This is a genomic window from Cupriavidus sp. FW305-26, from assembly GCF_058787975.1.
In genome coordinates, this window is the sequence record NZ_JBYTAH010000017.1 from 1 (window position 1) to 94,599 (window position 94,599).

The window sequence follows — 94,599 nt, forward strand, 5'->3', positions numbered from 1 at the left end:
GGGCCGGGGATGGGTCCGGGCATGGGTGGAAAGATGGCGCCAGGCGGATGATGGGTCTGGCCGTAAGGTTTGGCCCTCGTGCGGACTAATCCCGTCAGACCGCAAACCTGCCAGCCCCTTGCCGTCCGGCCGTCGCTCTTGCGACGGCAGTTCCGCTGCAGCAGCAGAATGGAGTGAGTGTCTGCAAAGCATTCGGCGTAGCGTCGCCGGTGCCGAAACGGTCCGTGGCTTTTTTCCGCCTTGCCGTCCTGAATGAAGCCGGTCGCGGCGTTCGCAATTACAATCGCCAGAATTACCCCGGCACATGGGGGCTTGATTCCGGACAACTGCGATGCCATCCCCAATCATGAGGCATGTCGCATCAGGCCACCCTTTCGTGGGGAATTTGCACGATTAGGCAAAAGCCCTTGCCGGGAGTGCTGTCGATGGTGAAGCTGCCACCCAGAAGGCGTGCCCGCTCCCGGATGCCAAGGAGTCCCAGCGATTTGCGTGGCCCGCTTGCGGAGGAGACCTTGTCCCAGCCCACCCCATTGTCTTGCACCCGCAACACAAGTTGGCCCTCTGACTGGGTGAGCTGAATATGCACGGTGGTCGCGTCGGCATGCCGGACGACATTGCTCAATGCCTCCTGGACAATGCGGAACATGGCGATTGCCGTCTGCGCGGGGACGTCAGCCTCGGCACCGTCCACGCTCACCGCCAATCCGTACCGGTTGGCAAAATCATCGGCCAACCACTCAATGGCAGGAATCATTCCCAACTCGTCCAGCAAGGCCGGCCGTAGGTCACTGGCAATGCGTCGGACCGAGGCAACAGTATTGTCGATGACGCCGTTTATGGCACCAATCTCGTCTAGCAGTCCTGCTGTGTCACGGCCCTCATCGACGTCCGCGCCGAGCATAGCCATGTCCATCTTAAGCGCGCTCAGGCGCTGGCCCAGGTCATCGTGCAGCTCGCGTGCAATGCGGCGCCTCTCCTCCTCGCGGGCAGCGAGTATCCCATCTGAAAGCTGTTGCAGTTCTTCCCGTGAGCGGCGCAGGGCCGCCTCCGCGCGTGCCCGCTCCGTGATATCACGCAGCATCACGGTATATAGCTTCGTGCCTTCGTGGGCCGTTTGCGAGATGGATGCTTCGATAGGGAATTCAGTGCCGTCACGACGCAGAGCGTAGAGTGCCCGTTGACGTCCCATCTGACGATCCGATACGCCCGTGATCCCAAACCGACGCACGTGCTCCTCATGAGCGGCCCGGTAGCGTTCGGGAATGAAGTCGCCGAGGGGGCGGCCAATCGCGAGTTCGGCGGGCCAGGCGAACAACGTCTCCGCCATTGGATTGAACAGCACTACGCGTTGTTCATTGTCCACGGTGATGATCGCTTCCATGGAGGAGCGGATAATTCCCGCCAATCGCGCCTCGCTTTCCTTCACAGGCTGAAGGCTTCGGTGCAGGGCTTCCTCAGCACGCACGCGTTCGGTGATATCGCGCAGCATCACAGTGTATAACTTGGCCTCGCCGACAGAGATCTGTGAAATGGATGCTTCGATAGGGAACTCGCTTCCGTCCCGACGCATGGCGCACAGCGCCCGTTGGAGTCCCATCTCGCGGTCCGAAACGCCCGTGATCCCAAACCGGCGCACATGCTCTGCATGGGCGGCCCGAAAGCGGTGGGGAATGAAGTCGCTCAGGGAGCGCCCGATTGCAAGTTCGGCCGGCCAGGCGAATAGCGTTTCTGCCATGGGATTGAACAGTACGACGCGCTGGTCACTGTCCACGGTGATGATCGCTTCCATCGAAGATCGGATGATCCCCGCCAACTGGGCTTCGCTATCCGCCACGCGTTGGATATCACTACTCCCTGTAAGCTTCCTCAGCCGGTTCCAGTAAAGTCCCACGGCGAGCCCGATGCCCGCGCCCGTCAAGAGCACCAACGGCGCCAGGAACTGCCGATACCATTCGACGGTAGCCATCAAGAAGCATCCCCCCGCGAGGAGGAGAACGGCCGTCACACTGCCAATCGCCATGGCAAGGGAGTGAGAACGTTCGGACGAAGGCTGCACCTTGCCCGCGGGCGCCAAAGGGTTGCTCATGGAATGGACGATGATTGTCTGAGAGTGCTTCTCGCCCCCCAAATATATAGGGCGGCACCGGCCAAAGCGCAATTTGAACCGAAAATGCGCCGTAATCGCCGCGTGCATCAAGGAGTGAGCGAATACGGCAGTACCGCCGACAGCCACTGCGGGTCCGCGCCGTGCCGAATCATCTCCGTGGCGCCGCGAACCGCGGCCCCTGCAGCCATCGACTATCTCCAGGGCTGGCTGGCGCGCCCTGCCTGCGGCCGAGGCTATTATCGGCCCGGTGCCTGTTGGACTAACATCACCATTACACAGTGCCTGATTCGGCGTGCAGCCGGGATTGCGCAGCCGCCAGCGCGGCAGGATCTGCGATCGCCTGAAGGCATCAGCGGGAGTATCCCAGCAACCGGCGCCAGTTACGCAGGGGATCGGGTTCGCCATGCACATCGGGTTTCGCAAGTTTGACCTCGGCTTGCTGCCAGTCGCGGCCGGCACGCTGGGCGCTGGCTTGCTGCTTTTTGCCTTCGGCGAAGCGCTCGCCGCGAGGCTCGCTTGGGCGGTTGGCGCGCTGGTCGTCGCCGGCGCGCTGATCGTCGCCATCGTGCGGTCGCTGCGCCGGAAGGAAGCGGGCGTCGATGTCCTGGCGCTGCTGGCGATCGGGCTGGCGCTGGCGCTTGGCGAATTCCTCGCGGCTGCCGTACTGGCCCTGATGATCGAGAGCGGCAGGGCCATTGAGAACTATGCGCAGGCCCGTTCCGAGCGGGAGATGTCCGCCCTGCTCAGCCGCGCCCCGCAGTCCGCCAACCGCTTCGAGGACGGAGAATGGCGCGCGGTTTCCCTCGATGTGGTCAGTCCGGGGGATCGCCTGTTGGTCCGGCATGGCGAAGTCGTACCCGTGGACGGCGCATTGCTGGGCCAGGCGACGCTGGACGAATCTGCCCTGACTGGCGAGTCGCTGCCACGGCAGCGACTCCCTGGCGAGACCGTGCGCAGCAGTGTGCTGAACGCCGGCACCCCGTTCGAGATGGTGGCAGCGACCACCGCGGCAGACAGCACCTTCGCCGGCATCGCCAGGCTGGTGCGCACCGCCCGCGCGGAGCGCCCGCCCGCGGCGCGGTTGGCCGACCGTTATGCACTGTGGCTGGTGCCTGTCACCCTGCTCGTCGCCGGGCTTGCCTGGCTTGCCAGTGGTGAACTCGCGCGGGCGCTGGCGGTGCTGGTGGTCGCCACCCCTTGTCCGTTGATCCTGGCCGTTCCGGTGGCGATTGTGTCCGGGGTGTCGCGTTGCGCCGGGCGCGGCGTGCTGGTCAAGGGCGGCGGCGCGCTTGAAAGGTTGTCGCAGGCGAGCATCCTCTTCTTCGACAAGACCGGGACGCTGACGGGCGGAAGGGCCCGCCTGGCGGCCATCGAGAGCGCGCCCGGATGGCCGGCGCCCGACGTGCTGCGCGTCGCCGCTTCGCTGTCCCAGGCCTCCGGGCATGTTGTCGCCGAAGCCATCACGACCGCGGCGCGCGAGCGAGGCCTGGCCCTGGACCTGCCGTCAGGCGTGACCGAGACCGCCGGTGCTGGCATTGCCGGGCGGGTTGGCGAGCACGTGGTGGCGGTGGGATCGCCCGCCTTTGCCGGCGGCGGCGATGCCGGGCCACCGTGGTGCCAGGCCATGCTGCAGCGCGCGGCCTTCGAAGGCGCCTCGGTCTCGCTGGTCACGGTCGACGGCGTGCTGGTTGGGGCACTGCAGTTCGTGGACCTGATTCGCATGGACACCCCGCGCGCGTTGCGCTTGCTGCGCAAGGCGGGCATACGGCGCCTGGCCATGCTCACGGGAGACCGGCTCGACGTCGCCGAGACCGTCGGCGAGATGCTGGGCGTGACCGAGGTCCATGCCAACCTCACCCCCTCGCAGAAGCTTGCCGCGATCGAGGCGGCGCGCCACGACGGCACTGTGCTGATGGTGGGCGACGGCGTGAACGATGCACCGGCGCTGGCCGCCGCGGACGTCGGCGTGGCCATGGGCGCACGAGGTGCCGCGGCATCGTCGGAAGCCGCGGATGTCGTGCTGCTGGTGGACCGGCTTGACCGGCTGGTGGACGCGGTGCGCATCGCCCGCCGGTCGCGCCGGCTGGCCGTGCAAAGCGCCATGGCCGGCATGGGCCTGTCGTTCGTCGCGATGGCGGTCGCCGCGTTCGGCTACCTGCCGCCACTGGCCGGCGCCATGCTGCAGGAGGTCATCGATGTGCTGGTCATTGCCAATGCGCTGCGCGCCCTGCGCGCCGACCCGTCGGTGCCGGCGGAACGCCTGTCCACGGCCGACGCCGAGAGCCTGAACCAGGAGCACGCCGCGCTGGCGCCGCTGATGGAACAGATCCGCAGCCTCGCGGACAGGTTGCCAGCCATGCCTGGCCACGCCGCGGGCACGGAACTGCGCCGCTTGTGCGCATCCCTCAGCGGAACACTTTTGCCCCACGAACAGCACGATGACGCGCAGCTCTATCCGCAACTCGCGCTGCTGGTCGGAGGCGAGGATCCGCTGGCGGCGATGAGCGCGATGCACCGCGAGATCTTCCGGGTGATCCGGCTACTGCAGCGGATGGCGGACGACTCACCGCCGGATGGGCCAGACGCCGGCAGGGTCAGGGAGTACCAGCGGCTGCTCTACGGGCTCGAGGCCGTATTGCGGCTGCACTGCGCGCAGGAGGACGAGCTGTTCCATGCGCTGCGCGAAGATGCGCCCACGGAGTGACGTTCTGCGCCGACGGTGGTAATTGATGGCGAAGCTGAGATGGCGTCACCAGACGGCGGTAACCGCGACGTTGCCGCGCGGCGAGCTGCAAAGCAGCCAGTCGTCCTCCAGTGTCCTCACGGGCAGGCGAAACGTCATGTCGAGTGCCTGGCCGTCGACGGCCATATCGCGGGTCCGGACCCAGCCCTGATAACCAATTGCCAGCCGATAGACGCCCGTGGGAAGCCGGAGATAGAACATCGGCCCGGTTGCGCTCGCATGCAATATCGAGCGCCCGTCCTGACTGGACACGAGGATGGCAGCATCCGGCAGCGGGTCCCCGCGTGCGGCGTCCACCATGGTCAGAGGCCAACGCAGGGTGAATGCTCCTCCTCTCCACAATGGCTGGGAAATATCGGGTTATACCGCCGCGCCCTTGTCAGGTTCCGCTGACAGCCCGGTGCGCACGGCGGACAAGCGCCGTCGCGATGCGCGTACAAGCTGCATGGCAGCAAGCCGACACGTTTTTCGGAACCGGCTGATTTCGGCGTCGCCGGCCGGCAACGATACTGCAGGCATACACGGGGCACACGGTTGCCCTCATCGGCAGGAAAACCGGGACCACCGGGGCAGGAGCGACCAGCACAACAAAGGCAACAAGGGGAAAAGCGATGAGCGACGATCACCACATCGGACACGCACAGCGCCTTGCGGCAATCTCCGCGGACATTCCTCTTGGCGCGCATCTGAAGACGGACCGCCGTGGTTATGTCCACCACGGCATTTATGTCGGCAACGGCGAGGTGGTGCACTATGTCGGGTTCAAAGGTTTCCTGCGTTGCGGCCCCGTCGAAAAGACCACCCTCGCCGGCTTTGCCGGCGGCTACGGCTTTCGCGTCGAGCCGGCCACGCAAGCGAGGTACGTCGAGGCGGAGATCGTACGGCGCGCGACTGCGCGGCTTGGAGAGGACGATTACCGCCTTCTTACCAACAACTGCGAGCACTTCTGCATCTGGTGCCTGTCTGGCGAGAGCCGCAGCGAGCAAGTGGAGGCGCTGCTGAGCCACCCGTGGCGCGCACTGCTGGCTATCGTGGGCGTACTCTGTAGCGCGGCGGGCATCCTGGGGCAGGATCTGGCCGACGTGACGGCATAGGGCGCCGCGGGGGCGAGTTGGCAGCCGGAGTCTGCGTGCCGAGGCTGCAGTTGAGGTGGCAGTTCACAACAGCGCAAGGGCGCAGGCGGCAAGGGACATGGAAAGTCAATGGGACGACGCGGCGTTGATGGCCGCCTTGCAGCAGCCGGACGCCTACCCCCACCCGGCGCCGGCAGTACAGGTCATCGAGACGCATATCTCCCGTGTCTTCCTGGCCGGGGACTTTGCTTACAAGGTGCGCAAGCCGGTGCGGTTCGACTTTGTCGACTTCTCCACCGCGCAGGCACGCCGCGACGACTGTGAGACCGAACTACGCCTGAACCGCCGGTTCGCACCTGCCCTGTATCTGGATGTGGTGCCGATCCTGGCGGGCCCCACGCCCGGCTCGGTGCGCATCGGTGGCGGCGGCATACCGATCGAGCATGCGGTCCGGATGCGGCGCTTCGACCAGCAAGACCTGCTCAGCGCAAGAATCGTTGCGGACCGGCTGGAGCCGGGCCATATCGATGCGCTGGCGCGCAGCATTGCATCCTTTCACCAGGCGCAGCCCCCTGCCGCCCCTTCCGATAGCTTTGGCACGCCGGCCCGCATCGACGCGACGCTTGCGGAGTGCCTGGGCGGCATTGGCCGGCTGACGTCGGCCACGCACCTGGCCAGCCGCGTGGCCCTGCGGGCGCGCAGCGAGGCCACCCGGCTGACGGATGCGTTCCGGGCACGCCTGCGCAACGGCCATGTACGCGAGTGCCATGGCGACCTGCATTTGGGCAACATCGTGCTGCTGAACGGCGTGCCGACCCCATTCGACTGCCTGGAGTTCGACGCCGCCCTGCGCTGGACCGACACCATCAGCGACCTGGCCTTCCCGGTCATGGACCTGCTGCACCATGGCCGACCGGCGCTGGCCTACCGGCTGCTCAACGGCTACCTGGAGCAGTCGGGAGACTACGGCGCGCTGGCCGTGTTGCCCTTCTATCTCGCCATGCGGGCCCTGGTGCGCGCGCGCGTGCTGCTGGAGCGCGGCTGCCAGAAGCACGCCGCGGGCGCGTCCATGGCGCCGGCGCAGGCCGAGGCAGGCAGGCTGCTGGCGCTGGCATGGCGATGCCTCAGCCGCCGTCGCGGGCCGATGGTGCTGATGCATGGGCTGTCCGGCAGCGGCAAGTCCACGGTTGCGGCACAGATGAGCGAGGCCGGGTCGATGGTACGCGTACGCTCCGACGCGGTACGCAAGGGCCTGCACCGCGGCGTGATGCCCGCGGGTGGCTGGTATGCCGCGAGCGAAACGGCACGGACCTACCGACGCCTGCTCGCGGTCTGCCGGCTCGGCTGCCGGGCCGGGTTCCCGATGCTTGCCGACGCGACTTTCCTGGTCCGCGCCGAGCGCGAACGCTTTGCTGCCCAGGCGCGCCGCCTTGGCGTGCCCTTCGCCATCGTCACCTGCGAAGCCAGCCCTGAGACACTGCGCGCCCGCATCGCCGCGCGTGCCCGGGCGGGCGGGGACCTGTCGGATGCCGACGACGGCGTGCTGGCGTGGCAGATGCGTGTCCAGGAGCCGCTGACCGAAGCCGAGCGTGCCTGCGTCGCCTCGCCGGGCAGCGTTACGGGCCCCGCCGCACCCGGCTGTGGCTGACGCCAGAGCTCGGCGCCGCCATCTAAAGCAGCGCCAGCACCCCTTGCTTTCACACCAGGGAAGGCCCCATCGACGCTGCTTGACGGAGCGCAATCCACGGCCGGGGGCAGCGCCTACATTCGTCCATACCGGTGCCATGCGCAGAGCGCTCGCGCCGCTCTTTGCAACAAATGCGAGCTCCCATGGACGAACTGAAGCGCATCCCCTACCAGCCCATCAAGGACCTGCTGCCACGCCCCGCCTCCGGCACGAGCGAGCGGGTCATCGCCCTGCCACAGCCGGACCGCACCAATGGCCTGCCGCTGATGGGGGCGCTGTGGCAGCGCATGAGCACCCGCGAGTTCGACGAGCAGCCGCTGCCACTGCAGCAGCTGAGCGAGCTGCTGTGGGCCGCGGCGGGCGTCAACCGCTCCCAGGGCGGCGGCCGCACAGCCCCTTCGCCGCACGGCGAGGCGGTGATCGACGTCTACGCGGCGCTGCCCGCCGGCCTCTACCGCTACGACCCGATCCACCATTGCCTGGTGCTGAAGCGCGCGGCAGACGTGCGCAGCATGACCGGCTACCAGGACTTCGTCGGCATGGCGCCGCTGGACCTGGTCTACGTCGCCAACCATGGCCGGATGCAGGACGTCCCGCCCAAGCTGCACGAGACCTTCGCTGCCGCCGCGGCCGGCGCCATGGTCCAGAACGCCTATCTCTACTGCGCCTCGGCCGGGCTGGGCGCGGTGGTGCGCGGCTGGCTTAACCGGCGCCAGCTGGCCGAGCATATGTCGCTGAACGAGGACGAGGAACCGATCCTGCCCCAGACCATCGGGCGTCCGGCTCCGCATGACAGCGCGCCGGTCTAGGCATCCTGGCCGGATCGCCACCACCTGACAACAGGAGACACCGACATGATCAAGAACCTCGGCAGTGCGGAACAGATCCGCAATGAAATTCTGCGGCGTCTGCAGGAAAACGCCGACCTCGGCGACACCTGCCGCGACTGCGACATCCCGTTGCCGCAGCGTGTCGACGCAACTGCCAACGGCGGCTGCAACTGGACCATCGACGCCTTCCCCGCTGTCCCGCCGGCATGCCTGGCCACGGTCAAGGCAGTCACGACCGAAATGATGCGCGAGTACGACCTGCGCTAGCCGGTCAGCGCCAGCCTCCCGGCCGCTGCCGGGGGGCGACCGTCGTTTTCGCGGTGGCGGCCCGCCAGGCGCTCAGTTGCCCTCGGCGGCATCCTCCGACTGTCACGCATAAAGCTGCTCGTGCCGGCGCTGGCATGCGGTACAGCGCTTCGCGGTCGGATATGCCTGCAGGCGCGAGAACGGGATCGGCTGCTGGCAATCGATGCAGGTGCCGTACTGGCCGTGCTGCATCCGCGCCCGCGCGGCGGCGATGTCGGCCAGTTGCATGCGGTAGTGTTCCAGCATCGCATCGTCCTGCCGCTGCAGGATTTCTTCGTCGGCAAGGTCGCCCTCGTCCCGCGCCTCACGCTGCGCCAATGGTGTCATCGGCGTGTCGGCGGAACCAACGGCGGCATGGATGCGCGCTTCGTCCGCGTCAAGCTGCGCCGCCAGCGAGACGGTTTCCTGCGCTGTGAGCTTGTTCATGACGGATCTCCTGAACCCGCTGGCGCCTGGAGTGCCAGCCGGATGCCGGCTGCCAGGCGCTCTGCTACGGGAATGCGGTTGGATGGGTGCGCAACGGTGTCGCACGTGACAATGTCGGCCGCGACCGCTTGCAGCCTGTCGGGAAGAGCTTGTCCTGGCGCATGTACGCGAGGTATGGCGCCACCAGTCCGACCCGCACGGCGCCACCTTCCCTGGCTGCGGCAGCGGGCCACAGCAGCGGCACCAGCCTGGCATCCGGACGGTCCAGCGTGCACACGACCATGGCTTCGCAACCGGCCACTGGCTGCAGCAGCCTGCCTGCCGTGCCCGCGCTAACGGCGGGTGACGGCCAGCGCGACCAGGGCGCCAGCCACGGCCGCGACAGCGGCGACGGAGCCCATGCTCTCCCAGGGATGTGCGTGGACGTAGCGATCCGTGGTGTCGGCCCATTGCGAGACACGCATGCGCGCCGCCTGGCGTTGCTCGGCGAGGCGGCCCTGGAGCGCGTGCAGGCGTGCGCTCAGCTGCGCGCGTGCCTGCGCGGTCTCCACGCCGGCTTCGTCGGCAACATCCCGCAACAATGCCTGTACATCCGCCAACAGCGTGTTGGCATCACGGGCTAGTGCTTCCTTGTGCGGCAAGAGCGCGGCGCGAGTATCGTTCATTTCATTCTCCTTTTCACTGAGTCATCGCCGTGCATCGCACGGCACCATGGAAATCCTGTCGAACTACAAGTTCCCGCCAGCCGCTGCAAAATGCTGGCAGAACCATTTTCCGGCGAGCTCGCCGACCTGTTCCAGCGCACCCGGCTGCTCGAACAGGTGAGTAGCGCCGGGAATCACCTCCAGCCGCTTCTCGCATTGCATCCATGCGGTGGCGCGCGCGTTGAGCTTCAGCACCACCGGATCCGCTTCGCCTACGATCATCAGCGTCGGGGCCTGCAGTTGGCGCAGCGCCTCGTGGCCTGCCAGGTCCACGCGGCCTCCGCGCGCCACCACCGCGTCGATCCGCATGCGCGGCGGCGGCTCAGCGGCGGCACGGATGGCCGCGGCAGCCCCCATACTGGCGGCGAAGTAGCCGAGCCGCAGGTGGCGATCGCGCGTCAGGTGCGCGACCGTGACCGTGGCAGCTTTGAGGCGTTCCCCGAGCAGGGCGATGTCGAATCGCTTCGACCTCCCGGCGTCCTCGTCCGGCGCCAACAGGTCAAACAGTAGCGTGCCCAGGCCCACCCGATTCAGCGTCGCTGCGACCCCGCGGCTGCGCACGCTGTAGCGCGAACTGCCGCTGCCATGTGCGAACAGGACCAGGCCGGATGCCGCTTCCGGCAGGGTAAGGTCGCCTGGCAGCGCGATGTCGCCGATATGGATCCGCACCTGTTCGATGGTGATGTGCTCCATGAGACTTCCCTTCCCCCCTCTTCCTGTCCTTGCCAACGGCCGCGCCACCATCGCGTCCTGTGCCAGTGCACGTTCAGTTCGGTCTCGGCGATGCCGAGGTCCATCGTCAGCGCTCCCCGCAGGCATATTGGATGGGGTTGCCGATGTCCCGCGCCAGTTGCATTTCCTTAGTCGTGCTGACGACGGGGCGCGTTCACACTGTTAAAGCTATGCGCCTGCGCGGCCATCGACTTGGGCTGGATCAAACAATGACCAGACACCTGCAGGCGACACCGCCTACATGACCCGCCGTAGCAGGTCGCGCAATGCCCCTCTTCCACCTGGATGAGACCAAGGCGCTGGAGCCGCTGGAGCCCGGGCATCCCGTGCCCGTACTGGACAGCGACCGGCCGGAATGAAGCGCGCCTGTCACAGGCGCGGGGCGCCACCCCGGGCTTGCGTTGCATCAACGTGCGGACCTGCACGGCAACTACCGTAGTAGCAAGCCCGACCCACTGATTGTCAATGCGGAGTTTTTCATGCCTGCCAGAACACTTATCTTCCACCAAGGCGCGCGCCGCATGATGCTGAGCGGCGTGGAACAACTGGCCCACGCGGTCAAGGTCACGCTGGGCCCGGGAGGCCGCAACGTGATCGTGGAGCGGCCCGACATGGTGCCGCTGGTCGCCAATTCCGGCGTGGTCGTGGCGAAGTCGGTGACGCTGGCCAATCCGTTCGCCGACATGGGCGCCCGCCTGCTCTGCGAGGCCGCGGTGCGCACCAGCGAGATCGCTGGCGATGGCACCACCACTGCGACCACGCTGGCCCACGCGATCGTGGCTGAGGGCGTGAAATACGTCGAAGCCGGCCACGACCCCATGCAACTCAAGCGCGGCATCGAGGCCGCCGGCAAGCTGGTCGCCAGCGCCTTGCTGGAAAGCGCCCGGCCCTGCAGCAGTACCGGCGAGATGCGCCAGATCGCCACGATCTCGGCCAGCGGCGACCAGACCGTCGGCACGCTGGTGGCGCAGGCTGTCGAGCGGGTCGGCAAGGATGGCGCAATCAGCGTGGAGGATGGCTCCAAGCTGGACGACGCACTCGACATCGCCGACGGCGCGCTGATCGATCGCGGCTACCTCTCGCCCTTGTTCGCGACCAACGAGAGCCGTGCCGTCGTGCTGGATTCGCCGCTGGTGCTGCTGTGCGACGCGAACATTGCCGCCATCGCGCAACTGCTGCCGGTCCTCGAGGCCGTGAGCCACGCTGGCCGGCCCTTGCTGGTCATCGCCAACGATGTGGAGGGCGAGGCCCTGGCCACGCTCGTGGTGAACAACCTGCGCGGCGCGCTGAAGAGCTGCGCAGTCAAGTCACCGGGTTTCGGCGACTCGCGCACCGAGCAGCTGGGCGACCTGGCCGCGCTGACCGGCGCCACGGTGGTCTCACCGCAGGCCGGCATCTCGCTCGAGCACGTCACGCTGGAACACCTTGGCGAAGCCCGCCGCGTGGAGGTCAACAAGGACACCACTACCCTGATCGGCTCCGGTGACGAACGCCCGCGCGTGGCCGAGCGCATTGCCGCCCTGCGCCTGCGCCTGGACGAGGTGCGCTCGGACTATGAGCGTGAGGCGCTGCAGCGGCGCCTGGCCCGGCTGGCCGGCGGCGTGGCTGTGATCAAGGTGGGTGCGGCCACCGAGAGCGCGCTGCACGAGCGCAAGAACCGCTTCCAGGATGCTTTGCACGCCACCCGCGCCGCGGTGGACGAAGGCATCGTCGCCGGCGGCGGCGTGGCGCTGCTGCGCGCCCGCGCTGCCCTCGAAGCCTGGCAGGCACCGAACGCCGAGCAGGCCGCCGGCGGCCACATCGTCCACGCGGCACTGGCCGCGCCGATGCGGCAGATCGCCGCCAACGCCGGTGCGGATGCCGACGCAGTGGTGCACCAGGTATGCGTCGGCTCGGGCACGCTCGGCTACGACGCCGGCACCGAGCGCTATGGCGACATGCTGGAACTCGGCGTGATCGACCCCGTCAAGGTGGTACGCACGGCCCTGCAAAATGCCGTGTCGATCGCCTCCCTGCTGCTGACGACGGACTGCATGATCGCGATTCACCGCAGCCCCGCCGGCCAGGGCGATGCCGGCATGCGCACGGGGTCGTCGATGTTCGGCGAAGAATACTGAGCAACGGTGCAGGCCTGAGCTAGCCGGGCCTGACTTCGATCTGGTTGACGACCGCGCTGACGCCCGGTGCAGACCAGGCCGCTTCGAATGCCGCCTCGCGCTCGGCCAGCGTGCGCAGAGTGCCGGTCAGCGTCACCGCGCCATCCCTCACCGTCACGGTTACCTGGTCGGCGTCGCTGGCAGCCTGGCGTGCGATGGCCGCCTGGATCCGTGCCGCCACGTCCTGCTTGTCGGCACGAGGCCGGATGGCGAGCGCATTGGTGACCCCGACCACGCCGAACAGTCCGGCCACGGCGTGCTCGGCGGCGGTGCGCTGGTAGTACCAGTCGACATCGCCGCTCAGGGTCACCACGCCGTGTTCGACCAGGATCCGGATACGGTCGGCCGGCACCGTCGCATCCCAGGACAGCACGTTGGCAGCGGCCCGGGCAATGTCGGCATCGGTGCGGCGCGCATCGTCGGGCAGGTGAACGTCCAGTTCCACGGCCAGCGCCCGCACGCCGGGAATGCGCCTGACGGCCGCTTCCGCCGAGTACTTCTCGGCAAAGGTTCCAAGGTGCCCGGTCAGCGTGACGACGCCGTCCTGGACCTGGACCCCGATCTCGTTGCCATGGACCGCAGGATCCCAGATCAGCGCCTCGGTCACGTCCTGCTGCAGCTGCCTGTCGCCCTTCATGGGTGCCCCCCGCTTGTGCGCGTCTTTACCGCCCTTTCAGGCAAGCCACGACCTCCGCATCCTCGACCTGCGAGAAGTCGCGGTAGAACTCCCCCACTGCCCGGAAGCCGGCCGGCGTCTCCAGGCATACCACCTCGTCGACATAGGGCTGCAACAGCTCCAGCGTCCGCGGTGGCGCCACCGGCACCGCGCAGACGAGCCGCGCGGGCTTCTGCTCGCGGATGGCGTGCAGCGCGGCGATCATCGAGGCCCCGGTCGCCAGGCCGTCGTCCACGATGATGACCTGTCGACCGGTGGCGCGGACCGGTTCCCGGCCCGGCGTGTAGGCGGCGCGGCGCCGCCGCAGCACCTCAAGCTGGGCCGCGCGCTCGCGGTCGATGTATTCGCTGTCGGCGCCTGCCGCGGCGGCATAGGGCGTAAGATAGGTCCACCCGCTCTCGTCTACGGCGCCGATGGCGAACTCCGGGTTGCCCGGTGCGCCGAGTTTGCGCACGAGCACGACGTCAAGGTCCGCGCCGAGCGCATCGGCAATGATGGCGCCCATCGGCACCGCACCGCGGGGCACGGCCAGCACCAGCGGCCGTTTTCCTGCGTGGCCAGCAAGCGCACGCGCCAGTTGTGCGGCGGCATCGGCCCTGTCAATGAATGGCATTACCCCCCTCCTTTGGCTGCCTGGGTGGCGGCTTACGCCGGATAGCCCACGCTCTGGGCCAGGATCACGCGCTGGTCGGGCGCCAGCCGCATGGCAGTGGCCAGCGCGCGGCGGTCCAGCAGCCCGCGCGCCACCGTGGCCAGCCCGGACGCGGCGCAGAAGAGGTAAACGTTCTGGCTGATATGCCCCGTATCCAGCGCGGTATAGAACTGGCGCAGCGGCTTGTCGGTCTCATCGAGCCTGGAGAGCCGGCTGACATAGACGAGATTCAATGGCGCCTCGGCAACATAGTCCTGCAGGCCGGTCGCCGCGCGCAGGTCTGCGCCGACGACCAGCCGAAGGCGCCAGTCCGCCGGTTCAAGCACGTACAGTCCGTCGCGCAGCGCCGCGTACAGGTCGATTTCCTGCCAGTTGCGGGTCGAGGGCGCAGTGCGCAGGCCGGTGCCCGGGCGGTTGACGCCGAAAGCCGCCCACAGCAGGGACGACAGCAGTGTGTCATCCAGGTTCCGCGCAGCAAAGTGTCGGGTCGAGCGGCGCTGCAGCAGCGCCGTCAGCAGCGGCATGCCGCCTTCGGTCTGCGGTGGCGGCAGCTTCAGGTATTCCGCGCCGGCTTCGGATAAAACGATGGGATGTGTCACGTCGTGCTCCGGATCGATGGGGTCGGCAACGCCCCCCTGGGATTAACGTAGGCGGCAAGCCGGCCCTGCCATTTGGGATGGATCAAAGGAAAGCCCGTTTGCTCGCGGCATGTAGCAGGACAGCTCGGTCCCGGCTCCTGATCGGCCTTGCCTCTCCGGGTGTCCGGCCACAATGCGCAGGCCGCCGGCCATGCGACCCCTGCGCTCTGACGAACCCGGCGCGGCTTGGCGATGCCGCGCGCCGCCCGACGCATTGCGCACTCCTTGCGATACGTCAAGCCCCGCCAAGGTTGCCCTCCTAGACTTATCCAGACCTGCGCGCCCCGGGGCAGGCCAGCCGCTTGACTATAGGAGTTCCTCCATGCCAGACCAGACCGATCCCGCCTTCGAACTCGCGCGCTGCGCCGAGCAGTCCGCCCTGCGCATTTGGCTGCGCTGGGAAGAATCGCGCCAGATGCTGCTCAGGCTCCGCCTCAAGGCCCTGGACGAGGACATCAAAGGCACCCGGCAGGCGCTCGCCCGCGTCAACGATGCGCCAGACTGGAACGCCTTCCATGGCCTGCCCGCTCAGATTCTGGCCGCGCAGGTCGAGCGCAACGCCGCACATGCACGCGACATTGGCGGTCTTTACATAGAAATGGCCTCGGCCTTCATGGAGCACCTGCGCGAGTCGACCGAAGCCTGGCAGGACTACCAGCAAAGGGTCATGGTGGAGGGAGGCGGCTACGCGCCCTTTGCGGAATCGGCGCGCGAAATGTTCGACAACGTCGGCCGCCTGATGGCCGTCCCTACCCCAGGCGCGAAGGCCCCGGCGCGCCCCGCCGGCGCGTCACGGAGCTGACGAGATGGCCGGACAACGCATTGCCCTGGTAACGGGAGGCATGGGCGGCCTCGGCGAAGCGATTGCCGTGCGGCTGCTGGCCGACGGCGCGCGCGTCGTGGTGACGCACTCCGTACACAATGACCACGTGGCCCAGTGGCTCGGCACGCAACGCTCCGCCGGCCGCGAATTCACGGCGTTCCCGGTCGACGTGACGGACTTCGCGTCCTGCCAGCGCTGCGTGTCGCAAGTGCGCAGCGAGCTCGGCGACGTCGATATTCTGATCAACAATGCCGGGGTCACGCGCGACCGGACCCTGCGCAAGATGGATAAGGCTGACTGGGACTTCGTGCTGCGCACGGACCTCGACTCGCTCTTTCATATGACGCGGCCGCTGGTTGAGCCGATGTTGGCGCGCGGTTGGGGCCGGATCGTCAATATTTCTTCGGTCAATGCCTCGCGGGGCGCCTTTGGCCAGACCAACTATGCCGCCGCCAAGGCGGGGGTACATGGCTTCACCAAGGCGCTGGCGCTGGAACTCGCACGCAAAGGCATCACCGTCAACACCGTTTCGCCGGGCTACCTGGATACGCACATGGTGACGGACATGCCCGCCGAGATCCTCGAGCGGGACGTGTTGCCGACTATCCCGGTCGGCCGGCTAGGCAAGCCGGCCGAGGTCGCGGCGCTGATCTCTTACCTGTGCAGCGACGACGGGGCCTTCGTCACTGGCGCGAATTTTGCCATCAACGGCGGGCAACACCTGCAATGAGGATCGACGACAGGACGTCACCGCCCAGCCTGTCGGCCATGCCGGAATGCGCGCCGCAGGCCGCCATACCGGCGCAAGTCTGGATGGACAAGCAGATCCGCGCCGGCCTGGCCCGTGCCACCGGGGGCCTGTCGGTGATCTCGGCAAGTCTGGCCGGACTCGACTGGGCGCTGCAGCTCGGCATCTCCCCGGCAAAGATTGTGCAGGCATGGCAGGTGTGGCTGCAGCACAGCATCGAGGACTGGCCACGGCTGTTGCCGACCGCGGCCGAGCCGCCGTCCGTTGACCTCAGCGATCAGCGCTTTGCCGATGCCGGCTGGCAGGACTGGCCTTATCGCTGCTGGCGCGATGCGTTCATGCGCAACGAAGCCTTCTGGGAGTCGCTGACGCAGGATATTGACGGCCTGTCGCGTCATCACCAGCACATCGTCGCCTTCTGCGCCCGGCAATGGCTTGACCTGCTCGCGCCCGGCAATGTTTGGTGGATGAATCCGACCATTGCCAGGACCGCCTCGAGCACCTTCGGCGCCAACTTCCTGCAAGGCGCCCATCACTGGCTGCAGGACGCCAGTGAGCTGTTGTCAAAGGTGCCTGGGCTGCCTGCGGGGCGCCCCGCGCTGGAATTTCTACCCGGGCGCGACGTGGCGCGCACGCCTGGCAAGGTGGTGTTCCGCAACGCACTAATTGAACTGATCGAGTATGCGCCCGCCCTTGGCGCCAATACAGTCTGGCGCGAGCCGGTGCTGATCGTGCCGTCCTGGATCATGCGGTACTACATCCTCGACCTGAAGCCCGAGGATTCGCTGGTGCGCTACCTGGTCGAGAGCGGCCATACCGTGTTCATGATTTCATGGAAGAACCCGGACGCCTCGGCCCGCGACTTCGGGCTTGACACCTATCTGGAGGCCGGGCTTCTGACCGCGCTCAACACCGTGCACGCGCGCTGCGACGGCGCGCACGTCCACGCCGCCGGGTATTGCCTGGGCGGCACCCTGCTTGCCACGGGTGCCGCCATGCTCGCCCGCGACGCCGCCGGCGGGCCACTGGCCAGCATGACGCTCTTTGCGGCAGAGACCGATTTCCATGATCCGGGCGAACTGGGCCTGTTCATCGACAAGAGCTCGCTCGCCACGCTCGACGCCCTCATGTGGAGTCAGGGATATCTGGACGGGCCTCAGATGAAGTCTGCCTTTCAGATGCTGAACGCCCAGGACCTGATCTGGTCGCGCGTAATGAGCGAGTATTTGCTCGGCCAACGTTTGCGCGCCAACGATCTGGTCTCCTGGAACCGCGACACCACCCGCTTGCCTTACCGCCTGCATTCGGAATGCCTGCACAAGCTGTTCCTGGGCAATGAGCTGGCCACCGGCAAGCTGTGCGTGGGCGGACAGCCCGTCGCCCTGTCGGACCTCGACCTCCCGCTTTTCGTGGTTGGCACCGAACACGACCACGTCTCGCCCTGGCGCTCCGTGTACAAGCTGCACTTACTGACCAAGGCTGAACTGACCTTCTTGCTGACCTCGGGCGGCCACAACGCAGGCATCGTGTCCGAGCCGGGCCACCCGGGCCGGCGCTACCATGTGCATACGCGATTGCCCGCCGCGCCCTACCTGAGCCCGGAGCAATTCCTCAACGTAGCTGTGTACCGCGACGGTTCCTGGTGGCCGGCGTGGCATGACTGGCTAGTGGCCCACTCGACAGCGCGCTGCACGCGACAGGCGCCGGGCCAGGGGCTCGCGGACGCTCCTGGTACCTACGTGCTGGAACCCTAGCCTCTTGTTCACTGTGCTGCGCCTGGCAACCTTGCGAGCGGGCAAACTTTCGGGTAGCCGGATCGAATGGAAACATGCCGTCGGACACGGGAAATACCGGCCGACGCCTAAGGAACTCATTCCAGAAACCCCGCGCAAGCTGGTGGAGTGTTCGGTTGTGTCCCACATCCCGCTCCCTGGCAGCAGCCGAACCGCACCGCACCTCACTTCATCGCATCGCCGAGGCGTTGCGGCAATATCAGTGCGACATCAGGACCGGCACTGTCATCGACTCAAGCAACGTGCGGGTGACACCGCCAAGGACCAGCTCGTGCACCCGGCTGTGCCCGTAGGCCCCCATGACGATCAGGTCAGCATTTCGGTCCGCGGCGTGTGAGAGTAACATCTGGCCGACGTCTTCGCCGTCTTCCGCTCCAAACGTGCAAAGCTGCACCGCCACGCCATGCCGACCCAGCCAGTCCACGGCATGCTGAGGCGGCGAAACCCATGTCCCCTTCAGAAGCCCAGACGGTGTCCACGAGACCACCTCCACAGTGCCCGCGCGCTGCAGGAGCGGGAGCGCATCGCGGATGGCCCGCGCCGACTCGCGGCTGCCGTTCCACGCCACCATGATGTTCTTGCCAACGCTCGGGAACCGGCCCGCATACGGAACCACCAGCACCGGCCGCCCGCATCCCAGCACAATGGATTCAACAAAGCCGGGCTCGGCGTAGGCGGCTTCATCAGTGGGATCGTGCTGTCCGAGGATGACAAGATCCGCCCGATGCGCCTCTGCCTGGACCGTTGCCGCCGTGGCCCAGTCCGGCGCCCGCCATTCCGTAATGACGGTTACCTCGTCCGTTGCGCCCATCAGGGCGTGACGGGCCCGCTCGCCGACCTGATGCCGCCATTCGGTGTAAGAGGCAAGATTGCGGTCACCGTCCACCAGGTAGCGCACGGCAGTGGGATCCGGCTTGCCGACGGCTAGCAGGCCAACCAGCGTGGAATGAAACTCCAGCGCCAGCCGGGTGGCGAGGTGCAGCCGGTCGTACACGCGGCGGCCGGCATCGAGATGAACCAGGATCGTTGCGTAGTCCATGGATTGACTCCATCAGGCAGCCCCGGACGGAGCTTTTCTTGAATCTATATCGCCACCCCGCCCCGGATTTGTCGTGCATCAAGCCGTCTTCGTGTCCGCGCTACAGGCAATACCGCTGGCACCAGGTACGAGTTGGCCCAGGCTGCCTGCCGCCAGCGCGGCGGTGCGTGGCTTCGGCGGCCGCAGCAGGTCCGGTACGGCGGTACACGCTGTGCATAGCGGCACCAACGCGCAGGCGGCAAGCCTGCGCCATCCTGGCCGTTTCTCCGGCGTGCATGACTGCAAGCGATTCTTCATGGGTAGCTCCTTGTAAGGACGCGCACCGCCCGGTGGCGGCTGCCGCCGGCCAGGACGTGCGCCTCACACCGCGAAGCGAAAATGGCCGCTGTGCAGCACGATGTGCCGCGCACCTGTCATCTCGAACAGCGCTCCCGCGACGCGTTCAATGTCCTGGCGGTTGCTCATGAATGCCGGCAGCAAATCTTCACTGCGGTACGAGCGTGCGCCGAAATGATCCTCAAGCGCCTCGGCAGTGATCTCATAGGTCGCCGGTGTGCCATCCACCTTCACGGCACACCGCAGGCTTGGCCCGGTCGGGCAGTAATCCGGCGTCTCGCCGGAAAAGTCGATCGTATGCATAGCTCTCTGGCGTAATGCCCTCCAAAATCTGTTCGCCTGCTTACGCTTCCTCGGCGCGGAGAAGCAGGACGGGCGCGACGGCCAGGTTGATCACGCTTCGCGCGACGCTGCCCATGACGAGTCGCCGCACTCCCCGGCGGCCGTGCGTACCCATCACAACCAGATCAGCGCCCCAGCCATTGGCTTCGGCAGCGATCGTGGCAGCAACGTCGCCCTCGACCATAGGCTTACCGAGCAGCCGCGTTACGTGGCGAATACCCGCTGCGGCAAGCCGGCCGGCGGCGGCAGCGAGAACGCTTTGCCCCGCCGTCGTGAGGTCCTCTATCAATCTCACCGGATCCAGATTGCTGGCATCCAGAAACGGGCTGCGGTCATCGACCACATGGACCACCTCCACTTCGGCGTTGGCGGCGCGCGCGATGATCATGGCCTGTTCCAGGGCAAGTTCCGATGCGGCGCCGCCGTCCATGGCGACAAGGATGCGCTGGTACATAGCGGTTTCTCCGGCGATGGGAGCCTGTGGCGACTCGGGTCTGGACTGGTTAAATGCAGCGTAGGGCAACCGGCGCAACTGCTGTTGATACGTGTCAAAGCCGCGGTACCGCGCTCCAACCGCCGCTGGTCGCGCGCGCATCGGCAGTCTTCGCGCAGGGGTTGCGGCTCGCGGATTCAGGCCTGCCCACGCCGAGCGGCTCGCGTGCTTGTCCCCGAACGAAGCCTGAGCGCTTCTTCTTCCCCTTCCAGTTCCGTCGCTTCTCTTTCGCGGGATCGTCCCTGAACCGCCGCGAACTTGCTTGCGCGGTGTCGTGCCCGCGGCGACACGTCCGAGCGGCAGGCTCAGCGACGCGGACAGGGTGTCGTGGCGCAGAGCAGCCAGTCGTCCTCGAGCGTATTGACCGGCAGCCGGAACGTCACCTCGAGCGGCTCGCCAGCGACGACGATGTCGCGCATCTGGTCCCGCCCCTGGTAGCCGACCGCGAGCCGATAGGCACCCGGCCTGAGTCGCATATAGAACAGCGGCCCGCTAGCCGTAGTGTGCAGCACGGGGCGGCCCTCCTGGCTGGCCACGACCACCGTGGCACCGCCCAGCGGCTTCCCGCGCCCGGCATCCACCATCGTCAGCCGTACATTGAAACGCGCGGCGATGGCCAGCATGCTTTGCATGCCCGCCTCATCGTCTCCACCCGATACGTAGGAAACGCCGTGCTGCTCCATGATCTGCACGCCAGCGGGCGCGGCGCGAGTGGCGCAACCCGCCGCCGCAACGGCAATCGCCAGCGACGACAGGCCGAGGCCAAGGCTTCTTGAAACCTGCATTTGCGTCACTCCGCAAGAATTATTGGGGTTTTCGCAGGCCGGAACCGAACGGTCAGGGCGTATCGCCGCGCGACTGCTGCCGAACGAGCAGCACGGGGCGAACCGTCTTGCTGACCACGTGCTCCGAGACCGAGCCCAGCACCATGCGCCGCACGCCGCGATGGCCGTGTGTGCCCATGACGATCAGGTCCGCGCTCCAGTGGTCCGCTTCCGCGATGATCGCCTCGGCAATCTTCGCAGGGGTGCCGGGCGTCTCGGCCAACCTGCTGCTCCAGCGCACGCCGGCGGCACTGAAGCGCTCGCCGGCACGAGCCAGCACCTGCTTGCCATAGGCAATGATGTCGGCCATCAGCCAGTGCCGGTCACCCGGGCTGACCTCGAAGAACAGGTCGCTGTCGTCGACGACGAACATGGCGCTGACCTCGGCGTCGGTGGTCAGCGCCATCGACACGGCCTGCTCCAGGGCATTCAAGGATGAACGGCTGCCATCGAGGGCTAGGAGAATGCGGCGGTACATGGCGACCTCGGCTTCGGCTGTGGTTCATCCCAAATTAGCGGTCGCAAGGACATGCGGGTTGATGCCAGTCAACCAAGCCAGCCACACCGCTGTGATTCGGCTCATGGCAGTGCTGCTGCACCAGGGGTGGCCGACAGCAACGTGTCGGCCGATACTGGCGGCCGCGCTCAGGTCAGCACCTGCTCGGCGGGTACATGGGCGTAGCCATGGGCGCTTGCGACGGCCGCATAAGTCACACTCCCGCGACAGATATTCAGCCCGGCCCGCAGGTAGGGGTCGTCTGAGAGCGCGCGGGACCATCCCTTGTCGGCAAGGGCCATCGCATGACCGATCGTGGCGTTGTTCAGGGCAAAGGTGGAGGTCCTCGCCACCGCTGCCGGCATGTTGGTCACGCAGTAGTGCAGCACGCCGTCCACCACATAGGTCGGATCCGTATGGCTGGTCGGGCGCGATGTCTCGGCGCAGCCTCCCTGGTCTATCGCCACATCCACCAGCACCGAACCCGCTTTCATGCGCGCGACCATCGCACGCGTGACCAGCCTGGGCGCCTCGGCGCCAGGCACCAGCACCGCGCCGATGACCGCATCGGCCGAGAGCAACGCGCGCTCGATACTGTCAGCGCTGGAGTAGACCGTCACGACTCGATTGCCGTACACGGAGCCCAGATGCCGCAGTCGTTCGATATTCTTGTCCAATACCGTCACGCGCGCCCCCATGCCAACCGCGATCTGGACAGCATTGGCGCCCACCACGCCGGCGCCGATCACCACGACATGTGCCGGCGCGACGCCCGGGACGCCGCCGAGCAGCAGTCCCATGCCGCCGTTCGGCTTCTCGAGGTAGGCTGCCGCCACCTGGACTGACATGCGGCCGGCGACCTCGCTCATGGGGGCCAGCAGCGGCAGACCACCGTCAGGCCCCGTAACCGTCTCATAGGCGATGCAGACCGCGCCGGATTGCAGCAGCGCGGCAGTCAGCTCACGGTCCGCGGCCAGGTGCAGGTATGCATAGAGGATCTGCCCGGGCCTGAGCAGCGCCAGTTCGCGTGGTTGTGGCTCCTTGACCTTGACAATCATCTGGGCCCGGTCGTACACGGCCTTCGCATCGGCAGCCAGCTTCGCGCCAGCCGCTTCGTATTGCGCGTCGGAAAGGCCAAGCGCGGCCCCGGCCCCGGCCTGGACCATGACCTGGTGACCGCGGCTGACAAGTTCGCGCACGCAGGCAGGCGCCAGGCCAACCCGGTACTCGTTGTCCTTGACTTCTTTAGGCACGCCGATCCACATGGCCTTTGCTCACGCGCGTGGTAATTCCGGCAGATTCCGCACCAGGTGCTTGAATCCTCAGTCCACGGCCGGATGCACCGAGGCCTGTCCGTGGCCACACGTACGGCGACACCTGCATGGCAGCCTCGATGTCGGCAGATATCGAAATAATTATAGGGCCCAAGGGTTACATAGCTGCCCAGCCATTTCACATCCAAATATCGCCATTTTCGCCCCCTCGGCGGACGCCGCAAGATGTGATTGATGTTTGCCATCACCACTTGCCGGAAGCACCACCACCGCCAAAGCCGCCGCCACCGCCGCCGAATCCCCCGGGGCCCGACCGGCCGCCATATCTTCCCGAGCGGCCGCCGATAGCCAGCAAGCCCATGTGCGGGCCACCCATCAGCGTGAACAAGAGCGCGATTGCCCCTGCAACGATGCCGGCAAAGATGGCGCCAGAAAGCATCCACGCGACCACTCCAACGGCCCCACCCGTCGCGACTGCACCCGGGAAGCGCCCCAGCATGGAACGCAGTAACCCACCCAGAACCAGAGTGAGCACAAGCAGGATTGGCATCAGTTGCCGGACGGGGTCACCCGTATCCCCTGCTCTTTCCTCCGGAGGTGGCAGTGGCTCCCCTTCGATGACCCCAAGCATGCGGTCGATGCCCGCAGACACACCGCCATAGAAGTCGCCCCGCTTGAATCGGGGCACGATATCATCACTGATGATGCGCTTGCTCGCGGCGTCAGTCAGGACGCCTTCGAGCCCGTAACCCACCTCAATACGAAGCGTGCGGTCGTCCTTGGCGATGATGAGCAGCGCGCCGTCATCAACGCGGTTACGTCCCAGCTTCCATTGCTCGACCACGCGAAGCGAATACTGTTCGATGGTTTCCGGTCGGGTAGTGGGAACCATGAGAACTGCAACCTGAGCTCCCTTCCTGGCTTCGAAGGCCTGCAGCGTCTGGTCCAGGGACGCCTGCTGTGCGCGCGTTAGCGTACCAGTCAGGTCAGTCACTCGCGCCGTCAATGACGGAACGGCAACCTCGGCGATGGCTCCGGGAAACACGAAGGCAGTCAGCACCAGAAGCAGGCCTCGCGCGGCCGTGCGCAGGTTCAACTGGCACCACCGAGGGCGCTGGCCGCAGCGGCACAGACTAATGGCTGGCATGACGAGCACCGCCCACATCTTGCGCACGGCACACCTCCGCAACGAAAGGTCTCTTGACTTCCCTCAGCGGACCCAGGTGTCAGCAGCTGACAAGATCCGTATGTCCGAAGCCCTTGGAATAGTCGAGCACGGAAATGACTGTCGGGGTCACCCTGAATATTCGGACGTCCTCCGCGGTTGGCATCGGCACTGGCAAGGCAATCTGCTCCGGATACTTCAATGGGAACATCCGGAGGATTCTCTCCGCTACGGCCACATCGACCACCGGTTGCGCGTGCGCCGCCATGGACAGGCCGGTAATCGCCATGAGATCTGGCGTGTCGTGATCAATTGTCAGCGAGACACGGTCATCCAATGCCAGATTGGCCGCCTTTTGGCTGCCCGGACCACAGAGGAAGTAGAGCGTGAGACCCTCATTCACATAACCCACAGTGGTAGCCTGAGGCCAGCCATCCGGCCTCAAGGTGGCAAGCGTCATGATCCTGTGTTGGTTCAACAAGGTCAGGATCTTCTGTCTGGTCTCTTCGTCCATATTTGGTCACCTGTTACGCCAGTACAAACAACACCAACGGGGCCGGCACGGCCGGGGGAGCGATCTCCAGCCGGCACGTTCCTGGACAAATGCCCCGCATCTTCTTCATTCCACGACAGCAATGGCTGGTTCAGGCCCATGTCTTGCCTCTCCCCCCAGCTACCTCGGCTTCGGCTATGGGCTATTTCCAAAGTAGCGGTCGCAAGCGCATGCGTGTTGATGGCTGTCAACGAAGCCCAGAGTCCCCTTGGCCGGCCGACCGCCCGCCCGCTGACCCGCATCAACCGGCCTACCCCCCGCCTAAGCCGGAAGCAATGTCTGCGCTCCCGCACCCGGGAACCGCTTCCGGCACCTGGTGATGGGCAGCGTGGCCGAGGGGGAGGTGTGCAGATCGACGGTGCCGGTGCTGCTGGTGCGGGCGGCCGCTGCCGGCCGCCCACTGGAGCTATTCGATGCGGAAGGGGTCATGCGCCAGGGCGTAGCTGAACGCATATTCCAGTTCGCCGGACGCCTGGGCATGCAGCGTACAGAGCGGTGCGCCGGCTACGACCTCGTCGCCGGCGCGCACATGCAGTTCCAGCCCGGCCACCTGCCGGCGCGGCGCCCCGGCCAGCTTCGCCGTGCGCGCGACGTGCCGGTTGTCGACGGACGTCACGATGCCGCTGCGGGCTGCGACCACGTCGCGCCGGAACACCGCCTGCCCCGGGGTGCGCAGCCCCCCTTGCGCTTCACAGATCGCCTGGAACCGGGCCCAGGCGGCACCACTGTCGAGCAGGCTGCCGGCCAGCAGCCGTCCCTGCCCGGGCGGTATCGCACCGCAGAACTCCAGCAGCTCGCCCGCCAGCAGCAGCGAGCGTTCGCGCAGGTCGGCGGGCGCCGTCGGCTGGCACTGCAGCACGGCCAGCACGTCGAGCGCCTCGAGCGCAGGGCCGACGCCCCGGCCCACCGGCTGCGAGCCGTCGGTGCGCAGAATCCGGAGCTTCAGCCCGAACGCGTCCGCGACCTTGGTCATGGCGAGATCCAGGCGCCCCAGATCGCTGTCTTCGCGGATCTTGGCCGTCGGCCCCACCGGCACGTCGATCAGCACGTGGGTGGAGCCGGCGGCAATCTTCTTCGACAGGATTGAGGCCACCAGCTGCGCATCGCTGTCGATATCCAGCGCGCGTTCCACGCGGATCAACACGTCGTCCGCGGGACTCAGGCTCAGCGCGCCGCCCCACACCAATGCAGCCCCGACCTGTTCTACCACGCGCCGCAGTTCCGTCGAATCCAGCGTCACGCGGGTCAGGGCTTCCATCGTATCGGCGGTGCCGGCGGGTGAGGTGATCGCGCGCGATGAGGTCTTGGGCAGCAGCAGCCCGGCCGCTGCCGCGATAGCCACGACGACCGGCGTGGTGCGATTGCCCGGCAGCCCACCGACGCAATGCTTGTCGGCAACCACCTCGCGGTCCCAGTTCAAGCGCTGGCCGGACCGGACCATGGCCCGGGTCAGGTCGACAGTCTCGCGCAGGCTCATGCGACCGTCCGCGCAGGCGGTGAGGAATGCCGCAATATGCACGTCGGCGTACCGCCCTGCACTGATGTCGCCGATGATGCCGTCGAGCTGGACGCTGTCCAGGTGGCAGCCATAGATCTTGGCACGCAGTGCGCGCACCGACTCCAGCGCGGGCGCATGGGTGACATGCACGACATCGCCGGCGCGTGCCGAAAGCGTCCGTGCCGCGCTCAACGACAGGCTCGCTTCGCCCGTGTTCAATAGCGGCGCGCCCAGCAGCGTCAGCGTGGCGATCAACGACCTGTCGCCGATCTGCACGCGCACGCGCGCCTGCGCGGAAAAGCCCTCGGCGCGGCAGACGGGGCAATCCGGATGCATATAGATGACATGCTCCTGCCACGTATCGATCTCGAGCGGCCGGAACACCAGCGCCCCCACTTCGCGGGGCGCGGCGGCGGCCACGACATCGCCGGGACGGCCGGGAATTCCGGGATCAGAACTGGCATCGTTCACGTCATGCCTTGCCGCGTATGACGCCGCTAGCGAGCGTCCAGGGCGTCCAGATTGAGCAGCTCGATGGACTTGCCCTGCACTGTCAGCAGCCCTTCCTGCTGGAACTTGGACAAGGTCCGGCTCACGGTTTCCAGGGTCATGCCAAGGAAGCTGCCGATGTCTTCACGAGTCATGCGCAGCACAAAGGACGTGGCCGAATAGCCGCGTTCGCGGTAGCGTGCCGAGACGTTCAACAGGAATGCCGCCACGCGCTGCTCGGCGGACATGTTGTTGCCTAACAGCATCATCTGGCGCGATTCCCTCACGATCTCGGCACTGAACATCTTGTGCAAGTGGCGTTGCAGCGGCTTGATCTCGCGGCATAGCGCCTCGAGCTGGTGAAACGGGATCACGCAGACCACGCTGTCTTCCAGGGCAATCGCATCGCAGTTATGGGTTTCCTGGCAAACGCCGTCCATGCCGATTGAGTCCCCGGCCATGTAGAAGCCGGAGATGGTCTCCTTGCCCCGCTCCGGCGCCACCACGGTCTTGAACGAGCCGACGCGGACCGCATAGAGGCTGCAGAACGGGTCGCCCGCCCGGTACAGCCGTTCGCCCTGCTTGACCGAACGCCAGCTCCGCACGACGGAGTCCAGGCGGGCCATTTCGCCGGCCTCCAGGCTGGCGGCCATGCAGATGTTCCGCATCATGCAAGTTGTGCACCGCGCCCGCGCGGGATCCGGCGCCGGCTCCGCAAACGTCTCATCCTCACGCCTGGAGAGCGCGACGGACATGTTGGGGGCGTCACAAACAGCATCAGCTTCAGTATGCAAGTCAAACATGGTTGTCTCCAGCCTGCCGGCCTTTCCCTAATCCCGACCCTCGCCTTCACCCGTGTCGTCTGGCGGACCGCATATTCGTGCGCGCCGCGATGTGTTTGACTGAAGTATTGGCCTGCCCGCGCTCCGCGCCTAGAAGGCTGCGCTGAGTTGCGTGTCAGAAATGCAGCGTCACTTGTCAGGGTTCCCTGACGCCGGTCATGCCGAACGCCCTGGCTGTCCAAGCTGGCGCATGTGACGTCATGCCCTTATCCCGTGCAAGCAGTCGGGGCAATGTGCCGGCGTTTGATGCAAAGCAAACCGCAACCGCCCCGGCTTGCCAAAGTAAGAAAACACGGCGCGCACGGCGCCGTCATCCAGGAGACCATGATGAGCAACATCAAGCGCTACGACCCGTTCTCGATCGAACCGCTCGGCGACATGCTGCAGAGCATGCTACGCAATTGGCGGATCGGGCCAGACACCGAGCTGCCATTCAAGGTCGATGTGGCCGAGTCCGACAGCAGCTTCACCATTACCGCCGACCTGCCAGGCGTGAAGAAGGAAGACATCAACGTCAGCGTAGACCGTGGGACTGTGATGATCTCCGCCAAGCTCGAGAAAGCTTCCGAGGTAAAAGAAGGCGACCGCGTGATCCGCCAGGAGCGCTACAGCGGCTCGATGCAGCGTGCCTTTACGCTGGACGGCAACATCGACACGGAAAAGATCGATGCCAGCTTCCAGGACGGCGTGCTGCGCCTGGTGCTGCCCAAGAAGGAAAGCTCAAGCCAGCAACGCATTACCGTCCGTTAGGCAACGTTGCGCAAAAAAGGAGACCGGGATGCTAGTCCAGGATATTTGCTCAGCGAAAGCCGTGCATGTCCCGCTGTCCTGCACCCTGCAGGAAGCTGCCGTCCAGATGCGGGACCGCCACGTCGGTGCGCTGATCGTGACAGAGAACTCACCGGCAGGGACGCGCGCGGTCGGCATGGTCACGGACCGGGACATCGTCATCGGTGCGACAGCCACCGGTGCGGATCCATGCCGGACCGACGTGGTCGAGGTGATGACGCGTGGCCTGGTGGCGATCCAACGGGATGCCGTTGTCGCAGAGGCAATGCAGTTGATGCTGACGCACGGCGTACGACGCCTGGCGGTGCTCGATGGCGAGGCAGTGACCGGAGTGGTTGCGCTCGATGATCTGTTCGCCGCTCTCGCAACCGACTGGGGCATGCTGTTTTCGCTGGTGCGCAAGGCGCAGGAACGAGAGCGTTCTGGCAGCGCACAGGCTCTATCGCAAACGTAGCGCCCAGAGACGCACCGGGGCCAACCCGTGGCGCCGCTTGCGGCGCCCTGCCTTTGAAGAGGCCAAGCATGAAAACAGATCATCAGATCCAGAAGGACGTCACCGAGGAACTCGACTGGGATCCGGCGATTGACGCGGCGTCCATCGGCGTCGAGGTCCATGAGGGCATTGTCACGCTGGACGGACACCTGTCCAGCTATGCGGAGAAGCTCGCCGCCGAGCGCGCCGCGGAACGCATTTCAGGCGTACGAGCGGTCGTCGTCAAGCTCGACGTGCATCCGCCCGGCGCCTTCCTCGACGAGGCCATTGCCGAGGCGGCTCGCGGTGCGTTGCAATGGCACGTGCATGTGCCCTCGGACGTCATCAAGGTCCGCGTCGAGCGCGGCTGGGTCACGCTGTCTGGCAACGTCGACTGGGGCTATCAGAAAAAGCTGGCCGAACGCACGGTCAGCCAGTTGCGCGGCGTGATCGGCGTCGTCAACAACATCCGGATGAATGAGAAGACCGCGCCCCCCGACGTGGAGAAGCGCATCGAAGAGGCGCTGCTCCGCCATGCCGTGCGCGAGGCCCACCATATCAGCGTCAAGGTCAAGAACGGCACCGCCACGCTGAGCGGCCACGTGGATTCGCTGGCCGACCGCCGCGCCGCCATCGGTGCCGTATGGTCGGCGCCGGGCATCTCGGCGGTCATTGATCAGCTGGAAACGCGGCCGTGACGCCGATGCCGCGTGCCCGCGCTGGCACGCACGGAGCAGGCGGCACGCGCCGCGATCGCGCCCGAGGGCGCCAGGCAAACAGGAGACAACCAACATGAAAGGCGATATCCAGCTCAAGCAGCATGTGATCGAGGAACTGGCCTGGGACCCGGCCGTCGATGCCACCGAGGTCGGTGTCCAGGTCAAGGACGGCGTGGTGACGCTGACCGGCCATCTCAGCAGCCATGCCGGCAAGTACGCTGCCGAGAAGGCCGTCAGGCGCGTGCCCGGCGTGAAAGGCCTGGCCGTCGAAATCGACGTGCGCCTGCCCGATGACGCGCAGCGCACGGACGCGGACATCGCACGCGCAGCGAGCAACATCCTGGCGTGGACCTCGGTGCTGCCCGCGGATCGCATCCAGGTGATGGTCGAGGACGGCTGCGTCACGCTGACCGGCACGGTCGACTGGAACTACCAGCGCCTGGCCGCCGAGCACGCGGTGGGCGGCCTGTACGGCGTGGTCAGTGTAGCCAACGCCATCGTGGTCCAGCCTGCGATCGCGGCCCACGACGTGAAGGAACGGATCGCCAGGGCCATCGAGCGCCAGGCGGCGGACGACGCGACCCATGTCGCGGTCGACGTCAAGGACGGCGTGGTGACGCTGCGCGGTAGCCTGCGCAGCTGGGCCGAGCGCGAGGCCGCTTCCGAAGCCGCCTGGGCGGCGCCTGGGGTAAGCGAAGTATCGAACATCATCCAGGTGAATCTCTGACTTCCCGACCGGGCCCTGTCGGGAGGGTTGCCGCCGGTTGCCATGAGGGCCAGCCATGACTGTCCGTAATCTCGATGCCCTGTTCCGTCCGCGCTCGGTCGCGCTCATCGGCGCGACGCTGCGGCCGCATAGCGTGGGGGCAACGGTGCTGGCGAACCTGTCCGCGGGCGACTTCACCGGCCAGCTGTACCTGGTCAACCCGAAGTATGCGACGCTGGCGGGCCAGCCCTGTTACGCGCGCGTCGGCGCGTTGCCGGCACCGCCGGACCTGGCGGTGCTATGCACGCCCGCGCCCACCATCCCGGGGCTCATCGCCGAGCTTGGCGCCGCCGGCACGCGCGCGGCTATCGTGCTGACCGCCGGCTTCGAGGGTCCCGAGGACAGTGCCGCAGGCGCCCTGCGGCAGGCCATGCTGGACGCGGCGCGGCCCCATCTGCTCAGGATTCTCGGGCCAAACTGCGTCGGGCTGATCGCTTCGGGAATCAGCCTCAATGCCAGCTTCGCGCCCGGCGCGGCCCGCCAAGGCAAGCTGGCATTCGCCACCCAATCCGGCGCGCTGGCCACCGCCGTGCTGGACTGGTCGCGCTCGCGGCAGATCGGCTTTTCCCATTTCATCTCGCTGGGCAACAGTGCCGATGTGGACGCAGCCGACGTGCTCGACTACCTCGCCGGCGACGCCGGGACGCATGCGATCCTGCTCTACGTGGAAGCGATCCGCCATGGCGCAAAGTTTATGTCTGCGGCACGCGCCGCCGCCCGCAACAAGCCGGTGCTGATCGTCAAGGGCGGACGCTCGGCGCAGGCTGCACGCGCCGCCGCGTCCCACACAGGCGCCATGGCGGGTGCCGACGACGTCTACGACGCCGCCATCCGGCGTGCCGGCATGCTGCGCGTGGACAGCACCGAGGGCCTGTTCGACGCCGTCGAGATGCTTGCCCGCATGCAAGGGCTGCGCGGCGAGCGCCTCGCCATCCTGACCAATGGCGGCGGCGCCGGCGTGATGGCGACGGATGCGCTGGCGGATGCCGGCGGGACCCTGGCCCGACTGTCAGACCAGACCCTGGCCCGGCTGGACTTGGTGCTGCCCGCCACTTGGCCGCGCGCGAATCCAATCGACATCATCGGCGACGCGCCCGTCGAGCGCTACCTGCAGGCCTACGCCATCCTGTGCGAGGCGCCCGAGGTTGACGCTGTGTTGATGATCCATGCGCCCACGGCCATCGTGCCAGCCGCCGAGATCGCAGCCGCGCTCGTCAGCGCGCCGTCGGGCGGCAAGCCGCTGCTGACCGCATGGCTCGGGGCGGATGCCGTGCTGCAGGCACGCCGCTTGTGCCGGCATGCCGGCGTGCCGACCTTCGATACCCCGGAGCGGGCAGTGCGCGGCTTCCTGCAGGCCTGCGAATACCACAGGAACCAGCAATTGCTGATGCGCACGCCGCCCGCAGACGACACGTACACGCAGGCCGACAAGGAACAGGTGCGCACGATCATCGGCAATGCCCTGCGCGCCGGCAGGGCGTTGCTGACCGAACCGGAGGCCAAGGCCGCGCTGGCCGCCTACGGCGTCCCCGTGGTCGCGACCCGGACCGCGGCAAGCGTCGATGAGGCTGTCGACCAGGCCACACGGATCGGATATCCGGTAGCGCTCAAGATCCTGTCCCCGGACATCACGCACAAGTCTGCCGCGGGCGGCGTTGCACTGGACCTCGCCGATGCCGCCGCGGTGCGCAGCGCCGGCAGCGCCATGCTCGAGCGGATCTGGCAGCAAGCCCCGGAGGCACGGCTGGAGGGCTTCACCGTCCAGCCGATGGCCGGGCACGGCGATGGCTTCGAGCTGATCGTCGGCGCCGCCACCGATCCCGTGTTCGGCCCCGTCTTGCTGTTCGGCCATGGCGGCGTCAACACCGAACACATCGGCGACCATGCGGTTGCGCTGCCGCCGCTCGACGCGCTGCTCGCGCAAGACCTGGTGTCGCGCACCCGCATCGGGCGCCTGCTGGAAGGCTGGCACGGACACCCGGGCGTCGACGGGGACGGCTTGCTCCAGGTACTGGTACAGGTATCACGCCTGGTCTGCGACATTCCCGAGATCGCCGAACTCGATATCAATCCCCTGCTGGCGAGCGCGACAGGCGTCATCGCGCTCGATGCCCGCATCGCCATCAAGGCGCCGGCGCCGGGCACGCGGCTGGCCATCCAACCCTATCCGGAAGCGCTGGAGGAACGCGTCGAGCAGGACGGCCGCACCATTGTGCTGCGGCCCGTGCGCCCGACCGACGAGGCAGCCTACCAGGCGTACTTCCGCCAGCTGACGCCGGAAGATATCCATGCACGCTACTTCTGCACGTTCCGCGAGCCGGAACACAGCCAGTTGGCAAGGCTCACGCAGATCGACTACGCGCGCGAGATGGCGTTCATCGCGACGACTACCGATGCATGTGGCCAGGCTTCCATCCTGGGAGAGGTCCGGGCGGTTGCGGATCCGGACAATGTCCAGGCAGAGTTCGGTATCGCCGTGCGCTCGGACTGCAAGGGACAAGGGCTGGGAAAGCTGCTGCTCGACAAGCTGATCCGCTACGCGCGCGAAAAGGGCATCGGCGCGCTGGTGGGCTGCACCATGCAGCACAACCGGGCCATGCTGACGCTGGCGCGCACCTGCGGCTTCAGGACCAGCATCGCGGCCGGCGCCGACGGTGTCAGTCTGCACCTTGCGCTGCGCGAGGAGAATGCCAGCGTTCGCACGCAGGGTTGAGGCATCGCAATCGGCACGCGCGCGCAAGGCGTTGGCAATTTCGATCGCCTTCAGGCGCACTGCCGGCGGCGGCCGCTTTCCTGAGACAAGCCGGTAGCCGACAACCTCGGTTGCAGACGCCACCCAGCCGGCTTGCTTGTCGAAACTGTCGTACTCGCTACTGCCAAGCCGGCAAGGCGTGCGCGCGCATGTCAGGGATCACTGACAGTGCCTTCTGCCCCCCTGACGCGACTCTCAGCCGCCCCTGATTTGCCACCGCAAGGGGAGCCGCGATACTAGGACCATGCCAGACCGCAATCCTGCCCGCCTGCTTACCGTGTACTTGCTCGAGCATGCCAATGCGATCCGAACCAGGCAGCTCGGCCTGCTTGGGCGAATGCCTGGCATCCGAGTCGCGGGTGCGGGCGCCAGCGCAGCCACGGAACTTGCCCCGCTCCTGCGTCATCGCCCCGACGTCGTCCTGATCAGCCTGGGCACGGGCTATGCTCATGCGCTCCAGGAGGTCAGGACGCTGAGGTCGACGCTACCGGATTCGATCGTGATCGTGCTGGCCGACAACCTCGGCCCGCCGCTGCGCCGCGCCTGCCTGAAGGCAGGCGGGAGCTACTGCTTTGACAAGACGCTGGAACTCGATGCGCTGCGCCAGACCCTGGCCGGGCTGGCTGCGACTTCGGGGCGATAAGGCACAAAGCCAGCGGCCGACCGACGCTGCACTGTGGCACTACAGGTCCGCATCGTCGTCGAACAGATGATTGCGCATGGCATAGCGCAACAGCATGGCTTCATTGGGCATCTGCATTTTTTCCATCAGCCGCATCTTGTAGGTGCTCACGGTCTTGGCGCTGACGCACAGTGCCATGGCGATCGCCGTGATGGGCTCGCCCAGCACCAGCCGCCGGTAGACTTCCAGTTCGCGGTCCGAGAGCCTCAGGTGCGGCAGGTCGTCGCTCTGGTCCTTCAGCCCGCTTGCCAGCTTCGTGGCCATCGACTGGCTCACATAGGTGCCGCCCCGGGCTACCTGGCCGATGGCGGACACCAGTTCCGTAGCCGCGCTTTCCTTGGTCAGATAGCCCGCCGCTCCAGCCTGGAACGCACGAACGATGTATTGCTCCTCGGCGTGCATGGTCAAGACCAGGATGCGCAGGGCCGGGTGCTCGCCGCGCAGCAAGCGGATCAGTTCCAGCCCGCTCCTGCCAGGCATGGAAAGGTCAAGCAGGAGCACCTGCGGGGTGCATTCCCGTACCATCCTGGGCACTTGTGTACCATCTGCCGCCTCGCCGACGACCTCGAACACACCGGCCCGTTCCAGGATATGCCGCAGGCCATCCCGTACCACAGCATGGTCATCCGCAATCATCACCCTTGTCATGCCCGTTCCCCTGCTCTCGCGGAAATCGCACGACCAGGCGAAAGCCATCGTCGGGCGAACTCTGGACAAGGCTGCTCGCCTGCGGAGCGGATGAAGACGCCGTCAGGGGCATGCTCTCGTCACTATTACCTTGCCAATGGACTATAGAGTTTGTGCGCGGAAAGGCAACGGCATGGGAAGCGAGATGCGGCTCAGAACCGGAAAATTCGCAGGTACCGGCGACGTCGGAGCCACAACCCGTGTGCCGACACCGGCTGAGCCACGCACGTTGGAAACTAGCTCAGGATGCGGCTCGGGTATGTCGGCAAGCCAACATTCGGCCGGCACGCAATGTGCCGGCCGAACGAGCCTGCGGCCAGGCCATGCGCTGCCACTGCCCCACCGGCAGCGGTCACCCGTCAGTGCGACATGAAGACTGGCAACGATGACTGACGCACCAGGGCGCGGGTGGTGCCACCCAGCACCAGCTCCTTCAGCCTGGAACGGCCATAGCCGCCGGCGACCAGCAGGTCGGCCTGTACCTTGCAGGCAAGTTGCGGCAGAACGTGGTCGGGGTCGCCCTCCCCGACAACCAGATCGGCATTGATGCCATGGCTGGCCAGCCACTCTGTCAGCCGGTTCCCGCTGTCACGGCAGGTCTCTTCGTCAATGGCAGCCGCGCTGACCACCAGGGCGGTAACAGCACTGGCATGCGCGAGCCACGGCAATGCGTCCGCTACTGCCCGCGCGGCCTCTCGACCGCCGTTCCATGCGATCGCGACATGACCACCAAAGCGCGGGCCGGCCGCGCCCGGCACCAGCAGGATGGGCCGTCCGGCATTGAGCATCGCATACTCCGCAACCCCGGCCAGCAGCGCCGGCACATCGGCATCCGCCGACGGCGGTGCGGGAAGGATGAGATCGGCGAAACGCCCCTCGTCGGCAAGCGCCCAACCGGATTCAGCGTCGATAATGATGTGCCGGGTGGGGATGTCCGGCGACACTTGCCTGGTCAGCGTGTCGAGGGTCTCCTTGTGACCGGCAACCAGCTTGTGCAGCTGGCTGGCGGCAAGGGCCGCGTATTGTCCGGCTTCTTCGCCCGCCCCGCGAAACGGCTCCAGGTTTGTTCCAGTCGCAGTCAGCCCGACCACGCTGCCGCCGAATTTCGCGGCAACCCGTGCGGCCGTTTCAATGCGTGCCGACCGGGCAGAATCTTCGCTGAGGTCGACGAGGATGGTTCTGAAGTCCATGACGTGATTCCGGTTTGGCAGACGTAACGAAAGGCGCACATATCAGGCGCCGGCCTGGATCAGTCGAGCGGATAGGAGCGCCGATATTCCGGCATGGTGACCGCCCAGCGCAGGTCGCGCTCGATGTGCTGGCGCAGCGCATCGCTTGCCTGTGGCTCGCCGTGCACGACAAACGTACGCCGCGGCGCCTGGTGAAAGCCGCCGAGCCAGGTCATGAGTTCCGCGGCATCGGCATGTGCGGACAGGTTCTCCACCTGCTCCACCGACGCATGCACGGCGATGTCCTTGCCATGGACGCGGATGTCGCGCCGGCCTGCGGCCAGCGCTGCGCCGCGCGTACCCGCCGCCTGGAAGCCGGAAAGCAGAACGGTGTTGCGAGGGTCCGGGCCGTAGGCGGCAATATGGTGGACCACACGACCACCGCTAGCCATGCCGCTGCCAGCCAGGATGATCTTGGGACTTCGGTCATGGTTCAGCCAGATCGACTGCTCCATGCTCTGCACCGGGGTGGCGAGATTGCAGGCTGCGGCGCACTCTTCGCGGCTGATGCGCAGCTCTTCCGGATGCAGCGAGAAAATCATGGTCGCGTCGATGGCCATCGGGCTGTTGAGGTACACCGGCACGTCGGGGATTCGCTTGAGTTCGCGCAGGCGGTGCAGGCAGTACAGCAGGCTCTGCGTGCGCCCTACCGCAAAAGCGGGGATGATCAAGCTGCCGCCGCGGCCAATCGTCCGGCTGACGATCTCGCCGAGCACATCGAGCGGGTCGTCGTCCGGATGCCGCCGGTCGCCGTAGGTTGACTCCACCAGCAGGTAATCCGCCTGACGCACCATCTCCGGCGCGCGCATGACGATGTCCTGCTGCCGCCCGAGGTCGCCTGAGAAGACGATGCGCTTGCCGTCGACGAACAACGTGACGATAGCCGCGCCGATGATATGTCCGGCCCGGGCAAACTCGGCCTCTACGCCGGGCACTACCTGGAAGCGCTTGCCGAACTGCATCGGCTGGAGCCGCCGCATTGCTCGTGCAGCGTCGGCTGCTGTGTAAAGAGGCAATGCGGGCCGATGACGCGAGAAGCCCTTGCGGTTCGCATAATCGGCGTCTTCTTCCGCCAGGTGGGCGCTGTCTGGCAACAGGATTCCGCACAGCTGCGCGGTGCCCATGGTGCAGTGCACGCTGCCGCGGAAGCCGTTGCGCACCAGCAGGGGCAAATACCCGCTGTGGTCGATGTGGGCATGGGTCAGCACCACGGCGTCGAGCTTGGCCGGATCGAGCGGCAGTGGATCCCAGTTGCGCAGGCGCAGGGTCTTGTATCCCTGGAACAAGCCACAGTCGACCATGACCTGGTGACGGCCGGTATCGAGCAGGTACTTGGAGCCGGTGACCGTATCGGTCGCGCCGAGGAATTGCAGTTGCATGCTGGTGTCCTTTGACGCTTGCGCAAGGCCGTTGGCCCCGCCACGGGTGCCGCTGGCCGATACAGCCAGTCTAGGAGGGGGAACCGGGTGGTGGTTGATCCGGATCAATCATGCGGAAACGCGAGTACCTACGCTTGAACAGTGTCCGGACCCGCCCGCCGCACGTGGCGTACGCCCAGGGTGTGCACGCGTGGCTCCGCGCCGGGCATACCTTGGGAAACCTCATGCAAAATCGCTCCAGCGCGTTGCAAACGGATCGCCCCCGATCTCACGAAGAACATTCCGGCACCCGGGATCGCGTCGATCCGGGACATGTCCCACCCGGCCTGACCACCGCGCAGGCTAATGCGCGGCTGGCCGAGGTGGGCCGCAATGTGCTGCCTCAGGCGGCCCCTAGGTCGGTGGCCGCGGTGTTTCTGCGCCAGTTCCTCAGTCCGCTTATTTACATTCTCCTGGCCGCGGCAGCGGTGTCGCTCGCGTTGGGTGACCTGAAGGATGCACTGTTCATCGGGGCAGTACTGCTGATTAACGGCGTCATCGGCACCGCACAGGAGCATACGGCCGACAAGGCGGCCGTGGCGCTGCGCAAGATGGAGCAGCCCCGTGCCACGGTGATCCGGGACGGCATCCAGCAGGAGATCGATGCAAGTACGCTGGTACCGGGCGACCTGGTGGTGCTGGAAGCCGGCAACCGAGTGCCGGCCGACCTGGAACTGACCTCCGCCATTGACCTGCAGTGCGATGAATCCCTGCTGACTGGCGAATCGCTGCCGGTGCGCAAGCTCTCAGCATGTGATGCCAGCAACGCCCCAGCGAGCGCCCGCCAGTGCCTGACCTCCGCCGGCACGGTGGTGCTCCGCGGCAGGGGCCACGGCATCGTCGTGGCAACTGGCGCTGCCACGCAAATTGGCCGGATTGCGCGGGAACTGGGCCGCGAATCCATCTCGCAGCCACCTTTGATTCTCAGGCTCCAGCGTTTTTCCCGACTGATCGCGGTGGCGGTAGGCGTGGCTGTGGCGTTGCTGGTGTTGGTGGGTATGCTGCGCGGCATGGCATTGCGCGAACTGTTCATGATGTCGGTCGGACTGGCGGTGAGCGCGATCCCCGAAGGACTGCCCGTCGCCATTTCGGTGGCGCTGGCGATCAGCATGCGGCGGATGGCGAAGGCCCATGTGATCGTGCGCAAAATGCCCGCCGTGGAGTCGCTTGGATCCTGCACCATGATCGCCACCGACAAGACCGGCACCCTGACCATGAACGAGCTTGTCGTCACCGATATCCGGCTTCCCGACGGCACGGCGTTTTGCTGCGACGTCGGACACGATCTGGACAACTGCACGATCCGCGCCGCCGGCACCACCGACCATGACGCGAGAACGCGGGTAGCGGCCCTGCTAAGGGCCGCGGCGCTGCCAAACGAGGCCCAACTATCCAGGGAGCGTGATGGCTGGACTGGCACCGGGGACAGCGTGGACGTGGCGCTGCTGGCCGCAGCGCACAAGGGGGGCACCGTAGCCAATGAGATCCGACAGCGGTACCCCTTGGTGGCCCGTATCCCGTATGAGCCAGACCTGCGGTACGCGGCCTCGTTCCACCGGCACGAAGAGACGATCCGCGTGTTCGTCAAGGGAGCGCCCGAGACTCTGATTGCCATGTGCGACCAGGCGGACGTTCGCGGCCATGCCGTGCCGATCCGGCGCGAAGGACTGCTTCGGGAAAAGGCAGCGCTGGCCGCGCAAGGACTACGCGTGCTGGCGTTCGCAGAAGGCACGATTGATGCAGAGCCGGACGGGTCCTACGGACACGGGCACCTGGTCAACCTGACCTTTCTGGGAATGGCAGGCATGAAGGATCCGGTTCGCCCGGAGGTCCCGGACGCTATCCGACGCTGCTACAGCGCCGGCATCGACGTGGCGATGGTGACTGGCGACGATCCGTTGACAGCCAGCGCAATTGGCGCGCAGGCGGGGCTGCGCTTTACCACGGACCAGGTCGTGACGGGCGAGCAGGTGCGCCAGGCCGAGAGCAAGGGGCCGCACGGACTCGACCAACTGACCCGCCGTGCGCGCATCTACGCCCGCGTCAGTCCGGATCAGAAGCTGTCCATTGTCCTGTCGCTGGCAAGAACCGGCCATTTCGTGGCGGTCACCGGCGACGGCGTCAACGACGCTCCTGCGCTCAAGCACGCACACGTCGGTGTGGCCATGGGCCGAAAGGGAACTGAAGTAGCGAAGGAAAGCGCAGACATAGTCCTCACCGATGACAACTTTGCGTCCATCGTCAACGGCATAAATGAAGGCAGGGTGGCGTACGCGAACATTCGCAAAGTCATCTTCATGGTGGTTTCCACGGGCGCGGCCGAAATGGTTCTGTTTCTGCTGGCGATTCCCCTGGGCCTGCCAATGCCATTGCTGCCGGTGCAGCTGCTGTGGCTCAACCTCGTGACCAATGGCATCCAGGATGTGGCTCTGGCTACCGAGCATGCGGAAGGCGACGAACTGTCATATCCGGCGCGCAAGCCCCGGGAGCCGATCTTTGACCGCGTAATGATCCGCCGCATCTGCTATTCGACTCTTGTCATGGGCGTAGGGGGATTTGCAACTTTCTACTGGCTGCTCGACCGCGGCTATCCCCTAAACGAGGCACGCAACCAATTGCTGCTGCTGTTTGTGCTGTTTGAGAACTTGCAGACGTTTAGTAGCCGTTCAGAGCGCCACTCCGTATTCCGACAGGGGGTCTTCGCCAATCCGATGCTGGTGGTCAGCGTACTGGCTGCCCAGTTACTCCATATCGCTGCCATGTACATACCCGGGCTAAGCGACACGCTCGGTCTCACACCTGTGTCGGCTACGACGTGGGCTGGACTGTTGTCGCTCGCGCTCACATTGACGATTGCAGTGGAGCTGGACAAATGGTGGAGCCGGCGGTGCAAGCTGTAGCGGGAGACCGGTGCTCGCCAACTCAGAATTCCATCACCCCGTTGGCCACGGAGCACAGGCGCCGCTCTTCCCACAGAAGCCAATAGGGCATGGAGGGGACACCGCTTCTATATACGCCAGTGCGCGACATGAAGCTGTCGGCGGTCATCGAGAACTGGGATACCGCATGCTCAGGCAATACGGCCTGGTGTGCGCACACGCACTCGTCCGTGCGCATTGCCCGTTCCGGTAATGCCGCCACGATCGCCGGTTACATGGGCTCAGGACAAACCTCTGACGGCGCGATCCGCGAGTTCGCCACCGAGTACTGCTCCCGGGGGAAGGCGGCTGAATGTATTTGGTATCTCGTTTGCGATGCATCAATGGGACAGTGCGCATGCGAGCTACGCTTCAAAATAGACGGGCGATATATTTTGCGCGCCGCAAAGGAGGATTGTCATGACCGCGAAGCTGCAGCGTGGACACGAGGAAAACCTCCAGGCTCCCGTTAGCCACCATCGATCACTTGCAATGCGCGCCAGCAAGGTTGAGCGTGCAGCTGCCGCCGCGCTGCTCCTTGGTACCGCACCGCTTCTCCACGCGCAGATCCTCGCAACGCATCCAACGCCGCCGGAAATCCACCAATCCGCTGGCGTCCGGTATGTCTCGGGCGGGATGGGGCGTGAAGCCTTGCGGCAAATGCAGGCTATCGCCGGCCAATTCAATGTGCGGCTCAGCTTCCAGGACCCTTCAGAAGGCAACCCCGTTTCTGGCGTCACACTGATCCTGGTCAACGAACAGGGCAACCGCCTGCTACGGCTGGTCTCCGACGGTCCCCTGGTCTACCTCAAACTGCCTCACGGCCGCTATTACCTGACGCTGATTTATCAAGACGTCGATCACGAGCAATGGATTACGGCTGAAGCCGAGCCGATGGACCTCACATTTCTTTTCAACCTGATCCACCTGGAACGAGACTGGCTGCACACACGGACACGAACGCCCCAGTACCCGACTCCCACATAAGAAAGGCCTCATTGCGAAGGGCACCGGCTGCAAGGCGGCGCACGTGTCGTGACAGCCAAACGCATATGAAGCCGGCACGCATCGTTGCGGGCCAATGGCCTGTCAATCTTTTCTTTGATGTAGCCAAAACTCCGGGATTTTTCAGATCCTATAGCCAGTGGCTTGCCAAATGTGGAGACTGCAATGTTGGGGCAACAAATGAGCACAGCTTCGCCGCCCCGTTCCACTCCGAACGGATTGATCACCCTGCTGTTTCACCTGAGTCACGCAGCATCTCAAGGACAGCTCGATCCTGTTCTCGTGCGTGAGCTCGGCAAGCGCATCTACACCGAGATTGATGCTTGCAAGGCGGACGACGCCAAGAGCCAGGTCGAGTTGAATCTGCTGTCAGAGGCAATGGCGCGATTTGAGGAGACTTTGCTGGCGGCGCGGAGCCACATGCTGATCGCGGCCATCCGGCGTGCAGGGAGCACTGAACGTCCGCACCGTGAAGCGGATCAAGCTCCCGGCACTCATGAAGGTGGCGCACCGCTACCTGAAAATCGTCCGTTCGATCCTTCGCCCGTCAGCGGCCGCTGCACGGATTATCTCGGGCGGCTCGCCACGCTCGGCCAAGGTGGTCCGCCCTTGGGATGACGGCACCGGCAAGGAAAAGGAGCGGGACTCCTAATTGGGGACTGGCTCTTGGCTGCAACCGCTCTTCGTTTTGGAGATGGTCATGACCACTATGTCACTCGCGCCCACGGTCGTTTCACGAACATACTCTGTCGGTCGTGCGCTTCTCGGCTCTCTTTTTTTATTTTCCGGACTCCTGAAGATTGGCAGCTTCGCGGCCTATTCTGCGTGGATTGCCAGCGCTGAACTGCCGAGCCCGGATTTGCTGCTGGTGCTAACCATCGCAGTTGAAATTGGTGGTGGACTGACTTTGATCTCGGGCTGGAGCGCACGCTTGGGCGCGCTGCTTCTTGCACTGTTCCTGGTACCCACCACCATCATCTTCCATGGCTTCTGGCGCGCCGATCCCGCAGACTTCATGAATCAGCTTAACCACATTCTGAAGAATGTCTCAATCCTGGGCGGCATGCTGGTGGTATTCGCCATTGAATCGTCACGTATGCAAGCAAGAGTCCCATAAGATGGCTGCCTGGTACGCACCTGGCGCCCGCCACCTTGCGAGATGAGAATCGCCATGAGCAACGAAGCAGAGAAGAACCGCCTCGACGAAGCGCAGGCGGGCCACGTGTGGTTGCGGTTGACGACCCGGGCGCCGGGCGCGGGCATCCACGCCCAGTGGCATTGTCCTGGAAGCGGATTCTGACATTAAAGCGCGGCGCCAGTTTTTTTCATGCGCGCCACGTCTTCCGTGCCGACGCCACCGGAAAGGATCCCGGCCGATTCGCGGATCTGCGCGGTGCCTGGAGCGGCAATTCCTGCGCATGGCACAGGGCCATGGCGGTCGCCGCCAAGGTCAGTGCCATTGCCTGGTGGAATAGGGTTGAATGCATGTGGCGTTCCTCGTCAGCAAGCCAAAGGGATGGGACGTTCAAGTCTTCAGACGTGATGCTTGCACTCACAACTTCTGTGGACGGAAGGACCAAGTTCGATTGGCTGGCGAGAATCGTTGGGGCGGGGTCGCCATAAGGGCGCTCCGTGTGCAACGACGCCGAAGTCATTTCGATGGCATCTATCAGTGGCAGAATAAGCGGACCGCCGATCGCCCGAACTACATCGACTATGTGTCCTGCATCTGATGCCCCCGGTTCGTCCACCCCGCCGGATACCGGCAGGGCCAATGACGTGGCGCTGACACGAAGCCAACGGCTCGGGCGAGATGTGATCGCCGGCTGCTCTATTGCCGGTCTGCTTCTGCCGGAAGCCGTTGCATACGCCGGCATCGCCAATCTGCCTGCGCAAGCTGGCTTGGTCGGCCTGCTAGTCGGGCTGGTGATATACGGCATTGTGGGCACGAGCCGCTTCGCGGTGGTGTCGGCCACCTCATCTTCCGCTGCGGTGCTGGCCGCGGCCACGCTGTCGACGAGCGGTGCCGATGCCGCGCTGCGCCTGGCGCTCGCCGCCGGGTTCGTGACGCTGGCCGGTGTCTTCCTGGTGCTGGCGGGCATAGCGCGTTTGGGCGGCATTACCGACTTCATTGCCAAGCCGGTGCTGCGCGGCTTCACATTCGGACTAGCGGTCATTATCATTCTCAGGCAAATTTCGAGCATCGCCGGGATCCACCCGACGCACAGCGACCTGCCACGTTTCACTTACCAGTTCCTGCACGAATCGGCGGGTTGGAACGTCAATGCGCTCGCCGCGTGCCTGGCGGCGCTGGCTTTGTTGTTCGCGCTGGCGCGCTTGCGGCGGGTGCCGGGACCGCTGGTGGTGATCGTGCTGGGCATCACAGCAGCCTATGCCACCGATCTGTCGTACTACGGCATTGCCGAAGTGGGCACGATTGATCTGGCAAATGTCACCATCGGCCTGCCCGACCTGCAGCGCGTACAGTGGTTGCGCGTTGGCGAGCTCGCCTTCGCGCTGGTGCTGATCCTGTATGCGGAATCGTACGGCTCGATCCGCAGCTTTGCGCTCAAGTACGGTGATGTGACCTCACCCAACCGCGACCTGGTCGCACTGGGTCTGGCCAATATTGGCTCCGGTTTGCTACATGGCATGGCAGTCGGGGCGGGCTATTCCGCCACGTCTGCAAATGAAGCAGCCGGCGCACAGTCTCGCCTGGCGGGTTGGTGCGCCGCAGCAGTCATCGCGCTGATTGTTGCCGCGCTGCTGCCGCAGCTTGCACGCACGCCCGAACCCGTGCTCGCGGCAATCGTGATACATGCCGTGAGCCATACGTTGCGTCTCGATGCATTCAGGCCCTACTGGACATGGCGCCGCGACCGGCTGCTGGTGGTTGCCGCATGTGTCGCCGTGGTCCTGCTTGGCGTGCTAGACGGACTGCTGGTGGCAATCGGGATCAGCCTGATGCTGACACTGCGTAGCTTCTCCGAACCAAGAGTCAGCGAATTGGGGCGCCTTGGCTCTAGCCACGACTACGTTGACATCGCGGCTCACCCTGAGGCCCGGACTCTGTCGGGCGTGCTGATCGTTCGACCGGAAGCGCCGATGTTCTTCGCCAATGCGGAACGCATGCTGGCCAGGGCGCGACACCTGCACGAGGCAGCCGGGCCGGGGCTCCATACGCTTGTTTTCAGCATGGAGGAGACGCCGGACATCGATGGCTCGACGATCGAGGCGCTGCATACTTTCGCGTCCGAGGTGGCCGCCAACGGCCAGCGCCTGCTGCTGGTGCGGCTTAAGCCACCCGTGCTGGCTGTCCTGACACGCGCGGCCAGCGAAACGCTGCCGCGCGAGTCACTGCATGAACTGAGCGTGGATGAGTGCGTCCGGTCACTGGGCCAGACGTGGGAACCTGCTTAGGGTGGCCTGAAGCTGTCATCGGTGGCAAACGCCCAGGACCCCCTCGAAGTCAACGGCAAGCCGCTCGCAGAGTTGTTTTGCGTGACATGCGTCCCCGACAGGGTAGCGCCGCGGGACGCCCTATGCCGTGATGACCCGCGACGTGCTGGACTACGCCTGGAAGATGTCCAGATACCGCTTTGAGAGGTAGTCAGAGATCTTTGCACGCGCCTTGGGGGCTTGACCGATCACGCTCAATATCCTCGCGCTTGACCCCGGCCGCAGCGGCATCTGAACGGGAGGGCTTCAATCCGGCCCTGGGGTTCTACCGCCAACCTGTTCCGCTGGCCGGCGATAGTCACCGAAGAACCCGATTTCACTCCCACTCGATCGTCGCCGGCGGTTTCCCCGACACGTCATACACAACCCGGTTCAGGCCACGTACTTCGTTAATGATCCGGTTAGAGCAACGGCCCAGCAGCGCATACGGCAGGTGCGCCCAGTGCGCGGTCATGAAATCGGTGGTCTGCACCGCGCGCAGCGCCACGACGTAGTCGTAGGTGCGGCCGTCGCCCATCACGCCCACGGACTTGACCGGCAGGAACACGGCGAAGGCCTGGCTGGTCAGGTCGTACCAGCTCTTGCCGACCAGGTCCGGCTCGCACAGGCCCGCGGCGGCGTCCTGTTCGGTGGCGATGGTCTTGCGCAGTTCTTCGATGAAGATGGCATCGGCGCGGCGCAGCAGGTCGGCGTAGTCGCGCTTGACCTCGCCCAGGATGCGCACGCCCAGGCCCGGGCCCGGGAACGGGTGGCGGTAGACCATTTCCGGCGGCAGGCCCAGGGCCACGCCGAGCTCGCGCACTTCGTCCTTGAACAGGTCGCGCAGCGGCTCGAGCAGCTTCAGGCCCAGCGTTTCCGGCAGGCCGCCGACGTTGTGGTGGCTCTTGATGGTGGTGGCCTTCTTGGTCTTGGTGCCACCCGACTCCACCACGTCCGGATAGATCGTGCCCTGCGCCAGCCACTTTGCATTGGACAGCTTCCTGGCCTCGGCCTGGAACACTTCCACGAACTCGCGGCCGATGATCTTGCGCTTCTGCTCGGGATCGGTCACGCCGGCCAGGTGGCCGAGGAACTGTTCGGAGGCGTCGATATGCACGACCTTGGCGTGCAGGCGGCCGACAAACATTTCCATCACCAGCTTGCCTTCGTCCTGGCGCAGCAGGCCGTGGTCGACGAACACGCAGGTGAGCTGATCGCCAATGGCGCGGTGGATCAGCGCCGCGGCCACCGACGAGTCGACGCCGCCGGACAGGCCCAGGATGACCTCTTCATCGCCGACCTGCTCGCGAATCTTGGCGACGGCTTCCTCGATATGGTCGCGCATGACCCAGTCAGGCTTGCAGCCGGCGATGCCGAGCACGAAGCGCTCCAGCATCTGGCGGCCCTTGGCGGTATGCGTGACCTCGGGGTGGAACTGCACCGCGTAGTAGCCGCGCGCCTCGTCGGCCATGCCGGCGATCGGGCAGCTGGGGGTGGAGGCCATCAGCTTGAAGCCCGGCGGCAGCCCGGCAACCTTGTCGCCGTGGCTCATCCAGACCTTGAGCATGCCATGGCCTTCCGGCGTGCGGAAATCCTCGATGTCCTTGAGCAGGTTGGTGTGGCCATGGGCGCGCACCTCGGCGTAGCCGAATTCGCGGTGGTCGCTCCACTCGACCTTGCCGCCCAGCTGCACGGCCATGGTCTGCATGCCGTAGCAGATGCCCAGCACCGGCACGCCCAGGTCCCACACGGCCTGCGGCGCGCGCAGCTGGTGGTCTTCATAGGTGCTGGCGTGGCTGCCGGACAGGATGACGGCCTTGGGGGCGAACTCGCGGACGAAGTCGTCGGAGACGTCGTTCGGGTGGATCTCGCAATAGACGTGCGCCTCGCGGACGCGGCGGGCGATCAGCTGCGTGACCTGCGAGCCGAAATCAAGAATGAGGATTTTGTCGTGCATGATGGGCCGATGGCGTGTCTTCCGGGATGGGCTCGGTCACGACTTCCGTGCCGGGGCCATAGCCCGGCGGCGGCGTGATGACCGGCTCGCGCCGGTATTCTGGGGTATTCGTTGGGCGCGCCGCGGGGGCGACGCCGGGTTCCTTGCGGACTTCCTTCTTGTGTTCCTGTTCCTGCAGCGCACGCTCGGCCTTCAGCTGCCTTTCGCGGTTGCGCACGCGCCTGGAAGCGGGAATCTGCACCAGCGCAAAAAACGCCAGCACCACTGCCATCACCGGCAGCCAGATCTTGCCCGCGCCGACCAGCGGCAGTTCCATGAACACCATCCAGGCAATGATCAGCACTGCGCTGGCCAGGTTCACATAGCCGGCCGTGCGCGCCACTGGCACCGTCAGCTGGCCGTTGAACGTTGCCTGCCACAACAGCGCGGCCAGGCCGACCAGTGCCACGCCCAGCAGCTGCCCGAACAGGGCCGGTTGCGGCTGCGGCAACTGCAGCGCCGCATACAGCGTGGTGAACGGGGACATCAACAGCAGGATGCCCAGCATCAAATCCACCAGGGCATCAAAAAACAGCACGGCTCGCAGCAATACCTTCATTGGCGCTCCTCGTCATGGGCCCGGCCGATGGTGCGGCCGGCGGGTGCGGCCCACGTTCAGGCAACACCGGCTTGGCGAGCGGCCGGCCGGATGGCATTCCGGTCAGGCGAAGGCGCCGCCCGCGGCAATGCGCCCTCGCCCCGACGATCTTGCGGCCGCGCACCGCCGCGAGGCGGCGGGCGCAGCCGCTGCGCGTCAGTCGATATGGTAGTTCGGCGCTTCCTTGGTGATCTGCACGTCGTGCACGTGCGATTCACGCATGCCGGCTGCCGTGATCTGGACGAACTGGGCGCTCTCGTGCCAGTCGGCAATCGACTTGCTGCCGCAATAGCCCATCGAGGCACGCACGCCGCCGGTCAGCTGGTGGATGATCGCCATCACCGAGCCCTTGTACGGCACGCGGCCTTCGATGCCTTCCGGCACCAGCTTGTCGACGTTGGCGGTGTTGTCTTCCTGGAAGTAGCGGTCTGCCGCGCCATCCTTCATCGCACCCACCGAACCCATGCCGCGGTAGCTCTTGAACGAACGGCCCTGGAACAGGAAGGTTTCGCCCGGCGCTTCCTCGGTACCCGAGAACATGCCGCCCATCATCACGGTGTGGGCGCCGGCCGCCAGGGCCTTGGCCACATCGCCGGAGTAGCGCACGCCGCCGTCAGCGATCAGCGGCACGCCGGTGCCCTTGAGGGCCTCGGCCACGTTGGAAACCGCCGTGATCTGGGGCACGCCCACGCCGGCAACGATACGCGTGGTGCAGATCGAGCCCGGGCCGATGCCGACCTTGACGCCGTCGGCGCCATGCTCGACCAGCGCACGCGCGGCATCGCCGGTGGCGATATTGCCGCCAACCACCTGCACCTGCGGGAAGTTCTGCTTGACCCAGCGCACGCGGTCCAGCACGCCCTGGCTATGGCCGTGCGCCGTATCCACCACAATCACATCGACGCCGGCCTTGACCAGCAGTTCGACGCGCTCGTCGTTGTCCGGGCCCACGCCGACCGCGGCGCCTACGCGCAGCTGGCCGCGCTCGTCCTTGCTGGCGAGCGGATTGTCCACTGCCTTCTGGATATCCTTCACCGTGATCAGGCCGCGCAGCTCGAAAGCCTGGTTGACCACCAGCACGCGCTCAAGGCGGTGGCGGTTCATCAGGCGCTTGGCTTCTTCCAGTGTCGCGCCTTCGGCCACGGTCACCAGCTTTTCGCGGGGCGTCATCTTGGCGCGCACCGGGGCGTCGAGCTCTTCCTCGAAGCGCAGGTCGCGGTTGGTGATGATGCCGACCACGGCCTTGCCTTCCAGCACCGGGAAGCCGGAAATGCCATGTTGCTGCGACAGCGCGATCACATCGCGGACCTTCATGTCCGGCGAAATGGTGATCGGATCACGCAGCACGCCCGACTCATAGCGCTTCACGCGCGCGACTTCGCGGGCCTGGTCGGCGGGCTTCAGGTTCTTGTGGACGATGCCGATACCGCCGGCCTGCGCCATGGAAATCGCCAGGCGGGCTTCCGTCACTGTGTCCATCGCCGCGGATACCAGCGGGATGTTCAGTTCAATGGAGCGGGTCAGGCTGGTGCGGAGGGAGACATCCCGGGGAAGAACGGCCGAATAGGCCGGGACGAGCAGCACGTCATCGAATGTGAGTGCTTTCTGGACAAGACGCATAGCAAATCCTCTAGGCGCAAAACCGAATTATACAGGAATGCGCGCTTTGCTGATGCACTGCAATGGGCTTTCCTGGAAGCGGTCTGCTATGCTCGTCGTCCTTTTATTCGGGCGAACGCGAAGCATGGGAATCGGCGTATTGTGCGGGCTGCTGGCAGGCGCCTTCTGGGGCATGGTCTTTATCGCCCCCAAGCTGCTGCCCGTGTTCTCGCCGTGGGAGCTGGCCATCGGCCGCTACCTGGCCTACGGCCTGGTCGCCTTCGTGGCCGCGCTGCCGCTGATGAAGCGCATCGCGCGCAAGCTGACCCGGGCGGACTGCGTGGCGCTGCTGCGCCAGGCCTTCACCGGCAACCTGCTCTACTACGTGCTGCTGGCCTTCGGCGTGCAGCTCGCCGGGGTGGGCCCCACCTCCCTGATCATCGGCATCCTGCCGATCTCGGTCACCATCATGGGCCGGCGCGACCACGGCGCCGTGCCGCTGTCGCGGCTGATGTGGCCGCTGCTGGTGGTGGCCGCCGGCATCGCCTGCATCAATATCGACCTGTTCGGCGGCGGCCAGAGCGCCCACGCGGCGGCAGCCGGCGCGGCAATCCGGCCGGTCTGGCAGAAACTGGCCGGGGTCTGCTGCGCGGCCGGCGCGCTGGTCTGCTGGACGCTCTACGCGGTCGATAACGCACGCTACCTGCAGCGCAACCCGCACTACAGCGGCAATGAATGGTCGGCGCTGTACGGGTTGTCGACCGGCGCGGTGTCGGCGGTGCTGGCCGTGATCGGCTGGGTGCTGGCGGGCGACACGCTGACCGCGGGCGACAGCGGCCGTGACTGGCAGTGGTTCTGGATGGTCAATGCCGCAGTGGCGCTGGGTGCGTCGCTGATTGGCAACAACCTGTGGAACATCGCCAGCCGGCGCCTGCCGCTGACGCTGTCGGGCCAGATGATCGTGTTCGAGACGCTGTTCGCGCTGGCCTACGGCTTTGTCTTCGACCACCGCTGGCCGCGGCCGCTGGAAATCGCCGCCATTGTGTTGCTGATGGTCGGCGTGGCCTGGTCGGTGCGCTTGCACGCCACCGACAAGTCTGCGTAGACTAGCGAACGATGGCGCGGGGGTCACACGCGCCACGAACAACAGCTTTACCAGGGTCAAACCGGCGCTACGCACCTGATACCGGGCGGACGCCAAGCCATCGCCGCGGCTGTCCTGCCGCGGCATCGCCATGCGCGCAGCCGGCGGCCCAGCACGATTCCAGCCGCACCAGTTACTTCCGAGTCACTTTAAGACGCCTCGCCATGAAACGATCGTCCGCGCTGTGCCTGCTTGCCGCCGCCACTTTCGCCGTTCCCGTCCAGGCCCTTGCCTACTGGCAATGGCGCGACGCCAACGGCCGCATGGTCTACAGCGACGTGCCGCCGTCAGCGGCGGCAGCCAGGGTGCTGCGTGCCCCGGGCCGCTTTGCCGGCGAGCTCCAGCCGGTGGAGGCCGCCAATGCCGGGGCGCCCGCCCCTGCCCCGGCTCCGGCCAAGGCCTCGGCCAAGCCCGCCGCGGCCCCGGCGCCGACCCCCGAAGAAGCCTTCCAGAAGCGCCGCGAGGCCAGCCTGAAAGCCGCCACCGAAGAGGCCCGCAAGGAAAGCGAGGCGGCCGAGCGCGAGGCCCGCTGCGCGCAGCTGCGCAACTACGCCAACGGCCTGCAGCAAGGCATGCGCGCCGCGGTGGCGGGTCCGGACGGTTCGCTGCAACACCTGAACAGCGACCAACGCCAGGCCGAGGTGCTCAAGACCAACGCCAGCCTCGAGAAGAACTGCAGCTGAAACCAAAGAAAAACGGGGCGCATCGGCCCCGTTTGCATGCCTGGCAGGCTCGGCTCAGCCGCTGCCGCGCAACCACTTCTGGCCTTCGCGCGTGCCGCCCGCGCGCTGCTTCTGCACCCGCTTGCGGCGCGCCTGCTTGGGATCGGCGGTCAAGGGCCGGTAAACCTCCACGCGGTCGCCTTCGCGCACCACCGTCTCCGGCGTCTTGAGCTTGCCGAAGATGCCCACCCGCATGGTCGACGGGTCCACCTCCGGACAGGCCTGCTGCAGCCCGGAGCCGACTATGGCCGCGGCAATCGTGGTGCCGGCTGGCACGTCGATCTCCTTCAGGAAGACGCTATCGGGCCGCGCATAGCAGACCGCGATATGCACCGTCCCCGCGCCGGCGTCAGTTGGCGACATAGACCACCTCGGCCCGCTTGACGAAGGCGTCGACAAAGGTATTGGCAATCATGCTGAAGACCGGGCCGATGATTTTTTCCAGCAGCAGGCTGGAAAACTCATAGTGCAGGTGGAATTCGATCTTGCAGGCGTCTTCGCGCAGGGGCGTAAAGCGCCATGCGCCGTTGAAGGTCTTGAACGGCCCGTCGGCAAAGGTCATGTCGATACGGGTGGGGCGTTCCTGCGTATTGCGGGTGTGGAAGAACTGCTGGATCCCCTTGAAGTGGATATGGATCTTGGCGTCGAGCATGGTATCGGTCTGCTCGAACACCTCCACGCCACCGCACCATGGAAGGAACTTGGGATAGTCCTCCACGCGCGTGACCAGGTCGTACATCTGCGCGGCCGAGTAGCCGAGCAGTACGGATTTATGGACGTCTGCCATGTATGGGAAAATCTGGCTTGCGGCCATGCCGCACGCTGTGCGCGGCAGGCATGCGCCTGTGCCGGGGCTGGTTTGCTAGAATTCGGATTTTAGCCGACACGCGCGCCCCGCGGCATCCTGCCATGTGGCGCCGCAGCGAAACGGCTGAATTCCACCCTACCGCACCCCACCCGCACGCATGACCATTGCAGATAACAAAAAGGCCTTCTTCGATTACTTCATCGAGGAGCGCTATGAGGCCGGGATCGTGCTGGAAGGCTGGGAGGTCAAGGCAATCCGCGCCGGGCGGGTGCAGATCAAGGAGGGCTACGTGGTGGTGCGCGACGCCGAGATGTTCCTGATCGGCGCCCATATCAGTCCGCTGCAAAGCGCCTCCACCCACGTCAATCCCGACCCGGTGCGCACCCGCAAGCTGCTGCTCAAGGCCGACGAGATCAAGAAGCTGATCGGCAAGGTCGAGCAGCGCGGCTACACGCTGGTCCCGCTGAACCTGCACTACACGCGCGGCCGCGTCAAATGCGAGATCGGCCTGGCCAAGGGCAAGAAGCAGTTCGACAAGCGCGAGACCGAGAAACAGCGCGACTGGCAGCGCGAGAAGGCCCGCATCATGAAGGGCGACGCCAAGGACTGAGCCCCGGCGCCGCGCTGCCGCGGCGTGTCCGTCAGCCCCTTCAGGCAGCCTTCTGCTGCCCCTTCACGATCTGCAGGGCGGCCGCGATCATGCTGCTCATGTCGCCCATATTGCCCGGCACGATCAGCGTATTGCCCTGCTTGGCCAGGTTGCCGAACGCGGCCACGTATTCCTCGGCCACCTTCAGGTTGACCGCATCCATGCCACCTTCGGTGCGGATCGCATTGCCGATCTTCTGGATCGCCTGCGCGTTGGCCTCGGCCACCGCCAGGATCGCGCTCGCCTCGCCCTGGGCCGTGTTGATGGCGGCCTGCCGCTCGCCCTCTGACTTCTGGATCGCCGCCTCGCGCGCGCCCGTGGCCAGGTTGATCTGCTCCTGGCGCTTGCCCTCCGACGCCGCGATCAGCGCGCGCTTTTCACGTTCGGCGGTAATCTGCGCCTGCATCGCGTGCAGGATCTCCTTGGGCGGGGTCAGGTCCTTGATCTCGTAGCGCAGCACCTTGACGCCCCAGTTGGATGCGGCCTCGTCCAGCGCGTTGACCACGCTGTGGTTGATGAACTCGCGCTCCTCGAAGGTCTTGTCGAGCTCCAGCTTGCCGATCACCGAGCGCAGCGTGGTCTGCGACAGCTGCGTGATCGCCACCACGAAATTGCTCGATCCATACGATGCCTTCATCGGGTCCGTGACCTGGAAGTACAGCACGCCATCGACCTGCAGCTGGGTGTTGTCCTTGGTGATGCAGACCTGGCTGGGCACGTCCAGCGGGATTTCCTTGAGCACGTGCTTGTAGGCGACGCGGTCGACGAACGGCACCACGATCGACAGCCCCGGCGTCAGCGTCGCGTGATAGCGGCCCAGGCGCTCGAGCACCCAGGCATGCTGCTGCGGCACGATCTTGATGCCCTTGGCAATCAGCACGATAACGGCAATGAGGATGATCAGCGGCAACAAACCAAGCTGAAATGCGAGCATGTAACGACCCTCCAGACAGAAGACAGCAGTACGGAGCCGCCAGGCGGCGGCAGACGGATCGCAGCGCGACAATTGCCGCGCTGCGCAATAAGACAGCGTTTCAGCGGGGAGACACGACCAGGGTGCTGCCGCGCACCGCGACGATGCGGTGGCGTCCTGGTGCGGCGGCACAGTTGGGCGCCAGCTCCACGGTCCAGTCGGCGCCGCGGTACGGCACGCGGGCGCGCCCGTTGGCGTCCCAGCCGGGCACGTCCAGCTCCTGGCCGATATCGATATTGACGTTGGGATCGGCGGCGGCGTTGCCGCGCCGCAGCTTGCCAAAGCGGGTGCGGCGCAGGCCGGCGATCAGCACCGCAGCGACCAGCGCCGCCACCAGTGTCTGCGCGGCCGGCGACAATCCCAGCAAGGCCCCCACGCCGCCGGCGGCCAGCCCCACCGCCACCATCAGCAGGTAGAAGGTGCCGGTGTTCATCTCGATGATCACCAGCGCGACCGCTGCCACGAACCAGATGTAGTACGCCATCCAAGCTCCCGTTCGTCCAGATACATCCCGAAAAGTAAAAACCCCGCAGCGCCTTTCAGCGTCTGCGGGGCAGTAGCAACACCTGACGCAGGGCCGGTGCCTGCCGGCTGCCAGAAGGCGCCGGCAATGTCGTTATTGTGACGTCAAATGCTTCAGGAAGCCAGCTTTTGCCAGGTCTCGACCACCGAGTCCGGGTTCAGCGAGATCGACTTGATGCCTTCCTTGGCCAGCCATTCGGCAAAGTCCGGATGGTCCGAAGGGCCCTGGCCGCAGATGCCGACGTACTTGTCCAGGCGGAGGCAGGCCTCGATGGCGCGCGACAGCATGAACCGCACTGCCGGATCGCGTTCGTCGAAGTCCTTGGCCAGCAGCTCCATGCCGGAGTCGCGGTCCAGGCCCAGCGTGAGCTGGGTCAGGTCGTTCGAGCCGATCGAGAAGCCGTCGAAGTACTGCAGGAACTCTTCGGCCAGGATCGCATTCGACGGCACTTCGCACATCATGATGACGCGCAGGCCGTTCTCACCCCGCTTCAGGCCGTGCTTGGCCAGCAGCTCGATGACCTTCTCGGCCTGGCCCAGCGTACGCACGAACGGCACCATGATCTCGACGTTGGTCAGGCCCATTTCGTCGCGCACGCGCTTCATGGCCTTGCATTCCATCTCGAACGCTTCGGCAAAGTCGTCGGCGATGTAGCGCGAGGCGCCGCGGAAGCCCAGCATCGGGTTTTCCTCGTCCGGCTCGTAGCGCGAACCGCCGATCAGCTTCTTGTACTCGTTGGACTTGAAGTCCGACAGGCGCACGATCACGGGCTTCGGGTAGAAGGCCGCGCCGATGGTGGCGATGCCCTCGGCCAGCTTGTCGACGTAGAACGCGCGCGGGCTGGCATGGCCGCGGGCCACGCTTTCCACGGCCTTCTTCAGGTCGGCATCGACTTGCGGGTAGTCGAGGATGGCCTTCGGGTGGACGCCGATGTTGTTGTTGATGATGAATTCCAGGCGGGCCAGGCCGACGCCGCAGTTCGGGATCTGCGCGAAGTCGAACGCCAGCTGCGGGTTGCCCACGTTCATCATCAGCTTGACATCGATTTCCGGCATATCGCCACGCTGGACTTCGGTCACTTCGGTTTCCAGCAGGCCGTCATAGATGCGGCCTTCGTCGCCTTCGGCGCACGATACCGTCACCAGCGTGCCGTCCTTGAGGATGTCGGTGGCATCGCCGCAGCCGACCACGGCCGGCACGCCCAGTTCACGCGCGATGATGGCCGCGTGGCAGGTACGGCCGCCACGGTTGGTGACGATGGCCGAGGCGCGCTTCATCACCGGCTCCCAGTTCGGGTCGGTCATGTCAGCCACCAGCACGTCGCCGGGCTGCACGCGTTCCATCTCGGACGGGTCGTTGATCACGCGCACCGGGCCGGTGCCGATCTTCTGGCCGATGGCGCGGCCGCTGGTCAGCACGGGAGCGGTGCCCTTGAGCTTGAAGCGCAGCTCGGCCTTGCCGGCGGACTGGCTCTTCACCGTTTCCGGGCGGGCCTGCAGGATGTAGATCTTGCCATCCTTGCCGTCCTTGCCCCACTCGATGTCCATCGGGCGGCCATAGTGCTTCTCGATGATCATCGCGTAGCGGGACAGCTCGGTCACGTCCTCGTCGCTGATCGAGTAGCGGTTGCGCAGTTCGCCCGGCACGTCGACGGTCTTCACGCGGCCGGCTTCGCCCGGCTTGGTGAATTCCATCTTGATCAGCTTGGAGCCGATCGAGCGGCGGATGATCGGGTACTTGCCGGCCTGCAGCGTCGGCTTGAAGACGTAGAACTCGTCCGGGTTGACCGCGCCCTGCACCACCGTTTCGCCCAGGCCGTAGCTGGAGGTGATGAAGACCACGTCGGGGAAGCCGGATTCGGTGTCGATGGTGAACATCACGCCCGAAGCGGCCAGGTCCGAACGGACCATGCGCTGGATACCGGCGGACAGTGCCACCACGTCATGGGCAAAGCCCTTGTGCACGCGGTAGGAAATGGCGCGGTCGTTGTACAGCGACGCAAACACGTGCTTGATCTTGTCGAGCACGTCGTCGATGCCGCTGACGTTCAGGTAGGACTCCTGCTGGCCGGCGAACGAGGCGTCGGGCAGGTCTTCGGCGGTGGCCGACGAACGCACGGCGAACGAGGCCTCGGCGCCTTCGCGCTCGGCCACGCGGGCGTAGGATTCACGGATTTCCTGTTCCAGGCGCGGCTGGAACGGCGCGGAGGCGACCCACTCGCGGATCTCGGCACCGGCCTCGGCCAGCGCCTTGACGTCGTCGACGTTCAGGGTCTTCAGGCGCTGGGAAATGCGCTCGGTCAGGTTGTTGTGGGCAAGGAAGTCGCGGAAGGCGAGCGCGGTGGTGGCAAAGCCGCCGGGAACCCGGACGCCGGCCTCCGCCAGCTGGGAGATCATCTCGCCCAGCGACGAATTCTTACCGCCGACGATTTCCACGTCAGCCATGCGCAACTGCTCGAACGGCAACACGTAGGCGCCGTTATCTGCCTGGTTAGTCATGAGAGCCTCAAAACAAAGTAGAAAACTTGTCGCGCATGTCCGGTATGTTCTTGGAGTTCTGTTCCCGGACTGATCGCTTGGCTAAGCAACCCCGAACTGGCGCTGCGGACCTGGCGCTACGGCTCTCATCGCGTAGCGCAGATTGTCGACAATTCCGGGCCCGGATTGTTCCATGGACAGGCACCCTGCGGAATTGCTTAGCGAAAAGATCGCCGCTATTCTACCGTGCTGCGCCGCACTTTTCTGCGGAAGATTGAATCTATTTATTTATTGCGCCATCCCCATGTCCCTGCCAGAAGCGCCCGGAACGGCGACGCCCGGGTCCCAGCCTGGAACGCAGCCTGAATCCCCCTCCGCTCCCGCGCCCCAGGCCAGCGAGCGCCCTGCGGTCCGCACCGTGTTCATCGTCTCGGATGGCACCGGCATCACGGCGGAGACGTTCAGCCACTCCATCCTGGCCCAGTTCGAGATGCGCTTCCGCAAGGTGCGCATGCCCTTCGTCGATACCCCGGAAAAGGCACATATCGCCGTCGGCAAGATCAATGAGGCATTCCACAACGAAGGCGTGCCGCCCATCGTCTTCACCACCCTGGTCAACCAGGAAGCGAACAAGGCACTGCGCCGCGCCAAGGCGATGATCCTGGACATGTTCCAGACCTTCATCGAGCCGCTTGAGAAAGAACTGGGGCTGAAGTCGACTCACGCCATCGGCCGCTTCCACCAGAACGCTGACACAGAGGCTTACAAAAACCGGATCGAGGCGATCAACTTCTCGCTGGCGCATGATGACGGCCAGTCACACAAGAACCTGGAAGAAGCCGATGTGATCCTGGTGGGCGTATCGCGCAGCGGCAAGACCCCGACCAGCCTCTACCTGGCCATGCAATACGGGCTGAAGGCGGCCAATTACCCGCTGATCCCCGACGATTTCGAGCGCGGCCGGCTGCCGTCGGCGTTGTATGCGTTCAAGCCGAAGATCTTCGGCCTGTCGATCGATCCGCAGCGCCTGACCGAGATCCGCAACGAGCGCCGCCCCGGCAGCAAGTATGCGGCGCTGGAAAACTGCCGCTACGAGGTCAACGAGGCCGAGGCGATGATGCGGCGCGAAGGGATCAAATGGCTCTCTTCCACGCACAAATCGATTGAAGAGATCGCGACCACGATCCTGCAGGAGATCAAGGTCGATCGCGACAACTACTAAGAAAAAAGCGGCCGTTCAGGCCGCTTTTTTTCTTGCGCTGCCGGCGCAGCCTCAGGCGGCGCGCCGCTGGCGCACTGCCTCGAACAGGCAGATGGCGGTCGCCGCCGCGACATTCAGTGATTCCAGCCCGCCCGGTTGCGGGATGCCCACCTTGCGCGTGACATGCGCCATCCAGCCGTCGCTGACCCCTGCCCCCTCGTTGCCAACCACCCAGGCCACCGGCCCGCGCAGATCGGTATCGAATACCGCGGCATCGGCGTGCGACGAAGTCGCCAGCAGCGGCACCGCGAGGCGCGGCGCCAGCGACTCAAGCGTGCAGTGCTCGACGATATTCAGGTGAAAGTTGGCGCCCATGCCGGCACGCAGCGTCTTGACCGACCAGGCAAAGGCACAGCCGGTGGCAAGGAAGGCATGCTGGATGCCGGCGGCGGCGGCGCTGCGCAGGATTGAGCCGACATTGCCGGCATCCTGCACCCCGTCCAGGATGATGCAGTCTTGTTCGATTCGCGCCGGCAGGTGGCCGACCGGCGTCTCGATCACCAGCATCAGGTCGATGCCATTGACCACGCCACTGATCTGCGTGAACAGTGCATCGGCCAGCACCACCACGCGCTCGGCCTCGATCAGCGCCAGCACCGGCGCCACCTCGGCATGGTCGTAGTGCCGTTCCGACACCACGCAGGTGACGGGCTGGCCGCGCGCGGCCACATAGGCCTGCGCCAGGTGGACGCCGTCGAGCAGCGACTGCCCTGCCTTGCGGCGCTGGTGCGTGGAAGTGGCCAGGGCCTTCAGATGCTTGAACAGCGCGTTGTCGCGCGAGGTGACGTGCTTCACGATGCGGAGATGGTCTGGGTGCCCTTCACTGCGCGGCCGTGACGGATACCGTCGCGACAGGCTCGATGACTTCCGCGGTGGCGGGCATGGCGGTGAACATGGGCAGCCGGGCCAGCGCCTCTCGCACCGGCGCAAACGAACGGCGGTGGTGCGGCGTGGCGCCGAACTCAGCCAGCGCAGCCAGATGCTGCGGCGTGCCATAGCCGACGTGCGAATCGAAGCCGTACTGCGGATAGCGCTCGTGCAGCACTCTCAGCTCGCGGTCGCGCGCCACCTTGGCCAGGATCGACGCGGCCGAGATCGCCTTGACCAGCGCATCGCCCTGGACAATGGCTTCCACCGGGAACGGCACCTGCGGGCAACGATTGCCATCGACCTGCACCAGATCCGGCACGATGCCGCTGGCGGCCAGCCCCTGCACGGCACGCTGCATTGCCAGCATGCTCGCGTGCAGGATGTTGAGCGTATCGATCTCCTCGACCGTGGCAAAGGCGATATGCCAGCCCAGCGCGCGTTCGCAGATCTTTTCGTAGAGCTGCTCGCGCTTGGCGGCAGTCAGGATCTTGGAGTCGGCCAACCCGCGAATCGGACGCTTCGGGTCCAGTATCACCGCGGCGGCATAGACCGGCCCGGCCAGCGGGCCGCGGCCCGCTTCGTCAACGCCGCACAGGCGCTGCACGGCGGCAGCGGCCGGGGCGAGATCGAGGCCCATCTGGGGAGAAGCGGCATTGCGGCGCGCCATCAGACGGTCCCCCGGCTGTGCATCAGATCCACCACTACATCGGCGGCCAGTTGCGCGGTATTGCACTTCAGCGTCTCGTGCATGCGGGTGAAATGCTCGTAGAGGAAGGCGGTGTTGCCCTCGTCGTTGAGCTGCAGCAGCGTTTCGCGGGCCAGCGCCTCGGGCGTGGCATCGTCCTGCAGCAGTTCCGGCACGACGAAGCGCCCTGAAAGGATATTAGGCAATCCCACGTACGGGAGGTAACCCTGCCGCTTCATGATCTGCGCGGTCAGCCAGGGCACCTTGTACGAGATCACCATGGGCTTCTTGTACAGCGCCGCTTCCAGCGTGGCGGTGCCGCTGGCCAGCAGCACCACGTCGGCCGCCTCCATCGCCTGGTGCGACTTGCCGTCGACGATGGTCAGGCGCAGTTCTGGATACTGCGCGTGCAGTTCCTCGACGATGCCGCGCAGCTGCGCGCTCGCCACCGGCAGCACGAACGCCAGGTTCGGGTCCATGCGCTGCATGCGAGCCATGGCGGCAAAGAAGGTGGCGCCGAGGTTGCGCACTTCGGACTGGCGGCTGCCCGGCAGCACGGCGACGATGCGGTGCCCGGCCGGCAGGCCGAGTTCGGCGCGCGCGCCGGCGACGTCGGGCACCATCGGGATCACGTCAGCCAGCGGATGGCCCACGTAGGTGGCCGGGATTCCGGCCTTGGCGTAGATCTCCGGCTCGAACGGGAACAGGCACAGGATGTGGTCCACCGCGCGCGCGATGGTGCGGATGCGCCCGCCGCGCCAGGCCCAGATCGACGGGCTGACAAAATGCACCACCGGGATGCCGGCACGGCGCAGCGGCACTTCCAGGCCGAAATTGAAGTCCGGGGCGTCAACCCCGATAAAGCATTGCGGCGGATTGGCCAGCAGCCAGTCGCGCACCGCGCGCCGCGTGGCCAGGATCTCGCGCAGCGAGCCCAGGACCTCGACATAGCCGTTGACCGACAGTGTTTCCATCGGCCAGCGCGAGGTGAAGCCCTGCGCCATCATGCGCTTGCCGCCGATGCCGGCGTACTCGACCGTATCGCCCAGGCGGGACTGCAGCCCGCCCATCATCAACGATGCCAGCAGGTCGCCCGAGGCCTCGCCGGCCACCATGGCGATGGTGCCGCGCTTGCCCGCGGCGCTACCGTTGCCTGTGGACAAGCCACCCCGAATTGCGGCGTCGACCATTGCGGTCCGGTCTCAGCGTACGATGCCGCGCTGGGTGGCGGCAAGGAAGTCGACGAACGCGCGCAGCGGCGCCGCAGTGCCGGCATCGGATTGGCCCAGCAAGGCGGTGATCTCATTGCGCGCCTCATCGAAGCTGAGGTCGGACTTGTAAAGCAGCTTGTAGGCCTGGCGCAGCGCGGCGATCTGGCCCGCGTCGAAGCCGCGGCGGCGCAGCCCCTCGACGTTGACGCCGTGCGGCGTAGCCTTGTTGCCGCTCTTGTCGCTCGCGGCGATCACGAACGGCGGCACGTCCTGCACCAGCGCCGAGGCGCCGCCCAGCATCGCATGGGCGCCGATGCGCACGAACTGGTGCACGCCGCTCATGCCGCCCAGGATCGCCCAGTCGCCCACTTCAACGTGGCCGGCGATCTGCGCGTTGCTGGAAAACACGGTGTGGTTGCCGACCGTGCAGTCATGCGCGATATGCACGTAGGCCATGATCCAGTTGTCGTTGCCGAGGCTGGTCAGGCCGCGGTCCTGCACCGTGCCGGTGTGGATCGTGGTGAATTCGCGGATGGTGTTGCGGTCGCCGATCTCGAGCCGGGTCGGCTCGTTGCGGTACTTCATGTCCTGCGGCACGCCGCCGACCGATGCATAAGGACCGATCGTGTTGCCCTCGCCGATCGTGGTGTAACCCTCGACCGTCGTATGCGAGCCGACCCGGGTGCCGCTACCGATCCGCACGTTGGGGCCGACGATAGAGAACGGGCCGACGGTCACGTCGGATGCCAGCTCTGCTTTCGGGTCGACCAGCGCGGTGGGGTGGATTTGCGTCATACGTCCTGTCCTGTGGTGTGTCTGGTGAAGGATGGGCCAATGCGCGCGGCAAAGGTTCCCGTCCGGGCCGCTTGCCCCCGCTGCACGGGGGCACGGCAGTCAGCCGGCGGCGCTGCCGCCGGCCGCGCGCGGCCTCACTCGGCCTGCTTCACGGTGCACATCAGCTCCGCCTCGCAGGCCACCTTGTCGTCCACCGTGGCGAACGCCTTGAACTTCCAGATGCCGCGGATATAGCGTTCGACTGTCACGTTCATGTGCAGCTGGTCGCCCGGGTACACCACCTGCTTGAAGCGGGCCCCGTCGATGCCGACAAAGTAGTACAGCGCGCCTTCCTTGCGCTCCATGTCGGCGCCGAAGGTCAGCAGGCCGGCCGACTGCGCCAGCGCTTCCAGGATCATCACGCCCGGCATCACCGGCTGTTCCGGGAAATGGCCCTGGAAGTACGGTTCGTTGATGGTGACATTCTTCAGCGTCTTGATCCGCTTCTGCGCCTCGAACTCCAGCACACGGTCCACCAGCAGGAACGGGTACCGGTGCGGCAGCAGTTTGAGGATCTTGCGGATATCGATTTCGGCCGCGCTCATGATGATTTCTCTTTAGTCTTGTGAGGGTTGGGACCCGGCGGCCTGGCCGCGCAGGCGGCGTTCCAGCGCCACCACCCGTTCGCGCAGCCTGGTCAGGCCGCGCACGATGGCTGCATTGCGCTCCCACTCGCCGTGCGGCAGGAACGGGAAGACGCTGGTGAAATGCCCCCCGGGCTTGGTAATGGATTTGGTAATTGAGGTGCCGCCCGACACCGTGGTGCGGTCGGCAATATTCAGGTGGCCGGAAAAATTGGCCGCTCCGCCGATCACGCAGAAGCGCCCGATGCGCGTGCTGCCTGATACCGCGGCGCAGCCTGCGATCACCGTATGGGCGCCGACACGCACGTTATGCGCGATCTGGACCTGGTTGTCGATCTTGCAGCCGTCCTCGATCACGGTGTCGGCCATGGCGCCGCGGTCGATTGCCGTATTGGCGCCGACCTCCACGTCATTGCCCAGCACCGCGCGTCCCGTTTGCGGGATCTTTACGTATTCCACGCCGGTTGCGCCGATGTCCGGCGCAAAGCCAAAGCCGTCCGCGCCGATCACCACGCCGCTGTGCAGGATGGCGCGGGCGCCGACCACGCAATCGTGGTAGACCGAAACGTTGGCATAGAGCAGCGAATCGTCGCCGATCTCTGCCTGCGCGCCGACATAGCCGTTGGCCAGGATGCGCACCCGCTCGCCCAGGCGCGCACCGCGCTCGATGACCACGTTGGGGCCGATGTAGCACGAAGCCGGCACCACCGCGTCAGGCGCCACGGTCGCGCGCGGATCGATGCCGGTGCGGGTATCGGTGTTGGCGGCGCGGTCAAAACGCTGCGCCACGCGCGCAAAGCATACGTAGGGATTGCGCGCCACCAGCCAGTTGCGGCCGTCGGCCCTGCCCTCGGCGCGAACGCGCTCGAGGTCGGCTGCCGAGACAATCACGGCGCCGGCCTGCGAATCCAGCGCCTGCTGCAGGTAGAGCGGATTGGACAGGAACGAGAGCTCGCCCGGTCCGGCCTGGTCCAGGGGAGCCAGGCCGACGATCGCCAGGTCGGGGTCACCCACAACCTGCGCGCCGTTCTCGGTGGCGAGCTGACCCAGTGTGGGTGTCTGCATGGCGGTACTTCCTAAAAAAACGAAAGACGAAGGAACGTGAGGACCGGTGCGGCTTAGCGGGCGCCGGCGTTCAGCGCCTTCATCACGTCGTCGGTGATGTCGATGCGCGGGTTCACGTATACCGCTTCCTGCACGATCAGGTCGTACTTGCGCTGCTCGGCCAGCTGGCGGATCACGCGGTTGGCGCGCTCCAGCACCTGTGCCAGTTCTTCATTGCGGCGCTGGTTCAGGTCCTCGCGGAACTCGCGCTGCTTGCGCTGGAACTCGCGGTCAAGGTCGGCCACTTCGCGCTGGCGGCGCTGGCGGTCGGAGTCGGCCAGCACGGCCGTGTCCTTGTCGAGCTTGTCGGCCATGCCCTTGATCTTCTGGGCCATGTCCTGCAGCTCGCGGTCGCGCTTGGAGAACTCCTGCTCCAGCTTGACCTGGGCAGCCTTGGCCGGCTGCGAGTCGCGCAGGATGCGTTCGGAGTTCACGGCGGCAATGCGCGCCTCCTGGGCCGTGGCCGGCACCGCGGCGCAGATGGCAGCGGTGGCGAGCGCGGCGGCGCCCAGGGATTTGACCAGTTTGGATGTTGTAATCATTTGAAACAGATCCTTTATCAGAATCAGAATGCCGTGCCGATCTGGAACTGGAAGCGCTGGACCTTGTCATTGGTGTCGCGATTGAGCGGGAAGCCCATGCTGATCTTCAGCGGGCCAATCGGCGACAACCACGACATGCCAAAGCCAGTCGAGTACTTCAGCTCGCTGAAGCTCAGCGGCTGACCTTCCTGGTAGACATTACCGAAGTCAAAGAACGTGAACAGGCGCAGCGTGCGGTCCACGCCCGAGCCCGGCAGCGGGAAGATGAACTCGACGTTGCCGATCATCTTCGAGGCACCGCCCACCGGGTTGCCATTCTGGTCCTTCGGGCCCAGCGTGCTGGTCTGGTAGCCACGCACCGAGCCGATACCACCGGCGTAGAAGTACTTGAACACCGGGAACGGCGTGTTGCCATAGCCGTGGCCGTACGCGACTTCGCCGTTCAGTGCCAGCGTGAAGGACTTCGAGATCGGATAGAAGTACTGCTGCTGCACGCTGGCGCGGTAGTACTGCGTATCGCCGCCCGGCAGCCCAACTTCCAGGTTGGCCTGGGTGTACGGGCCCTTGGTCGGCACCAGCGCGCTGTCGCGGCGGTCACGTGCCCAGCCGATGGTGAACGGGAAGTTGTTGATGCCGTCGCCGGAACTCTTGCCGATCTTGTTCAGCCAGTCGGTGTACTGGCTCGGCGTGTTGACCGAGGTATACACCTGGGTCCGTTCATAGCCGATGCCGAAGAACACCGTATCGACTTCCGAGAACGGCACGCCGAACTTGAAGCCACCACCGGCGGACACGATCTTGTAGTCCTGGTCGCCGGTGTAGTACAGCGGGCGCGAAGTACGGTAGTAAATGTCGGTCGAGCGGCTGATGCCGTCCACCGTGAAATACGGGTCGTACTGCGTCAGCGCGATGGTACGGAACGACTTGGCCGTGTTCACGTCCAGGCCCAGGCTGGTGCCGGAGCCAAACACGTTGTCCTGGCGCAGGCCGGCCTGCAGCACCAGCTTGTCGGTGGACGAGAAGCCCACGCCCAGGCTGATCTGGCCGGTCGGCTTTTCAGTCACGTTGACGTTCACATCGACCTGGTCGGGCGCGCCCGGCACGTCCTCGGTGGTGATGTTGGTGTCGGTGAAGTAGCCGGTACGGTTGATACGGGCTTGCGACTGCGTGAGCTTCTCGCTGTCGAACCACGAGCTTTCCATCTGGCGCATCTCGCGGCGCACCACTTCGTCGCGGGTCTTGCTGTTGCCCACCACGTTGACGCGGCGCACGTAGACGCGGCGGCCCGGGTCGACCATCAGGGTCAGCGCGACTTCACGCTTTTCCTTGTCGATCTGCGGCTGCGGGTTGATGGTGGTGAACGCGTAGCCGTAGGTGCCCAGCAGGTCGGTGATGGCCTTGGTGCTCTGCGTCAGCTTCTCGGACGAGAAAATATCGCCCTTCTTCAGCTGCAGCAGTTTTTCCATTTCCTCCTGCTTGCCGAGCAGCTCGCCCGCCAGGCGCACGTCGGACACCTTGTACTGGTCGCCTTCCTTGATGTTCAGCGTCAGGAAGATGTCCTTCTTGTCCGGCGTGATCGACACCTGGGTCGACTCGATCGCGAACTCCAGGTAGCCGCGGTTCAGGTAGAACGAGCGCAGCGCTTCCAGGTCGGCGGTCAGCTTCTGCTTGGAATACAGGTCGTTCTTGGTGTACCAGGACAGCCAGTTCGGCGTGGACAGCTGCATCTCGTCGCGCAGCGTGCCTTCCTTGAAAGCCTTGTTGCCGACGATATTGATCTGGCGGATCTTGGCGACCGGGCCTTCATCCACGTTGAACACGACCGAGACACGGTTGCGGTCCACCGGCGTGATCGTGGTCTGCACGTCGGCGGCATAGTAGCCGCGCGCGACGTACTGGCGCTTGAGCTCCTGCTCGGCCTTGTCGATCAGTGCCTTGTCGTAGTAACGGGCTTCGGCCACGCCAACGGCACGCAGCGAACGGCGCAGCGTGTCCTTGTCGAATTCCTTGATGCCGACGAATTCGAGCTGCGAGATCGCCGGCCGCTCTTCGACCTGGACCACCAGCACGCCTTCCTCGGCGCGGATCTGCACGTCCTTGAAGAAGCCGGTATTGTAGAGGGCACGGATGGCGTCGGCGCCCTTGTCATCGGTGAAGGTCTCACCGACGCGCACTGGCAGGTAGCCAAACACGGTACCCGGCTCGACGCGTTGCAGGCCCTCAACGCGGATGTCCCTGACGACGAACGGATCGGCAGCCCAGCCCGCCGGGCTCCAGGCTGCAATAACGGCACTCGCCAGCAAGCCCAGCGAAATGCGCTTATGTCTGATCAATGTTGATCCCCTCTTTGATTCCATCCAGGATTGCGCTCCGATGCCTTCGGACTGCGCCTGGCAAATGGCGTCCCTGGCGACGGTGCCCGACGACACCACCGCCCCCTTGCCGACACACGTTTCTAGCCGTTCGCCAGAAACATTCGGCTGACGTCATTGAACAAAGCGAGCGAAGTCAGGAGCAAGATGCAGGCGATGCCAACCTTCTGCAGCATTGCCTGCCAGTGGTCTGGGACGGGCCGGCCAGTCAAAAATTCCACGCAATAATACAGCAAATGCCCCCCATCCAGAACCGGAATGGGTAACAAATTGAGTACGCCAAGGCTTACGCTGACCAGTGCCAGGAAGCTGACAAAGGCCTGCAGGCCAAGGTTTGCGGCACGCCCCGCGTAGTCCGCCACGGTCAGCGGACCGCTCAGGTTCTGCAGCGAAGCCTGCCCCACCAGCATCTTGCCCAGCAGCTTGAGCGAGAGCGCGCTGGTGTCCCAGACCTGGCCGGCCGCGCGCGCCAGCGCCTGGTCCGGCCGGTAGCGCACGGTTTCCATCTGCACCGCCTGGCTGAGCGCCGCGCCGAGCTTGCCCGCCGGCGCCGCAGTGGCGCCACTCGCGTCCTTGGCGCCATCGCGCGCCACGGCGGTGTCTAGCGTCACCGGCACGTCCAGGCGCTTGCCGTCGCGCTCGATGCCCAGTGTCACGGTCTGGCCGGGCTGGCTGCGCACCGCCTTGATCAGCGCGCTGGCCTGCGTGAGCGGGCTGCCCTGCCAGGCAACGATGCGGTCGTCCTTTTTCAGTCCGGCGCGCTCGGCGGCCGAGTCCGGCAGCACCTCGGTAATCGTCACCGGCCCGCCCTTCAGGTTCAGGCCCAGCGTGGCCAGCGGATCCTGCTCGGGATTGCCGCCGGTATTGGGCAGGCGCGGCAGCGTTACGTCGCGCTCGGCCCCGTCGGCGCCGCGCACGCGCAGCACGGCGCGCGCATCGCCAAAGCCCTCGGCGAATACGGCCATGCGCAGGTCATTCCAGGATCGCACTGCTTCGGTATGGTCATTGGCGGTCAGCGACAGCACCCGGTCGCCTTCGCGCACGCCGGCCTGCGCCGCCATGGTGCCGGCCGCGGGCGCCGCCACCACCGGCACGGGCTCGCGCATGCCGCCGGCAAAGAGCGCGAAATACAGCACGATTGCCAGTGCAAAATTGGCCAGCGGGCCGGCCGCCACGATCACGAAGCGCTTGCCGACCGGCTGGCGGTTGAAAGCCCGCGGCAGGTCGGCCGGGTCGATCGGCGTGTCGCGCTCGGGGTCGACCTCGCGCTCGTCCAGCATCTTGACATAACCGCCCAGCGGGATCGCCGCCACCGTCCATTCGGTCTGGTCGCGGCTTTTCGAGATCCAGCGCAGCAAGGGCCGCCCGAAGCCGATCGAGAAACGCAGCACCTTCACGCCGCAGGCGCGCGCGGCGAGGTAGTGCCCCATTTCGTGCACATAGATCAGCACGCACAGGGCAACGATGAAAGCGAGTACGGTTTGCATGGAGTCGGGACGTCGGTAACGATGGCAGGACTGGCGCGCCGGGCCCCGGGGGATCCGGGGCCGCCGCAGCCGCTATTGTCGCAGATGCGGCAAGCCGCCCCGCCGGATCAGCGCTTTGCAGCCAGGGCGGCCACGCCCTCGCGTGCCGCCTCGCGCGCCAGCGCGTCGGCTGACAGCACCGCTTCGAGCGTATCGGCAGGCCCCTGGGGTGTCGCCTCAAGCACCTGCCGGACGATACCGGCAATGTCCGTGAAGCGCACTTTACCGCCCAGGAATGCCTCGACCGCCACCTCGTTGGCTGCATTGAGGGCCGCCGGCGCCACACCGCCGGCGCGCAGTGCATCGAAGGCCAGGCCCAGGCACGGGAAGCGCACCAGGTCCGGCTTCTCGAAATGCAAGCCCCCAGCCACGGTCAGGTCCAGCGGCGTGACCCCCGCATCGATCCGCTCCGGATACGCCAGGCCATAGGCGATCGGCGTGCGCATGTCCGGGTTGCCCAGTTGCGCCAGCACCGAGCCGTCGGTGTAGGCCACCATCGAATGCACGATGCTCTGCGGATGGATCAGTACCTCGATGCGCTCGGCGGGGGCACCGAACAGCCAGTGCGCCTCGATGACTTCGAGGCCCTTGTTCATCATGGTGGCGGAATCGACCGAGATCTTGCGGCCCATGACCCAGTTGGGATGGGCGCAGGCCTGGTCGGGGGAGATATCGTGCAGCGTGGCCGGGTCGCGCGTGCGGAACGGCCCGCCCGACGCGGTCAGCAGCACCCTGGCAACGCCCCGGCCGTAGCGCGGATCGTCGGCCGGCAGGCACTGGAAGATGGCGTTGTGCTCGCTGTCGATCGGCAGCAAGGTGGCGCCGTGCTCGCGCACCGCATCCATGAAGATGCGCCCGGACATCACCAGCGCTTCCTTGTTGGCCAGCAGCACGCGCTTGCCGGCACGTGCTGCCGCCAGCGTCGGGCGCAGGCCGGCGGCGCCGACGATGGCGGCCATCACCGAATCGGTCTGCGCATCGGCGGCCACGGATTCCAGCGCGGCTTCGCCGTGGCTGACCTCGGTCTTCACGCCGGCATCGCGCAGCAGGGTTTCCAGTTCGAGCGCCGCCTCGGCGGTCCCCACCACGGCGCGGGCCGGGCGGAATTCAACGCACTGGTCAGCCAGCTTGCGCACCTGCCGGTGGGCGGTCAGCGCATGCACCACATAGCGGTCGGCATGGCGCCTGACGACGTCGAGCGTGCTTTCGCCAATGGAGCCGGTGGCGCCCAGGATGGTAATGCGATGCATAGCAGACGACTTCAGAGAAAAATCAGCATCAGGGCCGCCAGCGGGAACACTGGCAGCAAGGCGTCGATGCGGTCCAGCACGCCGCCATGGCCGGGCAGCAGCCGGCTGCTGTCCTTCTTGCCGACCTGGCGCTTGAGCAGCGATTCGAACAGGTCGCCGACCACGCTCGCGGCGACCAGCAGCGTGGTCAGCACCGCCACGTAGGCCAGCCCGCCGCGGTCGCCCATCGCGGAGAACCAGGTCGGTGCAAAGGCATGGCTGGCGGCGAGCGCCAGGCCAATCACCAGCGCCAGCAGCCAGCCGCCGATGGCGCCTTCCCAGGACTTGCCCGGGCTGATGCCAGGCGCAAGCTTGCGCCGGCCGATGGCCTTGCCGGTGAAATACGCGCCGATATCGGCCGCCCACACCAGCACGGCCGCGGTCAGCAGCACGCCGATGCCGGCGCCGCGCAGGATCATGGTGGCATGGGCGAAGGCGGGCAGCATCACCAGCCCCAGCACCGCGCCCAGGGCGGTGAACGACGGCGTCGCGGACCGCACGCCGCGCGCCAGCAGCACCACTGCGATGCCCCAGCACACTACCGCGGCTTCGAGCAGCCAGGTGGTGGCGTGGCGCAGCGGCAGGTCATGCCAGGCAATGGCCGCGATCAGGCATGCCAGCGCATAGACATAGGGCCACGGCCCGCGCAGCCCGATCAGGCGGCCGAATTCCCAGCCGCCCAGCAGCACGATCACGGCCACCAGCCCGGCCAGAGCCGCGGGCGGCGCCAGGAACAGGATTGGCAGGATCAGCAGCAACAGGCACAGGGCGGTGATGACGCGGGTGAGGAGCATGCGCTGCAGTCCCGTGAGAGGTTGGAGTAGCCAGGCTCAGGCCGTACCCGATAGTCCCGGGGCAACCAGCTGTGCGCTGGTGCGGCCGAAACGGCGTTCGCGCTGGCGGTACGAGGCGAAGGCCTTGTCCAGTTCCGCTGCGTCGAAATCCGGCCAGAAAACGTCCGTGAAATACAACTCGGAATACGCCAGCTGCCACAGCAGGAAGTTGCTGATGCGCTGTTCGCCGCCGGTGCGGATGAACAGATCCGGCTCCGGCGCATAGGCCATCGCCAGGTGCGGCGCCAGCACCGATTCGTCGATCGAGGCCGGGTCGAGCATGGGCGAGCGCGCCAGCATCTTGCGCATGGCCTGCAGCAGGTCCCAGCGGCCGCCGTAGTTGGCGGCGATGGTCACAGTCAGGCCGGTGTTGCCGGCCGTGCGCGCCTCGGCATCGCGGATCAGCTGCTGGATGCGGGGGCTGAAGCGGGCCAGGTCGCCCACCACCCGCAGCCGGATGTTGTTGGCGTGCATCTTCACCACTTCGCGCCGCAGGGCCATCATGAACAGCCGCATCAGGAACGAGACCTCGTCCGCCGGGCGCCGCCAGTTCTCGGAACTGAAGGCGAACAGCGTCAGGAACTGCACGCCGCGGGCGGCGCTGGCTTCCACCACCGCGCGCACCGCGTCCAGCCCCCGCGTGTGCCCGGCAACGCGCGGCAGGTGCCGCTGGGTCGCCCAGCGGCCGTTGCCGTCCATGATGATGGCAACGTGACGGGGGACGTAGGAGGTATCGGGTACGTCGAGCGTTGAACTGATGTGCTGCATGATGGCAGACGGTCGTTGACTGCCCCGGCCATGCCGGGACGGGGTCAGACCGTCATGATCTCCTTCTCTTTCTCGGCGACCATCTTGTCGATCTCGGCCACGTACTTGTCGGTCAGCTTCTGCACTTCGTCCTGGCCGCGGCGCTCGTCGTCCTCGGAGATGGTCTTGTCCTTGACCAGCTTCTTGAACTGCTCGTTGGCATCGCGGCGCAGGTTGCGCACGGCAACCTTGGCGCCCTCGGCCTCGCCCTTGACGACCTTGGTCAGCTCCTTGCGGCGCTCTTCGGTCAGTGCGGGCATCGGCACGCGGATCACTTCACCCATGGTGGCCGGGTTCAGGCCCAGGTCGCAGTCGCGGATGGCCTTCTCGACCGCGCCCACCATCTTCTTTTCCCAGGGCTGCACCGTGATGGTACGCGCATCGGCCAGGCCGACTGCCGCGACCTGGCTGATGGGAACCATCGAGCCGTAGTAGTCCACCTGAACGTGGTCAAGCAGGCCGGTATGGGCACGGCCAGTGCGGATCTTCGCCAGATCGGCCTTGAAGGCTTCGATCGACTTCTGCATTTTCTGCTCGACGCTCTTCTTTGTGTCGGCGACGCTCATTTTTACCTCCGGAAATCAGCCAACCATGATCCCCCTGGCGGGGATCGAAAATGAATCATTCTACCCTTTGCCCGGCCGGATACCAGCAGCCCGGCGTCTGGCGCCCTGCCTCAGACGTGCACCAGCGTACCTTCGTCCTCGCCCAGGATGATGCGCTTGAGCGCGCCCGGCTTGACGATCGAGAACACCCTGATCGGCAGCTTCTGGTCGCGGCACAGGGCGAAGGCGGTGGCGTCCATCACTTGCAGATTGCGCGAGATGGCCTCGTCGAAGCTGATGGTGGTGTAGCGCGTCGCGCTCGGGTCCTTCTTGGGGTCGGCGGTGTACACGCCGTCCACCTTGGTCGCCTTGAGCACGACCTCGGCACCGATTTCCGAGCCTCGCAGCGCGGCGGCGGTGTCGGTGGTGAAGAACGGGTTGCCGGTGCCGGCGGCGAAGATCACCACCTTGCCCTCTTCCAGCTGGCGGATCGCGCGCGGGCGGATATAGGGCTCGACCACCTGGTCCATGCGCAGCGCGGACTGCACGCGGCCCTCGATATTGGCGTGGCGCATCGCGTCCTGCAGCGCCAGTGCGTTCATCATGGTGGCCAGCATGCCCATGTAGTCCGCGGTGGCGCGGTCCATGCCGGCGGCGCCGCCGGCGACGCCGCGGAAGATGTTGCCGCCGCCGATGACCACCGCGACCTGCACACCGAGCTTCACGATCTCGGCAATGTCGTTCACCATCGCCTCGATGGTGGAGCGGTTGATGCCGAAGGCATCGTCGCCCATCAGGGCTTCACCGGACAGTTTCAGAAGGACGCGCTTGTAGGCTGGCATGTTCACCCTCGGACAGGAGCAAATCGCTCGGTTGAGACGATCTTGAGACGTATGTTTTGGCACCGGCGGCACGGATCCTCGTGCCGCCGGCGGAAGAAAGCCGGTTTTCGGGGTGCCCCGGACTGCCGGACCACCACGGAAACTGGCTGCTGCGGTGCAACGCGGCCTGCGCAGCGCCGCACTACTTATGCAGAGGGGCACCTTACGGCGCCCCTGCGGCATTATAGGCGCCCGGACCAGCCCGAACGGGCAGTCCGCGGCGCTCCGGACATCAGCCCTTCTGGGCAGCGGCCACCTGGGCGGCCACTTCAGCGGCGAAGTCGTCCTGCTTCTTCTCGATGCCTTCGCCCACCACGAACAGGGTGAAGCCCTTCACGGTCGTGTTGGCGGCCTTCAGCATCTGCTCAACCGTCTGCTTGTCGTTCTTCACGAACGGCTGGTTGAACAGCGAGACTTCCTTCAGGTACTTCTGCACCGAACCCTCGACCATCTTGGCGACGATCTCGGCGGGCTTGCCCGACTCGGCAGCCTTTTGCTCGGCAATGCTGCGCTCCTTGGCGATCAGGTCGGCGGGGACCTGCTCGGCCGACAGCGACACCGGCTTCATGGCGGCCACGTGCATGGCCACGTCCTTGGCGGCGGCTTCGTCGCCATCGAACTCGACCATCACGCCGATGCGGGTGCCGTGCAGGTACGAAACCAGCTTGCCGCCGTTGGCGTAGCGGGCAAAGCGGCGGATCGTCAGGTTCTCGCCGATCTTGCCGATCAGGGCCGTGCGGGTGGCTTCAACGCTCACGCCGTCGATTTCCAGCGCCGACAGGGCGGCCACGTCGGCCGGGTTCTGCTTGGCGATCAGTTCGGCGACCTTGGCCGAGAACGCCAGGAAGTCGTCATTCTTGGAGACGAAATCGGTCTCGCAGTTCAGTTCGACCAGCACGCCGGTGGTGCCGTCGATGAACGATGCGACCACGCCTTCGGCGGTCACGCGCGAGGCGGCCTTGCTGGCCTTGTTGCCCAGCTTGACGCGCAGCAGCTCTTCGGCCTTGTCCAGGTCACCGTCGGCCTCGGTCAGGGCCTTCTTGCACTCCATCATCGGCGCGTCGGTCTTCGCGCGCAGTTCTGCAACCATGCTTGCGGTAATTGCCGCCATTTGTCACTCCTTGAATGGTTCACGCCGGCTGCCGGCAGTCGCCTGCGGCACCCGGTCGGTGGGTCTACAGCACACCCGCGGCAGATACTGCCTGCGGCGGATGACAACAATTCAAATTCAAAAAAAGGGGGCGCCAGATGTGCCCCCTTTTAATTGCCCTTCTTGCCCGGCTGCCGGCGTACCCCGGCTTTCGCCTTGCGCGCAGCCCGTGATGACGGGCGGCAAGCGTTGCTTGTCTGTCGTGCGGTGACGATGCGCGCTAGCGGGTTCCTTTCCGGCAATCAGGCGGCGGGCAATCAGCCTTCCTGCACTTCGACGAATTCGTCGTCGCCGCCGCGAGCGGCTTCAACCACTTCCTGCACCGCGTTGGCACGGCCTTCCAGGATCGCGTCGGCCACGCCGCGCACGTACAGGGCCACGGCCTTGCTCGAGTCGTCGTTGCCCGGGATCACGTAGTCGATGCCTTCCGGCGAGTGGTTGGTATCAACCACGCCGATCACCGGCACGCCCAGCTTGTTGGCTTCGGTCACGGCAATCTTGTGGTAGCCGACGTCGACCACGAAGATCGCGTCCGGAACGCCGCCCATGTCCTTGATGCCGCCGATCGACTTTTCCAGCTTGAGCATCTCGCGCTCGAACATCAGCGCTTCCTTCTTGCTCATGGTTTCCAGCGCGCCGGCTTCCTTGGCGGCTTCCATGTCCTTCAGGCGCTTGATCGAGGTCTTGACCGTCTTGAAGTTGGTCAGCATGCCGCCGAGCCAGCGGGCGTCGACGTAGGGCATGCCGGCACGGCCAGCTTCTTCAGCCAGGATTTCGCGCGACTGGCGCTTGGTGCCCACGAAAAGGATGGTGCCGCGATTGGCTGCCAGCTGACGCACGTACTTCATTGCGTCCTGGAACATCGGCAACGTCTTTTCGAGGTTGATGATGTGGATCTTGTTGCGATGACCGAAGATGAAGGGGGCCATCTTCGGGTTCCAGAAGCGGGTCTGGTGGCCGAAGTGGCAACCGGCTTCCAGCATTTCGCGCATGGTAACGGACATGTAAAACTCCAGAGGGTTAGGTCTGAAGCCCGCCCCGACATTCCTGAAAAGGAACACCCCGGATAGGCGGGCCAGCGATTTCAAACGACAGCAGGAACAATCCTGCAAAATACCGGCCTGGCGCACGCAATGCTGCGCCGCAACCAAGTCAGCCCGCTATTGTAGCAACAAAAGTGCGGCCCACTCAAGCCGCCCGGCTTCCTGGCGCCCTGCGGACTCAGCCCAGCACCGGCGCGCACAGGCTGCGATCTGGCCCCGATGGTGCGATAATCCTACATTGACCTTTCGATTTCGGCGCGGCCAGTGGCCTCGCCATCACTTTTTTGGCGACGCAGCATGAGCATTCACCTGAACACCGCCGAAGACATCGCCCAGATGCGCGTGGCTTGCCGCCTTGGGTCCGAGGTCCTCGACTACATCACGCCCTTCGTTCAGCCAGGTATCACCACCGGCGAGATCGACCGCCTGTGCCACGCCTACATGCGTGAAGTGCAAGGCACTGTGTCGGCGTGCCTGAACTATGCCCCCCCCGGCTATCCGCCCTTCCCCGGCGCGATCTGCACCTCGGTCAACGACGTGATCTGCCATGGCATTCCGGGCGACCGCGTGCTGAAGAACGGTGACGCGATCAACCTGGACATCACGGTCATCACCAAGGAAGGCTACTACGGCGACAACAGCCGCATGTTCATCGTCGGCGAGGGCTCGATCCTGGCCAAGCGCCTGTCGCAGGTGACCTATGAATGCATGTGGAAGGGTATCGCGCAGGTTCGCCACGGCGCCCGTCTGGGCGACATCGGCCACGCCATCCAGATACACGCCGAAGCCGCCGGCTACAGCGTGGTGCGCGAGTACTGCGGCCACGGCATCGGCAAGAACTTCCACGAAGACCCGCAGATCCTGCACTACGGCCGCCCGGGCACCGGCGCCGAGATCAAGGCCGGCATGATCTTCACCATTGAGCCGATGATCAACGCCGGCAAGCGCGATATCCGCACCATGCCCGACCAGTGGACGGTCAAGACCCGCGACCGCAGCCTGTCGGCGCAGTGGGAGCACACCGTGCTGGTCACGGAGACCGGCTACGAGGTCCTCACGGTATCGGCCGGGAGCCCGGCGCCGCCGGCCTTTATCACCGATTCCGTCGCGGCCTGAGGTCGCACTGAAGCCAGGGGCGCCTGACCGGGCGCCTTTCTTTTTCCAGCCGTGCCCACCAATTCGCTCGCCGAGCCCGCCACCACCATGGACACCACGCCGGAACTGCTGCTTGCCGCGCGCGTGCGCGACCAGCTCAAAGCCGACAAGCAGGCACTGTTTGCCGACTTCAACATCAGCGCCAATGTCGGCACGCTGATCACGCGGCTGCGCCGCGCCGTCGACGCCGGGCTGGTGGAAGCCTGGCGCGGCCTGGGGATGCCCGCGGGCGCGGCGCTGGTGGCGGTGGGCGGCTATGGCCGCGGCGAGCTGCTGCCTTACTCCGACGTCGACGTGCTGCTGTTGCTGCCCGCCGAGCCAGACCAGGACACCACCGGGCGCCTGGAGCGCTTTATCGGCCTGTGCTGGGACCTCGGGCTGGAGATCGGCTCTTCGGTGCGCACCGTGGACGATTGCATCCGCGAGTCGCGCCAGGACGTCACCATCCAGACCTCGCTGCTGGAAGCGCGGCTGCTGACCGGCAGCCGCAAGCTGTTCGAGTCGATGCGTACGCGCTACCTCGCCGACCTGGACCCGGCCGCGTTCTTCCAGGCCAAGCTGCTGGAAATGCGCCAGCGCCACGCCAAGTACCAGGACACGCCCTACTCGCTCGAGCCCAACTGCAAGGAAAGCCCCGGCGGCCTGCGCGATCTGCAGGTGATCCTGTGGATGACCAAGGCGGCGGGCCTGGGCGACAGCTGGAAAGAACTTTTCGAGCGCGGCCTGCTGACGCAGCGCGAAGCGCAGGAGCTCGCGCGCAACGAGCGCCTGCTCAAGACCATCCGCGCGCGCCTGCACCTGGTGGCCGGCCGGCGCCAGGACGTGCTGGTATTCGACCTGCAGACCGCGCTGGCGGAGTCCTTCGGCTATCGCCAGACCACCAGCAAGCGCGCCAGCGAACAACTGATGCGCCGCTACTACTGGGCGGCCAAGGCAGTCACGCAGCTCAACAGCGTGCTGCTGCTGAACATCGAGGCGATGCTGTTCCCGAGCGAGTCTCAGGTGACGCGCGTGCTCAACGAGCGCTTTGTCGAGCGCCAGGGCATGCTGGAAATCACCAGCGACGACATCTATGAACGCGACCCGCACGCGATCCTGGAAACCTTCCTGCTGTACCAGCGCACGCCCGGCGTGAAAGGCCTGTCGCCGCGCACGCTGCGCGGGCTGTACAACGCGCGCACCGTGATGAATGCGGGCTGGCGCAACGATCCGGAAAACCGCCGCCTGTTCCTGGCCATCATGCAGGAGCCGCAGGGCATCACCCACGCGCTGCGCCTGATGAACCAGACCAGCGTGCTGGGCCGCTACCTGATCAACTTCCGGCGCATCGTCGGCCAGATGCAGCACGACCTGTTCCACGTCTACACCGTGGACCAGCACATCCTGATGGTGGTGCGCAACATGCGCCGCTTCGCCATCGTCGAGCACACCCACGAGTTCCCGTTCTGCAGCCAGCTGATGGCCAGCTTCGACAAGCCGTGGGTGCTGTGGGTGGCAGCGCTGTTCCACGACATCGCCAAGGGCCGCGGCGGCGACCACTCGAAGCTTGGCACCGTGGATGCGCGCCGCTTCTGCAAGCAGCACGGCATTGCGCGCGAAGACGCCGACCTGGTCTGCTGGCTGGTCGAGCACCACCTGACCATGAGCCACGTGGCGCAGAAGCAGGACCTGACCGATCCCGATGTGATCCACGCCTTTGCCCGCGTGGTCGGCAGCGAACGCTACCTGACCGCGCTCTACCTGCTGACCGTGGCCGACATCCGCGGCACCAGCCCCAAGGTATGGAACGCGTGGAAGGGCAAGCTGCTGGAAGACCTGTACCACATCACGCTGCGCGTGCTCGGCGGCGCGCGCGTGGATTCGCATTCGCTGTGGTCGCAGCGCAAGGAAGACACCATCTCCGAGCTGCGCCTGAAGGCCTTCGACCCGGCGCTGGGCAAGTCCCTGTGGGCGCAGCTCGACGTGGCTTTCTTCCTGCGCCACGATTCGCACGATATCGCCTGGCTCACGCGCCACCTGTACAACAAGGTGGACAGCCCCACGCCGGTGGTCAAGGCACGCGTCTCCCCCGCCGGCGAAGGCCTGCAGGTGGCGGTCTACGTCAAGGACCAGCCCGACCTGTTCGCGCGCATCTGCGGCTACTTCGAGCGCAAGGCATTCTCGATCCAGGACGCCAAGATCCACACCACGCGCCACGGCTACGCGCTGGACACGTTCCAGGTCACCGACCCCGGCATGGCCGGCGACGGCGGCAGCTACCGCGACATCATCGCGCTGGTCGAGCACGAACTGTGCGAGCGGCTGCGCCTGCAAGGCGCACTGCCCGAACCCACGCAGGGGCGGCTGTCGCGCCAGTCGCGCAGCTTCCCGATCAAGCCGCGCGTGGACCTGCGCCCCGACGAGCGCGGCCAGTATTACCTGCTGTCGCTGTCCGCCAACGACCGCACCGGCCTGCTGTACGCCATCGCCCGCGTACTGGCACGGCATCGCGTATCCGTCCACACGGCACGCATCAACACCCTGGGCGAACGCGTCGAAGACGTGTTCCTGGTCGAGGGGGCCCGCCGCCGGGCGGCCGACAACCGATTGCAGATTCAGCTTGAACAGGACTTGCTCGCCGCCCTCGCCATCTGAGGCGGGCGGGCAGCATCAACATATGACCGACAGCAATTCGCCGAAGCGCAAGACGCTAGGTATCAAGGCCGCCAGCGACACCGGCACGGCCGCGCGCAAGACCGGTACCCGCCCCGTGCGCGTGTCCGACCTGAACCGCAAGCGCGTGCAAGCCGTCTCCGAAGGCATCAAGCGCGCCCAGGAGCGCGCCGGCGGCAAGACCGGCGGCCGTCCGGCCCAGGGCGAAGCGCAGGCCCGCGCGCCGCGTCCCGCTGACGGCGAACGCCAGGCACGCCCGCGCCGCCCGGAAGGCGGCGAGGCGCGTCCGCGCCGCTTCGGCGATGACCGGGGCGAGGCACGTCCGCGCCGCTTCGAAGGCGGCGAGGCGCGCCCGCCGCGCCGCTTCGGCGACGACGACAACCGCCCGCGCCGCACTGGCGATGACCGGGGCGAGGCACGTCCGCGCCGTTTCGAGGGCGGCGATTCGCGTCCGCCGCGCCGCTTTGGCGACGACGACAACCGCCCGCGCCGCACTGGCGACGATCGCGGCGAGGCACGTCCGCGCCGTTTCGAGGGCGGCGATTCGCGTCCGCCGCGCCGCTTTGGCGACGACGACAACCGCCCGCGCCGCACTGGCGACGATCGCGGCGAGGCTCGTCCGCGCCATTTCGAAGGCGGCGAAGCGCGCCCGCCGCGCCGCTTCGAGGGCGGTGATTCGCGTCCGCCGCGCCGTGCTGGCGAGGACAACAACCGCCCCCGCCGTTTCGAAGGCGCCGAATCGCGTCCGCGCCGCGTTGGCGATGACGAGAACCGCCCTCGCCGCTTCGAAGGCGCCGACTCGCGCCCGCGCCGCTATGGCGACGACGAGAACCGTCCCCGCCGCTTCGAAGGCGCCGACTCGCGTCCGCGCCGTTATGGCGATGACGAGCAGCGCCCGCGCCCCGCGCCGTCGGGCGAGCGCCGCCGTGAAGGCACCGCGCCGGCACGCCGCTTCAGCGACACCGCCGACCGCATCCGCACCGCAGGCCCGGCACGCCAGCAGGCACCGGCCGCGCGCCAGGAAAAGCCCGCCCGCGCCGAGTCCAGCCACGACGATGGCCTGGTGCGCCTGTCCAAGCGCATGTCCGAACTGGGCCTGTGCTCGCGCCGCGAAGCCGACGAATGGATCCCGCACGGCTGGGTGCTGGTCAACGGCAAGCCCGTGACCGAACTGGGCAGCCGCATCCGCCCCGACGCCGTGATCGAGATCATGCAGGAAGCGCGCTCCGAACAAGGCGAGCGTGTCACGGTGCTGCTGAACAAGCCGGTGGGCTACGTCTCCGGCCAGGCCGAAGACGGCTACGAGCCGGCCGCGGTGCTGTTCACCCCCGAGAACCAGTGGGAAGGCGATCCCACGCGCAAGCGCTTTGCCCCGTGGCAACGCAAGAGCCTGGCACCCGCCGGCCGCCTTGATATCGACTCAACCGGCCTGCTGGTGCTGACGCAGGACGGCCGCGTCGCGCGCGCGCTGATCGGCGAGGATTCGACCGTCGAGAAGGAATACCTGGTGCGCGTGATCTGGCACTCGCCGCAGGGCGTGGTCGAGCGCAATATCAGCGCGGAATTCCCGGCCGATGATCTCGAGCTGCTGCGCCACGGGCTGTCGCTGGATGGCGTTCCCCTCAAGCCGGCCAAGGTGAGCTGGCAGAACGAGGAGCAGCTGCGCTTCGTGCTGCGCGAAGGCCGCAAGCGCCAGATCCGTCGGATGTGCGAGCAGGTCGGGCTGCAGGTGGTCGGCCTCAAGCGCGTGCGCATGGGACGCGTGGTGCTGGGGGACCTGCCGCCGGGCAAGTGGCGGTTCCTGGGGCAGTTTGAGAAGTTCTGATTCCGGAATTCGCCGACACAAAAAAACCGGTCCTGGGGACCGGTTTTTTTGCGCCTTGCGCGGGTTCGATACCGCGCCGCACAGCTCTTCAATCGTCGTTATTCGGCGGCAGATCCGGAAACAACACCTCCGTAAACCCAAACTGCCTGAAGTCCTTGATCCGCATCGGATAGAGGATCCCCTGCAGGTGGTCGCACTCATGCTGCACCACACGCGCATGGAAGCCCTCGGCCACGCGCTCGATGCGGTTGCCCATCAGGTCATGGCCGCTGTACTTCAGCCGCAGGTGGCGCGGCACCACGCCGCGCAGGCCGGGGACGGACAGGCAGCCCTCCCAGCCGTCCTCCATCTCGTCGGACTCCATTTCCAGCACCGGATTGATCAGCACTGTCTTGGGCACGGTCGGCGCGTCCGGGTAGCGCGGGTTGCGGTCGAAGCCGAAGATCACCACCTGCAGGTCCACGCCGATCTGCGGCGCGGCCAGGCCCGCGCCGTTGGCGTGGTCCATGGTGTCGAACATGTCTTCGATCAGCGTGCGCAGCTCCGGCGTATTGAAGCGCTCCACCGGCCGCGCCACCTGCAGCAGGCGCGGATCGCCCATCTTGAGAATCTCGCGGATCATGGTTGTTTCCCCGGTTATTCCTGTGCCGGCGCGGCGCCGGCCTCTGCCAGCAGCGCCAGCATGCCGGCCTCGTCCAGCACCGGCACGCCCAGCGCCTCGGCCTTGTCGAGCTTGCTGCCTGCCTCGGCGCCCGCGACCACGTAGTCGGTCTTCTTCGATACCGAACCCGCCACCTTGGCGCCGGCGGCTTCCAGCAGTTCCTTGGCGTCCTCGCGCGACATGGTGGGCAGCGTGCCGGTCAGCACGAAGGTCTTGCCCGACAGTGGCGCCGGGGCCTTGGCCACCGGCTCGCTTTCCGTCCAGTGTACGCCTGCGGCGCGCAGTTGTTCGATGACCTCGACGTTGTGCGGCTCGGCAAAGAAGTGCGCGATCGACTGCGCCACCACCGGGCCGACGTCGTTCACCTCCAGCAGCGCGGCTTCGTCGGCTGCCATCAGCGCATCGAGCTTGCCGAAATGCCTGGCCAGGTCCTTGGCGGTGGCTTCGCCCACATGGCGGATGCCCAGCGCGAAGATAAAGCGGTTCATGGTGGTCTCGCGCGACGCGTCGATCGCCGCCACCAGGTTGGCCGCCGACTTGTCGGCCATGCGCTCCAGCGCGGCCAGCTTGGCCACGCCCAGCTTGAACAGATCCGCCGGCGTGCGCACGATGCCCTGGTCGACCAGTTGCTCGACCAGCTTGTCGCCCAGGCCTTCGATATCCATGGCGCGCCGCTGCGCGAAGTGCAGCAGCGCCTGCTTGCGCTGCGCGGCGCAGATCAGGCCGCCGGTGCAGCGGGCGATGGCTTCGTCTTCCAGCTTTTCGATATGCGAGCCGCAGACCGGGCAGGCAGTCGGCATCACGAACGCGCGCGCATCGTCGGGGCGGCGTTCGGTCACCACGGCGACCACCTCCGGGATCACGTCGCCGGCGCGGCGCACGATCACGGTGTCGCCGATATGCACGTCCTTGCGGCGGATCTCGTCCTCGTTGTGCAGCGTGGCGTTGGTCACCGTGACGCCGCCGACAAACACCGGCTTGAGCCGCGCCACCGGCGTGATCGCGCCGGTGCGGCCGACCTGCACTTCGATGTCCTCGACGATGGTGGTCATTTCCTGCGCCGGGAACTTGTGCGCCAGCGCAAAACGCGGCGCGCGCGAGACAAAGCCCAGGCGCTCCTGTTCGGCCAGTGCGTTGACCTTGTAGACCACGCCGTCGATGTCATACGGCAGCGCGTCGCGGCGCTGGCCGATATCGCGGTAGAAATCCAGCAGGCCCTGCGCGCCCTTCACCACCGCCCGGTCCTTGCACACCGGCAGACCCAGCGCGGCAAAGCCGTCGAGCATGGCGCTGTGGGTGGGCGGACGGTCCACGCCCTGCAGCTCGCCCAGGCCGTAGGCGAAGAACGACAGCGGCCGCTTGGCGGTGATGCGCGGATCGAGCTGGCGCAGGCTGCCCGCGGCGGCGTTGCGCGGGTTGACGAAGGTCTTCTCGCCGGCCTCGGCCTGGCGTTCGTTGAGCTTGTCGAAGTCGCCGCGGTACATGAAGACTTCGCCCCGCACTTCAAGCACGGCGGGAGCCTGGCCGCGCAGCTTCAGCGGGATCGCCTTGATGGTGCGCACGTTGACCGTGACATCTTCGCCGGTCTCGCCGTCGCCGCGGGTGGCGGCCTGCACCAGCCTGCCGTCCTCATAGCGCAGCGACATGGCCAGGCCGTCGAACTTCAGCTCGCAGGCGTACTCGACCGCATCGGCCGCGCTGAACAGGTCCTGCTCGCCGGCTGCGGGCGCGGTGCGGCCCAGGCCCTGCGCGCAGCGGCGGTCGAAGTTCAGCACGTCGTCGTCGGCGAAGCCGTTGTTGAGCGACAGCATCGGCACGCGGTGGCGCACCGAATCGAAGGCCGACAGCGGCTCGCCGCCCACGCGCTGGGTGGGCGAGTCCGGCGTCTGCAGTTCGGGATGCTCCAGCTCCAGCGCCTGCAGCTCGCTGAACAGCGCGTCGTACTCGGCGTCGGGAATGGTAGGCGCGTCCAGCACGTAGTACTGGTAGTTGTGGCGATCCAGCTCGTCGCGCAGCCAGGCCACGCGCTTGGCGGCGGCTTCGGGCGGCAAGGGGCCGGCGGGCGCGGAGGCATCTGCCTGCGCGCCGCGGTGTGTTGCGGTCATGGCAGGCTCCGGCTAGATACTGAACAGGCGCTGCGCCACCAACGAACCGGCCGGCATGCCGCGCGCTTCCAGCTTGTTGTACAGCGTTTCAAGCTGGCTGAAGATCGCGACGAACGAGGCCTCGGTCAGCGGCCGCATATTGTCGTCGACCAGCTGCGCGCCCATGCGCTGGGCCAGCGTGTGACCGTATTCGCACACGGTCTTGAACGGCTTGGCGGCCTGGTCGGCCACCGGCACGTCGAGCAGCAGCGTGATCTGGCGGCCGGCCTTGACGGTCAGGTCGTCGCGCAGGAAGTTGGTGTCGCCGAACTGCAGCGTGAACAGCGGACGCTGCACGCCCTCGGCATTGGCCTGGTAGCGGATAAAACGCGTGCCGTCGCGCGACAGCACCAGCCCGTCCTGCGTGGCAACGTTCTGCACGTACGCCGCCGACCACGGCGCGCCATCCGAGATCACGTTGACGCCCAGCTGCACGTCGCAGCCGGCGGCAAAGCCGTCGAGCTCGCGCGCATTGGCGACGGTCTCGCTCATGTCCGGCAGGTCGGCCGAAGCGTCGAGCGACTCGGCCAGCGACTCCACCGCGGTGATGAACTCCGAAAATTCCAGCGCGTTGAGCGGGCCGCCGCGGTTGGCCAGCTGCACGCCGACCTGCAGGTCTTCGTACTGGTGGCCGGCGGTGACCGGCTCCCATGCATTGGCTTCGGTGCGCAGGCCCTCGATATGGACCTGCTTGGTGCCGGCGCGGCGCAGCCGGCCGGTCAGCGGCAGGATGCGGTCACCGGAGGCCTTGCGCTCAAGGTGCAGGGGCACGATGCAGTCGATCAGCGGATCGATCAAGGCAGGCGTGGGCTGGCCATCGGGCACGGCGGCCACCGGAGCTGGGGCGGGTGCAGGTGCGGGAACCGGGGCCGGAGTGGCCTCGGCTTTGGCTTCAGCCTCGTCCTCGGCGGCCTCGGCATGCGTCGCGGCGGTCGCGACGGACACTTCCTCGGCGACGACTTCGTCGGCGTCCGCGGTGCTTGCGGCGGCCGCAGCGGCGGCAGCCGCATGGTTGCTGTCCGTCGCCACCGCGGCACCGGCCGTGGCCTGCGCCGGAGATAGCGTCGGCTCACGCCGCGGTGCCTGTTCGGCAGCGGCTTCGTGCAGGCGCGCGGCGGTTTCCGGCGCGGTACCCTGCCCGACCACCGGCTCGCGCATCGGCGGCAGGTCGTCTTCGGGGCTGAGCTCGCGCGGGCGGCGCGCCTTGCGGATCTGCCACTGGTTGTAGCCGAACACCAGTACCACGAAAACCAGGCCCGCGACGATCAGCGCGGTCTGCAGGTCCATGTTCAGTTTCATGCTGCCTCCGCCATCGAAACCGCCGCGTCCATATCCACGGCCACGATACGCGAAACGCCCTGCTCCTGCATGGTCACGCCAATGAGTTGATGAGCCATTTCCATGGCAATCTTGTTATGTGAGATGAAAACGAATTGAGTCTTGTCCGACATGCGCGCCACCATATTGGCGTAGCGTTCGGTGTTGGCGTCGTCCAGCGGCGCGTCCACCTCGTCCAGCAGGCAGAACGGTGCCGGGTTGAGCTGGAACATGGCAAACACCAGCGCAATCGCGGTCAGCGCCTTCTCGCCGCCCGACAGCAGGTGGATGGTCGAGTTCTTCTTGCCCGGGGGCTGCGCCATCACCTGCACGCCGGCGTCGAGGATTTCCTCGCCGGTCATGATCAGGCGCGCCTGGCCGCCGCCGAACAGCGACGGGAACAGCTCGCCGAAATGATGGTTGACCTGGTCGAAGGTGCCCTGCAGCAGCGCGCGGGTTTCCTGGTCGATTTTGGCGATCGCGTCTTCCAGCGTATTGATGGCGTCGTTCAGGTCGGCCGACTGCGCATCGAGGAAGGTCTTGCGTTCGCGCGCCGCCGCCAGTTCATCGAGCGCGGCCATGTTGACCGGGCCCAGCGCGTTGATGGCGTTGTTGATGCGCGTGACTTCGCCCTGCAGGTATGACGGCTTCAGATCGCCGGTCAGCTTGTCGGCCAGCGCGGCCTCGTCCACTTCGGCCGCGGTCAGCTGCTCGCTGAACTGCTCCTGGTTCAGGCGCGCGGCCTGTTCCTTGAGCTGCAGCTCGGTGATGCGGTCGCGCAGCGGCTGCAGGCTGCGCTCGGCGGCCAGGCGCTGCTCGTCGTGCTGGCGCAATTGCGCCGACAGCGCATCGAGTTCGGTGCGCGCGATGGTGAGCTTTTCTTCCTTCTCGGCGCGGCGCTCCAGCGCTTCCTGCAGGCCGGTATGCGCGGTCTGCTCGTTGATGGTCTCCAGCTCGGCGCGGGCGTTTTCCAGCGATTCGGCGATGCGTTCGGCCTGGTCGGCGGCCACCTGGATATTGCGGCGCAGCTCGTCGATGCGGCTGGCCAGGTTGCGCTCGGCAAAGAGGGCTTCCTGTGCGGCGCGCTCGAAATCACGCAGCTGGTGGCGCGCGCCCGAGAGCTTGCTGTCCAGCGCCTCGAAGGCCATTTGCTGGTCTTCGTGAGTGGCCTGCATCTCTGCCAGCGCGGCGTCATGCTGCTCGAAGCTGGCTTCGGATTCGGCCCGGATGGCGCGTTGTTCCTCGATCTGCGCGTGGATTTCGTCCAGCTCCTCGCGGATCTGGCCGCTGCGGGCGGAGTAGCGCTCCATCGCCTGCGACAGCTTGAGCACGTCCATCTGCAACGCGTGCACGCGGCGGGTAGCCTGCTCGGCGCGCGCGCGGGCATCGCCGAGCCCCTGGCTGGCCTGGGTGTAGGCCGCTTCGGCACGCACCGCCTGGGTCTTGGCTTCGTCGGACAGCAGCAGCTGCGCGCGCGCCTGCTTCTGCAGATTTTCGATCTCCTGCTCGCGCGCCAGCATGCCGGCCTGCTCGGAATCGGCGGCGTAGATCTGGATGGCGTTGCGGCCCACCAGGTGGCCCTCGGCCACGACGAACGACGCGCCGTCAGGCAGCGTGTTGCGTGCGGCCAGCGCCTGCGCCATGTCGGTGGCGACATAGATATCGGCCAGCCAGTCCTGCATCACGGCGCGGATGCCCGGCTCAGTGATCTGGACCAGCGACATCAGCGGGCGCAGGCCGGCAGGCGTTTCCAGCGGACGGGCGGCGGCCGGCGGCGAGTAAAACGCCAGCTTGGCCGGCGGCGCGTCGGACAGGAAGGCCTTGACCCAGTCCAGGTTCGACACTTCCAGCGCGGCCAGCTTCTCGCGCAGCACGGATTCGAGCGCGTTTTCCCAGCCCGGCTCGATATGGACCTTCTTCCACAGGCGGGGCAGCTCGGCCAGCTCATGCCTGGCCAGCCACGGCTGCACCTTGCCGTCGGTCTGCACGTTCTCCTGCAGCTGGCGCAGCGCCGACAGGCGCGCCTCCAGCGTGGCGATTGCGGAGGCTTCGCTGTGCACGCGCGCCTGCGCGGCGCGGCGCGCTTCGTCCAGGCGCGGCACGCTCTCTTCGGCGTCGGCCAGCACGGCCTGGGCTTCCTCGACCAGCGCTTCCTGCTCGGCCAGCTCGGCGCGGGCCTGCTCCAGGCGGGTCTCGTCGGGACGGTCCAGGCCCTTTTCTTCCGCCGACAGGCGTTCGCGGCGCTGTTCCAGCTGCTGCAGCATCTGGTCGGCGCTGCGCTGCTGCGCGGCTTCGAGCTTCAGGGCCTGCTCGGCCTGCATGATGCCGGCGCGCTGCTCGTTGAGCAGTTGCTGGGCGTCGCGCCATTGCCCTTCCAGCGTCGGCAGTTCGTCGTTCTTGTGGGCGACGGCTTCCTGCGCCTCGACCGTGCGGCCTTCGGCCACGGCCAGGTTTTCTTCGGCCTGCGCCAGCTCGTCGGTGGCCTGTTCGGCCTTGCCCTGCCACTGCTCGCGCTGCCCGGTCAGCGCGGCGATCTGGGCCTGCACGCGATTGCGCGATTCCACCACGTAGCGGATCTCGGCTTCGAGCTTGCTAACTTCGGCGTTGGCCTCATACAGCGCGCCCTGCGCGGCGTGCATGCCATCGGACGCCGCGTAATGCGCGGCGCGCATGGTTTCGAGCTCGGCTTCGACATGGCGCAGCTGCGCGGTCTGCGCTTCCAGGTCGATCTGGGCCTGCTCGATGGCGCGCTGGTGGCGTTCCTGCTCTTGCTGGGCCTCGCGCTTGCGCAGCAGCCACAGCAGGTGCTGCTTTTCTTCGCCGTCGGCATGCAGCGTCTTGAAGCGTTGCGCCACCTCGGCCTGGCCTTCCAGTTTTTCGAGGTTGCTGCCGAGTTCGCGCAGGATGTCCTCCACGCGGGTCAGGTTCTCGCGCGTGTCGGACAGGCGGTTTTCGGTTTCGCGGCGGCGTTCCTTGTACTTGGACACGCCCGCGGCTTCTTCCAGGAAGATGCGCATGTCATCGGGCTTGGCCTCGATGATGCGCGAGATCATGCCCTGCCCGATGATGGCGTAGGCGCGCGGGCCCAGGCCCGTGCCCAGGAAGATGTCCTGGATGTCGCGCCGGCGCACCGGCTGGTTGTTGATGTAGTAGGACGAAGTGCCGTCGCGGGTCAGCACGCGCTTGACCGCGACTTCGGCGTACTGGCTCCACTGGCCGGCGGCGCGGCCCTCGGCATTGTCGAACACCAGTTCGACACTCGCCCGGCCGGCCTGCTTGCGCGCGGTGGAGCCGTTGAAGATGACGTCCTGCATGGATTCGCCACGCAGCTCTGACGCACGTGACTCACCCAGCACCCAGCGCACCGCATCGATGATGTTCGATTTGCCGCAGCCGTTGGGACCTACGATGCCGACCAGTTGGCCGGGCACTTGAAAATTGGTGGGATCGACAAATGACTTGAAGCCCGCCAGCTTGATCGAGGATAGTCGCACGGTTTCTCGTGTGGTATCGGCCACTCCGGTATCGGAACCGGGTCGGCCTGGTATCGGGGCTATTGCACTGTTCAGAAAGCCGGGCTGCGCGGGAGCCGGCGCGGCGTGACGCCAGCACCTCAAAATACCCCTCGGGCCCGAGAATTGGGGCTAATCATACCATCGCAGATGCCTTCGCCGGCCCGTTTGGCAGTCGCCCCGGCGTCATATCCCATGGCCGATTTCCCTTGCTATTCCGCCCCTTACAAGCGTTTCCGCAAGCACTTTGGCAGGCGCCGTGGGCGCTGTCAGCCAGCGTTGCCGGCCAATCGCCGGGAAACTAATTAGGGTAAATGCTAGTCTCTGATCTGTCGGCGTGACTCCGGATGCGCTCCGAGCCAAACGCCCATGAACGCCCCTCGCAGCCTTTGGCCAACCAGGAGGACAGAGCATGAGTGAACCGTCAACGGCCGCCCGGCCGTGGTCTGTCAGCGACATCAACTACCAGGCGATCGACGTGGAACGCGTACGCGGCGACCGCGATCTCTTCTACCTGTTGGTGTCGGCCTCGTTCATCGAGAGCGGATCCGACACCTATGCAGGCAACCTTGCCACCTATTACGCCCGTGTGCCCGACGCGGCCGACTGGCTTGCCGAGCACTGGGAAGCCGAGGAACTGCAGCACGGGCTGGCGCTGCGGCGCTATGTCGAGCATGTCTGGCCGGAATTCAACTGGGAGCGCGGCTATGCACGCTTCTTCGACGAGTACAGCAAGACCTGCTCGATCGACCAGTTCGAGCCGACCGAGGGCCTGGAAATGGCGGCCCGCTGCGTGGTGGAAACCGGCACCGCCGCCTACTACCGCGCGCTGGAACAGGCCAGCGACGAACCGGTGCTGCGCGACCTGACGCGGCGCATCTCCAACGACGAGGTGCGGCACTACAAGCACTTCTACCAGTACTTCAACCGCTTTGCGGCATCCGAGCGGCTGGGCCGGCTGCGCGTGCTGGGTGCGCTGGCGCGCCGGCTGCTGGAGATCAAGAACGAGGACGCCGCGATCGCGCTGCGCAATGTGCTGCGCATGGAGCGCGGTGTGGAAGCGGTGTCAGAAGCCGAGGTGCGCGCGCTCAATGCGCGCGTGTCCGGGGTGATCCGGCGCAACATCCCCATCGAAATGACCGTGAAGATGCTGCTGCGGCCGCTGCACTTGCACCGCGGCGTCGAGCGCGCGGTACGGACGCCACTGGTGGCAATGGTGTCGCGGGTCATGCTGCACTGAAGCACCCGCCGGCTCAGTCAGTGACATGCCGCTGCCTCGGCGCCCGCTGCGGCCGGCGCCGGCGCGCGGCTCCGGTGCACCAGTCCCGACAAAGCGCCGGCGGCGATGATGCACAGGCCGCCGGCCGCTTCCTTCCAGCTCAGCACCTCGGTCGCCAACCACCACGAGGACAGCGCTGCGATCACGATTTCGAACAGCATCAGCAGCGACACGCGGTTGGCCGGCAGCCGCTGCAGCCCGTATTGCACCACCGAGTTGCTGACCACCAGCACCGCCGCCAGGCCCAGCACCAGCATGCCCACGCTGACCTGCGCGCCCGCGACGATGGCCACCGACGGGCCATCGAGCAGCAGCGCGGCCGGCACGCCCACCACCGTGCAGCCCAGATAGACCACCACCGTGCGCACGCGTGCGTCCATGTCCGGGAAGCGCTGGCCGGCGCGGCGCGACAGCACATTGTTGACGGCAAAGCCCATGCCGCCGATCAGGCCCGACCATTCGGCGGCGGAGCCCGGCAGCGGCACGCCGACCTCGGGCGTCCACAGCATCAGCCCGGCGCCGAACAGGGCCAGCGCCACCAGCGACAGCCCCGCCGCCGACAGCCGCTCGCCCAGGAACAGCCGGGCAAACAGCGCGGTCCAGACCGGGGTCAGGTAGAACAGCAGCAGCACGCGCATCACATGGCCGTTGACGCTGCCCCAGACGAAGCCGGCGTTGGTCACGCCCGCCGCCAGCCCGATCGCGACAAACAGCAAGTGCGGGCGCAGGCCGGCCAGGTGCCGGCGGAAGACCAGCAGCGACAGCACCGCCGCGACCGAGCTCACCAGCGCCGCGGCGTGCATGCCGCCCAGACCCCAGCCCGCCAGCACGCGGTACGGGAACCAGGCGATGCCCCAGACCGAGGCGCCGATCAGGATGGAAAGCGATGCCTTGACCGCATGGCGGTCGGCCGGCGCATGCTGCGCCGCAACAGTATTTGTGCTCATAAAGGGGATCAAAGCGAGGCGAGCCGGGCCGCCGACCGGTGACAGGCAGGCAGGGTCCGGACGGCGCCGGCGGCATCACCAGGGCGTGATGCCCGCCATCCGTGCTCGTGGCCGGCCGCGCGGGCCGGGCCGGCGCACGGAAACCCGCGCCGTTCCTCTATAATGCGTCGTTTTAACCGGCCCCGACTGACACTGTGAATCCGCGCCTCGACCTGCTCCAGCCCTACCCGTTCGAGAAACTGCGGGTGCTCTTTGCGCAGGTAAAGCCTGCCGACAAGCCGGCCATCAGCTTTGGCATCGGTGAGCCCAAGCATCCGACGCCTGAATTCATCAAGCAAGCGCTGGCAGAGTCGCTCGCGGGGCTGGCGAATTATCCCACAACGGCAGGTTCCGATGCACTACGGCAGTGCATCGCCAGCTGGCTGGAACGCCGCTACGGCCTGCCCAAGGTCAACGCCACCACCGAAGTGCTGCCGGTGACCGGCTCGCGCGAGGCGCTGTTCGCCTTTGCCCAGACCGTGGTCGACGGCACCCGCGCGGGCGCGCTGGTGCTGTGCCCCAACCCGTTCTACCAGATCTACGAAGGCGCGGCGCTGCTGGCCGGCGCCACCCCGGTGTTCGCCAACAGCGACCCGGCGCGCAACTTCGCCCCGGCCTTCGACCGCATCGCCGACGAGGTCTGGCAGAAGGTGCAACTGCTATTTGTGTGCACGCCCGGCAACCCGACCGGCGCGGTGCTGTCGCTGGAAGACTGGAAGCAGCTGTTTGCGCTGTCGGACCGCTACGGCTTTGTGATCGCCTCGGACGAGTGCTACTCGGAGATCTATTTCGACGAGGGCCGCGCCCCGCTGGGTGCGCTGGAAGCCGCGCACAAGCTGGGCCGCGGCCTTGACCGGCTGGTGATGTTCTCGAGCCTGTCCAAGCGCTCCAACGTGCCGGGCCTGCGCTCGGGCTTCGTCGCCGGCGACGCCGCGCTGCTGAAGAAATTCCTGCTATACCGTACCTACCACGGCGGCGCCATGAACCCGGCGGTGCAGAGCGCCAGCATCGCCGCCTGGAACGATGAATCGCATGTGCGCGAGAACCGCGCCGCCTACGTGCGCAAGTTCAGCGAAGTCACGCCGATGCTGGCTGAGGTGCTGGACGTGGCGCTGCCCGATGCAGGCTTCTACCTGTGGGCCGATGTCTCGCGCACCGGCCTCACCGATACCGAATTCGCCGCGCGCCTGCTGGCCGAGCAGAACGTGACCGTGCTGCCCGGCAGCTACCTGGCGCGCGAAGCCGACGGCATTAACCCGGGGGCAAACCGCGTGCGCATGGCGCTGGTGGCGACGCCGGAGGAATGCCTGGAAGGTGCGCGCCGGATCGTGGAATTCTGCAAATCGCTGGCCTGAGGCTTTGGCCTTGACCACTGGTTTGCTCCCCTCTCCCGCTTGCGGGAGAGGGGCCGGGGGAGAGGGCAGGCGGTTCTACCAGCGTGGTGCCTTGCTAGACCACCCCTCTCCCCGACCCTCTCCCGCTGAGGGGAGAGGGAGAACACAATTGGCCGAACATCAACATTCAACACCTGAGAAAACGAACATGACGCAAGCTCTGCAAGCCCTGATCGACCAGGCCTGGGAAGACCGCACCAGCCTGTCGCCCAAGTCCGCCCCCAACGACATCCGCGAGGCCGTCGCCAACGTCATCAGCCAGCTGGATTCCGGCGCGCTGCGCGTGGCCGAGAAGCAAGGCAAGGACTGGATCGTCAACCAGTGGATCAAGAAGGCCGTGCTGCTGTCGTTCCGCCTGGAAGACAACGCGCCGATGAGCGCCGGCGGCTTTGCCCAGTTCTACGACAAGGTGCCGACCAAGTTCGCCAACTGGAGCGCAGACGACTTCGCCAAGGCCGGCTTCCGCGTGGTGCCGCCGGCCGTGGCCCGCCGCGGCTCGTTCATCGCCAAGAACGCGGTGCTGATGCCGTCGTACGTCAATATCGGCGCCTACGTCGACGAAGGCACCATGGTCGACACCTGGGCCACGGTCGGTTCGTGCGCACAGATCGGCAAGAACGTCCACCTGTCGGGCGGCGTGGGCATCGGCGGCGTGCTGGAGCCGCTGCAGGCCAACCCGGTGATCATCGAAGACAACTGCTTTATCGGCGCGCGCTCGGAAGTGGTTGAAGGCGTGATCGTGGAAGAGAACTCGGTGATCTCGATGGGCGTGTACCTGGGCCAGTCGACCAAGATCTACGATCGCGAAACCGGCGAGATCCACTATGGCCGCGTGCCGGCCGGCTCGGTGGTGGTGGCGGGCAACCTGCCGTCCAAGGATGGCAAGTACAGCCTGTACTGCGCCGTGATCGTGAAGAAGGTCGACGCGCAGACCCGCGCCAAGACCAGCCTGAACGACCTGCTGCGCGGCGACTGAGCACGCCTGGCGCAGCCCGCAACGGCTGCGCCGCCCCGTCCCGGGGCCCGGCCCCGGGGCAGTATTTCCGTTGTCACCCCGCCTGGCCAGGCTGAACATGCCTTCCCTCCGCAAGCGACTCATGGCCCTGGATCCCACCACCGTCAGTACCGTGCTCTCCCTGCTGCCCACCATTCTCGAGCAGGCCAACAAGACCATCGAGAAACTGAAGAAGAACAAGCGCAAGGACGGCACGCCGGAAGGCGCGGTGGCCGACACGCGCGATCCCGCCGCCCGCATCGCCGAGCTGGAAGCCGCTGCCGTGCAGCAGGCCGAGGCCGTCAAGCTGCTGGCCGAGCAACATGCCATCACCATCGACGCGCTGCGCAAGGAAGCCGCCCGGCTGGACCGCCGCCTACGCCTGATGACCGCGGTGGCCATGGGCGGCGTGGCGCTGGGCCTGGGCGGCCTGGTGATCGCGCTGAACCTGCTGTTCCGCTGAATCCAATCCATCAAGACTAGCCATGACCGTCCTGCTCTACGGCATACCCAACTGCGATACCGTCAAGAAAGCCCGCACCTGGCTGGATGCCAACGGCGTGGCCTACACCTTCCACGACTTCAAGAAGCAGGGCGTGGATGAAGCCATGCTGCGCGGCTGGCTGAAGCATGTGCCGCTGGCCACGCTGCTCAACCGCAAGGGCACCACCTGGCGCACGCTGTCGGACGCCGACAAGGCCCGCGCCGAGCAGGAAGCCGGCGCGATCGCCTTGATGCAGCAAAGCCCGTCGCTGATCAAGCGCCCGGTGCTGGCCCACGATGGCAAGGTGATGGTCGGCTTCTCCGCCGACCAGTACGCCGGCCAGTTCTGATTTCCATTTCCGTAGTCCGATGACCGCCACCCTCGCCCTCACCGAAGACCTGATCCGCCGCCGCTCCGTCACGCCCGCCGACGAAGGCTGCCAGGCCATCCTGGAAACCCGCCTGAAGGCGCTCGGCTTCGACTGCGAAGCGCTCGTCAGCGGCCCCGACGATTTCCGCGTGACCAACCTGTGGGCGGTCAGGCGCGGCACGCAGGGCAAGGACGGCAAGCTGCTGGTCTTTGCCGGCCATACCGACGTGGTGCCGACCGGCCCGCTGGAGCAGTGGCATTCGGACCCGTTCGCGCCGACGCACCGCGACGGCAAGCTGTACGGCCGCGGCGCCGCCGACATGAAGACCTCCATCGCCGGCTTCGTGGTGGCGGTGGAAGAGTTCGTCAAGGCGCATCCTGCGCATGCCGGCTCGATCGCCTTCCTGATCACCAGCGACGAGGAAGGCCCGGCGCACGACGGCACCATCAAGGTGGTCGAGGCCCTGTCCGCACGCGGCGAGCGCCTGGACTACTGCGTGATCGGCGAGCCGACCTCGGTCGACACGCTCGGCGACATGGTCAAGAACGGCCGCCGCGGCTCGCTCTCGGGCAAGCTCACGGTCAAGGGCATTCAGTGCCATATCGCCTACCCGCACCTGGGCCGCAACCCGATCCATGAAGCCGCGCCGGCGCTGGCCGAGCTGGCCGCCGAGGTCTGGGACCAGGGCAACGAGTACTTCCCGCCGACCAGCTGGCAGATGTCGAACATCCACGGCGGCACCGGCGCCACCAACGTGATCCCGGGCCACGTCACCATCGACTTCAACTTCCGCTTCTCGACCGCCAGCACGCCCGAAGGCCTGAAGGCGCGCGTGCATGCGATCCTGGACCGCCACCAGCTCGAATACGCGCTGGACTGGACCCTGGGCGGCGAGCCCTTCCTGACCCCGCGCGGCGAGCTGTCCGACGCGCTGTCGTCGGCGATCGAGGCCGAGACCGGCGTCAAGACCGAGCTGTCGACCACCGGCGGCACTTCTGACGGGCGTTTCATCGCCAAAATCTGCCCGCAGGTGATCGAGTTCGGCCCGCCCAACGCCAGCATCCACAAGATCGACGAGCACGTTGAAGTGCGCTTCATCGAGCCGCTGAAGAACGTCTACCGCGGCGTGCTGGAACGTCTCGTCGCCTGATTTTTTTCGCCGAAAGACACCCATACATGGCAACGCCCTCTCCCCTGCGCACCGTGCGCGACCTGCTGCGTCTCGCAGTCTCGCGCTTTACCGCCGCGCGCCTGTCCTTTGGCCACGGCAGCGCCAATGCCTATGACGAAGCCGCCTACCTGGTGCTGCATACGCTGAACCTGCCGCTCGACACGCTCGATCCCTTCCTGGACGCGCGCCTGCTGCCCGAGGAAGTCGATGCCGTGCTCAAGGTCATCGACCGCCGCGTCAATGAGCGCGTGCCGGCCGCCTACATCACGCACGAGGCCTTTATGCACGGCCTGCGCTTCTACGTCGATTCACGCGTGATCGTGCCGCGCAGCTTTATCGGCGAACTGCTGCAGGACGGGCTGGAGCCCTGGGTCGGCGAGACCGACAGCATCGGCCCGGTGCTGGAGCTGTGCACCGGTTCCGGCTGCCTGCCGATCGTGGCCGCGCACGTGTGGCCGAACGCGAAGATCGACGCCGTCGACATCTCGCCCGACGCGCTCGCCGTGGCGCGCCGCAACGTGGCCGACTACAAGATGGACGACCGCATCCGGCTGTATGAAGGCGACCTGTACGCGCCGCTGCCGCACGGCGCCACCTACGACGTGATCCTGACCAACCCGCCCTACGTCAACGAAGGCTCGATGCAGGCGCTGCCGCCGGAATACCTGGCCGAGCCGCGCATCGCCCTGGCTGGCGGCGACGACGGCATGGACGTGGTGCGCCGGATCATCGCCGGCGCCAAGGCGCACCTGAATCCGGGCGGCGTGCTGGTGGTAGAGATCGGCAACGAGCACGCCAACGTGGAAGCCGCGTTCCCTGAACTGGAAATCGTCTGGCTGCCGGTCAGTGCGGGGGATGAGCAGGTATTCCTGCTGACCTACGACGCCCTGCCGGGCTGAGTGGACAGGCAGGCCGGCTCGCCTGCCATGCAATCTGGGCGAACACCGGCCACGCGCCGACCATGCTGACCGCGCACGCTCTACACTCACTGCTAGGCACCACGTTCGGTCTTGTCACCGACCCGTCCGAGCGGGGCAGCGGCAGGACCTACTTCCTGCCGCCCATCACCTGGCAGCCACCGCGGTCGACCCGCATCCTGCACGTACGCACCGATGCCGCCGGCCACGTCGCGCAGGTGCGCCTGTGCATTTCCTCCGATAACAACAACAGCGTGTTCGCTCCGCAGCCGGTGCAGTGGCAAACCCTGCGCCCGCTGGTAGCGGCCGAGATCGCGCAGTACCGAGACTACGCGGCCTGAGCAGGCCGCTGTTGAAGCCGTGACCCCCAGCAACACCCGCCTCCCCGCATC

88 protein-coding genes and 1 pseudogene are annotated in these 94,599 nt (G+C 66.3%); 37 read left to right on the plus strand and 52 right to left on the minus strand.

All coding sequences use genetic code 11. From position 1 onward, the window contains the following. Positions 1–338: hypothetical protein (locus AC3WQZ_RS12155; protein WP_492300614.1), on the minus strand; the 338-nt coding region annotated here is incomplete at its 3' end. A 23-nt stretch (positions 339–361) separates the two neighbouring features. Further along, on the minus strand, positions 362–1,966 hold the full coding sequence (locus tag AC3WQZ_RS12160; protein ID WP_492300643.1) for a PAS domain-containing sensor histidine kinase: 1,605 nt from the start codon (positions 1,964–1,966) through the stop codon (positions 362–364). 544 nt (positions 1,967–2,510) lie between these two features. On the opposite strand from AC3WQZ_RS12160, the gene AC3WQZ_RS12165 reads away from it, so the two are divergent. After that, the gene (locus tag AC3WQZ_RS12165; protein WP_492300615.1) at positions 2,511–4,811 is read left to right on the plus strand and encodes a heavy metal translocating P-type ATPase; all 2,301 of its coding nucleotides are present in this window, start codon (positions 2,511–2,513) and stop codon (positions 4,809–4,811) included. Positions 4,812–4,856: 45 nt separating this feature from the next. Here the strand turns inward: AC3WQZ_RS12165 and AC3WQZ_RS12170 are convergent, their stop codons facing one another. Beyond that, positions 4,857–5,150: a peptidase associated/transthyretin-like domain-containing protein gene (locus AC3WQZ_RS12170; RefSeq protein WP_010809973.1), complete on the minus strand. Its 294-nt coding sequence runs from the start codon at positions 5,148–5,150 to the stop codon at positions 4,857–4,859. A 311-nt stretch (positions 5,151–5,461) separates the two neighbouring features. On the opposite strand from AC3WQZ_RS12170, the gene AC3WQZ_RS12175 reads away from it, so the two are divergent. The 4 genes from AC3WQZ_RS12175 to AC3WQZ_RS12190 all read left to right on the plus strand — a co-directional run bounded on the left by AC3WQZ_RS12175 (position 5,462) and on the right by AC3WQZ_RS12190 (position 8,707). Continuing rightward, the gene (locus AC3WQZ_RS12175) at positions 5,462–5,944 is read left to right on the plus strand and encodes a lecithin retinol acyltransferase family protein (RefSeq protein WP_010809972.1); all 483 of its coding nucleotides are present in this window, start codon (positions 5,462–5,464) and stop codon (positions 5,942–5,944) included. A gap of 97 nt (positions 5,945–6,041) precedes the next feature. After that, positions 6,042–7,571 (plus strand): bifunctional aminoglycoside phosphotransferase/ATP-binding protein, encoded by a 1,530-nt coding sequence (locus AC3WQZ_RS12180; RefSeq protein WP_010809971.1) that lies wholly within the window; start codon positions 6,042–6,044, stop codon positions 7,569–7,571. A gap of 182 nt (positions 7,572–7,753) precedes the next feature. Then, the gene (locus AC3WQZ_RS12185) at positions 7,754–8,419 is read left to right on the plus strand and encodes a SagB/ThcOx family dehydrogenase (RefSeq protein WP_492300617.1); all 666 of its coding nucleotides are present in this window, start codon (positions 7,754–7,756) and stop codon (positions 8,417–8,419) included. Positions 8,420–8,464: 45 nt separating this feature from the next. Continuing rightward, a complete protein-coding gene (locus tag AC3WQZ_RS12190) occupies positions 8,465–8,707 on the plus strand; it encodes a hypothetical protein (RefSeq protein ID WP_010809969.1) in 243 nt (80 codons plus the stop codon). 102 nt (positions 8,708–8,809) lie between these two features. On the opposite strand, the gene AC3WQZ_RS12195 is transcribed toward AC3WQZ_RS12190, so the two are convergent. From AC3WQZ_RS12195 to AC3WQZ_RS12210, 4 genes and pseudogenes are all read right to left on the minus strand, one after another. Further along, on the minus strand, positions 8,810–9,172 hold the full coding sequence (locus AC3WQZ_RS12195; protein ID WP_010809968.1) for a TraR/DksA family transcriptional regulator: 363 nt from the start codon (positions 9,170–9,172) through the stop codon (positions 8,810–8,812). A 133-nt stretch (positions 9,173–9,305) separates the two neighbouring features. Further along, positions 9,306–9,488: pseudogene (locus tag AC3WQZ_RS12200) on the minus strand (ribose-phosphate pyrophosphokinase-like domain-containing protein); the annotation flags it as partial. Between the two features lie 16 nt (positions 9,489–9,504). Beyond that, positions 9,505–9,837 (minus strand): ElaB/YgaM/YqjD family protein, encoded by a 333-nt coding sequence (locus tag AC3WQZ_RS12205; protein ID WP_010809966.1) that lies wholly within the window; start codon positions 9,835–9,837, stop codon positions 9,505–9,507. A 63-nt stretch (positions 9,838–9,900) separates the two neighbouring features. Next, positions 9,901–10,569: a dienelactone hydrolase family protein gene (locus AC3WQZ_RS12210; protein WP_010809965.1), complete on the minus strand. Its 669-nt coding sequence runs from the start codon at positions 10,567–10,569 to the stop codon at positions 9,901–9,903. Between the two features lie 518 nt (positions 10,570–11,087). Here AC3WQZ_RS12210 and groL point away from each other — a divergent pair. Next, positions 11,088–12,725, plus strand: coding sequence for a chaperonin GroEL (gene groL / locus AC3WQZ_RS12215; protein WP_492300619.1), 1,638 nt, complete (start codon positions 11,088–11,090; stop codon positions 12,723–12,725). Positions 12,726–12,744: 19 nt separating this feature from the next. On the opposite strand, the gene AC3WQZ_RS12220 is transcribed toward groL, so the two are convergent. From AC3WQZ_RS12220 to AC3WQZ_RS12230, 3 genes are read right to left on the minus strand one after another with little or no spacing between them, the layout of a single operon-like run. After that, positions 12,745–13,401, minus strand: coding sequence for a BON domain-containing protein (locus AC3WQZ_RS12220; RefSeq protein ID WP_010809962.1), 657 nt, complete (start codon positions 13,399–13,401; stop codon positions 12,745–12,747). A gap of 25 nt (positions 13,402–13,426) precedes the next feature. Then, positions 13,427–14,053: a phosphoribosyltransferase gene (locus AC3WQZ_RS12225; protein ID WP_010809961.1), complete on the minus strand. Its 627-nt coding sequence runs from the start codon at positions 14,051–14,053 to the stop codon at positions 13,427–13,429. Between the two features lie 32 nt (positions 14,054–14,085). Further along, positions 14,086–14,691: a nitroreductase family protein gene (locus AC3WQZ_RS12230; RefSeq protein WP_011615448.1), complete on the minus strand. Its 606-nt coding sequence runs from the start codon at positions 14,689–14,691 to the stop codon at positions 14,086–14,088. A gap of 361 nt (positions 14,692–15,052) precedes the next feature. Between AC3WQZ_RS12230 and AC3WQZ_RS12235 the strand changes: the two genes are divergently transcribed. The 3 genes from AC3WQZ_RS12235 to AC3WQZ_RS12245 are packed head-to-tail and all read left to right on the plus strand — an operon-like array spanning position 15,053 to position 18,055. Further along, on the plus strand, positions 15,053–15,532 hold the full coding sequence (locus AC3WQZ_RS12235; RefSeq protein WP_010809959.1) for a hypothetical protein: 480 nt from the start codon (positions 15,053–15,055) through the stop codon (positions 15,530–15,532). A 4-nt stretch (positions 15,533–15,536) separates the two neighbouring features. Further along, positions 15,537–16,283, plus strand: coding sequence for an acetoacetyl-CoA reductase (gene phbB / locus AC3WQZ_RS12240; RefSeq protein ID WP_010809958.1), 747 nt, complete (start codon positions 15,537–15,539; stop codon positions 16,281–16,283). Then, complete coding sequence (locus AC3WQZ_RS12245; protein ID WP_492297422.1) at positions 16,280–18,055, plus strand: PHA/PHB synthase family protein; 1,776 nt, start codon at positions 16,280–16,282, stop codon at positions 18,053–18,055. The genes phbB and AC3WQZ_RS12245 overlap by 4 nt, the downstream gene beginning before the upstream one ends. Before the next feature lie 238 nt (positions 18,056–18,293). On the opposite strand, the gene AC3WQZ_RS12250 is transcribed toward AC3WQZ_RS12245, so the two are convergent. The 10 genes from AC3WQZ_RS12250 to AC3WQZ_RS12295 form a co-directional block, all read right to left on the minus strand. Further along, positions 18,294–19,133 (minus strand): universal stress protein, encoded by an 840-nt coding sequence (locus AC3WQZ_RS12250; RefSeq protein WP_492300622.1) that lies wholly within the window; start codon positions 19,131–19,133, stop codon positions 18,294–18,296. Positions 19,134–19,493: 360 nt separating this feature from the next. After that, entirely contained in the window at positions 19,494–19,772 is a 279-nt protein-coding gene (locus tag AC3WQZ_RS12255; protein WP_010809955.1) for a DUF1488 family protein, read from the minus strand. A gap of 40 nt (positions 19,773–19,812) precedes the next feature. Continuing rightward, positions 19,813–20,265 (minus strand): universal stress protein, encoded by a 453-nt coding sequence (locus tag AC3WQZ_RS12260; RefSeq protein WP_058698013.1) that lies wholly within the window; start codon positions 20,263–20,265, stop codon positions 19,813–19,815. 344 nt (positions 20,266–20,609) lie between these two features. Further along, the gene (locus AC3WQZ_RS12265; protein WP_010809953.1) at positions 20,610–21,089 is read right to left on the minus strand and encodes a carboxypeptidase-like regulatory domain-containing protein; all 480 of its coding nucleotides are present in this window, start codon (positions 21,087–21,089) and stop codon (positions 20,610–20,612) included. 52 nt (positions 21,090–21,141) lie between these two features. Then, on the minus strand, positions 21,142–21,606 hold the full coding sequence (locus tag AC3WQZ_RS12270) for a universal stress protein (RefSeq protein ID WP_011615450.1): 465 nt from the start codon (positions 21,604–21,606) through the stop codon (positions 21,142–21,144). 167 nt (positions 21,607–21,773) lie between these two features. Beyond that, positions 21,774–22,889: an alanine dehydrogenase gene (ald, locus tag AC3WQZ_RS12275; RefSeq protein ID WP_010809951.1), complete on the minus strand. Its 1,116-nt coding sequence runs from the start codon at positions 22,887–22,889 to the stop codon at positions 21,774–21,776. Between the two features lie 253 nt (positions 22,890–23,142). Then, positions 23,143–23,994 carry a TPM domain-containing protein gene (locus AC3WQZ_RS12280; RefSeq protein WP_037024973.1) on the minus strand — a complete coding sequence of 284 codons (852 nt, stop codon included), beginning with the start codon at positions 23,992–23,994 and terminating at the stop codon, positions 23,143–23,145. 130 nt (positions 23,995–24,124) lie between these two features. Then, positions 24,125–24,577, minus strand: a complete 453-nt coding sequence (locus tag AC3WQZ_RS12285; protein WP_010809949.1) for a pyridoxamine 5'-phosphate oxidase family protein — start codon at positions 24,575–24,577, stop codon at positions 24,125–24,127. Positions 24,578–25,022: 445 nt separating this feature from the next. Then, positions 25,023–26,534 carry a thymidine phosphorylase family protein gene (locus AC3WQZ_RS12290; protein ID WP_439667948.1) on the minus strand — a complete coding sequence of 504 codons (1,512 nt, stop codon included), beginning with the start codon at positions 26,532–26,534 and terminating at the stop codon, positions 25,023–25,025. 77 nt (positions 26,535–26,611) lie between these two features. Then, positions 26,612–27,358 carry a helix-turn-helix domain-containing protein gene (locus AC3WQZ_RS12295; protein WP_492300624.1) on the minus strand — a complete coding sequence of 249 codons (747 nt, stop codon included), beginning with the start codon at positions 27,356–27,358 and terminating at the stop codon, positions 26,612–26,614. 414 nt (positions 27,359–27,772) lie between these two features. Between AC3WQZ_RS12295 and AC3WQZ_RS12300 the strand changes: the two genes are divergently transcribed. The 6 genes from AC3WQZ_RS12300 to AC3WQZ_RS12325 all read left to right on the plus strand — a co-directional run bounded on the left by AC3WQZ_RS12300 (position 27,773) and on the right by AC3WQZ_RS12325 (position 33,586). Beyond that, positions 27,773–28,195, plus strand: a complete 423-nt coding sequence (locus AC3WQZ_RS12300) for an Hsp20/alpha crystallin family protein (RefSeq protein ID WP_010809946.1) — start codon at positions 27,773–27,775, stop codon at positions 28,193–28,195. A gap of 28 nt (positions 28,196–28,223) precedes the next feature. Then, a complete protein-coding gene (locus AC3WQZ_RS12305) occupies positions 28,224–28,688 on the plus strand; it encodes a CBS domain-containing protein (RefSeq protein ID WP_010809945.1) in 465 nt (154 codons plus the stop codon). A 68-nt stretch (positions 28,689–28,756) separates the two neighbouring features. Beyond that, positions 28,757–29,404, plus strand: a complete 648-nt coding sequence (locus tag AC3WQZ_RS12310; protein WP_010809944.1) for a BON domain-containing protein — start codon at positions 28,757–28,759, stop codon at positions 29,402–29,404. Positions 29,405–29,498: 94 nt separating this feature from the next. Continuing rightward, positions 29,499–30,152: a BON domain-containing protein gene (locus tag AC3WQZ_RS12315; protein ID WP_010809943.1), complete on the plus strand. Its 654-nt coding sequence runs from the start codon at positions 29,499–29,501 to the stop codon at positions 30,150–30,152. A 55-nt stretch (positions 30,153–30,207) separates the two neighbouring features. Continuing rightward, on the plus strand, positions 30,208–32,904 hold the full coding sequence (locus AC3WQZ_RS12320; protein ID WP_010809942.1) for a bifunctional acetate--CoA ligase family protein/GNAT family N-acetyltransferase: 2,697 nt from the start codon (positions 30,208–30,210) through the stop codon (positions 32,902–32,904). A 283-nt stretch (positions 32,905–33,187) separates the two neighbouring features. Next, on the plus strand, positions 33,188–33,586 hold the full coding sequence (locus AC3WQZ_RS12325; RefSeq protein WP_011615457.1) for a response regulator: 399 nt from the start codon (positions 33,188–33,190) through the stop codon (positions 33,584–33,586). A gap of 39 nt (positions 33,587–33,625) precedes the next feature. Here AC3WQZ_RS12325 and AC3WQZ_RS12330 read toward each other — a convergent pair whose 3' ends face one another. The 3 genes from AC3WQZ_RS12330 to AC3WQZ_RS12340 form a co-directional block, all read right to left on the minus strand. Continuing rightward, positions 33,626–34,273: a response regulator transcription factor gene (locus AC3WQZ_RS12330; RefSeq protein WP_492300626.1), complete on the minus strand. Its 648-nt coding sequence runs from the start codon at positions 34,271–34,273 to the stop codon at positions 33,626–33,628. 398 nt (positions 34,274–34,671) lie between these two features. Beyond that, positions 34,672–35,502, minus strand: coding sequence for a universal stress protein (locus tag AC3WQZ_RS12335; RefSeq protein ID WP_010809939.1), 831 nt, complete (start codon positions 35,500–35,502; stop codon positions 34,672–34,674). 59 nt (positions 35,503–35,561) lie between these two features. Then, positions 35,562–36,920, minus strand: coding sequence for an MBL fold metallo-hydrolase RNA specificity domain-containing protein (locus AC3WQZ_RS12340; protein WP_492300627.1), 1,359 nt, complete (start codon positions 36,918–36,920; stop codon positions 35,562–35,564). A 224-nt stretch (positions 36,921–37,144) separates the two neighbouring features. Here AC3WQZ_RS12340 and AC3WQZ_RS12345 point away from each other — a divergent pair, with 224 nt between their 5' ends. The 7 genes from AC3WQZ_RS12345 to AC3WQZ_RS12375 all read left to right on the plus strand — a co-directional run bounded on the left by AC3WQZ_RS12345 (position 37,145) and on the right by AC3WQZ_RS12375 (position 44,302). Continuing rightward, positions 37,145–39,859 carry a cation-translocating P-type ATPase gene (locus AC3WQZ_RS12345; protein ID WP_492300628.1) on the plus strand — a complete coding sequence of 905 codons (2,715 nt, stop codon included), beginning with the start codon at positions 37,145–37,147 and terminating at the stop codon, positions 39,857–39,859. Between the two features lie 128 nt (positions 39,860–39,987). After that, positions 39,988–40,350, plus strand: a complete 363-nt coding sequence (locus tag AC3WQZ_RS12350) for a hypothetical protein (RefSeq protein ID WP_492300630.1) — start codon at positions 39,988–39,990, stop codon at positions 40,348–40,350. Continuing rightward, positions 40,298–40,864 carry a hypothetical protein gene (locus AC3WQZ_RS12355; protein ID WP_492300631.1) on the plus strand — a complete coding sequence of 189 codons (567 nt, stop codon included), beginning with the start codon at positions 40,298–40,300 and terminating at the stop codon, positions 40,862–40,864. Before AC3WQZ_RS12350 ends, AC3WQZ_RS12355 begins: the two co-directional genes overlap by 53 nt. A 183-nt stretch (positions 40,865–41,047) precedes the next feature. Continuing rightward, positions 41,048–41,500, plus strand: coding sequence for a hypothetical protein (locus AC3WQZ_RS12360; RefSeq protein WP_011615461.1), 453 nt, complete (start codon positions 41,048–41,050; stop codon positions 41,498–41,500). 82 nt (positions 41,501–41,582) lie between these two features. Further along, positions 41,583–41,999 (plus strand): DoxX family protein, encoded by a 417-nt coding sequence (locus AC3WQZ_RS12365; protein ID WP_231881343.1) that lies wholly within the window; start codon positions 41,583–41,585, stop codon positions 41,997–41,999. A gap of 54 nt (positions 42,000–42,053) precedes the next feature. Then, positions 42,054–42,182, plus strand: coding sequence for a hypothetical protein (locus AC3WQZ_RS12370; RefSeq protein ID WP_256333822.1), 129 nt, complete (start codon positions 42,054–42,056; stop codon positions 42,180–42,182). A gap of 416 nt (positions 42,183–42,598) precedes the next feature. Next, positions 42,599–44,302 carry a SulP family inorganic anion transporter gene (locus tag AC3WQZ_RS12375; protein WP_492300645.1) on the plus strand — a complete coding sequence of 568 codons (1,704 nt, stop codon included), beginning with the start codon at positions 42,599–42,601 and terminating at the stop codon, positions 44,300–44,302. A 355-nt stretch (positions 44,303–44,657) separates the two neighbouring features. On the opposite strand, the gene guaA is transcribed toward AC3WQZ_RS12375, so the two are convergent. The 3 genes from guaA to guaB all read right to left on the minus strand — a co-directional run bounded on the left by guaA (position 44,658) and on the right by guaB (position 48,534). After that, positions 44,658–46,277, minus strand: a complete 1,620-nt coding sequence (gene guaA, locus AC3WQZ_RS12380) for a glutamine-hydrolyzing GMP synthase (protein ID WP_492300634.1) — start codon at positions 46,275–46,277, stop codon at positions 44,658–44,660. Next, on the minus strand, positions 46,252–46,875 hold the full coding sequence (locus AC3WQZ_RS12385; protein ID WP_010809575.1) for a membrane protein: 624 nt from the start codon (positions 46,873–46,875) through the stop codon (positions 46,252–46,254). The genes guaA and AC3WQZ_RS12385 overlap by 26 nt, the downstream gene beginning before the upstream one ends. Positions 46,876–47,070: 195 nt before the next feature. Next, positions 47,071–48,534 (minus strand): IMP dehydrogenase, encoded by a 1,464-nt coding sequence (gene guaB / locus AC3WQZ_RS12390; RefSeq protein ID WP_010809576.1) that lies wholly within the window; start codon positions 48,532–48,534, stop codon positions 47,071–47,073. 124 nt (positions 48,535–48,658) lie between these two features. Between guaB and AC3WQZ_RS12395 the strand changes: the two genes are divergently transcribed. Then, entirely contained in the window at positions 48,659–49,618 is a 960-nt protein-coding gene (locus AC3WQZ_RS12395) for a DMT family transporter (protein ID WP_041687398.1), read from the plus strand. A gap of 203 nt (positions 49,619–49,821) precedes the next feature. Then, positions 49,822–50,340, plus strand: coding sequence for a DUF4124 domain-containing protein (locus AC3WQZ_RS12400; protein WP_492300635.1), 519 nt, complete (start codon positions 49,822–49,824; stop codon positions 50,338–50,340). Positions 50,341–50,394: 54 nt separating this feature from the next. Here the strand turns inward: AC3WQZ_RS12400 and AC3WQZ_RS12405 are convergent, their stop codons facing one another. After that, entirely contained in the window at positions 50,395–50,742 is a 348-nt protein-coding gene (locus tag AC3WQZ_RS12405) for an RnfH family protein (protein WP_010809579.1), read from the minus strand. After that, positions 50,729–51,166 (minus strand): type II toxin-antitoxin system RatA family toxin, encoded by a 438-nt coding sequence (locus AC3WQZ_RS12410; protein ID WP_010809580.1) that lies wholly within the window; start codon positions 51,164–51,166, stop codon positions 50,729–50,731. The genes AC3WQZ_RS12405 and AC3WQZ_RS12410 overlap by 14 nt, the downstream gene beginning before the upstream one ends. Positions 51,167–51,344: 178 nt before the next feature. Here AC3WQZ_RS12410 and smpB point away from each other — a divergent pair, with 178 nt between their 5' ends. Continuing rightward, positions 51,345–51,797, plus strand: a complete 453-nt coding sequence (gene smpB, locus AC3WQZ_RS12415; protein ID WP_010809581.1) for an SsrA-binding protein SmpB — start codon at positions 51,345–51,347, stop codon at positions 51,795–51,797. A 40-nt stretch (positions 51,798–51,837) separates the two neighbouring features. Here smpB and AC3WQZ_RS12420 read toward each other — a convergent pair whose 3' ends face one another. The 3 genes from AC3WQZ_RS12420 to ppsA all read right to left on the minus strand — a co-directional run bounded on the left by AC3WQZ_RS12420 (position 51,838) and on the right by ppsA (position 55,830). Then, entirely contained in the window at positions 51,838–52,770 is a 933-nt protein-coding gene (locus tag AC3WQZ_RS12420) for an SPFH domain-containing protein (protein ID WP_010809582.1), read from the minus strand. A 100-nt stretch (positions 52,771–52,870) separates the two neighbouring features. Then, entirely contained in the window at positions 52,871–53,293 is a 423-nt protein-coding gene (locus tag AC3WQZ_RS12425) for an NfeD family protein (RefSeq protein WP_010809583.1), read from the minus strand. Between the two features lie 152 nt (positions 53,294–53,445). After that, a complete protein-coding gene (gene ppsA / locus AC3WQZ_RS12430; RefSeq protein ID WP_010809584.1) occupies positions 53,446–55,830 on the minus strand; it encodes a phosphoenolpyruvate synthase in 2,385 nt (794 codons plus the stop codon). A gap of 397 nt (positions 55,831–56,227) precedes the next feature. On the opposite strand from ppsA, the gene ppsR reads away from it, so the two are divergent. Further along, on the plus strand, positions 56,228–57,031 hold the full coding sequence (ppsR, locus tag AC3WQZ_RS12435; protein ID WP_010809585.1) for a posphoenolpyruvate synthetase regulatory kinase/phosphorylase PpsR: 804 nt from the start codon (positions 56,228–56,230) through the stop codon (positions 57,029–57,031). Positions 57,032–57,082: 51 nt separating this feature from the next. On the opposite strand, the gene AC3WQZ_RS12440 is transcribed toward ppsR, so the two are convergent. The 16 genes from AC3WQZ_RS12440 to rpsB form a co-directional block, all read right to left on the minus strand. Continuing rightward, complete coding sequence (locus AC3WQZ_RS12440) at positions 57,083–57,865, minus strand: TrmH family RNA methyltransferase (RefSeq protein ID WP_010809586.1); 783 nt, start codon at positions 57,863–57,865, stop codon at positions 57,083–57,085. Positions 57,866–57,890: 25 nt separating this feature from the next. Next, entirely contained in the window at positions 57,891–58,577 is a 687-nt protein-coding gene (rnhB, locus tag AC3WQZ_RS12445; RefSeq protein ID WP_234788224.1) for a ribonuclease HII, read from the minus strand. Positions 58,578–58,606: 29 nt separating this feature from the next. After that, a complete protein-coding gene (gene lpxB / locus AC3WQZ_RS12450) occupies positions 58,607–59,740 on the minus strand; it encodes a lipid-A-disaccharide synthase (RefSeq protein ID WP_371258342.1) in 1,134 nt (377 codons plus the stop codon). Between the two features lie 87 nt (positions 59,741–59,827). Further along, positions 59,828–60,631 carry an acyl-ACP--UDP-N-acetylglucosamine O-acyltransferase gene (lpxA, locus tag AC3WQZ_RS12455; RefSeq protein WP_010809589.1) on the minus strand — a complete coding sequence of 268 codons (804 nt, stop codon included), beginning with the start codon at positions 60,629–60,631 and terminating at the stop codon, positions 59,828–59,830. 134 nt (positions 60,632–60,765) lie between these two features. Further along, on the minus strand, positions 60,766–61,215 hold the full coding sequence (gene fabZ / locus AC3WQZ_RS12460) for a 3-hydroxyacyl-ACP dehydratase FabZ (protein ID WP_010809590.1): 450 nt from the start codon (positions 61,213–61,215) through the stop codon (positions 60,766–60,768). Positions 61,216–61,227: 12 nt separating this feature from the next. After that, positions 61,228–62,319 carry a UDP-3-O-(3-hydroxymyristoyl)glucosamine N-acyltransferase gene (lpxD, locus tag AC3WQZ_RS12465; protein ID WP_010809591.1) on the minus strand — a complete coding sequence of 364 codons (1,092 nt, stop codon included), beginning with the start codon at positions 62,317–62,319 and terminating at the stop codon, positions 61,228–61,230. Between the two features lie 53 nt (positions 62,320–62,372). Beyond that, on the minus strand, positions 62,373–62,900 hold the full coding sequence (locus AC3WQZ_RS12470) for an OmpH/Skp family outer membrane protein (RefSeq protein ID WP_011615469.1): 528 nt from the start codon (positions 62,898–62,900) through the stop codon (positions 62,373–62,375). A 23-nt stretch (positions 62,901–62,923) separates the two neighbouring features. Then, positions 62,924–65,257 (minus strand): outer membrane protein assembly factor BamA, encoded by a 2,334-nt coding sequence (gene bamA, locus AC3WQZ_RS12475; protein WP_231881344.1) that lies wholly within the window; start codon positions 65,255–65,257, stop codon positions 62,924–62,926. Between the two features lie 98 nt (positions 65,258–65,355). After that, positions 65,356–66,759 (minus strand): RIP metalloprotease RseP, encoded by a 1,404-nt coding sequence (gene rseP / locus AC3WQZ_RS12480; protein WP_492300637.1) that lies wholly within the window; start codon positions 66,757–66,759, stop codon positions 65,356–65,358. A gap of 107 nt (positions 66,760–66,866) precedes the next feature. Then, positions 66,867–68,048, minus strand: a complete 1,182-nt coding sequence (gene ispC, locus AC3WQZ_RS12485; RefSeq protein WP_439667965.1) for a 1-deoxy-D-xylulose-5-phosphate reductoisomerase — start codon at positions 68,046–68,048, stop codon at positions 66,867–66,869. A gap of 11 nt (positions 68,049–68,059) precedes the next feature. Beyond that, on the minus strand, positions 68,060–68,881 hold the full coding sequence (locus AC3WQZ_RS12490) for a phosphatidate cytidylyltransferase (RefSeq protein WP_492300638.1): 822 nt from the start codon (positions 68,879–68,881) through the stop codon (positions 68,060–68,062). Positions 68,882–68,917: 36 nt separating this feature from the next. Continuing rightward, complete coding sequence (gene uppS, locus AC3WQZ_RS12495) at positions 68,918–69,688, minus strand: polyprenyl diphosphate synthase (protein WP_011615471.1); 771 nt, start codon at positions 69,686–69,688, stop codon at positions 68,918–68,920. Positions 69,689–69,732: 44 nt separating this feature from the next. Continuing rightward, positions 69,733–70,293 (minus strand): ribosome recycling factor, encoded by a 561-nt coding sequence (frr, locus tag AC3WQZ_RS12500; protein WP_010809598.1) that lies wholly within the window; start codon positions 70,291–70,293, stop codon positions 69,733–69,735. A gap of 110 nt (positions 70,294–70,403) precedes the next feature. After that, positions 70,404–71,114 (minus strand): UMP kinase, encoded by a 711-nt coding sequence (pyrH, locus tag AC3WQZ_RS12505; protein ID WP_010809599.1) that lies wholly within the window; start codon positions 71,112–71,114, stop codon positions 70,404–70,406. 271 nt (positions 71,115–71,385) lie between these two features. Next, positions 71,386–72,264: a translation elongation factor Ts gene (gene tsf / locus AC3WQZ_RS12510; RefSeq protein ID WP_010809600.1), complete on the minus strand. Its 879-nt coding sequence runs from the start codon at positions 72,262–72,264 to the stop codon at positions 71,386–71,388. Between the two features lie 296 nt (positions 72,265–72,560). Beyond that, a complete protein-coding gene (gene rpsB, locus AC3WQZ_RS12515; RefSeq protein WP_010809601.1) occupies positions 72,561–73,307 on the minus strand; it encodes a 30S ribosomal protein S2 in 747 nt (248 codons plus the stop codon). Between the two features lie 336 nt (positions 73,308–73,643). Between rpsB and map the strand changes: the two genes are divergently transcribed. The 3 genes from map to AC3WQZ_RS12530 all read left to right on the plus strand — a co-directional run bounded on the left by map (position 73,644) and on the right by AC3WQZ_RS12530 (position 78,978). Continuing rightward, a complete protein-coding gene (map, locus tag AC3WQZ_RS12520) occupies positions 73,644–74,462 on the plus strand; it encodes a type I methionyl aminopeptidase (RefSeq protein ID WP_010809602.1) in 819 nt (272 codons plus the stop codon). Positions 74,463–74,549: 87 nt separating this feature from the next. Further along, positions 74,550–77,135 carry a [protein-PII] uridylyltransferase gene (locus AC3WQZ_RS12525; RefSeq protein ID WP_492300647.1) on the plus strand — a complete coding sequence of 862 codons (2,586 nt, stop codon included), beginning with the start codon at positions 74,550–74,552 and terminating at the stop codon, positions 77,133–77,135. A gap of 22 nt (positions 77,136–77,157) precedes the next feature. Further along, positions 77,158–78,978: a pseudouridine synthase gene (locus AC3WQZ_RS12530; protein ID WP_492300640.1), complete on the plus strand. Its 1,821-nt coding sequence runs from the start codon at positions 77,158–77,160 to the stop codon at positions 78,976–78,978. A gap of 88 nt (positions 78,979–79,066) precedes the next feature. Here AC3WQZ_RS12530 and def read toward each other — a convergent pair whose 3' ends face one another. Genes def through smc form a run of 4 tightly spaced genes read right to left on the minus strand, consistent with a single transcriptional unit; the run spans position 79,067 to position 86,594 of the window. Continuing rightward, positions 79,067–79,600 (minus strand): peptide deformylase, encoded by a 534-nt coding sequence (gene def / locus AC3WQZ_RS12535; RefSeq protein ID WP_010814172.1) that lies wholly within the window; start codon positions 79,598–79,600, stop codon positions 79,067–79,069. Between the two features lie 14 nt (positions 79,601–79,614). Then, positions 79,615–81,744, minus strand: a complete 2,130-nt coding sequence (gene ligA / locus AC3WQZ_RS12540) for an NAD-dependent DNA ligase LigA (RefSeq protein WP_010814173.1) — start codon at positions 81,742–81,744, stop codon at positions 79,615–79,617. A 12-nt stretch (positions 81,745–81,756) separates the two neighbouring features. Beyond that, entirely contained in the window at positions 81,757–83,082 is a 1,326-nt protein-coding gene (locus AC3WQZ_RS12545; RefSeq protein WP_037024882.1) for a cell division protein ZipA C-terminal FtsZ-binding domain-containing protein, read from the minus strand. Continuing rightward, positions 83,079–86,594, minus strand: coding sequence for a chromosome segregation protein SMC (gene smc / locus AC3WQZ_RS12550; RefSeq protein ID WP_010814175.1), 3,516 nt, complete (start codon positions 86,592–86,594; stop codon positions 83,079–83,081). The genes AC3WQZ_RS12545 and smc overlap by 4 nt, the downstream gene beginning before the upstream one ends. Before the next feature lie 430 nt (positions 86,595–87,024). On the opposite strand from smc, the gene AC3WQZ_RS12555 reads away from it, so the two are divergent. After that, positions 87,025–87,852, plus strand: coding sequence for a ferritin-like domain-containing protein (locus tag AC3WQZ_RS12555; protein ID WP_010814176.1), 828 nt, complete (start codon positions 87,025–87,027; stop codon positions 87,850–87,852). 17 nt (positions 87,853–87,869) lie between these two features. On the opposite strand, the gene AC3WQZ_RS12560 is transcribed toward AC3WQZ_RS12555, so the two are convergent. Further along, positions 87,870–88,838 (minus strand): DMT family transporter, encoded by a 969-nt coding sequence (locus tag AC3WQZ_RS12560; RefSeq protein WP_010814177.1) that lies wholly within the window; start codon positions 88,836–88,838, stop codon positions 87,870–87,872. A 194-nt stretch (positions 88,839–89,032) separates the two neighbouring features. Between AC3WQZ_RS12560 and dapC the strand changes: the two genes are divergently transcribed. The 7 genes from dapC (at position 89,033) to AC3WQZ_RS12595 (ending at position 94,548) form a co-directional block, all read left to right on the plus strand. Beyond that, a complete protein-coding gene (gene dapC / locus AC3WQZ_RS12565) occupies positions 89,033–90,232 on the plus strand; it encodes a succinyldiaminopimelate transaminase (protein WP_010814178.1) in 1,200 nt (399 codons plus the stop codon). A gap of 187 nt (positions 90,233–90,419) precedes the next feature. After that, positions 90,420–91,247 carry a 2,3,4,5-tetrahydropyridine-2,6-dicarboxylate N-succinyltransferase gene (dapD, locus tag AC3WQZ_RS12570; protein WP_010814179.1) on the plus strand — a complete coding sequence of 276 codons (828 nt, stop codon included), beginning with the start codon at positions 90,420–90,422 and terminating at the stop codon, positions 91,245–91,247. A 97-nt stretch (positions 91,248–91,344) separates the two neighbouring features. After that, the gene (locus tag AC3WQZ_RS12575; protein ID WP_011615476.1) at positions 91,345–91,728 is read left to right on the plus strand and encodes a hypothetical protein; all 384 of its coding nucleotides are present in this window, start codon (positions 91,345–91,347) and stop codon (positions 91,726–91,728) included. A 22-nt stretch (positions 91,729–91,750) separates the two neighbouring features. Further along, entirely contained in the window at positions 91,751–92,098 is a 348-nt protein-coding gene (locus tag AC3WQZ_RS12580; protein WP_010814181.1) for an ArsC family reductase, read from the plus strand. Positions 92,099–92,117: 19 nt separating this feature from the next. After that, positions 92,118–93,269 (plus strand): succinyl-diaminopimelate desuccinylase, encoded by a 1,152-nt coding sequence (gene dapE / locus AC3WQZ_RS12585; RefSeq protein WP_011615477.1) that lies wholly within the window; start codon positions 92,118–92,120, stop codon positions 93,267–93,269. A gap of 26 nt (positions 93,270–93,295) precedes the next feature. Beyond that, complete coding sequence (prmB, locus tag AC3WQZ_RS12590; RefSeq protein ID WP_035815487.1) at positions 93,296–94,189, plus strand: 50S ribosomal protein L3 N(5)-glutamine methyltransferase; 894 nt, start codon at positions 93,296–93,298, stop codon at positions 94,187–94,189. A 62-nt stretch (positions 94,190–94,251) separates the two neighbouring features. After that, complete coding sequence (locus AC3WQZ_RS12595) at positions 94,252–94,548, plus strand: hypothetical protein (RefSeq protein ID WP_492300641.1); 297 nt, start codon at positions 94,252–94,254, stop codon at positions 94,546–94,548. Positions 94,549–94,599: the final 51 nt, after the last annotated feature.

Bases quoted from the DNA above. Each gene is read 5' to 3' on its own strand.
- AC3WQZ_RS12370 (WP_256333822.1), top strand. From the start codon at position 42,054: ATGAGCAACGAAGCAGAGAAGAACCGCCTCGACGAAGCGCAGGCGGGC.
- AC3WQZ_RS12400 (WP_492300635.1), top strand. From the start codon at position 49,822: ATGAAACGATCGTCCGCGCTGTGCCTGCTTGCCGCCGCCACTTTCGCC.
- AC3WQZ_RS12340 (WP_492300627.1), bottom strand. From the start codon at position 36,920: ATGCAACTGCAATTCCTCGGCGCGACCGATACGGTCACCGGCTCCAAG.
- AC3WQZ_RS12270 (WP_011615450.1), bottom strand. From the start codon at position 21,606: ATGTACCGCCGCATTCTCCTAGCCCTCGATGGCAGCCGTTCATCCTTG.
- AC3WQZ_RS12490 (WP_492300638.1), bottom strand. From the start codon at position 68,881: ATGCTCCTCACCCGCGTCATCACCGCCCTGTGCCTGTTGCTGCTGATC.
- rseP (WP_492300637.1), bottom strand. From the start codon at position 66,759: ATGCAAACCGTACTCGCTTTCATCGTTGCCCTGTGCGTGCTGATCTAT.
- AC3WQZ_RS12470 (WP_011615469.1), bottom strand. From the start codon at position 62,900: ATGATTACAACATCCAAACTGGTCAAATCCCTGGGCGCCGCCGCGCTC.
- uppS (WP_011615471.1), bottom strand. From the start codon at position 69,688: ATGCAGCACATCAGTTCAACGCTCGACGTACCCGATACCTCCTACGTC.
- AC3WQZ_RS12525 (WP_492300647.1), top strand. From the start codon at position 74,550: ATGGACACCACGCCGGAACTGCTGCTTGCCGCGCGCGTGCGCGACCAG.
- AC3WQZ_RS12360 (WP_011615461.1), top strand. From the start codon at position 41,048: ATGTTGGGGCAACAAATGAGCACAGCTTCGCCGCCCCGTTCCACTCCG.
- AC3WQZ_RS12175 (WP_010809972.1), top strand. From the start codon at position 5,462: ATGAGCGACGATCACCACATCGGACACGCACAGCGCCTTGCGGCAATC.
- guaA (WP_492300634.1), bottom strand. From the start codon at position 46,277: ATGCACGACAAAATCCTCATTCTTGATTTCGGCTCGCAGGTCACGCAG.
- AC3WQZ_RS12335 (WP_010809939.1), bottom strand. From the start codon at position 35,502: ATGGACTTCAGAACCATCCTCGTCGACCTCAGCGAAGATTCTGCCCGG.
- dapD (WP_010814179.1), top strand. From the start codon at position 90,420: ATGACGCAAGCTCTGCAAGCCCTGATCGACCAGGCCTGGGAAGACCGC.
- pyrH (WP_010809599.1), bottom strand. From the start codon at position 71,114: ATGCCAGCCTACAAGCGCGTCCTTCTGAAACTGTCCGGTGAAGCCCTG.
- frr (WP_010809598.1), bottom strand. From the start codon at position 70,293: ATGAGCGTCGCCGACACAAAGAAGAGCGTCGAGCAGAAAATGCAGAAG.
- ppsA (WP_010809584.1), bottom strand. From the start codon at position 55,830: ATGACTAACCAGGCAGATAACGGCGCCTACGTGTTGCCGTTCGAGCAG.
- rnhB (WP_234788224.1), bottom strand. From the start codon at position 58,577: ATGGGCCTCGATCTCGCCCCGGCCGCTGCCGCCGTGCAGCGCCTGTGC.
- AC3WQZ_RS12405 (WP_010809579.1), bottom strand. From the start codon at position 50,742: ATGTCGCCAACTGACGCCGGCGCGGGGACGGTGCATATCGCGGTCTGC.
- AC3WQZ_RS12170 (WP_010809973.1), bottom strand. From the start codon at position 5,150: ATGGTGGACGCCGCACGCGGGGACCCGCTGCCGGATGCTGCCATCCTC.
- AC3WQZ_RS12225 (WP_010809961.1), bottom strand. From the start codon at position 14,053: ATGCCATTCATTGACAGGGCCGATGCCGCCGCACAACTGGCGCGTGCG.
- AC3WQZ_RS12195 (WP_010809968.1), bottom strand. From the start codon at position 9,172: ATGAACAAGCTCACAGCGCAGGAAACCGTCTCGCTGGCGGCGCAGCTT.
- AC3WQZ_RS12395 (WP_041687398.1), top strand. From the start codon at position 48,659: ATGGGAATCGGCGTATTGTGCGGGCTGCTGGCAGGCGCCTTCTGGGGC.
- AC3WQZ_RS12190 (WP_010809969.1), top strand. From the start codon at position 8,465: ATGATCAAGAACCTCGGCAGTGCGGAACAGATCCGCAATGAAATTCTG.
- AC3WQZ_RS12560 (WP_010814177.1), bottom strand. From the start codon at position 88,838: ATGAGCACAAATACTGTTGCGGCGCAGCATGCGCCGGCCGACCGCCAT.
- AC3WQZ_RS12320 (WP_010809942.1), top strand. From the start codon at position 30,208: ATGACTGTCCGTAATCTCGATGCCCTGTTCCGTCCGCGCTCGGTCGCG.
- AC3WQZ_RS12285 (WP_010809949.1), bottom strand. From the start codon at position 24,577: ATGGACGAAGAGACCAGACAGAAGATCCTGACCTTGTTGAACCAACAC.
- AC3WQZ_RS12310 (WP_010809944.1), top strand. From the start codon at position 28,757: ATGAAAACAGATCATCAGATCCAGAAGGACGTCACCGAGGAACTCGAC.
- ligA (WP_010814173.1), bottom strand. From the start codon at position 81,744: ATGACCGCAACACACCGCGGCGCGCAGGCAGATGCCTCCGCGCCCGCC.
- AC3WQZ_RS12385 (WP_010809575.1), bottom strand. From the start codon at position 46,875: ATGAAGGTATTGCTGCGAGCCGTGCTGTTTTTTGATGCCCTGGTGGAT.
- AC3WQZ_RS12580 (WP_010814181.1), top strand. From the start codon at position 91,751: ATGACCGTCCTGCTCTACGGCATACCCAACTGCGATACCGTCAAGAAA.
- AC3WQZ_RS12245 (WP_492297422.1), top strand. From the start codon at position 16,280: ATGAGGATCGACGACAGGACGTCACCGCCCAGCCTGTCGGCCATGCCG.
- lpxA (WP_010809589.1), bottom strand. From the start codon at position 60,631: ATGACGCAAATCCACCCCACCGCGCTGGTCGACCCGAAAGCAGAGCTG.
- AC3WQZ_RS12210 (WP_010809965.1), bottom strand. From the start codon at position 10,569: ATGGAGCACATCACCATCGAACAGGTGCGGATCCATATCGGCGACATC.
- AC3WQZ_RS12260 (WP_058698013.1), bottom strand. From the start codon at position 20,265: ATGTACCAGCGCATCCTTGTCGCCATGGACGGCGGCGCCGCATCGGAA.
- AC3WQZ_RS12530 (WP_492300640.1), top strand. From the start codon at position 77,158: ATGACCGACAGCAATTCGCCGAAGCGCAAGACGCTAGGTATCAAGGCC.
- groL (WP_492300619.1), top strand. From the start codon at position 11,088: ATGCCTGCCAGAACACTTATCTTCCACCAAGGCGCGCGCCGCATGATG.
- smpB (WP_010809581.1), top strand. From the start codon at position 51,345: ATGACCATTGCAGATAACAAAAAGGCCTTCTTCGATTACTTCATCGAG.
- rpsB (WP_010809601.1), bottom strand. From the start codon at position 73,307: ATGTCCGTTACCATGCGCGAAATGCTGGAAGCCGGTTGCCACTTCGGC.
- AC3WQZ_RS12300 (WP_010809946.1), top strand. From the start codon at position 27,773: ATGAGCAACATCAAGCGCTACGACCCGTTCTCGATCGAACCGCTCGGC.
- AC3WQZ_RS12265 (WP_010809953.1), bottom strand. From the start codon at position 21,089: ATGCAGGTTTCAAGAAGCCTTGGCCTCGGCCTGTCGTCGCTGGCGATT.
- AC3WQZ_RS12345 (WP_492300628.1), top strand. From the start codon at position 37,145: ATGCAAAATCGCTCCAGCGCGTTGCAAACGGATCGCCCCCGATCTCAC.
- AC3WQZ_RS12355 (WP_492300631.1), top strand. From the start codon at position 40,298: ATGACCGCGAAGCTGCAGCGTGGACACGAGGAAAACCTCCAGGCTCCC.
- AC3WQZ_RS12305 (WP_010809945.1), top strand. From the start codon at position 28,224: ATGCTAGTCCAGGATATTTGCTCAGCGAAAGCCGTGCATGTCCCGCTG.
- AC3WQZ_RS12410 (WP_010809580.1), bottom strand. From the start codon at position 51,166: ATGGCAGACGTCCATAAATCCGTACTGCTCGGCTACTCGGCCGCGCAG.
- lpxD (WP_010809591.1), bottom strand. From the start codon at position 62,319: ATGCAGACACCCACACTGGGTCAGCTCGCCACCGAGAACGGCGCGCAG.
- def (WP_010814172.1), bottom strand. From the start codon at position 79,600: ATGATCCGCGAGATTCTCAAGATGGGCGATCCGCGCCTGCTGCAGGTG.
- AC3WQZ_RS12420 (WP_010809582.1), bottom strand. From the start codon at position 52,770: ATGCTCGCATTTCAGCTTGGTTTGTTGCCGCTGATCATCCTCATTGCC.
- AC3WQZ_RS12315 (WP_010809943.1), top strand. From the start codon at position 29,499: ATGAAAGGCGATATCCAGCTCAAGCAGCATGTGATCGAGGAACTGGCC.
- AC3WQZ_RS12255 (WP_010809955.1), bottom strand. From the start codon at position 19,772: ATGCATACGATCGACTTTTCCGGCGAGACGCCGGATTACTGCCCGACC.
- AC3WQZ_RS12165 (WP_492300615.1), top strand. From the start codon at position 2,511: ATGCACATCGGGTTTCGCAAGTTTGACCTCGGCTTGCTGCCAGTCGCG.
- AC3WQZ_RS12235 (WP_010809959.1), top strand. From the start codon at position 15,053: ATGCCAGACCAGACCGATCCCGCCTTCGAACTCGCGCGCTGCGCCGAG.
- AC3WQZ_RS12350 (WP_492300630.1), top strand. From the start codon at position 39,988: ATGAAGCTGTCGGCGGTCATCGAGAACTGGGATACCGCATGCTCAGGC.
- AC3WQZ_RS12375 (WP_492300645.1), top strand. From the start codon at position 42,599: ATGTGTCCTGCATCTGATGCCCCCGGTTCGTCCACCCCGCCGGATACC.
- AC3WQZ_RS12205 (WP_010809966.1), bottom strand. From the start codon at position 9,837: ATGAACGATACTCGCGCCGCGCTCTTGCCGCACAAGGAAGCACTAGCC.
- tsf (WP_010809600.1), bottom strand. From the start codon at position 72,264: ATGGCGGCAATTACCGCAAGCATGGTTGCAGAACTGCGCGCGAAGACC.
- AC3WQZ_RS12160 (WP_492300643.1), bottom strand. From the start codon at position 1,966: ATGGCTACCGTCGAATGGTATCGGCAGTTCCTGGCGCCGTTGGTGCTC.
- AC3WQZ_RS12575 (WP_011615476.1), top strand. From the start codon at position 91,345: ATGCCTTCCCTCCGCAAGCGACTCATGGCCCTGGATCCCACCACCGTC.
- map (WP_010809602.1), top strand. From the start codon at position 73,644: ATGAGCATTCACCTGAACACCGCCGAAGACATCGCCCAGATGCGCGTG.
- ald (WP_010809951.1), bottom strand. From the start codon at position 22,889: ATGTGGATCGGCGTGCCTAAAGAAGTCAAGGACAACGAGTACCGGGTT.
- fabZ (WP_010809590.1), bottom strand. From the start codon at position 61,215: ATGAGCGCGGCCGAAATCGATATCCGCAAGATCCTCAAACTGCTGCCG.
- AC3WQZ_RS12180 (WP_010809971.1), top strand. From the start codon at position 6,042: ATGGAAAGTCAATGGGACGACGCGGCGTTGATGGCCGCCTTGCAGCAG.
- ispC (WP_439667965.1), bottom strand. From the start codon at position 68,048: ATGCATCGCATTACCATCCTGGGCGCCACCGGCTCCATTGGCGAAAGC.
- dapE (WP_011615477.1), top strand. From the start codon at position 92,118: ATGACCGCCACCCTCGCCCTCACCGAAGACCTGATCCGCCGCCGCTCC.
- AC3WQZ_RS12365 (WP_231881343.1), top strand. From the start codon at position 41,583: ATGACCACTATGTCACTCGCGCCCACGGTCGTTTCACGAACATACTCT.
- AC3WQZ_RS12425 (WP_010809583.1), bottom strand. From the start codon at position 53,293: ATGGCGTACTACATCTGGTTCGTGGCAGCGGTCGCGCTGGTGATCATC.
- AC3WQZ_RS12295 (WP_492300624.1), bottom strand. From the start codon at position 27,358: ATGTCCGTCGCGCTCTCCAGGCGTGAGGATGAGACGTTTGCGGAGCCG.
- prmB (WP_035815487.1), top strand. From the start codon at position 93,296: ATGGCAACGCCCTCTCCCCTGCGCACCGTGCGCGACCTGCTGCGTCTC.
- AC3WQZ_RS12325 (WP_011615457.1), top strand. From the start codon at position 33,188: ATGCCAGACCGCAATCCTGCCCGCCTGCTTACCGTGTACTTGCTCGAG.
- phbB (WP_010809958.1), top strand. From the start codon at position 15,537: ATGGCCGGACAACGCATTGCCCTGGTAACGGGAGGCATGGGCGGCCTC.
- guaB (WP_010809576.1), bottom strand. From the start codon at position 48,534: ATGCGTCTTGTCCAGAAAGCACTCACATTCGATGACGTGCTGCTCGTC.
- AC3WQZ_RS12220 (WP_010809962.1), bottom strand. From the start codon at position 13,401: ATGAAGGGCGACAGGCAGCTGCAGCAGGACGTGACCGAGGCGCTGATC.
- AC3WQZ_RS12545 (WP_037024882.1), bottom strand. From the start codon at position 83,082: ATGAAACTGAACATGGACCTGCAGACCGCGCTGATCGTCGCGGGCCTG.
- AC3WQZ_RS12185 (WP_492300617.1), top strand. From the start codon at position 7,754: ATGGACGAACTGAAGCGCATCCCCTACCAGCCCATCAAGGACCTGCTG.
- lpxB (WP_371258342.1), bottom strand. From the start codon at position 59,740: ATGGTGGCCGGCGAGGCCTCGGGCGACCTGCTGGCATCGTTGATGATG.
- AC3WQZ_RS12555 (WP_010814176.1), top strand. From the start codon at position 87,025: ATGAGTGAACCGTCAACGGCCGCCCGGCCGTGGTCTGTCAGCGACATC.
- bamA (WP_231881344.1), bottom strand. From the start codon at position 65,257: ATGGAATCAAAGAGGGGATCAACATTGATCAGACATAAGCGCATTTCG.
- AC3WQZ_RS12595 (WP_492300641.1), top strand. From the start codon at position 94,252: ATGCTGACCGCGCACGCTCTACACTCACTGCTAGGCACCACGTTCGGT.
- AC3WQZ_RS12330 (WP_492300626.1), bottom strand. From the start codon at position 34,273: ATGACAAGGGTGATGATTGCGGATGACCATGCTGTGGTACGGGATGGC.
- AC3WQZ_RS12250 (WP_492300622.1), bottom strand. From the start codon at position 19,133: ATGGACTACGCAACGATCCTGGTTCATCTCGATGCCGGCCGCCGCGTG.